Source organism: Breznakia pachnodae, assembly GCF_030814225.1.
GTDB classification, from domain to species: Bacteria; Bacillota_I; Bacilli_A; order Erysipelotrichales; family Erysipelotrichaceae; genus Breznakia; species Breznakia pachnodae.
Genome location: NZ_JAUSUR010000002.1, coordinates 461372 through 559542 on the forward strand (window position 1 = coordinate 461372; position 98171 = coordinate 559542).

General features: G+C 31.8%; 83 protein-coding genes, 1 tRNA gene and 1 riboswitch (1 of these 85 cut by a window edge). Of the genes, 64 read left to right on the forward strand and 20 right to left on the reverse strand.

Annotation, left to right across the window (positions count from 1 at the left end):
• The 19 genes from J2S15_RS08055 to J2S15_RS08145 form a co-directional block, all read left to right on the forward strand.
• Window positions 1-76 carry the 3' end of a PTS sugar transporter subunit IIA gene (locus J2S15_RS08055; RefSeq protein WP_307407127.1) on the forward strand. 395 nt of this gene lie to the left of the window's left edge, so the window shows 76 of its 471 coding nt (coding positions 396-471); its start codon lies beyond the left edge, outside the window; the stop codon is at window positions 74-76.
• A 1-nt stretch (window position 77) separates the two neighbouring features.
• Window positions 78-902 (forward strand): PRD domain-containing protein, encoded by an 825-nt coding sequence (locus J2S15_RS08060; protein WP_307407129.1) that lies wholly within the window; start codon window positions 78-80, stop codon window positions 900-902.
• Window positions 903-1027: 125 nt separating this feature from the next.
• Window positions 1028-2704 carry a PTS transporter subunit EIIC gene (locus tag J2S15_RS08065; protein ID WP_307407131.1) on the forward strand — a complete coding sequence of 559 codons (1677 nt, stop codon included), beginning with the start codon at window positions 1028-1030 and terminating at the stop codon, window positions 2702-2704.
• A 14-nt stretch (window positions 2705-2718) separates the two neighbouring features.
• Window positions 2719-4053 (forward strand): 6-phospho-alpha-glucosidase, encoded by a 1335-nt coding sequence (locus J2S15_RS08070; protein ID WP_307407134.1) that lies wholly within the window; start codon window positions 2719-2721, stop codon window positions 4051-4053.
• 2 nt (window positions 4054-4055) lie between these two features.
• Window positions 4056-4289 carry a hypothetical protein gene (locus J2S15_RS08075; RefSeq protein WP_307407138.1) on the forward strand — a complete coding sequence of 78 codons (234 nt, stop codon included), beginning with the start codon at window positions 4056-4058 and terminating at the stop codon, window positions 4287-4289.
• Window positions 4290-4344: 55 nt separating this feature from the next.
• Entirely contained in the window at window positions 4345-5235 is an 891-nt protein-coding gene (locus J2S15_RS08080) for a DMT family transporter (RefSeq protein ID WP_307407140.1), read from the forward strand.
• Window positions 5236-5343: 108 nt separating this feature from the next.
• Window positions 5344-5805, forward strand: a complete 462-nt coding sequence (locus tag J2S15_RS08085; RefSeq protein ID WP_307407143.1) for a DUF2975 domain-containing protein — start codon at window positions 5344-5346, stop codon at window positions 5803-5805.
• Between the two features lies 1 nt (window position 5806).
• Window positions 5807-6013, forward strand: a complete 207-nt coding sequence (locus tag J2S15_RS08090) for a helix-turn-helix domain-containing protein (RefSeq protein WP_307407292.1) — start codon at window positions 5807-5809, stop codon at window positions 6011-6013.
• A gap of 9 nt (window positions 6014-6022) precedes the next feature.
• Window positions 6023-7486, forward strand: a complete 1464-nt coding sequence (locus J2S15_RS08095) for a DUF4153 domain-containing protein (RefSeq protein ID WP_307407144.1) — start codon at window positions 6023-6025, stop codon at window positions 7484-7486.
• A 254-nt stretch (window positions 7487-7740) separates the two neighbouring features.
• Window positions 7741-7810: riboswitch (Fluoride riboswitch) on the forward strand.
• 47 nt (window positions 7811-7857) lie between these two features.
• Window positions 7858-9039, forward strand: a complete 1182-nt coding sequence (locus J2S15_RS08100; protein ID WP_307407146.1) for a cation:proton antiporter — start codon at window positions 7858-7860, stop codon at window positions 9037-9039.
• Between the two features lie 104 nt (window positions 9040-9143).
• Window positions 9144-9536 carry an ArsR/SmtB family transcription factor gene (locus tag J2S15_RS08105; RefSeq protein WP_307407147.1) on the forward strand — a complete coding sequence of 131 codons (393 nt, stop codon included), beginning with the start codon at window positions 9144-9146 and terminating at the stop codon, window positions 9534-9536.
• A 12-nt stretch (window positions 9537-9548) separates the two neighbouring features.
• Window positions 9549-10220, forward strand: coding sequence for a nitroreductase family protein (locus J2S15_RS08110; RefSeq protein ID WP_307407149.1), 672 nt, complete (start codon window positions 9549-9551; stop codon window positions 10218-10220).
• 97 nt (window positions 10221-10317) lie between these two features.
• Window positions 10318-11676 carry an MATE family efflux transporter gene (locus tag J2S15_RS08115; RefSeq protein WP_307407150.1) on the forward strand — a complete coding sequence of 453 codons (1359 nt, stop codon included), beginning with the start codon at window positions 10318-10320 and terminating at the stop codon, window positions 11674-11676.
• Window positions 11677-11806: 130 nt separating this feature from the next.
• Window positions 11807-12250: an ASCH domain-containing protein gene (locus tag J2S15_RS08120; RefSeq protein ID WP_307407152.1), complete on the forward strand. Its 444-nt coding sequence runs from the start codon at window positions 11807-11809 to the stop codon at window positions 12248-12250.
• Between the two features lie 17 nt (window positions 12251-12267).
• Complete coding sequence (ispF, locus tag J2S15_RS08125; protein WP_307407154.1) at window positions 12268-12756, forward strand: 2-C-methyl-D-erythritol 2,4-cyclodiphosphate synthase; 489 nt, start codon at window positions 12268-12270, stop codon at window positions 12754-12756.
• Window positions 12749-14185, forward strand: coding sequence for a glutamate--tRNA ligase (gltX, locus tag J2S15_RS08130; protein WP_307407156.1), 1437 nt, complete (start codon window positions 12749-12751; stop codon window positions 14183-14185). The genes ispF and gltX overlap by 8 nt, the downstream gene beginning before the upstream one ends.
• Before the next feature lie 31 nt (window positions 14186-14216).
• The gene (locus tag J2S15_RS08135; protein WP_307407157.1) at window positions 14217-15242 is read left to right on the forward strand and encodes an ATP-dependent Clp protease proteolytic subunit; all 1026 of its coding nucleotides are present in this window, start codon (window positions 14217-14219) and stop codon (window positions 15240-15242) included.
• Between the two features lie 84 nt (window positions 15243-15326).
• A complete protein-coding gene (locus J2S15_RS08140) occupies window positions 15327-15872 on the forward strand; it encodes a GNAT family N-acetyltransferase (protein ID WP_307407159.1) in 546 nt (181 codons plus the stop codon).
• The gene (locus tag J2S15_RS08145) at window positions 15873-17255 is read left to right on the forward strand and encodes a hypothetical protein (protein ID WP_307407161.1); all 1383 of its coding nucleotides are present in this window, start codon (window positions 15873-15875) and stop codon (window positions 17253-17255) included. It abuts the gene before it with no gap.
• 130 nt (window positions 17256-17385) lie between these two features.
• Here the strand turns inward: J2S15_RS08145 and J2S15_RS08150 are convergent, their stop codons facing one another.
• Entirely contained in the window at window positions 17386-18411 is a 1026-nt protein-coding gene (locus J2S15_RS08150; protein ID WP_307407163.1) for a hypothetical protein, read from the reverse strand.
• 202 nt (window positions 18412-18613) lie between these two features.
• On the opposite strand from J2S15_RS08150, the gene J2S15_RS08155 reads away from it, so the two are divergent.
• Entirely contained in the window at window positions 18614-19267 is a 654-nt protein-coding gene (locus J2S15_RS08155) for a class II aldolase/adducin family protein (protein ID WP_307407165.1), read from the forward strand.
• 8 nt (window positions 19268-19275) lie between these two features.
• Here the strand turns inward: J2S15_RS08155 and J2S15_RS08160 are convergent, their stop codons facing one another.
• Entirely contained in the window at window positions 19276-20298 is a 1023-nt protein-coding gene (locus J2S15_RS08160; protein ID WP_307407167.1) for a Gfo/Idh/MocA family protein, read from the reverse strand.
• A gap of 73 nt (window positions 20299-20371) precedes the next feature.
• Here J2S15_RS08160 and J2S15_RS08165 point away from each other — a divergent pair, with 73 nt between their 5' ends.
• The 5 genes from J2S15_RS08165 (at window position 20372) to J2S15_RS08185 (ending at window position 23431) form a co-directional block, all read left to right on the forward strand.
• A complete protein-coding gene (locus tag J2S15_RS08165; RefSeq protein WP_307407169.1) occupies window positions 20372-21586 on the forward strand; it encodes an HD domain-containing protein in 1215 nt (404 codons plus the stop codon).
• Between the two features lie 12 nt (window positions 21587-21598).
• Entirely contained in the window at window positions 21599-21733 is a 135-nt protein-coding gene (locus tag J2S15_RS08170; protein ID WP_307407171.1) for a hypothetical protein, read from the forward strand.
• Window positions 21734-21772: 39 nt separating this feature from the next.
• A complete protein-coding gene (locus J2S15_RS08175; protein ID WP_307407173.1) occupies window positions 21773-22714 on the forward strand; it encodes a Gfo/Idh/MocA family protein in 942 nt (313 codons plus the stop codon).
• Between the two features lie 115 nt (window positions 22715-22829).
• Window positions 22830-23033: a helix-turn-helix transcriptional regulator gene (locus J2S15_RS08180; protein WP_307407174.1), complete on the forward strand. Its 204-nt coding sequence runs from the start codon at window positions 22830-22832 to the stop codon at window positions 23031-23033.
• The gene (locus J2S15_RS08185) at window positions 23030-23431 is read left to right on the forward strand and encodes a DUF2178 domain-containing protein (RefSeq protein ID WP_307407176.1); all 402 of its coding nucleotides are present in this window, start codon (window positions 23030-23032) and stop codon (window positions 23429-23431) included. Before J2S15_RS08180 ends, J2S15_RS08185 begins: the two co-directional genes overlap by 4 nt.
• Before the next feature lie 17 nt (window positions 23432-23448).
• Here J2S15_RS08185 and J2S15_RS08190 read toward each other — a convergent pair whose 3' ends face one another.
• The 3 genes from J2S15_RS08190 to J2S15_RS08200 form a co-directional block, all read right to left on the reverse strand.
• Window positions 23449-24009, reverse strand: coding sequence for a sugar O-acetyltransferase (locus tag J2S15_RS08190; RefSeq protein WP_307407178.1), 561 nt, complete (start codon window positions 24007-24009; stop codon window positions 23449-23451).
• A gap of 65 nt (window positions 24010-24074) precedes the next feature.
• Window positions 24075-25136: a BtrH N-terminal domain-containing protein gene (locus J2S15_RS08195; protein WP_307407180.1), complete on the reverse strand. Its 1062-nt coding sequence runs from the start codon at window positions 25134-25136 to the stop codon at window positions 24075-24077.
• Between the two features lie 149 nt (window positions 25137-25285).
• Window positions 25286-26317, reverse strand: coding sequence for a hypothetical protein (locus tag J2S15_RS08200; RefSeq protein ID WP_307407182.1), 1032 nt, complete (start codon window positions 26315-26317; stop codon window positions 25286-25288).
• A gap of 159 nt (window positions 26318-26476) precedes the next feature.
• On the opposite strand from J2S15_RS08200, the gene J2S15_RS08205 reads away from it, so the two are divergent.
• The 4 genes from J2S15_RS08205 to J2S15_RS08220 are packed head-to-tail and all read left to right on the forward strand — an operon-like array spanning window position 26477 to window position 29501.
• Window positions 26477-27376, forward strand: coding sequence for a helix-turn-helix transcriptional regulator (locus J2S15_RS08205; protein WP_307407184.1), 900 nt, complete (start codon window positions 26477-26479; stop codon window positions 27374-27376).
• A complete protein-coding gene (locus J2S15_RS08210) occupies window positions 27373-27987 on the forward strand; it encodes a uracil-DNA glycosylase family protein (protein WP_307407186.1) in 615 nt (204 codons plus the stop codon). The genes J2S15_RS08205 and J2S15_RS08210 overlap by 4 nt, the downstream gene beginning before the upstream one ends.
• A 12-nt stretch (window positions 27988-27999) precedes the next feature.
• Window positions 28000-28242: an RDAC family protein gene (locus J2S15_RS08215; protein ID WP_307407188.1), complete on the forward strand. Its 243-nt coding sequence runs from the start codon at window positions 28000-28002 to the stop codon at window positions 28240-28242.
• Window positions 28243-28292: 50 nt separating this feature from the next.
• On the forward strand, window positions 28293-29501 hold the full coding sequence (locus J2S15_RS08220; protein WP_307407190.1) for a serpin family protein: 1209 nt from the start codon (window positions 28293-28295) through the stop codon (window positions 29499-29501).
• A gap of 49 nt (window positions 29502-29550) precedes the next feature.
• Here J2S15_RS08220 and J2S15_RS08225 read toward each other — a convergent pair whose 3' ends face one another.
• A complete protein-coding gene (locus J2S15_RS08225; RefSeq protein WP_307407192.1) occupies window positions 29551-29850 on the reverse strand; it encodes a hypothetical protein in 300 nt (99 codons plus the stop codon).
• Between the two features lie 213 nt (window positions 29851-30063).
• On the opposite strand from J2S15_RS08225, the gene J2S15_RS08230 reads away from it, so the two are divergent.
• From J2S15_RS08230 to J2S15_RS08320, 19 genes are all read left to right on the forward strand, one after another.
• Window positions 30064-31401, forward strand: a complete 1338-nt coding sequence (locus tag J2S15_RS08230) for an RNA polymerase sigma factor (RefSeq protein ID WP_307407194.1) — start codon at window positions 30064-30066, stop codon at window positions 31399-31401.
• Between the two features lie 13 nt (window positions 31402-31414).
• Window positions 31415-33682: a toxin Cry1Ac domain D-VI-related protein gene (locus J2S15_RS08235; RefSeq protein ID WP_307407196.1), complete on the forward strand. Its 2268-nt coding sequence runs from the start codon at window positions 31415-31417 to the stop codon at window positions 33680-33682.
• A 213-nt stretch (window positions 33683-33895) separates the two neighbouring features.
• Window positions 33896-35239 carry an RNA polymerase sigma factor gene (locus tag J2S15_RS08240; RefSeq protein ID WP_307407198.1) on the forward strand — a complete coding sequence of 448 codons (1344 nt, stop codon included), beginning with the start codon at window positions 33896-33898 and terminating at the stop codon, window positions 35237-35239.
• A gap of 24 nt (window positions 35240-35263) precedes the next feature.
• On the forward strand, window positions 35264-37951 hold the full coding sequence (locus tag J2S15_RS08245) for a toxin Cry1Ac domain D-VI-related protein (protein ID WP_307407200.1): 2688 nt from the start codon (window positions 35264-35266) through the stop codon (window positions 37949-37951).
• A gap of 209 nt (window positions 37952-38160) precedes the next feature.
• Window positions 38161-39498: an RNA polymerase sigma factor gene (locus tag J2S15_RS08250; RefSeq protein WP_307407202.1), complete on the forward strand. Its 1338-nt coding sequence runs from the start codon at window positions 38161-38163 to the stop codon at window positions 39496-39498.
• 15 nt (window positions 39499-39513) lie between these two features.
• Window positions 39514-42426: a toxin Cry1Ac domain D-VI-related protein gene (locus J2S15_RS08255; protein WP_307407204.1), complete on the forward strand. Its 2913-nt coding sequence runs from the start codon at window positions 39514-39516 to the stop codon at window positions 42424-42426.
• A gap of 214 nt (window positions 42427-42640) precedes the next feature.
• On the forward strand, window positions 42641-43996 hold the full coding sequence (locus tag J2S15_RS08260) for an RNA polymerase sigma factor (RefSeq protein ID WP_307407206.1): 1356 nt from the start codon (window positions 42641-42643) through the stop codon (window positions 43994-43996).
• Between the two features lie 20 nt (window positions 43997-44016).
• Window positions 44017-46884 carry a toxin Cry1Ac domain D-VI-related protein gene (locus J2S15_RS08265; RefSeq protein ID WP_307407208.1) on the forward strand — a complete coding sequence of 956 codons (2868 nt, stop codon included), beginning with the start codon at window positions 44017-44019 and terminating at the stop codon, window positions 46882-46884.
• Between the two features lie 141 nt (window positions 46885-47025).
• Window positions 47026-47949 (forward strand): LicD family protein, encoded by a 924-nt coding sequence (locus J2S15_RS08270; RefSeq protein WP_307407210.1) that lies wholly within the window; start codon window positions 47026-47028, stop codon window positions 47947-47949.
• Between the two features lie 211 nt (window positions 47950-48160).
• Window positions 48161-49498 (forward strand): RNA polymerase sigma factor, encoded by a 1338-nt coding sequence (locus J2S15_RS08275; RefSeq protein WP_307407212.1) that lies wholly within the window; start codon window positions 48161-48163, stop codon window positions 49496-49498.
• Window positions 49499-49541: 43 nt separating this feature from the next.
• The gene (locus tag J2S15_RS08280) at window positions 49542-52019 is read left to right on the forward strand and encodes a toxin Cry1Ac domain D-VI-related protein (RefSeq protein ID WP_307407214.1); all 2478 of its coding nucleotides are present in this window, start codon (window positions 49542-49544) and stop codon (window positions 52017-52019) included.
• A 223-nt stretch (window positions 52020-52242) separates the two neighbouring features.
• Complete coding sequence (locus tag J2S15_RS08285) at window positions 52243-53592, forward strand: RNA polymerase sigma factor (protein WP_307407216.1); 1350 nt, start codon at window positions 52243-52245, stop codon at window positions 53590-53592.
• Between the two features lie 41 nt (window positions 53593-53633).
• Window positions 53634-56192: a toxin Cry1Ac domain D-VI-related protein gene (locus J2S15_RS08290; protein ID WP_307407218.1), complete on the forward strand. Its 2559-nt coding sequence runs from the start codon at window positions 53634-53636 to the stop codon at window positions 56190-56192.
• Window positions 56193-56509: 317 nt separating this feature from the next.
• Window positions 56510-56998 carry a PTS sugar transporter subunit IIA gene (locus J2S15_RS08295; RefSeq protein WP_307407220.1) on the forward strand — a complete coding sequence of 163 codons (489 nt, stop codon included), beginning with the start codon at window positions 56510-56512 and terminating at the stop codon, window positions 56996-56998.
• Window positions 56995-57837, forward strand: coding sequence for a PRD domain-containing protein (locus tag J2S15_RS08300; protein WP_307407222.1), 843 nt, complete (start codon window positions 56995-56997; stop codon window positions 57835-57837). Before J2S15_RS08295 ends, J2S15_RS08300 begins: the two co-directional genes overlap by 4 nt.
• Window positions 57838-57841: 4 nt before the next feature.
• Entirely contained in the window at window positions 57842-58507 is a 666-nt protein-coding gene (locus J2S15_RS08305) for an N-acetylmannosamine-6-phosphate 2-epimerase (protein WP_307407224.1), read from the forward strand.
• A 9-nt stretch (window positions 58508-58516) separates the two neighbouring features.
• Entirely contained in the window at window positions 58517-60019 is a 1503-nt protein-coding gene (locus J2S15_RS08310) for a PTS transporter subunit EIIC (RefSeq protein WP_307407225.1), read from the forward strand.
• Between the two features lie 212 nt (window positions 60020-60231).
• A complete protein-coding gene (locus tag J2S15_RS08315; protein ID WP_307407227.1) occupies window positions 60232-61575 on the forward strand; it encodes an RNA polymerase sigma factor in 1344 nt (447 codons plus the stop codon).
• Window positions 61576-61877: 302 nt separating this feature from the next.
• A complete protein-coding gene (locus J2S15_RS08320; RefSeq protein WP_370872500.1) occupies window positions 61878-63557 on the forward strand; it encodes a toxin Cry1Ac domain D-VI-related protein in 1680 nt (559 codons plus the stop codon).
• A gap of 46 nt (window positions 63558-63603) precedes the next feature.
• Here J2S15_RS08320 and J2S15_RS08325 read toward each other — a convergent pair whose 3' ends face one another.
• The 4 genes from J2S15_RS08325 to J2S15_RS08340 form a co-directional block, all read right to left on the reverse strand.
• Entirely contained in the window at window positions 63604-65964 is a 2361-nt protein-coding gene (locus J2S15_RS08325; RefSeq protein WP_307407231.1) for an ABC transporter permease, read from the reverse strand.
• A 2-nt stretch (window positions 65965-65966) separates the two neighbouring features.
• Window positions 65967-66713: an ABC transporter ATP-binding protein gene (locus J2S15_RS08330; protein WP_307407233.1), complete on the reverse strand. Its 747-nt coding sequence runs from the start codon at window positions 66711-66713 to the stop codon at window positions 65967-65969.
• A gap of 71 nt (window positions 66714-66784) precedes the next feature.
• Window positions 66785-67912, reverse strand: a complete 1128-nt coding sequence (locus tag J2S15_RS08335; protein ID WP_307407234.1) for a HAMP domain-containing sensor histidine kinase — start codon at window positions 67910-67912, stop codon at window positions 66785-66787.
• Window positions 67902-68594 (reverse strand): response regulator transcription factor, encoded by a 693-nt coding sequence (locus J2S15_RS08340; protein ID WP_307407236.1) that lies wholly within the window; start codon window positions 68592-68594, stop codon window positions 67902-67904. Before J2S15_RS08340 ends, J2S15_RS08335 begins: the two co-directional genes overlap by 11 nt.
• Window positions 68595-68768: 174 nt before the next feature.
• Between J2S15_RS08340 and J2S15_RS08345 the strand changes: the two genes are divergently transcribed.
• Complete coding sequence (locus tag J2S15_RS08345) at window positions 68769-73076, forward strand: SdrD B-like domain-containing protein (protein ID WP_307407238.1); 4308 nt, start codon at window positions 68769-68771, stop codon at window positions 73074-73076.
• A 38-nt stretch (window positions 73077-73114) separates the two neighbouring features.
• Here J2S15_RS08345 and J2S15_RS08350 read toward each other — a convergent pair whose 3' ends face one another.
• From J2S15_RS08350 to J2S15_RS08360, 3 genes are read right to left on the reverse strand one after another with little or no spacing between them, the layout of a single operon-like run.
• Window positions 73115-75004: an ABC transporter ATP-binding protein gene (locus J2S15_RS08350; protein ID WP_307407241.1), complete on the reverse strand. Its 1890-nt coding sequence runs from the start codon at window positions 75002-75004 to the stop codon at window positions 73115-73117.
• Window positions 74997-76748, reverse strand: coding sequence for an ABC transporter ATP-binding protein (locus J2S15_RS08355; RefSeq protein ID WP_307407243.1), 1752 nt, complete (start codon window positions 76746-76748; stop codon window positions 74997-74999). The genes J2S15_RS08350 and J2S15_RS08355 overlap by 8 nt, the downstream gene beginning before the upstream one ends.
• A gap of 53 nt (window positions 76749-76801) precedes the next feature.
• On the reverse strand, window positions 76802-77236 hold the full coding sequence (locus J2S15_RS08360) for a MarR family winged helix-turn-helix transcriptional regulator (RefSeq protein WP_307407245.1): 435 nt from the start codon (window positions 77234-77236) through the stop codon (window positions 76802-76804).
• A gap of 222 nt (window positions 77237-77458) precedes the next feature.
• Between J2S15_RS08360 and J2S15_RS08365 the strand changes: the two genes are divergently transcribed.
• The 11 genes from J2S15_RS08365 (at window position 77459) to J2S15_RS08415 (ending at window position 91059) form a co-directional block, all read left to right on the forward strand.
• Window positions 77459-78817 (forward strand): RNA polymerase sigma factor, encoded by a 1359-nt coding sequence (locus J2S15_RS08365; protein WP_307407247.1) that lies wholly within the window; start codon window positions 77459-77461, stop codon window positions 78815-78817.
• Window positions 78818-78842: 25 nt separating this feature from the next.
• Window positions 78843-81659, forward strand: coding sequence for a toxin Cry1Ac domain D-VI-related protein (locus J2S15_RS08370; RefSeq protein WP_307407248.1), 2817 nt, complete (start codon window positions 78843-78845; stop codon window positions 81657-81659).
• 113 nt (window positions 81660-81772) lie between these two features.
• Complete coding sequence (locus J2S15_RS08375; RefSeq protein ID WP_307407250.1) at window positions 81773-82360, forward strand: type IV toxin-antitoxin system AbiEi family antitoxin domain-containing protein; 588 nt, start codon at window positions 81773-81775, stop codon at window positions 82358-82360.
• Window positions 82318-83268, forward strand: a complete 951-nt coding sequence (locus J2S15_RS08380; protein ID WP_307407252.1) for a nucleotidyl transferase AbiEii/AbiGii toxin family protein — start codon at window positions 82318-82320, stop codon at window positions 83266-83268. Before J2S15_RS08375 ends, J2S15_RS08380 begins: the two co-directional genes overlap by 43 nt.
• 89 nt (window positions 83269-83357) lie before the next feature.
• The gene (locus tag J2S15_RS08385) at window positions 83358-84047 is read left to right on the forward strand and encodes a LytR/AlgR family response regulator transcription factor (protein ID WP_307407253.1); all 690 of its coding nucleotides are present in this window, start codon (window positions 83358-83360) and stop codon (window positions 84045-84047) included.
• Entirely contained in the window at window positions 84044-85129 is a 1086-nt protein-coding gene (locus tag J2S15_RS08390) for a sensor histidine kinase (RefSeq protein ID WP_307407255.1), read from the forward strand. The genes J2S15_RS08385 and J2S15_RS08390 overlap by 4 nt, the downstream gene beginning before the upstream one ends.
• 70 nt (window positions 85130-85199) lie before the next feature.
• Entirely contained in the window at window positions 85200-87017 is a 1818-nt protein-coding gene (locus J2S15_RS08395) for an ABC transporter ATP-binding protein (RefSeq protein ID WP_307407257.1), read from the forward strand.
• Window positions 86977-88803, forward strand: coding sequence for an ABC transporter ATP-binding protein (locus J2S15_RS08400; RefSeq protein ID WP_307407258.1), 1827 nt, complete (start codon window positions 86977-86979; stop codon window positions 88801-88803). Before J2S15_RS08395 ends, J2S15_RS08400 begins: the two co-directional genes overlap by 41 nt.
• Window positions 88804-88954: 151 nt before the next feature.
• Window positions 88955-89572, forward strand: coding sequence for a MarR family winged helix-turn-helix transcriptional regulator (locus J2S15_RS08405; protein WP_307407260.1), 618 nt, complete (start codon window positions 88955-88957; stop codon window positions 89570-89572).
• Window positions 89573-89704: 132 nt separating this feature from the next.
• Window positions 89705-90112, forward strand: coding sequence for an HTH domain-containing protein (locus tag J2S15_RS08410; protein WP_307407262.1), 408 nt, complete (start codon window positions 89705-89707; stop codon window positions 90110-90112).
• Window positions 90113-90150: 38 nt separating this feature from the next.
• Window positions 90151-91059, forward strand: a complete 909-nt coding sequence (locus J2S15_RS08415; RefSeq protein ID WP_307407264.1) for an IS3 family transposase — start codon at window positions 90151-90153, stop codon at window positions 91057-91059.
• 84 nt (window positions 91060-91143) lie between these two features.
• Here the strand turns inward: J2S15_RS08415 and J2S15_RS08420 are convergent, their stop codons facing one another.
• From J2S15_RS08420 to J2S15_RS08435, 4 genes are all read right to left on the reverse strand, one after another.
• Window positions 91144-91584, reverse strand: coding sequence for a hypothetical protein (locus J2S15_RS08420; RefSeq protein WP_307407266.1), 441 nt, complete (start codon window positions 91582-91584; stop codon window positions 91144-91146).
• A gap of 312 nt (window positions 91585-91896) precedes the next feature.
• Window positions 91897-92352, reverse strand: coding sequence for a DIP1984 family protein (locus tag J2S15_RS08425; RefSeq protein WP_307407268.1), 456 nt, complete (start codon window positions 92350-92352; stop codon window positions 91897-91899).
• A gap of 119 nt (window positions 92353-92471) precedes the next feature.
• Window positions 92472-92545: transfer RNA gene (locus J2S15_RS08430), tRNA-Gly, on the reverse strand.
• Window positions 92546-92615: 70 nt separating this feature from the next.
• Window positions 92616-93170, reverse strand: coding sequence for a CYTH domain-containing protein (locus J2S15_RS08435; protein ID WP_307407270.1), 555 nt, complete (start codon window positions 93168-93170; stop codon window positions 92616-92618).
• A gap of 41 nt (window positions 93171-93211) precedes the next feature.
• On the opposite strand from J2S15_RS08435, the gene J2S15_RS08440 reads away from it, so the two are divergent.
• The gene (locus J2S15_RS08440; protein WP_307407272.1) at window positions 93212-93985 is read left to right on the forward strand and encodes an NAD kinase; all 774 of its coding nucleotides are present in this window, start codon (window positions 93212-93214) and stop codon (window positions 93983-93985) included.
• 12 nt (window positions 93986-93997) lie between these two features.
• On the opposite strand, the gene J2S15_RS08445 is transcribed toward J2S15_RS08440, so the two are convergent.
• Window positions 93998-94798 carry an alpha/beta fold hydrolase gene (locus tag J2S15_RS08445; protein ID WP_307407274.1) on the reverse strand — a complete coding sequence of 267 codons (801 nt, stop codon included), beginning with the start codon at window positions 94796-94798 and terminating at the stop codon, window positions 93998-94000.
• A complete protein-coding gene (locus J2S15_RS08450; RefSeq protein ID WP_307407276.1) occupies window positions 94795-95319 on the reverse strand; it encodes a PadR family transcriptional regulator in 525 nt (174 codons plus the stop codon). Before J2S15_RS08450 ends, J2S15_RS08445 begins: the two co-directional genes overlap by 4 nt.
• A 143-nt stretch (window positions 95320-95462) precedes the next feature.
• Between J2S15_RS08450 and J2S15_RS08455 the strand changes: the two genes are divergently transcribed.
• Together J2S15_RS08455 and J2S15_RS08460 are read left to right on the forward strand one after the other, a co-directional pair.
• Window positions 95463-95882, forward strand: coding sequence for a hypothetical protein (locus J2S15_RS08455; RefSeq protein WP_307407278.1), 420 nt, complete (start codon window positions 95463-95465; stop codon window positions 95880-95882).
• A gap of 19 nt (window positions 95883-95901) precedes the next feature.
• Entirely contained in the window at window positions 95902-96528 is a 627-nt protein-coding gene (locus tag J2S15_RS08460) for a TetR/AcrR family transcriptional regulator (protein WP_307407280.1), read from the forward strand.
• Window positions 96529-96538: 10 nt separating this feature from the next.
• On the opposite strand, the gene J2S15_RS08465 is transcribed toward J2S15_RS08460, so the two are convergent.
• Entirely contained in the window at window positions 96539-97306 is a 768-nt protein-coding gene (locus J2S15_RS08465) for a GNAT family N-acetyltransferase (RefSeq protein WP_307407282.1), read from the reverse strand.
• A gap of 277 nt (window positions 97307-97583) precedes the next feature.
• Here J2S15_RS08465 and J2S15_RS08470 point away from each other — a divergent pair.
• Window positions 97584-98171, forward strand: a 588-nt coding sequence (locus J2S15_RS08470) for a hypothetical protein (protein WP_307407284.1), incomplete at its 3' end; no start/stop codon positions are given.

The window sequence follows — 98171 nt, forward strand, 5'->3', positions numbered from 1 at the left end:
TAGTAAACAGATTGTAATTATGGAGAATCTTGATCTTGCCAAGGCAGGTCAAACAAAAATTATCGAGTTCATATGATATGAAAATTAAAAAGATAATTAATAATAATGCTGTTTACTTAGTGGATGATAACAATAAAGAAATTATAGCTTTTGGATCTGGGATAGGATGGAATAAGAATAACAACGATATAGTAATAGAAAGTAAAATTGAAAAAGTATTTGTGTTAAAAGATCAATCATATAATCATGTAAGCAAATTATTAGAAAGAGTTACTCCTGAGTCGTTAGAGTTTGCAACCAGGATTTGGGAAAAGAGTCAGGAAATACTAAAGAAAGAGATAGATGATCAAATTGTATTTACTCTAGCAGATCATATTACCTTCTCTATTCAGTCTTATTATGCTGGAAGTGAGGCAATAAATTTAATTCTGCATGAAGTTAAACTTTTATATCCTACAGAATATAAAATTGGAGAGTTTGGTGTTAAGTTAATTAATGAAACATTAAATATTTCTTTACCAGATGATGAAATTGGATATATAGCATTACATATGGTAAATGCAGGAGTAGCAGATTCCTCATTTGATGTAAATATTGTAATTACATTGACTCAGGATATTAGAAAAATCATTATTGAGAATTATGGTAATGTCATTGATGAAAATAGTTTTGAATATATTCGATTCTTGACTCATATTAAATATCTGGCAAGAAGAATATGTGGAAGTGAAACAACAAAAGTAATTAAAGTAGATGAGTTACTTCCAGTTCTTACCAGTGATGTGAAGATTAAGAAAACATTAGATAGTATTAAAAAAATTGTATATGAAAAATACGACTATGATATGCAGAAAGAAGATGAATTATATCTGATTATGCATATTCTGAGAGTTGTCAATTAGGAGTGTTACTTTAAGTAGGCAGACCAATGACACATAAGATTATATTCTTATGTGTGGTTGGTCTTTTTGTTTTTGGTAGTAAATCCCTAAAGGGTTAAATAAAAAATAGAAAGGAGAATATGTTTATGGATGGAAAAGAAAAAAGAAAGGATAAAAGGAAAGAAAAAAAGGGTAGTGGTAAAGCCGTAAAAATTATGCAAAAGATGGCTCGTGCCTTCCTTGTACCATTATCACTATTATCAGCAGCATCATTGATGCTTGCATTTGGTTCACTGTTTGAGCAGGAAGCCATTGTTAATTTATGGCCCGCATTCTTCAATAATGAAATTGTTAGCTACATATTTACAGTTGTATTGGAGTGGGCAGGATTATTGGTTCTACAGAATCTTGGATTGATTTATGCAGTAGCACTTGCGTTCTCGCTTGCAAAAACGGATAAGGAATATGCAGCATTTGGAGCGTTGGTCGGTTATCTTGCATTCTTGTTGTCAATGGGACTACTTGTAACAAGTTGGCCTAACGTAGCAGCGATGTTCCCTGAGAATACGATTACCACAATGTTAGGTTTTGAGACAGTAAACTGTGGTATTTTAGGAGGTATGTTTACAGGAATTATTTGTTATCTTTTACATGAAAAGTTTAAAGATGTTAAATTGCCAATGGCATTCTCATTTTTCCAAGGAATTCGTTTTGTGCCAATTATTTGTTTAATTGTAATGACCGTGATTGGACAAATATTCCCATTCCTATGGGTTTATGTTGCAAAAGGGATTGAATTATTAGGGGAAAGTTTAAATATGTTAGGATCATTTAGTGTATTCCTATATGGATTTGTAGAACGTCTATTAATTCCTACTGGACTGCACCAAATCTGGAATGCAATTGTTCGTACAACATCAATTTCAGGTCAATACGTTTTCTCATCAGGTGCACAAGCAATTGGTGTTACGGAAGCTTATGCATTATACCTGAAAGAGGGATTGCCAATTATACCAGAGGGAATCACAACAGTTGAATTAATTAAATATCAGTTTGGACCACAGATTCCAATGATGTTAGGTGGATTACCAGCAATAGCTTTAGCAATCTATCAATGTGCAGATAAAGATAAACGTGCAGTGGTAAAACCTCTAGTGATATCCGGTATTATGTGTGCAGTCTTTGCTGCTGTGTCTGAACCAATAGAGTTCATATTCTTGTTTATCGCACCGATGTTATATCTTGCATATGCAGTATTATCAGGATTGAGTTGGTGGTTATGTTATATTCTTGGATCAGGAGTTGGTGGAGGAGAATCATCAATATTTGGATTCTTCATTCATGGAGTATTGCGTGAGAACTCTAATTGGTGGATTATAGTAGCCGTTACAGTCTTTCAGTTTATAGCATGTTATGTCCTGTTTAGATGGTATATTATCAAGTTTGATGTTAAGACACCAGGACGTGGTGGAGACTATGATGATTCTATAGCATTTGCACAAGAAATAGCTGGATTGAATCAGCAGACATCTGGCGATGGAGTAGTAGACGAAGCAATTGATACAACAAATCCAGAAATTATGAAAGCTCAAATCATTATTAAAGGTTTGGGAGGTAAAGAGAATATATTAAATGTAGATTCTTGTATGACCCGTTTAAGAGTAGACTTAGAAGATTTATCAAAAGTTAACAAAGATATTCTTAATAAGACTGGTTGCAGTGGAATGGTGGAACCAGGTGGAGATGAGATTCAGATTATTTATGGTCCATCGGTTACGATGATTAAAAAGACAGTATTAAAATTGTTAGATAAGAATAATTAAAGGAGGAAATAAATATGGAAAAAAGAAAAAGTTCAGTAGTAATTGCAGGAGGTGGAAGTACATATACACCAGAAATTGTAGCAACATTAGTAAACAATCTTGATCGCTTGCCACTTAGAAAAGTTGTGTTGTATGACAATGATGAAGAGCGACAAAATAAACTGGCAAAAGCATGCGAAATTATTGTTAAGGAAAAAGACCCTGCAATAGAATTTCTAGCTACAGTAGATCCAAAAGAAGCGTATACAGATATTGATTTTTGTTTGGCACATATTCGTGTAGGGCAACTGCCAATGCGCGAATTGGATGAAAAAATAGCCTTAAGAAGAGGTGTGGTTGGACAGGAAACATGTGGACCTGGAGGTATGGCATATGGGATGCGATCAATTGACGGAGTATTAGAAAATATTGATTATATGGAAAAATATTCCCCAAATGCCTGGATGTTAAACTACTCTAATCCAGCAGCTATCGTAGCAGAAGCAACCAGGAGATTTCGTCCGAATTCTAAGGTTATTAATATCTGTGATATGCCAATTGGAATTGAACAAGCAATTGCAGACATTGCTGGACTAAACGATCGTAAAGATATGGATATTCGTTATTATGGTCTTAATCACTTTGGTTGGTGGACAAAAATTGAAGATAAAGATGGAACTGATTTACTTCCTAAAGTTGTTGAGTGGGTAAAGAAGAATGGATATATTACAAAAGATGAAATTGAGGATCCACAATCAGAAGCAAGTTGGTCTGATACTTATATGAAGGCAAAAGATGTAGTAGCTTTAGATCCTACAACATTACCTAATACATATTTAAAATATTACTTATATTCAGATTATGTTGTTGAACATGATAATCCTGAATATACACGGGCAAATGAAGTTATGGATACCCGTGAGAAGGATGTATTCTCAGCTTGTAAGCAGATTGCTGAAAGGGGAACAACAAAAGGAAGCTATTTAGAAATTACAAACCATGCAACATTTATTGTGGATTTGACAGTAGCATTGGCATTCAACACGAAAGAACGAATGCTATTGATTGTTGAAAACAATGGAGCAATTGAAAACTTTAGTGCTGACGCAATGGTAGAAATTCCTTGTATTGTGGGTAAAGATGGTTATGAACCATTAGCTATGGGGAAAATTCCTACTTTCCAAAAAGGACTTATGGAACAACAAGTAGCTTGTGAAAAACTAGTTGTTGATGCATGGGAAGAAAACTCATATTTAAAAATGTGGCAGGCTTTGACTATGAATAAATGTGTTCCAAGTGCCAAAGTAGCGAAAGACTTATTAGACGATTATATTGAGGCTAATAAAGAGTATTGGCCAGAATTGAAATAATTATGAAAGTTATCACAAGTCAAGTTCGTTCGATATTTGATGAGATATCTCATGCGAATTTTAAAACAATTCTATTTTGTTTAGCATCTGGATTTGTGGCAGTGTTATGGCCGTTAGGAGGAGTATTGTTATTTATTGTAAGTCGATTCAGTGATGAAACTCTCTTTGGAAGATTTGCATTGCTTTGCTCTATTCTTGTAATGTGTGCAACTGCTTTTGGTTTGCTATTTAAATAGAGTATTTGATTAAAAGTCCATTATTTAATGGACTTTTATAGAAAGGAGGTGTCTATTGAAAAACTATCTATATTTAATCACCATTAATATTTACTGGGGATTTACAACGGTATATATGAAGCATGCATTGTTTTTCATGAATTCCTCTACATATGTAGGTTTACGGATGTTATCGGGTGCTATATTTTGCTTTGTTTTTTTCAGAAAAGAGTGGAAATCAATCAATAAAAAATCTATTATTCAGGGAATTATACTAGGATTATTATTAATGACGAACCTTGAGTTAACGGTTTGGGGGTTAGAGTATACTTCTTCTACAAATTGTGTATTTATTTTGCAATTATCCATAATTGTAGTTCCTTTAATAGAATGTATACGCACTAAGACAAAGCCTAAGAAAGAATTAGTTTTTGTAATTATTGGTGTAATGATTGGAATGATCATAATGTGTAGTGAAAAGGGACTTAACATAAATGTAGGAGACCTTCTAATATTTATAAGTATGCTGGCAAATAGTTTGTTTATAATTGTTACATCAGAATTTGTTAAAACAAGCAGTGAGGGAGCATTGTCAATTATTCAATTAATTACAGCAACAGTATTTGGATTAATTCTAACTTTCTTTACTGGTTTCACCATAGAAGTAAATACTGATTCATTAATGATTCTCATTATTACTGGAGTTGTTGGAAGTGGAATCGCATACTCTATGCAACTTATTGCTCAAAAAGAAGTATCTACAACAATCGTATCCCTAACAACTACCTTACAACCAGTTTTTGGAATGATTGGTGCAACACTAATAAAGGATCTCTATGGCAATGTTGAAGTTATAAGTAGAATGCAGCTCATTGGTTGTATAATAATCCTTACATCATTAGTTATTTATTTAGTGCATCAATCAAGAATAATAAATATAAAAAATAAAACTGAACTTCTAAAATAGATGTTCAGTTTTATTATTAAAAAACAATTATTTATCGTTTATCGATAAATAATTGTTGACAAACATATAAACATTAAGTATTCTTTATGTATAAGGAAGGTGTTTGTTATGAAGTGGACAGATAAAAATTCGATTATGCTTACAAGAATCAGTATATATTTATTTCTGATTGTTGGTGTTATTGGAATTGTATTTGCAGATACAATTGCACATGACATTATATTTCCAGGAGGGTTTGTTGCTGACATGGGATTTGGGGATATTACGACCTTTGTCATTTGTATGCAGCTAGGAATTGTAGTTGCAATTGTGATTCTTGCATTATTGCATAAACTAGTTATGAACTTATCAAAAGATGAAGTATTTACAGAAGAGAATATTCATCTTCTGAGAATGTTGAGTTGGTTATGTATGTTGGAATGTGTATTAGATGTAGGGTTTGCATTCAACTATGCCTCGTGGATTTTAGTTGCAGCAGCGATGGGGTTTATTGCCTTAATTATTCGAGTTATTAAAAATGTGTTCTGCCAAGCATATTTATTAAAAGAAGAAAATGACTTCACAATCTAATATGGCTATTATCGTTAATTTAGATGTCATGATGGCAAAAAGAAAGATGAGTGCAGGTGAATTGGCAGAACGTATTGATATCACACCAGCAAATCTTTCTATCTTGAAAAATAATAAAGCAAAAGCAATTCGCTTTAGCACATTAGAGGCAATCTGCAGAGAATTGGATTGTCAACCTGCTGATATTTTAGAATATAAAGGAGAGTAGGAGGGTTTTATGGAACAGGTTAAGGAAGATAACAAACAAGTAGTTTGGAGTAAACAGGATGCATTTTTATTAGGAGGGGTAACGATTCTTGGATATACTTTGATGAGGTTAATTACAACAACCAAAGGATACTTTCTAGTTACTTTATTTACAGTTGCATTATGTTTATCAGTATATTTTTATGCAAAAAGTAAAAAGAAGATATTGAAGAAAAGTCATAAGATTTATATGGTATACACATTACTATTAAGTCTGTCATTCTCTATATTTGAGAATAGTGTATTTTATGGAACGATACACATTGTATTGGCTCTTAGTTTTGCATATTGGGTATTAGTTATTATGGATGCTCGAAAAAGTGATGAATTAGATGAACATATTATTGGTGATTTTCTAAGTGGAATAAGAAGAGCAATGCAAGTAAGCGAATTAAAAATTCAAGTTGATGGAAAACTGGATCCCAAGTCAGGAAAACTAAAGCAAATCTTTATGGCACTGATTATTGGAATTCCATTATTATTGATTGTATTTGCATTATTACTGGCTTCAGATGATGGATTTCGAATGGTAGTTGAAGATTTAGTAAATGCTATTCAATTGGATTTAGCAACACGAATATTTACCTTTATTATAAGCATACCAGTCAGTATTGTATTATTTACTTACATACGTAATAACTATCAGCATACAGGAAAGCAATATGACTTAAGTAAAAAGAAAAAAGTATCATCATTAGTTTTTACGATTATCTTAGGAATGCTGATTCTTGTATATTTATTATTCTTTATGGGTGCATTTATCGGTTATATGCGCTTTAATGCTGGAAGTCATAGTGCATATGAATTATCTCAATTTGCACGCAATGGATTTTTCCCACTATTGGTAGTTGTACTTATTAATTTAACTGTATTCATTTCAGTTAAATGGTTAAGTGAAAATACTATTAGAGAAAAACTTATGCTTACAGTATTGGGAAGTGAAACATTAGTACTTGTTGTATTGGCATTCGCAAAGCTATATCTATATATTAATTCTTATGGTTATACGTTATTAAGATTTAATGTAGCCTGGTTTCTTGTGGTATTATTCCTTTGTATTTCAATATTTATGGTTGGTGTTTGGATGAAAGTTAATTATGTTCGAATCTCAATTGCTACATTCGCATGTATTTTCTTATCGTTGCAGTTTATCAATGTTGGAAAATATATGATCAATTATAATATTGGATTATATCAAGATGGAACAAGAAGTTATTTGGATATGAGTGTGGTCTATGCAGTAGGTGCTGATGGTGTTGACAGTATTGTAGAGTTGTATGAGAAAGAAGAAAATATCTATACAAGATCAGAATTAGTCTACTTCTTATCGGATTTAAGCCAGAGTACATCTCATGATAATTGGAGTTTGAATATGCAAAGAATACATGCATCTTCAACAATTGATTCAGTACTTGATGAAATTTCTTTTTATTAGGAAACTATTTGAGAAAGTATGTATGGCGTATGAACATAAGTTGGCTGATAATTAGTTTAATAGTCTTGTTTGACTATAGCAGAAACTTGTTTCTAAGTGCATTTGGAAACTCTCAAGTTCCAAGTGAATATACTGAATCAGGTCTTATGCAACTTGTATTTGGATTAATTCTTGTAATGATAATTATAAATTTAGTTATCATACTATGGTATAAAAAAACGCATTAGATTTGATTTTCATTTAAGATGTGTTATACTACCCCTGGGAATGAAATCTCCCATGATATTTATCAAAACCGCAAAAGCTGATGATTTCTATACTTTTTTGAGTATGGATGTTATCAGCTTTTTTGTTGGCTAGGAGGTAGAAGTATGTTAACAAGTTTTGCATTGATTTTTGTATGTGGTGTAATCATGAAAGTAATTATGGAAAAATTAAATCTTCCAGGATTAATTGGTTATATGTTAGTAGGGTTAGTATTAGGACCACAGTTATTAAATGTGATAGATTCTAGTGTACTGGATATGTCGGCGGATTTACGACAGGTAGCATTAGTTATTATTCTGACTAGAGCAGGATTATCACTGGATATTAATACACTAAAAAAGGTAGGAAGACAATCTATATGTCTAAGTTTTGTACCTGCCAGTTTTGAAATATTAGGAGTAATTATTATATCTACACTTCTATTCTCCATGAATATTGCTGAAGCTGGTGTATTAGGAGCAGTATTGGCTGCTGTATCCCCTGCTGTTGTTGTGCCTAGAATGTTGAAACTTATGAAAGAAGGATATGGAAGTGACAAAGGGATTCCTCAAATGGTAATGGCTGGTTCCTCTGTAGATGATATCTTTGTAATTGTAATGTTTACCGCATTTACAGGCATTGTTCAAAATGGTGAATTCTCATTACTTAGTTTTTTAGGGGTTCCTGTTTCTATTGTATTAGGAATTCTTGTTGGTTTACTAGTTGGAAAAGTATTTGCACATGTGAATAAAGTGATGAATTTAAGTGGAGTATATTCTGTCTTATTCTTAATTAGTATTTCATTTTTATTACTTCAACTTCAAACACAAATTGAAGCTTGGATTCCCTTCTCTGGTCTGATTGCAATTATGGCGACTGGGCTTGGATTACGTCAAAATAACATTGAAGTATCTACGTCCTGCGAACATATTTATACGAAATTATGGAATGCTGCAGAAATCTTATTATTTGTATTTGTTGGTTGTGCCGTTCAGTTCCAATCAATTGAAAGCGTAGGAATTCTTGCGTTGTTAGTAATTGCCTTTGGGTTGGTATTTCGTATGGTTGGAGTATTTATCAGTGTCTTTGGTAATGCACTTGATACCAAAGAGAAATTATTTGTAGGAATTGCGTATATGCCAAAGGCAACTGTACAGGCAGCGATTGGTGCAGTTCCATTAAGTATGGGATTACCATTTGGTGCGGAGATTCTTGCAGTTGCAGCAATCGCTATTTTAGTTACAGCACCAGTAGGTGCAGTATTGATTGATAATACATATAGGAAACTACTTCATAAAAATGCCTGATTGGTCTTGAATTTCTTTACCAATGAACTATTTTAATAAACATATTGTATAATGGTTCTAGGGTTTAAATTATTCGACGAATAAATTCTAAAGAGGTGATAATTGTGGAAAAAGTATTAGATCAGCTTACTGGTGAGATGGGTAGTTTGTCAAAAGAACTAGATGATTGCCGTGAAATATTTGTAGCACTCGGTGATGAAAATCGTCAGTCTATTATAATGATGTTACTTAAGAAATATGGTGGTATGCGTGTAGGTGAATTATCCAGTCATATTGGATTATCCAGGCCAGCCACTTCGCATCATTTACGTATTTTAAAAGATGCTAGACTGATTGGGATGTATAAAAGAGGTACTATGAACTTTTATTATATGGGTAGTGAATCTGATCGATGGGCTTCGGTTATTGGGTTATTCTCACATGTTGATAAAATTATAACTGCATTTAATTATCATTCTGAAAACGGATTAGTATGCCCTGCAAAAGAGGAAGACTAGAGGTAATAAACAATGGAATTATTAGAAGCAATACAAAATCGTCATTCAGTACGAAAGTATTTAGATAAGAAAATAGATGAAACAACACGTAAAGAGTTAACTAGTTTCATGGATGAATGTAATCGTGAAAGTGGAATGAATATTCAAATTAACTATGATGAACCAACTGCATTTCAAAGTATGTTGGCAAAGTATGGAAAATTTGAAAATGTAAATAACTATATTGCTCTTGTTGGTAAAGATAATAATGAGTTAGAACAACTGGCAGGATATTATGGAGAAAAGATTGTAATAAAAGCACAACAATTAGGTTTAAACACATGTTGGGTAGCAATAAGTTTTAATAAAAGAAAAACCAAAAAAGTCATTAATATTAATAGTGGAGAAAAGTTACTGATGGTAATTTCATTAGGATATGGAGAAAACCAAGGTTATGCTCATAAAGAAAGAGAAGTAACTAATTTTTATACTGCATCTTCAGATGTACCACAATGGTTTCTTGATGGTGTGAAAGCTGCAAGTTTAGCTCCGACAGCCAGAAATCAACAGAAGTTTAAGTTTCATTATGATAATGGAATGGTAGAATTGACAAGTGGCTCAGGTATCTATTCGAAAACCGATATGGGAATTGTGAAATATCATTTTGAAGTAGGTGCAAAAGATGCCCAATATACTTGGAAATAGCACGTTTACTCACATTTTAGCAATTGCATAAAAAAACCTGTGACTATACGTACAAAGTTTGATATAATGGCGTAACGTAAAGTAATGAGGAGAGTGTATGCAAGAAAATAAAATGGGGACGATGCCAATCAATAAATTGTTGATTACAATGTCATTACCAATGATGTTATCAATGTTAATTCAGGCATTATACAATATTGTAGACAGTATGTTTGTTTCGCAGATAAGTGAAGCAGCGCTGACTGCAGTATCATTAGCATTTCCAATTCAGAATTTAATGATTGGAATTGCAACAGGAACAGGGGTTGGAGTTAATGCATTGTTATCTCGATACCTTGGAAGAAAAGAATTTGATAAATCGAATACAGTAGCCACTAGTGGAGTACTTGTATTGTTTATCAGTGCAATTGTATTTCTGATATTTGGGTTCTTTGGAACTCGTTTCTATTTTGAAATGCAGGATGCAGGTGCAGAGATTACTGAATTAGGAGTTAGTTATTTAAGTATCTGTTCGATTTTCTCAGTAGGAATCTTCTTAGAAATTGCATTTGAAAGATTACTGCAGGCAACAGGAAGAACGATGTTTACTATGACAACACAAGGATTAGGTGCAATCATCAATATCATTTTTGATCCAATTTTTATCTTTGGATTTGGACCAATTCCAGCATTTGGAATTGAAGGTGCTGCAATCGCAACCGTACTAGGCCAGATTATTGCCGCAATCCTTGCATTTATATTTAATATGAAATATAACCATGATGTAGATTTTAACTTTAAGAAATACAAACCAAATCTACACGTTATTCGTAAGATTTATGCAATTGGTGTTCCATCGATTATTATGGTATCAATTGGATCGATTATGTCATATGGAATGAATCAGATATTAATGGGATTCACAAAGAGCGCTGCTGCTTTCTTTGGTGGTGTATATATTAAATTGCAAAGTTTTGTATTTATGCCTATCTTTGGAATGAACAATGGAATTATTCCGATTGTTTCCTATAACTATGGAGCACGAAAACCAGACCGTATTATTCAGACAATTCGTTTAGGATGTATCTATGCAATTGGTATTATGATTTTTGGAACGCTACTGTTTCAATTATTCCCAGAATGGTTATTGAGTTTCTTTAACCCTTCAAAGGAAATGTTAGAAATTGGTGTGATTGGGTTAAGGATTATCAGTATTCACTTTGTGATTGCTGCAGTAGGAATTTTACTATCTACAGTGTTTCAGGCATTGGGTCATGGAATGTTGAGTCTAATTAGTTCGGCAGTACGACAACTGATTGTTTTACTTCCAGTTGCTTACTTATTGGCAAGAAGTGAAAATATTGACATTGTATGGTTTGCCTATCCGATAGCTGAAGTTGTATCATTATCATTATGTGTTTATTTCTTTATTAAGATTTATCGAAATGAAATATCAATGATTGTTCAAGAGGTGTAAAATTACATCTCTTTTTTTGATTTCGATATTTTTAAATGCGAAGTGATGAAAATAGCCATAGAATGCCTGCTTTCGCTCTTTTAGGGGTTACTTAAACATGATATAATAAGGAAGATTAAGGGGAAATTTTATGAGTATCGAAAAATATTGGAATCAATTCCTAAAAAAGAACAATTTAGATGAAAATACTACCTATATAGATGTGTTTCATTTTGATTTAACAGAGCGAGTTGCAAATGAGTTATTGCACTTGGTGTTAATCGGACAGAAGAAAGCAACATGTAGTAGTCTTTTGGCGTTTAAGGATGAAACAGTACCAAAGCCTGGGGATTACAGTATTATTACGGATTGGGATGGAAATCCTCGTTGTGTTATTCAAACTACAAAAATACATAACCTGAAATTTAAAGATATGACATTTGAGCTCTGCAGTAAAGAAGGTGAAGATGACAGTCTTGAGTCATGGAAGAAAAGTCATACCCATTTCTTTACAGAAGAAGGAAAGCAACTCGGTTATAGCTTCGATGAAGATATGGATGTTGTATTTGAAGAATTTGAAGTTGTATATAAATAGAAATTGAGGAGAATCGTATGTATCGAATAGGACAGTCTACAGATATTCATCGCTTCTGTGAAGGAAGGTTTATAACCCTTGGTGGTGTTAGAATTGATGCCGAGTTTGGCTTGGAAGCCCACTCGGATGGTGATGCATTATGTCATGCAATTGCCGAGTCGATTCTTGGGGCTCTTGCACTGAAAGATCTAGGAACACACTTCCCTGATACAAGTGATGAAAACAAAGGGCGCTCTTCACTTGAGATTCTTGGTGAAGTTGTAAAGATGATGAAGGATAAAGGATATGAAATCCAAAATATTGACTCTCTCATTCTGATTGAACAGCCAAAGATGGCACCGCATATTGATCAGATGAGTGAAAACATTCAAAGGGTATTGGATACAGATATTCAAAATATAAGTATAAAAGCAACACGTGGAGAGAAAATTGGCTTTGTCGGCAGAGGCGAAGGCGTGGTCGCTCAATGTGTTACATTATTAAGAAGGAGAAATGAAAATGAATAAAGTAAGAGTTAGATATGCACCAAGTCCAACAGGACATTTGCATATTGGTGGAGCGAGAACAGCGCTATTTAATTATCTGTTTGCAAAGCACTATGATGGAGATTTTATTTTCCGTTTAGAGGATACAGATATTGAAAGAAATATTGAAGGTGGAGAAGCGTCACAGCTAGAAAACTTGGCGTGGTTAGGTATTGTTCCTGATGAATCACCATTCCATCCAAATCCTGAATGTGGACCTTATCGTCAGATGGAAGCTTTGGATATATATAAAGGCTATGTAGATGAATTAATTGAAAAAGGATTGGCATACAAGTGCTTCTGTACAGCTGAAGAATTAGCTGAGGAAAAAGAACGTCAGGAAAAACTTGGAGTCGCTCCAATGTATAATCGTAAATGTTCTCATTTAACTGCAGAAGAAGTGGCAGAAAAAGAAGCAGCTGGTTTACCATACACAGTTCGTGTAAAGGTTCCAGAAGGAAAAACTTATACATTTAAAGATATGATTCGTGGTGAAGTATCATTTGAATCAAAAGATATTGGTGATTGGGTAATTGTGAAGTCAAATGGAATTCCAACGTATAACTTTGCAGTTACTATTGATGACCACCGTATGGGAATTACTCATGTATTTAGAGGTGAAGAACATTTATCAAATACACCAAAGCAATTGATGATATTTGAAATGCTTGGATTAACACCTCCAACATATGGACATATGACATTGATTGTAAATGAAAATCATAAGAAGCTAAGTAAGCGTGATGAAAGTATTATGCAATTTGTATCACAATACAAAGATGAAGGATATATTCCAGAAGCAATGTTTAACTTCTTATCACTATTAGGATGGTCACCAGAAGGTGAAGAAGAAATTTTCTCAAAAGAAGAGTTAATTAAAATATTTGATGAAAAGCGTTTATCAAAATCACCAAGTATGTTTGATAAAAATAAACTTATTTGGATTAATAATCGCTACATGAAAGCATTGCCATTAGAGGAAGTAATTCCATTAGCAAAACCATTCTTGGAGGAAGCATATGATTTAAGTAACTATAGTGATGAATGGGTTAATAAATTAATTGCGTTATATCATGATCAAATGTCATATGGAAAAGAAATCGTAGAAATATCTTCATTGTTCTTCAAAGATGATTACACATTGGATGAAGATGGTAAAGAAGTTATGAGTTGGGAAACGACACCAATTGTAAAGGCAGAGTTTGCAAACCAACTAAAAGAAGTAGAAGAATGGACTGCAGAAAATATTAAAGCTGCGTTAAAGGCTACACAAAAGGCTACAGGAATTAAGGGAAAACCACTTTTCATGGGATTACGAGTGAGTGTAACTGCTCAGGAACATGGACCGGATTTAACTCAAACAATTGAATTATTAGGAAAAGATTACGTATTGGATCGTTTGAGTAAATAGATTTTCATTATAAATTATGGAGGAGCAAATTATGGATGAAAACAATAATGAAGTAAAGAAGGAAATTAAGATTAAACAGCCTCCAGTATTATTTAAGGAAACACAAGAAATCTTAGATAAACTGGAAGCGAAATTAGGAATGCCACTGGTAGTATATTGGAACTCTTATAATGGTGGAGTTTGTGGAAACGATGTACTGGCATTTTATGAATTATTTAATAAAATTGGAAGAAATGAAAAAGTAGCATTGTTTATTAAATCAAAAGGTGGAGATGTTGAGTCAGCATTACGTATTGTAAACATTATTCGTAACTACAACAAAAATGTATTGGCACTGATTCCTCTTGAATCAGCTTCATCAGCAACATTGATGGCACTGGGAGCAGATGAAATTCATATGGGTCCATTAGCTTATTTAACACCAATTGATTCATCAACCGTGCACCGTCTATCACCACTTGATACGGTGAATAATCAAAAAGTTAGAATTGCACATGATGAAATTAAGCGAATTACAAAATTATGGAAAGATGATGAAAATGGTGGGCAGGTTAACCATTACCAGGAGTTGTATAAATATGTACATCCACTAGTAATTGGATCACTGGATCGTTCAAGTTCATTATCAGTTAAGATTTGTAGAGAAATTTTATCTTATCACTTAAATGATAAAGAGAGATGTAAAATCATTAGTGAACGTTTAAACAATGATTATCCATCACATTCGTATCCAATTGTATTAAAAGAAGTAAAAGAACTTGGTTTAGAAGCAAGTGAAATGGAACAGGAAACACATGACTTATTGCTTGATTTGAATAATTTATATTCGCAAATGGGAAGTAAAGCATTTACGGATTTTGATGAATTTAACTATCATGATAATCAAATCTTAAATATTTTAGAAGCAAGAAATATTCAATTGTATTTCCAAAATGATAAAGACTGGTCATACTTGAAAGAGGAACGTCGTTGGCAAGTATTAAACGATGAAAGTTACTGGCACAAGAATGAAGTTAGTGATGGAAAATTAGACCACAGTATCGTTTATATGGCATAAATCATTAGATTTATGAATGAGAGAGAATTGTGTAGTGTGAAACCTTTTCTATAAATCGGCAGTATTAATAATAGAGAGGTAGATATGGAAACAAAAAGATTAGTATTACGACCATTTCAAATAGAAGATGCGAAGCAGTTATACGAACTGGCAAAAGATATAAATGTGGGAACAAATGCAGGGTGGCCACCACATAAATCAGTTGAAGAATCAAGAAAGATTATAGAAACAGTCTTTTGTCAGGATGATCAGTATGCAATCTTCTTAAAAGAAACAAATGAATTGATTGGTGCAGTTGGACTGAGTCCGGATACCAAGCGACTGAATCCATGTATTAAGTCACTTGGGTATTGGATTGGACAAAAGTTTTGGGGAAATGGTTACGCTACTGAAGCTAGCAAACGAGTATTGATATATGCATTTGAAGAAAAGAAATTAAATGGAGTAAGTGTTGTTCATTTCTCTATTAATGAGAAGAGTAAAAATGTAATTTCTAAACTTGGATTTGTATATGAAGGAACACTTCGTTATGCATCCCGTCGTTATGATGGAGTTGAGCTGGATGATGTAGAATACTTAATGGATAAGGAACGATATGAAAAAGTAAAAGATGACTTGTGGAGGGAATAAATGAAAAAGCGAGTGAGATTATTTTCAGGGTTTTTAGCTCTGATTCTAAGTGTGAGTGTATTGGCAGGATGTGGAAGTGGGAAGGATGCAGAAGAAATTATTGATAGAGCTATTTCAGAATTAAAAGATGTAGAATCAATGACAACTGATATGGAAATGATTATGGATATGTCAGTGTCTTCTGGCGAAACAAGTATTAGCGCAAATATGGGGATGTCGCTAAAAGTTGATCAACTTATTGATGAACAGATTTCTCATGGTACTGGAAGTACAACAGTTTCAACATTCGGTATGAGTGAAGAAGCGGATATTGAGTTGTATCTTGTAAAAGAAGAAGGTGAATTAGTAGAATACAGTAAGACAGATGATGGTGATTGGATAATTGGTGATACTGGATATGTAAATTTTACGATGATTAATTCAAAAACTTTTTGGCAAGGATTCAAATCAGCAAAAAACCTTAAGCATACAGGAACAGGGGAAGTAAATAAGTCTAAAACAGAAATTATTGAAGGTAAAATTGATGGTGATACATTGGATGAAGCAATGTCACTTTTCTCAGCTACAGATAATGCATCCGCATCTTTATTTACAGGACTAAACTTTAAAGATACAGATATTGTGCTGGAAGCTCAGTTTTATCAAGATTCGGGATTGCCAGCAAGTATTTCGGTGGACTTAACATCGGTAATGGATGAAGTACTGAAGAGTGAAGAATTTAGTTCGCAAATGATGGGCATGGATATGGCTATTGATGAGTTCACAATGAATTTCACATTTGAAAACTATAATGAAGTAGACGATATTGAGATTCCTGATGAATTAGCAGATGCAACAATTGGTTATAATGACGATGATGATTATGACTATGATGATGATTATTCATACATAGAAGGAGTGGAAAATCCTACTGGACCTTGGCAAAGTTTTGAATTTACATTAAACCAAAAAACATATAAATTACCTGTAGCTTACAGTGAATTTACTTCAGCAGGTTGGGAAATTGACAGTTCTTCTGATTCACGCATTAAAGTAGCTGCAGAGTCTACAGAATATTATATAGATATTGTGAATGAAAAAGGTGATGTTATTTCATTATCATTCTACAATGACAGTAAAGAAGAAAAAGCAATCACAGACTGTATTGTGATTGGAGTTGAAGTGAATAATGAATATATAACAGATTTAGATTTTTCATTACCAGGTGGAGTTAAGATTGGTATGAGTGAAGATGAACTGAATAGTATTTATAAAGAATACACAGATCTTTATGATTCAACGTATTTTAAATCTTATTCTTATTATGGTGATAACTACTATGATATGGTATACATTACACTGTATGATGGAAAAATTGATTCACTTTCAATTGATCATAAGTAAAGGCAAAGCGCTCATTTGAGCGCTTTTTAAATTGAAAGTAGTTGCACTTCCTCCAATAAGAACATATGAATCTTTAAACTCCTTAAAATACGTTTTGAAAATATTTAATCCTCTAATCATTTTTATAAGCTCACTCCTTAAGTTTAGTTTTATTTACAATCTGCTTGAGTGATTCTTTAAAATCTAATTCTATGCGTACATCATGCTGATCTTCATTTGATAAACTTAAATATGCACTGATTGGGTCAATAGCTTTATCAAATAACTTGTCTTTAATTATATAGTTTAGAATTTGAATCACATTTGTAGTATCACTAATTATATCTAGATTATTTTGTGATAAATTCCTAAAAATATTATTATTTTTTTGGTTGTTGTAATCAATCTTACTAATTGCATAAATGTTATATATTTCAGGATTGATTTCACCATAGTATGAGAGTGCGTTTAATCCAGAAATCTTTATATCTTGAAGTTTTCCAATCATGTCTTTTTCGATATAAAAAGTTTTATATATAGGAGAAGTAAAATAAGAAAAGCTATTCTCAAAAAGCGTGTATCCGTGAGTATTAAATACTAGGTTTAGAGTTCTATTCTTTTTTGATAAAGTAGCTAATTGTGTAGAGGCTATTTCATTGAAAGCTCTTGTTACACTCATTCGAGATACTTTTAAATATTCTTCTATATAAATACTAGACTTTTCATGCCAGTTAAAATATATGGCAGATAAAACAATTTGCTGAGCAATTGGAGAAAAAGTGGTAATCTCTTTTGATTTCTCTTTTTCTTTTGTCAATAACAATCCAAGAAAAGGAAGAAACATATTTTCTTCTCCCATGACGAAAGGAATACGAAGTTTCAAAAGCTGCTTCTTATATCTTCCTATATACCCATCAAATAAAAGAAAACAATTATTGTCTACTAGTTCCTGATAAATGCTATATCTTTTTGTTAGTGTTCTAAAATCACAATTATCGATACTAGGTTGTAAACACATATAATTAGTTTCACCTATTTCTACAACATATATTTTAAATGTATTTTTAAGTACTAGATTTAAATTTGATAAATCCTGCTTTGAAGGCTCAAATACTTTTATGTTATCAAACTGCATTAAGTTTTTTAATCTAAGTTCAACTTCATTTTTATGTAACATTAAATCACCACCATAACTTTATCATAACATAAATATATCCATCTTAACACTATGATAGTTATGATTGAAGAAGTAATGTTAAGATGTTTAAATGATATTGAATGTCTTAACTATTTGATTCGTATGATAACTGGTGTATGATAAGAGTAGAAAGATAGATGCATATTATAAGATTTTCATTTTATTAATGGAGGCAAAGACAATGTTAGAAAATCAAAAAAAGAATGTCTGTTTAGTTGCTAAAAAAGCACAAAAAGAAAACTTATGTATTCATATGTCAGGTAATTTCTCTATATTGGATAAAGAAACAAACTATATAGTAGTTACTCCTAGTGGAGTTGATCGAGAAACATTATCTTATGACGATATGATTGTTATGGATACAAATGGAACTATAATAGAGAATAAATCAAATTTAAAACCAAGTAGTGAAACCCTTGTTCATATGGAAATATATAAACAAAGAAAAGATATCAATGCAATTGCGCATACGCATTCTTCTTATGCTACGACGATGGCAATTTTAAATAAGAAAATACCAGCAATTGTATATGAATGCGGTGTACTAAAACTAACAAAAGGATATGTTCCTATTGCGCCTTATGGAAGACCTGGGACAATTGAATTAGCGCAAAGTGTGATTGATGTATGTAAGGAAGCAGATGTATTTCTTTTAGAAAAGCATGGTGCGGTAACCGTTGGTAAAGATATGGATGATGCATATTTAAAAGCAGTATATCTGGAAGAAATTGCAAAGCTATATCATTTATCCTTAACAATAAGTGATGGTTCAGATATTAATCCATTTACTCAAGAAGAGTTAGATGCATGGAAATACCCAAGCAAATTCAAATAAAAAGCGTATTAAACGCTTTTTTTGTCTGCTGAGAAGTGAACTCCAGCTTTGATTCTTGATGTTGAGATGATTTCCATAACATCTCTTGTGTGTTGAAGTAATGCATTGTACTTATCCATATCGTTGTTATTAACAATATCTCTAAATGCTTCTACTTCATATGTCATATGCATTGCCTGTTCAATTCCAATATTATTTGATGAATCAACAGGGTTAGTAACACCAATCTGGTCTCCTTTTAGTGGAATGATTTCAACATTCTTACAAACACCTGTAGAACCTCCACTCATCTTAATACTTGCCTGATCTCCTTGAACAAAACATAAGTATTCACTAGATGAATCTTTCGCACCAATCAGGGTAGCAATGAAATTATCATATTTCATAATCATAACCCCACTTGTATCTACTCCATTGTATCCAATGTTTGGATGATATTCATAACTGTTAGGTTTACCAAACAAACCAACTGTAAAGTGGATATTGTATACATTAATATCCATAATCGCTCCTCCAGAGAATGCAGGATCAAACGCATTGCTTTGTTCATGGTTTTTATATTTTCCATAACGAGAAGAGAATTGAGAAAAATTACATGTTACTAAACGAATATCTCCAATATTTTTTAGGTTTTCTTTAATAATTCGGTAATTAGGAAGGTGAAGGGTAGTAATTGCTTCAAACAAGAACACATTGTTTTCTTTCGCTGTACGAATTAACATATCACACTCTTCCAATGTTGATGTGAATGGTTTTTCGTTAATTACATGTTTCCCTGCCTGCAATGCTTTTAAGGTTTGTGGATAATGTAGAGAGTTTGGAGAAGCAACATAAATCGTATCGATTTCTTGATCTGCTAACATCTCATCCATATCTACATAATATTTCTTAGCATTATGCTTTTGAGCAAATTCTTTCGCTTTTTCTTCACCACGAGAATAAACAGCTACTAACTCTACCCCTTCTGTCATCTCAATCGCTTGAATGAAGCGATCCACAATCATTCCACTGCCAATAGTACCAATTTTCATAAGACACCTCTTTCTTTTCTATACTATACTATAATATCCGTGATATACTGAAATTACAATAGGAAGTGATAATATGCTGAAAAGAACCAATGAAACAAAAGTAATGCGTGATGTTATACATGGTTATATCCATGTAAGTTTACAGATTATCTGGGATTTGATTGATACAAAAGAATTTCAGAGACTACGAAGAATTCATCAGTTAGGTGGAGACTTCCAGGTTTATCATACTGCAGAACATTCACGATTCTCACACTCACTTGGAGTGTATGAAATCGTTAGAAGAATGGTTCATGAAATACGCGATATTAGAGAGTATTTAAGTGAAGATGAAAAAGTATATGTAATGATTGCTGGATTACTGCATGATGTTGGACACTATCCTTTCTCACATGCGTTTGAGAGTATCTGTCCAATTCCTCATGAAGAGTTTTCTTCAAGAATTATTCTTGGAGATAGTGAGATTCATGAAGTACTGGTAAAGGCAGATCCAAACCTACCGGAAATTATTTCAAGTATTATTAGCTATAACCATCCAAATGATTTATTAAATCAAATCATATCTGGCCAGTTGGATGCAGATCGAATGGATTATCTGTTACGTGATGCCTATTTTACTGGTACCAGTTATGGGGCATTTGATTTGGAAAGAATCTTACGTACAATACGAGTAAAAGATGGGAAACTATTGGTAAAAGAATCAGGTATTCATAGTGTGGAAGATTACATTATGGCAAGATATCATATGTACTGGCAGGTATATTATCATCCAGTATGTAGAAGTTATGAGATGATACTGACAAAGATATTTGAACGATTACGTTATCTTTATCAACAAGGACCACAAAGACTGCAGAAAATTGAGATGTTTCTTCCCTTCTTAAGTGGAGAACCTAGTATAGAAGATCATTTCTATTTAGATGAAAGTGCAGCTCTTTATGGAATTGGCTTACTTACAAAAGATGAAGATGAGATTGTAAGTGATCTTGCGAAGCGTTTATTAAACCGTAGATTATTTGAATATGAAACGATTTATGATGAATCACAAATTCAAGAAGTTATAAAAAAATTAGAAAATCATGGGTATGATCTTGATTATTATTGTATAATAGATACGACGTCTCAAAGCCCATATAAACCATATGGTGAAAAACGAGGTCATGTGATTTGGGTATTAGGTGAGGACAATAACATTGCAGAGTTATCTTGCAAGAGTGTAATTGTTCAATCCCTTGTGAAAGGCGATATTAAGAAAGATAGAAAAATATTCTTTCCAAAGATGGATTAAGGAGGATACTTCATGTTTGATTTATTAATTGCAGGTGATACTACTAATGCTAATATGTTAGCAATTATCACAATTATCGCAGCAGCAGTAATTGTTGTTCTATTAATTTTATTTTTAGTTCGCAGAAGAAAAAAAGATAAAGAATAATCGTCCTGTTTTAGCAGGACTTTTTTAAAGGAGAAAATGATGAATATAGTTGTACTGGGATTAGGAAGCATTTCAAAAAGAATTATTCTAGGTATAAAAGAAGCAGAGGGTGCAGTTCTTTATGGTGTTGCATCTCGTGATAGAGAAAAATCATTACAGTATCAGAAAGAATATGGTGCACAAAAATTCTTTGATTGCTACGATGATGTATGGAGTGATAATCAGGTAGATTTAGTTTACATTGCAACTATCAATGCTCTACATTACCAGCAAATCAAAGAAGCATTAGAGAATAAGAAAAGTGTTCTATGTGAAAAGCCAATGGTTGCTAGTGAAAAAGAAGTAGAAGAATTATTTGCGATTGCCAAAGCAAATAATGTATTTCTAATGGAAGCCCACAAAGGTTTGTTTACACCATTGAATCAAAAGATAAAAGCATTTATAGATAGTGGTGAACTTGGTGATCTAGTTGCAATTGATGCTACTTACAGCAGTAGTATGTATATTGATAACAGCGATCATTCACATTGGGTGTTCAACTCTGAATTTGGTGGATGTACGTTTGATATCGGTGTTTATCCAATCAGTTATATTAATTATTTCGCAGGTAGTGATATTGAAGATATACATGTAGAACGAATAAAAGATAAACTAGATATTGAAATCTATTCCAAAGGTTTAATTCGCTATAAGAATGGTGTTGTTGGTATATTCAACAGTAGCTGGATTAGCCATAACGAAAACAATGGATTCATTTATGGAACTAAGGGTTACATTAAAACTAAGAACTTCTGGAAAAATAATGTTGCGGAGTTTGTAGATAACCATGGTAACGTTAAAGAAATTAGTGTGAAGTTAGTAAGTGATTTCAAAGGTGAAATTGAACATGCAATCTGGTGCATGAAACAAGGATATCTGGAAAGCCCTATTATGGGTGAAAAACAATCCAAAGAAATCTTACAAATCGTGAATCATAAATAAATTAGCAAGCAATTGCTAGTTTTTTTAAATTTAAATGGAAAGTTAACTTTACATTATTAAAGTAATATGATATCTTATAAATGTAAAGTAAGCTTTCCATTTAAGAGGTGATGTTTTGAAAAATCATTTAGAAAAAATTAGAAAAGCAAATAAAATTAGTCAGGAAGAACTAGCAGAAATATTGGAAGTCTCAAGACAGACAATCGGTTCTTTAGAGAATGGACGCTATAATCCATCTATTACCTTGGCATTTAAAATTGCACACTATTTTAATATGACAATTGAAGAAATATTTATTTATGAGGAGGAATCAAAATGAGAAAATATATAGTTATTGGAATCACAGGAATTATTATAATGATTAGCAGCCGTTATCTTGCGCGATTATTTCCTGATAATTGGTATGAAAATACACAGATGTTAATTCTTGCACTAGGCTCAATGATTACTGGTGCTTCATTTATGTCTTATGATCATGAGCGCAAAATGATGAAAAATGTAAAATATCGTTATGAAGTTAATGATGAGAGAAATATAATGATCAGAGAGAAAAGTGCATATATGGTAAACTGTATTAATATGCTTTTAATTGCAGGGATCGGTATTGTGTTCTTAATGTTAGATTTTCAGATTGCTGCTCTTGTGATTATTGGATTATTGATTATTCAACCAATACTGATGATAGTATCATCCAGTCGCATTAGTAAAAAAGTTTAAAAATAACCCACAGATATCTACTCTGTGGGTTTGCTGTTTTCTGATTCATAAACTGATTTAATAACTTTGCAGGGATTTCCTACTGCAACTACATTATCTGGTATTGATTTAGTTACAACACTACCAGCACCAATGACACTGTTCTCGCCAATAGTTACTCCTGGAAGAATAACTGAGTTACCACCAATCCATGCATTCTTTTTGATCGTGACCGGTTTACCAAACTCAATTCCATCTTTCCTTTGCTTTGGATCAATTGGATGACATGCTGTATAAATCTGAGTACTTGGTCCAATTAACACATAGTCTTCAATTATAATAGGACAAACATCCAACAATGTACAACCATAGTTCAACATTACTTCTTTACCTATTGTAATATTGTATCCATAGTCACAATGAAATGGCGGTTTAATCCAAAAGTTTCCACTTGTATTTAGTAACTTCTTCATTAATTTGTGCTGCATATTAATTTCATGAAACGTACTTGAATTATATTTCTGCAAAACACTTGCCGTGTGGTCACGTTCCAATACCAATTTAGGATTGCGGGCATTGTATAGTTCCCCATCAATCATTTTTTGTTTTTCGCTTTTCTTTATCATTGTTCAATTATAGCATGACTCCACTACGCATACAAAATCTAGTGGGTTCCCTCTAGTACAAGAGTAAAAGCTTCTTTCTCTTTATCTGCAATCTGTAGAAGTAGCTGTTGAACTTTTTCTCGTTCATCACTAATCTCAAGTAGATAGTCTACCAGCAGTTCATGCATTTCCTCAAATAGTTTTCCACTATTCAAGAATTGGTCACCAGCTTTTATCCATGCTGTGTTCTTCTCTGCTTCACCAAGTTCTTTCATAAAGCGGTTCATCTTATCACGTCCACCCATAAAGATACTCATCTCAGGTTCATCAATACCTAACAGACGATTCGAATATCCAGGAACAGTTCCCATAAAGTAGACCATATTCTTAATAATTTTCTTTGTCTCATCTACTCCGATTTCTTCATCCCATTTCAAAAATTCCTTTGCTAGCTTTTGAATTCCCTTGTAACCAAGAAACCCGGTTGGAGGACTGATAAATGTGGTTGCCTTATCTTTAAGAGCGGTATTGGCAATTGTCATAATATCTGCGGGTTTATCCATGCGAATTGTACATATAGTGTTTGGCTTGCTCATCCCAGGACATTCAACATCTAATGCAGCTTTTAGGTTCTTATAGGAAAGTTGCTGAAGATCTTCCTTTCCACAATCATAGAGATAGATACATTCTTTTTCATCATCATATCCAACCATCAATACATAGTGATAAGGAATATGATCTCCTTCATATAGTTTTGGATAGTATTCAAGATAGTACATATCAAGAGCACCAAGAACGACAGGATTCCCATTATCAATTTCTTTTTTTGCTTTCTTCATAGCCAGTTCAAAAGTCTTAGATTGAATATGGCGAAACTCAAAACCAACAATTGGTGCAAGGTATTGATACATTTGTTTGGTTCTACCATCTCCAAAAGATACCATTCGTTTAATATCTGCTGCGTTTGTTTTGATATAAGCAAATCCACCAAACCCACTCATCAGAAAAAAGAATTGATCAGGAATTGTAGTACCTGTGTGATTCATGTAAATATCTTCAATGCCATTCCACATACATTCGTAGTCATCTTTGTGATGCTTGAAATTTTCAATTATTTTCATGTATACCTCCGCTTCTGTTCTTCTAGAATATCCTAAAAATATTTATAACGTCAACACAAAAATAAAAAACTTCTATGACAAAAGGTGTCAGTGAAGTTTTGGTACAGTAGAATCGGGAGGAAAAGAAAAAGTCATTTCAAAGAAATGACCTAGATTTCATAAATAAACTGATTTTGTTTTCTGAATATTTCTTCTAAATGGATACACAGATCCTCGTAGTTTTCATAGTAAGGAAGTGTTGGGTTTACATATCCAAAGAAATATACATATGTTCTACCTTGATGATGAAAACGTATCGATCGTTTCTGATTATTCATATTGTTTCCATATTTTGGTGGTGTTACTTTTATGTTTTCTATTTGATTTACCTGAAAATGTTCATCATCAATTGTAATAGTTGTATCATTTACCATCAAGCGTGAAGGAATGTCCTTTGAGATAGCATTTAACTGCTTTCTAAAGGTAAAAAATGGAATTCCGATACACATTAATAGAATAAGTCCAACCATCATCAGGAATGGTGTAAACATCTCTGATGAGAATAAATCAAGTCCAGAACTAGATAAAAATATATACAGTCCAATTACAATAACTGCAGTAATTACAGTGAAGACAATCCATAGTTTTGTTTGTCTGCGATATTCTTTTACCAGCAACTCGTCTTTAGGAATATCATATACTACCTTTATTAGTTCTTCTGTATCAGTAGGTTGTGTTACAGGTTCACTTACTACCTGTTCCCCATTTCTTAATATATAAATTTGACCAATCAAATTTTGAAACTGTTTCTTAGAAAAACCACTACAGCGATAATCTTTCTGTTTATTATTAGAATGAAAGACACGTACATACAATGACTTACCAGCAGGTATTCCATTTACATAGTGATTTACAATGTATGATGAAATAGATGGCTCACGCATTGAAATCGTACGATATACACGATTGAAACGAGTAAACTTTATTTCCTCTTCATCAACACTAATTGTAATGTAATGAAACAATGCGTTAAGAATACCAACTACCATAGAAATAACCAAAAACATAGGAAGCAGTTCTTCATCATTTAGACCATCATTTGTGACAATGGCAAATAGTATAGTTAAAACTAAAATACTGACAAAAGCAGCAATTAAAAAATACGACAATAACTTATGTATTGAACTCTTATAAACACTCATCTTAATTCCCTCCAAAGAATACTATTATAGTATATTTTAAAATACTTGTTTATACAATAAGTACTATACTAATAAGACTAATAAATTAAGAAAATGGTTCTATTTGAATAGACAACAATATGCAAATAGTATGCTATAGTAAAGGAAGAGGTAAACAAAATGGAGAAAAGTAGGTTATTTCATATCTTATATTATTTATTAAATCATGGTAGAACGACAGCACAACAATTAGCGGAAGAATTTGAAGTATCTACTCGAACAATCTATCGTGATGTTGATCGCTTAAGTATGTCAGGTATACCGATCTATGCAAACTCAGGACATGATGGTGGAATTGAGATTGATTCCAGTTATATATTAGATAAAACACTTATTACAAAGGAAGAATTAGAAGGATTAATACAAATCATTGATGCTCTAGAAGATACAAACTATTATGATTTGAATCTAATTAATCAGAAACTAAAAAGTTTAACAAGTAATAATGAAACTACTTGGATGAAAATGAATTTAAATAAATGGGGTGATTATGAAGATGTTGAACAAGTATTGTTTAAACAGATAAAAGACGCAATCCTACACAAACAAACCATTTATATTGAATACTATAATTCAGCAGGATTAAGTAAACGTAAGATTGATCCTTACTATCTAGAATTCAAAGGTAGTGCATGGTATGTTGAAGGATATTGTCATAAACGACAAGCAACTCGTTACTTTCGATTATCAAGAATTACTCAATTAGAAGTATTAAAAGAAACATACGAATCAAAAGAACTTGAGAAACAAAAAAGCAAAATAAATGAAACGAATGAATACTATGAATTCATTTTTAGTGAAAAGAGTGCTTATCGTGCTTATGATACATTTGCGAAGTCAGCAATTAGTAATTGTGATGAAGGAGTATGTGTAAAAGTAAACATGCCAGTCAATGATTGGATCTATTCCTTTCTACTATCATTAGGAAATGAAGTGAAAATAATTGAACCAAAGTATATAAAGAAAGAATTACTACAACTACATAAAAATATAATAAGAAAGATGGAGGAAGAACAATGAATATCAAAAAAGAATTGAAACCATTTATCATGGAGCAGTATAATAATTATGAGGAAATCTTAAAAAATATTCCCGATGTAGAAATACAACCAGACAAAGTAAAAGCAATTATGATTAATGAAATAGTTGCCAATGATCCAAAAGACGACTTTTACAGCAGTGCACCAAATCCAATGTATCTGGAAACTACATTTCCACTGTTTGCACAAGCAGGAGTAGAAGTAGAAGATATACAGGATATCCTGGATTTAGGTATCTATATTACAAACGCTGTAAAGTTACCAAAGTTTGAGTATACAATTGAAACTAGTAAAATTAAGGAGCATATGCCAATTCTTGAACAAGAATTAAAACTATTTAAAAACTTAGAAGTTATTATGCTGATGGGAGATGTAGCAAAGAAATCATTTAATATGATTACTAAAAAAGATACAAAGAAAAATGCAGTCCCTTCTACTTCAACGTATAAGTTGAGAAACACCGAATTGTTTTATGAAGGAAAACGAATCTTCCCTTCTTATATAATGACTGGTAAGAATATCTTAATCGAGAAATCTAAATTTCAGATGGCATCAGAAGATATCTTTCATATGTTAGATATTATTCGATAAAAAGGAGCAAGCATGAGTAAAATATTAGACTTTAATACAATTTATAAACTAAACGAATATCTAAAAGAAAATGGTATTGATTACACTGTACACAGTGCTGGAGCATGTGGTGGAGAGAGTGCAGAGTTACGTCAGGTAGGAGATAAAGAAGTATCTTCCGACGAAATCTGCAAGGTAATCAATGAATATCTAAAAGATAAGTTTATGCAAGTAGCACCCATCTATGATGGTGCTTATGATATAAAAGTTATTTAATTTGAAACTTTTTAGTAACTTCATTCGTTTTACAGGTAGGAGGTATCTTTATGAAACACAAAAGATACATAATCACTACAGCGTTAGCTTCCCTTTTATTAATAAGTGGATGTAGTGATAATAATCAAAGTGCATATAATGATTCGTTGTTGAAGGCAAAAAGCATAACCATTGATACCAAAGAAATTGATGAACAATTTCAAAACAGTTATTATGATATGAGCCTTTCATTATTAAAACAACAAGATCTTAGTGATTCCAATTTAATATCACCGTTATCTATTTATACAGCCTTAGGAATGACAATGAATGGAGCTGATGGTGATACATTAGAAGAGATGGAACAAGTATTTGGTTTATCAAGTACTGATATGAATCAATATCTGTCTAACTACAGTAAAAACTTAGGTCAATATTCAAGTGCGAATTCGATTTGGCTTGAAGAATCATTTGCCGAGGGTGTAAAACAAGACTTCCTAAATGAAAACTTTAGTTTTTATAGTAGTGAAGTTTATAAAACTGCAATGGATGATAAATCAACAAAAGAAATCAATAATTGGGTTAGTGATAATACCAATGAAAAGATTAAGAAAATAGTAGGAAAACTTGATGGTTCAGAAAGAATGATTCTAATCAATGCAATTGCATTTGATGCAAAGTGGGAAACACCTTATGAAACCATAGAAGATGGAATCTTCACCAATTATAATGGAGATTCACAAGATACCTCTTATTTATCATCTGATGAAAGTAAATCCTATATAAATGAAAAAATGAGTAGTTTCACAAAAACTTATGAAGATGGAAAGTACGCATTTATTGCAGTACTACCAAGTGAAGAATACACAATCGATGAGTATGTTAATCAGCTTGATAGTGAGCAATTATCGCAAATTATTAAGAATCAAGAAAATCGAGAAGTATATACACAAATGCCAAAATTTGAACAGGAACAAGACTATCAATTAATTAATTCGTTAAAAAATCTTGGTATTGTCTCAGCATTTAGTGATAGTGCAAATTTCTCTAGAATGAGTGATAATGGCAATCTGCAAATCAGTGAAATTCGTCATAAGACATATATCAATGTAGATGAAGAAGGAACACAAGCTTCTGCAGCTACTTCTGTTACAATTAAAGAAACTGCTGCAATGGTCGAAGAAAATGAAGATATTATATTGAATCGCCCATTCCTATATATGATTGTGGATGTGGAAAATGATATACCAATTTTTATTGGAACAGTAAATGAATTATAAAACTAAAAATCCGTTTGTACATATCATCACAGTACAAATGGATTTTTTCTTATGATTTATTAGTGAATATAAAAATAACACAACTAATAACTAATGCCATAGGAACAATCAATATAAAATATTTCAATAAGGACGGTACTAACATCGTAATTCCAAAACATAATAATGGAATTGAATATACTAAACTTAGAAAATTTTTACTCCTTTTAGGATATTGTTTAAACGCCTCACGTGATTTACTGCCACGTGTTGGCATCATTGGGTTCCCTCTAAGTGTTGAAATAATTATTACTAGTGAAAACAAAATTATTATCACACCAAATCCTTTTACCATTAAATCTGTAGCCATATATTTCCCCTCTCAATATTAACTAAAGTATAACATTAATAATAGCTAATATAAAAATCATTATTTTCTTATATAAAGAATGAACGAAACGCTATCAGATTGCGACTAATTTTATGGATAATAAAAAAGTCATCAAAAAATGAACCTTTTAAAATAAATTGTACCTAAGTATTATGGGGTAAGTGAAATTTGATGATTAAGGAGGGCGAAATTATGAATAAGGTAGAACTTACCCAAATTGTCAAAGAAGTCCAAAAGGATATTGGACAATTTGAGTTATTATACTCACAGATAATCAAGAAGGTATATTTTTGGTGTTTCACTATAGTAAAGAACAAAGATGATGCAGAAGATGTAGCACAAGAATCAATGCTTAAAATTTATAAAGAAATCAATTCATTGAAAAGTCCAGAAGCATTTAATTCTTGGATGTATCGTTTAGTAACGAATACTTGTTATCGTTATGTAAGTAAAAGTAAAAACAAAGAAGTTGAATTTCTACAAGATGATAATTATTCAAGAAAGTATGAAGATAATATCAAAGAGGAACGTCGTGACAATTTACCTCATGAAGCATATGAGTTAAAAGAAACAAAACGTTTGATTACAATGTTTATTCAAAATCTTCCTGCTAAGCAACAAGAAGTGATTACATTATTTTATCTTGAAGAGTTCAAGATAAATGAGATTGCAGAGATTTTGGAAGACAGTGTTGGAACAATTAAATCGCGGTTATACTCTGGTAGAAAAGATTTAGAAATGCAGATTAAGGAGTACGAAGAAGAAAATAAGGTTAGACTATATGGATTTGTATGGTTTCCACTGGTTGGAGTTGCTCTTCATGAATATCTTGAAGAAGTGTGCAAGGATAGAGATTTATCTTATGATAGAAGTTTTTATGAACTAACAAAGGGATATTTTCTCAGTACACTTACTGGAAAGTTAATTATTTCAATTACTGGAATCGTAATCATTGGGATTTTGCTAATATTTCTACAACCACCAGATAATAAAGTATTAGAAAATCATGCACAAACAAGTTCTTTACTAGAAAATGTAGAAATGCAGAAGAAACTAAATGGTCATCCATACATTGAAGATGTAGCATACAGTGTATTCCCTACTAGAACATCAGTGGAGATAACAATTACTTTAAAGAAAGATATATCAGATCAGGATTTTAAAATTCTATTTAATAATGAAAGTATCAATTTTGAAAGAGATAACATGGAAATAAAACTATATGCTGAAGAAAATGGAGAATATACAGTTATCACAAAAACAAAAGAACTATCATTTGAAATCAATAGTATTGATGAGTATGCACCAGAACTAATAGGTGCAAATAATAATGATGGATATTTATTGTTAGAGATTAATGATGAGAAGTCACAACTTGATTATCAAAAATCATTCATTGAACATGAAGGACAAACTTATGAATTATCAGAAAACTTGAAATTTGAAGGCGAGTTCTCTGGTTTAGTAAAAGTCACTTTAGTTAATAATGAAGGGTATTTTATACGCTATAATTTAAATTTTGAAAAATAAATTCGGAGGAAATATGAAGAAGAAAATTATTAAGACCCTATTAGTTTCACTGATAGCAATAGGGATATTTACAGGAATAAGCAGTAATGTTACAAAAGAGGTAAAAGCAGCAACTGATCCAAGTGCTGCACCTGGAGATTGGGCGTTTACTGCAGAATCAGTATCACTGCATGATGCCATTTTAAGTGCATATCCTACTATAGATCAAGCACCTAATGGTAATGGTGACGGGTTTATTAGTAAAGAAGAAGCGGAGAACTGGAGTGGAACAAGCATTACTATCACTTCTCAAGTTACAGGGAAAATAGATGGAATCGAAAATTTTAAAAATATTAAAATTTTATCTATAGTAAATAACCAATTGACAGGTTCATTACCTGAAAATATCGGAAATATGGAAAGTCTGCAAGTACTACAGCTGTATAATAATGAACTGTCAGGATCAATTCCAACCAGCTTAGGAAGTTTATCTAATTTAACACATTTACATTTACATAGAAATCAATTGACAGGACCAATTCCAAATTCAATTGGATATTTAGCAAATTTAGTTGATTTACAGTTGTACAATAATCAGTTAACAGGATCAATTCCAAGTAGCATAGGAAATTTGAATAATTTAACACAAATTTTCTTATATAATAATCAATTAACAGGGGTTATACCTGATAGTATAGGGAATTTATCAAACCTGAAAATTTTACAATTACAAGGTAATAATTTATCTGGAGAGATACCAGCAAGCCTAGGAAATTTATCAAATTTGATTAATCTAGCACTGTATGAAAATAATCAGTTGACAGGAAATCCAGTAGAGATATTCAAAAATCATACAAAACTTGAGTATTTAAATATTTCTGAAACTAATTTAATTCAAGCGTCACCAGATATTCCTTCACTTGTAACATTTATTTATGATGACCTTTCAGAATTATTATTAAGTGTTGATAAAACAGGCCCAGCAGAAGGATTAACACAAGAAGATATTAATAAAGCACAAGAAAGTGCTGATTGGATTAGTGATCCTGCAGAAAAACAGCAATGGCAAGATAATATTGATTTAGCTCAAAATATGTTAGATGCACAAAACAGTGTGTTAGACTTACTAAATGATACAAAAACTGATATTCAAGAAACAACAACACAAACATCTATTGATGATGCACAAGCACTTGTTACTGCTTTACCAGATGGACAATACAAAACAGACTTACAAGCTGAAATAGATTTAGCACAAGAATATTTAGACAATCGTCTTGCAGCTCAAGCAAAAGTAGAAGATTTATTTACAGATAGTAACCATGTAGATATCAAAGATACAACAAACCAAGCAGCAATTGATGATGCACAAGTTGCAGTAACTGCACTTCCAGACAGTGTATTTAAAGATGCACTACAAGTAGAAATCGATAAAGCACAAGCTATGTTGGATGCCAAAGGCGTTGTGGAAGATTTATTCACTGATAGTAAGCATATAGATATTAATGATACTACAGATCAAGCAGCTATCGATAATACTAGAAATGTTGTTAGTCAGTTACCTGATGGTGAGTTGAAAACAGAATTAAATAAAGAAATTGATAAAGCCCAAGATATGTTAAATGCGAAAAATAAGGTACATGGATTATTTACGGATGGAACACATACTAATATTATTGATGGTTTAACACAGGGGAATGTTGATGATGCTCAAACAGCTGTTGATAAACTACCAAGTGGTGATTTAAAAGATGAACTACAAAAAGAAATCGACAAGGCACAAGATATGTTAGATGCTAAGAATAAAGTCGATAACTTATTTACAGATGATACGCATACGAATATTACTGATGGTTTAACACAAAAGGATATTGATAAAGCCCAAGATGCAGTAGATAAACTGCCTAATGGAGATCTAAAAGATGCTCTTCAAAAGGAAATCGATAAAGCTCAAGACATGTTGAATGCGAGAGATGCAGTAAATGACTTGTTAGACAAAGATGGTAATCTTAATTCAGGTGTAACACAAAAAGAAATTGATAAGGCCCAAGACTTAGTTAACAAATTACCAGATGGTGATTTAAAAACTGAACTTCAAGCAATTATTGATGAAGCACAGAAACAATTAGATGCTCAAAATAAGAATAATCCATCAATTGCTCCAACCGTAGATGCTAGTTCATCTGTTGGGGGAAAAAGTGTAAATACTTCAGATGCAACAAACCTTTCATTATATGGAGGATTACTAATTCTTTCATTAGGTGGTTTAGTCGTATTTATGAAGAAAAGAGAAATGGAATAGAATTAAAATTTATTGATTTACAGAGACTATTAGAAACAAAAAATCTAGTAGTCTTTTTTTATTTCTATACTGTTTTTACTAAAAATGAACTAAGTACACTAATTTAGCGACTAAATATTGTAAAAAAAGAAATATAAAAGCGAACCCTTTTTTTGAAATATGTATATAAGCATTAGGGCAAGTAGATTTTTAATATGAAGGAGGGCGAAAATCATGGATAAGGTAGAACTTACCCAAATTGTCAAAGAGGTCCAAAAGGATATTGGACAATTTGAGTTATTATACTCATTGATTGTTAATAAAGTATATTATTGGTGTTATATGGTAATTGGTAATGAGGCAGATGCAGTAGATGCATCACAGGAAGCAATGATTCGTATTTATAATAAATTGCATACATTAACGAATCCAGAAACCTTTAGTTCATGGATGTATATCTTGGTAAGAAACAGTTGTTATCGATATCTTCATAATCACAAAAAGAAAGATATGGAGTTTTTAGAAAACGCTGATTTCTCAAGAAAATTTGAAGATACCATCATTGAAAAGCGAAGTGATGCAATACCTTCAAAAGCTTATGAAGAAAAAGAAATTCGAGAACTTATTATTGGATTTATTAATAATCTTCCAAGAAAACAAAGAGAAGTAATTATGCTTCACTATCTTGAAGAACTTAAGATAGATGAGATTGCAGAACTTCTAGATTACAAAAAAGGATCTGTAAAGTCTCGCTTGCATGCAGGACGTAGAAATCTAGAGAAACAGATTGCTGAGTACCAGGAAGAAAATGATGTAAAACTATATGGTTTCGCATGGTTGCCTTTATTGGGGTTATTTCTTAAAGAACATATGGATGAATTATCGAGAAAGTATAGTTTTCAATATGATGAGAGTTTATATGTTAATAATGAAGAAAAATCAATTAAGGGAAGAAGACTGCTTAATGGTAAATTGATTTTAGTTGTTAGTGTTTTGGTTATAATTGCAATTATTCTAAACATGAATTTATTTTCATCAAAGGATACAATTCCAACTGAACGAGCAAGTATATCAACCAAAGATAATCAGGATATGTATGAAAAACTAAAAGGTCATCCTTATATTGAAACGATGATTTATAGTACATTCCCTACACGTACCACGGTTGATATTACAATTGAATTAAAGCAGGATATCGAAGAAAACGATATAAAGATAATGCTTAATAAGAATGAACTATCTTTTGAAAAGAAGGAAAACATAATTACATTAACAGCAGAAGAAAATGGAGAATATTCAATAATAATTAAAGATAAGAAGACATCATTTGAAATCGATAGAATTGATGAGTATGCACCAGAATTAATTGGTGTTGTTAACTATGGTAATTATCTACAACTAATTTTAAACGATGAATTATCACAAATTGATTATAAAGAATCATATGTAGAATATTTAGGTAAATCGTATGAAGTTACAGAAGATTTGAAAATATATGGTGAATTTGAAGGCTATGGAGAAATCATCATTTTTAACAAAGAAGGTTATTTTGCAAAGTATGATTCCAAACTAGATTAAAGTATATGAAAACATGGAGGAAATATGAAAAAGAGAATAAGAAGTAAAAAACTAATTAGTAGTTTAGCAATATCCACTTTAGTATTAGGATTGTTTGTAACTACAGTTATTAATGCAGATGAGAGTGAAGTAACAACTGAACCAGAAATTCAAGAAGTTGAAGAAATAACAGAAGAAGAGATTATAGAAGAAGAACAAGAAGTAGTTGAAGAAGAAACCGTTGATGAAGAAGAAGTAATAGAATCTTATATAACATCTACTTCTGAAGCGGAACAAGTAGATCGTTCAAGTCTAGCAAGAGTAGATTTGACTGCTAATGCATTTTCAGAGTCATCAAGACCGTTAGAACAAGCTATTCTTAATGCTTATACAGTTGATGGAATTGATGGAAGCACCCCTGATGGATATATTAGTATAGGTGAGGCGAATGCTTACAGTGGAGAAATCGTTTTATCTTATGCTACTACAAATAATATTATCGGTGGTGGATTAGATGGAATAGAAAACTTTACTCAAATAACATTGCTTAATTTGAGAGGCAACCAATTAAGTGGCTCAATTCCAGCTTCCATTAACATGATGAGTAGTCTAACAAATTTAGATTTAGGGGAGAATTTAATAGAAGGAGAGATTCCATCATCAATAGGTTTATTGACATCACTAACAGATTTACGACTAGATACTAATAATTTAACAGGGCAAATACCTTCATCAATTAAGAATTTAATAAATTTGACACATTTGAGATTGAATAGTAATAACTTAGAGGGAAATGATGAAGCTATATTTGCTAATATGACATCATTAACATATTTTACATATCATTATAATCCAAAAATTAAAAATTTAAACTTATCAGGATTAACAAATTTAGATACAGTATCCATTTCAAGTGCCATAAATTTAAATTTGGATTCAACTCGTTATTTTTATATATCAGGTACTCATAATTATGAAAAATCACTTGTTTCTTTGTATGCTCCTGCTGGAGGTGTAAATTATAGTTATGATGAAAGCACAGGATATTATGTTATCAATAAAAGGGAAGGTATTTCGTATCGGGTGGTAGTAACTTATAAAGATGATGATGGAAATATTGTTAGAGTTGTTTCTACATCAGTAGAATTAAGTGATGGTGGATTGATGGATATCGAAGGAAATCTTATCATAGGTGCAACAGTAGATGATGTTATCGACGGAAAAGTGCATTTACCAAACGGTGGAAAGGTGGTTACTGGAGAGGCAACCTATACCTTTGATGGAAATACTACAATTAGTGAAGAAGAAATTAGTACTGAAGGTAATGTTAAAACAGAAAAACATATACCTGATGGTACTACTGTAGATTTCGTAGGAATCACTACGGAAACGAACAACTCCAATGGAACTGTAATTATAATTGACTTAATGGATTCAAAAGGTACAACCACACTAAAACCAGGATCAATTGTAACTAACAATGATGGAGATAAAGTATATATATCTGATGAAGCAATAATGGATAATGAAGGTAATATAACTTCATCAGGTACATATGTAACAGTAGCAAGCGATAAAACAGCAACAACAAACAGTGATGGTACTATCACATTACCAGAAACCAGCACAGTAACTGTAAATGGTGAAGATACAGTATATCCAGGAACAATAATCTTTAGTCCAGAAGATGGAAGTCTAAAGTATATTCCAGTAAGTGAATTATTAAATGAAGATGGAACAGACTTAGCAACAGGAATTACACAAAAGGAAATTGACGATGCAAGAACTCTTGTAGATGGATTAACAAATGGGAACTTGAAAGACCAATTAACTGAAATCGTTGATACTGCTCAAAACATATTAAATGCAAAAGAAGCAGTAGAAGACTTATTCACAGATGACAGTCATACGGATATCCCTGATGATTTAACTCAAACGGATATTGATAAAGCCCAAGAGTTAGTTGATAAAGTCCCTAATGGAAAACTAAAAGACGAACTACAAAAAGAAATTGATAAAGCGCAAGACATGTTAAATGCTAGAGATAAAGTTAATAACTTATTTACAGACGATACACATACAGATATCCCAGATGATCTGACACAAACGGATATTGATGATGCTCAAAAAACAGTTGATAAACTTCCAAGTGGAGATTTGAAAGATGAGTTACAAAAAGAAATTGATAAAGCACAAAATATGCTAGATGCAAAAGATAAAGTAGATAACTTATTTACAGATAATACGCATACAGACATTACAGGTGGGTTAACACAGAAAGATATTGATAAAGCACAAGATGCAGTTGATAAACTTCCTGATGGAGCTTTAAAAGATGAACTGCAAAAGGAAATCGACAAAGCGCAAGATATGTTGAATGCACAAGATGCAGTAGGTGACTTATTAGATAAAGATGGTAACCTAAATTCAGGTGTAACCCAAGATGATATTAATAAGGCCCAATACTTAGTTAATAAATTACCAGACGGTGACTTGAAGGATGAACTACAGGCAATTATTGATGAAGCACAAAGACAGTTGGATGCAAAAAATGTTAAGAATCCATCAACTGCTCCAACAACAAATAAACCAAGTTTAGCAGCTACTTCAACAACCGGAGGAGATAATGTTAATACTGCAGATACAACAAACTTATCTTTATATCTTGGTTTATTAGCAATTTCATTAGGTGGAATCGTATTAATGAAAAGAAAAAAAGCAAATGTTAAATAATAATTAAAATTTAATACTTAAGAGAGAGACTGTTCGAAAGAATAGTTTTTTTCTGTTAATAAGTATGTAAAATAATGAACGATATAGGAAAAGAATACGACTAAGTAAATGGAAACAAAATTATTTATTTTATAAACCCAACCTTTTTTCAACATCTCCGGTTTAATAAGTAGGGTAAGTAAATTTGTGGTAATAAGGAGGGCGAAAACATGAAAGATGTAGAACTTACCCAAATTGTCAAAGAAGTTCAAAAGGACATTGGACAGTTTGAGTTGTTATACTCACAGATAATCAATAAAGTATATTTTTGGTGTTATACCGTAATTGGAAACGATGCAGATGCAAAGGATGCTGCACAAGAAGCAATGATTCGTATTTATAAAAATGTAGCCAAACTTAAAGAACCAGAGAACTTTACTTCTTGGATGTATGTAATTGTAAGGAATGCTTGTTATAACTATCTAAGATATCACAAGAGTGAAAGTAAAACACTAATGAACTCAGGGGACTTTGTAGATGCTTTTGATGTAAATGTAAAAGACGAACGTAAATATGTATTACCTGAAGAAGCATACAACTTAAAAGAAATGAAAGAATTAGTTTCGAAATTTGTAAGTGAGTTGCCTAGAAAGCAAAGAGAGGCAATTACGTTATTTTATCTTGATGAATTTAAAATAGAAGAAATTGCTAATTTATTACAGTGTCCTGTTGGTAGTGTGAAATCTCGTCTTCATGATGGGAGAAAAAAACTTCAAGAAAAAGTGAATGATTATCAAGAAGAGAATGATATGAAACTGTATGGAATAGTTTTTATTCCTTTCTTAGGTTTGATTCTAAAAGAATATAGAGAAACTATATGCGCAAGACAAACATTAGATTATGATGAAACAATATATAAAGGTAAATCAGCAAAAAAGAGTTATAAAAAAATAGCATCATCTAAAATGATAATAAGTTCCTTGGTGTTAATTGTAATTTTTATTTTGATCACTCCTCTATTTGTAAATAACAAATCAGAAACTGATGATTATCTTAGTAATGGTTCTTTATTCAATCTTGAAATGTACAACAAGTTGAAAGAGAATCCTTATATTGAAGACATTGTATATCTAACGTTTCCAACAAGAACAACCGTAGATGTATCAATTATATTAAAACAAGACTTTTCCAAAGAAGAAATCAAAATAACACATGGAAAGAAAGAATTATCATTTGAAAAAAAGAATAATGAACTATTTATTCAAGTAGAAGAGAATGGTGAATATACTATCAGTATTAAGAATGAAAATACAACATTCACGATAGATAGAATTGATAAATATGCACCTGAATTTCTTGGAATCATTAATTATGATAATTATATTCAACTAATGATTAACGATGGACAATCACAAGTAAATTATGAAACTTCTTTTGTTGAGTATGAAGGGGAACACTATTCATTTGGTAATGATTTACGTGTTGATGGAAGATTCAATGGAACAGTCAAAATTACTTTATTTCATAAAGATGGATACTTTATGAAATATTCAATAGATCTTAAATAAATAATGGAGGACAAAATGAAAAAGAGAATAAAAAGCAAAAAACTAATCAGTAGTTTAGCGATTTCTACTTTAGTATTAGGGTTATTTGTAACTACAGTAATTAATGCAGATGAAACTGAAGTAAAAATGGAACCTGAAATTTTAGAAGTAGAAGAACAGAATGATGATGTTGTTAAAGAAGAAAAAATAGTAGAGGAAGAAAAAGCCGACAATAATGAAGTGGATGTTAATTTAGAAGAAATAGATGCATCTGCATCAGAACAAGTAGATCGTTCTAGTCTAGCTAGAGTTGACTTAACAGCAGATGCTTTTCCAGAATCATCAAAATCATTAAATGATGCACTAGTTGCAGAATATGGAGTATTAATAGATACGGATAATAATGGAACTATTAGTATAGGTGAAGCAAATGATTATACAGGGAATATTTCGTTATATCAAAAACTAATAACGGGAACTTTAACGGGAATTGAGAACTTTACAAATGTATCAAAAGTCTTATTGGATGGAAATCTATTAACTGGAGAGCTTCCTGCAAATATTGATAAAATGACAGCATTAACTTCTATAAGTTTAAATGATAATTTATTAAGTGGAACCCTTCCGGAAAGTCTGGCAGACCTTCCAAATCTAGAAACGGTATATTTGGATCTTAATAAATTTGAAGGTGAGATACCAGCAGTCTATGCAACTATGCCAGCCATTAAATTTTTTAGTATATCAAATAATAACTTAGAAGGGGAAGTGCCTGCAGGTATGTTAGATATACCTTCTTTATATCATTTTAATATTGGATGTAATCCTTTAATGACTGGAGGAATTAGTTCTAGTACATCAAATACTCATATTACATCATTGAATTTTGCATTTACAGGTATTACAAGTGCGGATTTATCAAATTTTGATTCATTGATTACACTATGTGTAACAAAAGCGACGAATGCAAATTTAACAGGTGTTACAACTTTTTATGTAAATGGAAGCAAGGATATTTATTCGCCACAAGTTAGATTAACTGGTACAGCGGGAGCTATTACTTGGGATGAAGCAACAGGTTATTATGTAATTGCACCAAGCAGTAGTGTAATTTATAAAATTCGTGTACCATTCATACGTGAAAATGGTACCTATGGTTCAGTTGATGCTTCATCAATTTCATTAGACTTATCAGCTGGTGGATTGATGGATAATGAAGGTAACTTAATCATTGGTGCAACACTTAGAGACGTAAAGGATGGAATTGTAGTTCTAGAGAATGGTGGTACTGTAGTTACAGGTGGTGCCACATATACATTTGATGAGTATACAGAAGTTGGAGAAAAAGAAATTACTACTACAGGAACAGTGGAAGTTCTTAATCACATCACAGAAAATAATTCAGGATCTACAACAGTTGGATTTGGTAATACAACAAATGTATCATCACCAAGTGGATCGGATACTACAATTAGATTAGATGGGTTAGGTGGAGAAACAATTCTTCCTCCAGGAAGTATTGTAACTGATAATAAAGGAGATAAAGTATATATATCAGATGAATCAGTAATGGATGATGAAGGAAACATCACATCATCAGGAACTTATGTAACAGTATCGAAAGACGAAACAGAAACTATAAACAGTGATGGTACAATCACATTACCAGAAAACAGCACAGTAACTGTAAATGGCGAAGATACAACTTATCCAGGAACAATTATCTTTAGTCCTGAAGATGGTAGTCTAAAGTACATTCCAGTAAGTGAATTATTAAATGAAGATGGAACAGACTTAGGAAAAGGGATTACACAAAAAGATATTGATGATGCAAGAACTCTTGTAGATGGATTAACAGAAGGCGCATTGCAAGGTCAATTAACAGAAATCATTGATACTGCTCAAAATATATTGAATGCTAAAGATGCAGTTGAAGATTTATTTACAGATGGAACACATACCAACATTCAAGATAGTTTAACACTAACTGACATTAACGATGCTCAAGATTTAGTTAATAAGATTCCAGATGGAACTTTAAAAGATGATTTGCAAAAGGAAATCGATAAAGCAAAGGATATGCTGAATGCCAAAGATAAAGTAGATGGTTTATTCACAGATGAAGCGCACACAGATATTATTGATGGATTAACACAAGGGAATATTGATGATGCACAAAAAGAAGTTAATAAATTACCAAGTGGAGATTTAAAAGACGAGTTACAAAAAGAAATTGATAAAGCGCAAAATATGCTAGATGCAAAAGATAAAGTAGATAACTTGTTTACAGATGATACGCATACAGACATTCCAGATGGACTAACACAGAAAGATATTGATAAAGCACAAGACACAGTTGATAAGTTACCAAGTGGAACTTTAAAGGATGAACTGCAAAAGGAAATCGATAAAGCACAAGACATGCTAGATGCAAAGGATAAAGTGGATAATTTATTTAATGATAAGAAAGATAATCTTGGAGATGGCGTAACACAGAAAGATATTGATAAGGCACAAGATGCAGTAGATAAATTACCAGATGGAACATTGAAAGATGAGCTACAAAAAGAAATCGACAAAGCGCAAGATATGCTGAATGCAAAAGATGCAGTAGGTGATTTATTAGATAAAGATGGTAACCTTAATTCTGGTATCACACAAGAAGACATTGATAAAGCCCAAGATTTAGTTAATAAATTGCCAGATGGTGAACTGAAAAATGAACTACAAACAATTATTGACAACGCACAAAAGCAATTGGATGAGAAAAATAAGAACAATCCATCAACTGCTCCTACAGTTCAAAAACCAAGTGTTGATAGTGGTTCAACAAGCAGTACAAGTAATGTGAAAACTGGTGATACAACAAATGTATCTCTATACCTAGGGTTATTAGCAATTTCATTAGGTGGGGTTGTGTTGGTTAAAAGAAGAAAAATAGAATTAAAATAATACAAGTATTTAAAACAAAATATCTACAATGAGAACTATTCGAAAGAGTAGTTCTTTTTGCGTTATAAATATAGATAAAATAATGAACGAAATACTAATATAAAACGACTAACTAAATGGACAAAACTATTTTTATAAAAAACCGAACCTTTCTTATTATTTTCCTGTGTAAATACCAGGGTAAGTAGAGTTTGGTAATTAAGGAGGGCAAAATATGGATAAGAAAGAACTTACCCAAATTGTCAAAGCAGTACAAAGAGACAAAGGACAATTTGAGTTATTATACTCACAAATTATTAATAAAGTATATTTCTGGTGCTATACCCTAAGTAGTAATGAAGCAGAAGCAAAAGATATGGCACAAGAAGCAATGATCCGTATTTACAATAAAATTGATAATGTTGAAAAACCAGAATACTTTACATCATGGATGTATAAAGTAGTACGTAATAGTGGAATCAATTATATGGAACAAAATAGAAAAAAAGAATTACCATTCTTAGATGATGAAGAATTTTCAGGACAATTCGAAGCAGTTGTTCGTGAAGAGAGAAAAGATCATATGCCAAAAGAAGCATACGATTTAAAAGAAACCAAGAAATTAATTAGTAAGTTTATTGATAATCTACCAAAAATGCAAAGAGAAGTTATTACGTTATTTTACTTAGAAGAAATGAAAATCAATGAGATTGCAGAAACTCTTGATTATAATATTGGTTCAGTAAAATCACGATTATATTCAGGAAGAAAGAATTTAGAACTTCAGATTAGCGACTATCAGGAAAAGAACAATGTAAAGCTATATAGTATTGCCTTATTACCATTACTTGGATTAATTATACAGGAGTATAGCGCAGAACTATGTGACAAACAAGATTTAGCATATGATGAAAGCATTTATACAACCACTGGTTCAACATCGCTAATTAATCTTTCAATGATACTATCAGCCAAAGTACTAGTGACACTTCTTTCAGTTTTTATCATAGTTATATTATTAATTTCTTTTAGTGGAGTTATTCAAAATAAAGAAAATAACAACTATGGAAAAACAAGCACAGTAATCAATGAATATGAAGAGGAAATGGAAGAAAACTTAAAAGGTCATCCGTATATCAAAGGAATTACTTACAGTACATTCCCTACCCGAACCTCAGTTGATGTTTCTATTACTTTAAAACAAGAGTTAGCAAAGAAAGATATATCAATATTGTTTGATGATGAAGAAATCTATTTTGAAAAAAGTAATAAGATAGTTAGATTAGATGCTAAAGAAAACGGAGAATATACAATCATTATTAATAGTAAAAAAATGATGTTTACAATTGATCGAATAGATAGTTATGCACCTGAAGTAACAGGTATATCAAACTATGGAGATTATATACAACTATATGTAAATGATGAATTATCACAAATTGATTATTCAAAATCTTATCTAGTATATCAGGGAAAAGATTATGCAATACCTAATAACTTAACAATTGATGGAAAGTTTCAAGGGATGGTAGAAATAATACTATTTAATAAAGAAGGATATTATATTGAGTATAATTTGAATCTTAAATAATTAATATAAAAGGAGGACATATGAAATCGAATAAACAAAAAATATTAATGAGTTTGCTTGCTGTTGGAATGTTATTTAGTTTAACAACAGCAAATGCAATTACAGCAAATGAATTAGAAGAAGAAAATAATGAAATACATGAAGAACAAGAAACAGTTGAAGAAGAGATAATTGATGAAACAGAGATTCAAGAAGAAATCGTTATTGATGTGAATAATGAAGTAACAGAAGAAGAAACAGCGCCTGAAGAGGTTGTTACAACATCACAAACTCTAGATGTAAATCCTACATCTGGAATTGTTGCAACAAGTGCGTCTTTAGAAGCTGATGTAACAACGCTGGCACAAGCATTTCCAGATGCTAACTTTAGAACATTTGTAGGTAAAACGGTTTTAGGAAATGCTAGTTATGATGATAGTACAGATAGTGGAAATAAGTTAACAACTGCAGATATTACTAAAATTACAGCAAGAACAGGGGTGTCTATATCAAATTTAAACATTGAATCATTAGATGGAATTAAATACTTCACCAGTCTTACTAGTTTATCATGTGGTGGGAACTTATTAACAGAATTAGATGTATCAATGCTTACTAACTTGAAGACTATAAATTGTTCTAGCAATCAACTAGTAAGTTTGAATGTATCGAATCTAACAAATCTAACAAGTTTAAATTGTATAAAAAACCAATTAGTAGAATTGGATGTATCGACATTAATAAACTTAAAAACTTTGACGTGTACAACTAATCAATTAACAAGCTTAGATGTATCAAATTTGATTAATTTGGAAACATTGACATGTACTGGAAATCAAATAAGTGCATTAGATATAACTGCATTAAACGATTTAACAACATTAACATGTAATTCTAATAAAATCAAAGAGCTAGATTTATCAAATTCTATAAACTTAACTACATTAATATGCAGTAGTAATTTGATAGAAGAATTAGATGTATCTGCGCTAGCAAACTTAACATATTTAAATTGTAATATTAATCAACTTAGTACATTAGATGTATCGAATCTAATCAATTTAGAGACATTGCATTGTGGAACAAATAACTTAACAAGTTTAGATTTAACAAATTTGGGGAATTTGAAAGTTTTAGGGTGTGGAAAAAATAATTTAACAGAATTAGATGTAACAAATTTAACAGATTTAACGCAAATTAATTTTCAATCTAATAAAATAACATCAATTGATTTATCAAATAACCATAAATTAACGAGCATTCAATGTTATATCAATCCAATTAGTAAGATAGTAATTTCAGAAGCTGCGAAACCAAATATTACAACTTTTAATTACCGCTCAACTAACATTGAATCGATTGATTTAACTAACTTTACTTCATTGACAGGAACTCTTGCAATGACTAAATCAACAAATGCAAACTTAAGTCAGTTGGGAGCTTTATATGTAACAGGTAGTAGACCATATACAGATACATCAATGGTGCGTGTACTTGCAGATGTGGGATCAATTAGTTGGGATGCAGGTACAGGATATTATGTAATTCCAGCAAACTGTAACGCAACATATGGCTTTAGTGTAACTTCTCCCTCTTCTAATGGGTTTTCGAGTCAGGAAAATGTAGATTCATTACCAAATGGAGGATTAATGGATGATGAAGGAAACCTTATTCCAGGTGCTACTCTAGCAGATGTATTATCAGATGGCACAATTAAAGTTCCTGCAGGTGGAACTATTGCAACACCAAACGGTACCTATACTTTTGATGGAGAAGCAACAATTAAAGATGGTGTGATTACAACAAAAGACTCATACATGTTTGAAAAGAATATCTCAGTATATGATGAAGCAACAGATAGTTATGTAGCAGATATTAGTGCAATTAAAACAGTAGTAGATGTGAAAGATGGAACATCATCATCAATTGATTCAATTACTGGTGAAATGGATGTTACTGCTGGATCTGTTGTTACTAACAACAATGGAGATAAAACATATCTTACAGACAAAGGAACTGTAGATACAGATGGTAATGTAATCAGTGATGGAACAATGATTAGTGTTCCTGCTGATAAAACAGGAGAAGTTACGACTGATGGTAATGGAAATACAGTATTACCAGGAGGAAGTATTGTAAGTGACAACGGAGAAGAAGTTGCATATCCAGGTACAATAGTGATTGATAAAGATGATAATTCAATTACGTATCTTCCAGTTGATAGTTTACTAAATGAAGATGGAACAAATCTTGCATCTGGAATTGATCAAAAAGCAATTGATGATGCACAAGCAATTGTTGATCAAATGACAGATAGTAATCTAAAAACAGAATTACAAGATAAGATTAATACTGCTCAAGATATGTTAGATGCTAAAAATGCAGTAGATGATTTATTCAATGATAAGAAAGATAATCTTGCTGAGGACGTTACTCAGAAAGATATTGATGATGCAAAAGACTTAGTGAATAAGCTTCCAGATGGAGAGTTAAAAGAAGAACTACAAAAAGAACTAGATAAAGCACAAGATATGCTGAATGCTAAAAATGCTGTGGAAGACTTATTGGACAAAGATGGTAATTTAAACACTGGTGTAACGCAAGAGGATATTGATAATGCACAGGATTTAGTAAATAAACTACCGGATGGAGAATTGAAAGATCAACTTCAAACAATTATTGATGATGCACAAAAACAATTAGATGAGAAAAATAATCCAATTGTGAATCCATCAACAAAACCTACAACATCAGTACCAGTTCAAAAACCTAGTGTTGCAGGTAGTTCAACAACTGGAAATAATGTTGATACTTCAGATACTACAAACCTATCTCTGTATTTAGGAATGTTAGTAGTATCATTATCTGGATTAGTAATAGTGTTAAAACGAAACAAAGCAAAAAACTAAAGTATAGCAAAGGAATTGTCGATTAAGGCAATTCTTTTTGCATATTCACGCATAATTCACATACAGTTTAAAGTGAGTTCAAAAAAGGTATATATAATCATTGTAAATACTACAAGAAATCCAAGATAGAAAGAGGTACATATGAAGGAGTATATACTGAAAGAGAATGAAGATGGCAGTAAGATTACCGTACGTGATGTTCAATTGATTCTTCTGGATATGCTGAAGGACATTGATGTGATTTGTAGGAAGCATAATATTCCATATTATATGACTGGTGGCTCTTGTTTAGGAGCAGTACGTCATGAAGGATTTATTCCATGGGATGACGATGCTGATATTGGAATGCTATATGATGACTATCTGCGGTTTATTGATATCCTTAAGAAGGAATTAGATAGTGATCAGTATTATTTTCAATGCTTTGATACTCATAAAGAATATAATGTATGTATTCCCGCAATGAAAATAAGAAAACGTGGTACTTATGTTAAAGAAGCAAATACACTATTAAGGAACCGTTGTGAGGATGGTGATGGCTTATTTATTGATGTATTTGTAATTGACTATATTAATGAAAAAAAGAGTATAGATTTCCTTCATCGCATGAAATCTTACTTATATATGAGCGCGATTACTCTATTAGAAAACATTGGTTTCCATCCCTATAAGATAAAACGGCGATTTGTAGATTTCGCAAGAAACTATTCTTATAAAAATCGTAATAGTAATCTTATTGGCTTAGATCTTACTTGGACATTTAACTCTCCGTTTCACCCAGTTGTCTATCGAAAAGATGAAATATTTCCTATTCAATATCATAAATTCGAAGACACAGAATTACCAATACCAAAGCAACCAGAAAAACTACTCAATGTTCAGGTTGCAGTAAACCATATGTCGTTTCCTCCCCTACATATGCAAAAACCAAAACATATTGTAGATGTAAATTTAAATGGTGAAGAAAGTACCATTGAAGATACAAAACGAAATAACTATACAGTTCGTATCCTTGTCGCTACAATTTTGTTTATTTTAATCATTCTTCCAAAATTTGATTGTTAATAATTTAAATCATTAAAAAATTCTAGATTCTACTAATAATAGAGTCTAGAATTTTTTTGTATTAAAAACTGAACGTTAAGTGCTTTAATTACGACTAATTATTGCGTAACATAACAAAATAAAAAAGATAAATAAAAAGCGAACCCTTTAAAAAAAATAAGCGTGTTAGTAGTAGGGTAAGCTGTTAATAGTTATTAAGGAGGGCGAAATAATGGATAAGGTAGAACTTACCCAGATTGTTAAAGAAGTTCAAAAAGACATAGGGCAATTTGAGTTATTATACTCACAGATTATAAATAAAGTATATTTTTGGTGCTATACAGTTGTTCCAAACGAAACAATAGCAAAAGATATGACACAAGAGGCAATTATTCGAATCTATACTAAGATTAGAGAAGTAAAAAAACCTCAATACTTCACTTCATGGATGTATCGTGTTGTAAGAAATACCTGTATTTCTTATCTTAGAAACAATAAAAAATATGAATCAGAATTTCTATATAATGATGGATATAATGAAGATTTTGAAATCAATATAGTTGAAGAAAGAAAAGATAATTTACCTGAAGATGCATATGATTTAAAAGAGACAAAGAATCTAGTTATAAATTTTATAAATAACCTTCCTAAAAAACAGAAAGAAGTAATTACCCTTTACTATCTAGAAGAATTTAAAGTAGAAGAAATTGCATCAATTTTAGATTATAATGCAGGATCAGTTAAATCAAGATTACATGCAGGCAGAAAGAATCTGGAACAACAAATTAATGAGTATCAGAAAAAAAACAATGTAAAACTATACAATGTAGCGATATTCTCACTACTTGGATTAATCCTTTCTGAATATCGAGACGAGGTTTGCAGTAACCAGAATTTAGCCTATGACCAAACAATGTATCCTACAAATAATATATCCTTTCTAGGGAGGATTTTAAATTTACTATCAGGAAAAGTAATTATCGCATCAATATCAGTGATTGTGGTAGGGGTAGCAACAATTACTTATTTAAATTATCATGATGAAATAATCGATTTGAATAATGTTAATCCATCAAAGCATAATGTAAAACTTGATGAAGAAATAAGAAAAAATCCATATATAGATAGTATTTCTTATGTTTCGTTTCCATCAAGAACATCTCGTAATGTTTTAATCGTATTGGAAAATGAAACTAAGCAAGAAATTGAAATTTTGTTTAATGAGCAAGAAATTACTTATAGAAAAGATGGAAAAAATATTGTACTTCAGGTTATGGAGAACGGAACCTATTCAATTATTGTGGACGATACAGAAATAGCATTTGATATAGATTTAATTCAGAAAAATGCCCCTGAATTAATAAGTGTTGATAATTATGGAGATTACATAAAGTTAAATATAAATGATGAATTATCACAAATAGACTACAAAAAATCATATGTAAGTTATCGAGGAAAATCTTATATGATTGGTAAAGACTTAATAATTAATGAAGTTTTTCAAGGTGAAGCAGAAGTTGTTTTATTTAATAGAGAAGGATTGCATATAGGATATGATATTGAACTTTAGTAAATATGAGATATGAATAAAAGATAAAATGGAGGAATTATAAATGAAATCAAAGATTAGAAAAATATCAATGTTCGCCTTGATTGCTGGTTTACTAGTAACGCTGGCAGGACGTAATATAATCAAAGCAGAAGAAGATCCTACAGATGAAGTAGTGGTTGAAGAACAGACTGCAGAAGAGGTAGTAGAAAAAGAAGAAACTGAAGAAATAGAAAACGTTGCTGATAATGAAGCACCAGTGCAAACATTATCTATCGTTGCACCAATGACAACAGGTGTTAGCACACTAGTTCCTGAGACAACTACTTTAGGTCAAGCTTTTCCAGATGCTAATTTTAGAAAATGGGTAGCTGAAACTGGATTAAGTCTATCATCATATGATGAAAACACAGTGCTTACCACAGCGAATGTTAATAGAATAAAAACAATAGCATTAGTTAGAGTTAGTAATAGTGAAATTGAGTCTTTAGAGGGGATTAAGCATTTTACAGGAATGACACAACTGACTGCTTCTGGTAATAAGTTAACAGAACTTGACTTAACAGGGCTTTCAAATTTAACTACACTAACAATTTCATCTAATGAAATTAGTACCCTTAATATTACTGGTGTAACAGGACTAACAAGTTTACTGGCACACAATAATAAGCTAACAAGTTTAGATGTATCAGCTTTATCAAGTTTACAAACATTACAAGTATCAAACAATCAGTTATCAAGCTTGGATGTATCAATGCTTAATAGCTTAGTAACGTTAAATGTACATGAAAACCCAATTAGTGAATTGAATATTTCAAATGCTTCTAAAGCGACATTAGCAACACTTCACTATCGTAATACAAATATTCCAAGTTTAGATTTAACAGGATTCACTGCCCTTACTACAGTGTCAGTAACAAAATCTACTGGAGGGAATTTAAGTTTACTTAGTGGACTACAAGTTTCAGGTAGTCGTGAATGGGAAGACAGATATATGATTCGTCTTTACTATACAACAGGTGCATTAACTAGAGATGCAGCAACAAATTATTATATTATTGCACCATCTATGGGAGTTGAATATAAATTCCATATTCCTTTAGGTGATAGAGTACAAGGTTCTATCGATACACCACAAGTTGCTTTGCCTGAAGGTGGAATCTTGGATGATGAAGGTAACTTAATTGTAGGAGCAAATGCTTCAAACATTGCAGGAGATGGAACAATCACGCTTCCTACTGGTGGAACAATCATTACTCCTGAGGGAACATTTACATTTAGTGGAAGTGTTTCTATAAAAGATGGAATTATTACTACAAATGACAGTTATACATATGGTAAAAATACCGCAACATACGATGAAGGAACAGGAATAAGTACAGGAAATGTTGGTGATGTAACAACAATAGTGGAACCAGGAGAAGGTTCAGTATCAATTTCAACAATCGGAAGTGGATCTACAATTCCTGAAGGGACTATAATCACAAATGATGCAGGAAATAAAGTGTATGCATTAGATGGTGGAAATGTTGATTCTGAAGGTAATGTTACATCAAATGGAACCGTTATTAGTGTTCCATCAGATAAAGTGGGAAATATCTCAACCGATGGAGATGGAAAAATATCATTACTAGCAGGAAGTATTGTAAGCAATAATGGTGAAGATGTATCTTATCCAGGAACAATAGTTTATAATCCAGAAGATAATAGTGTTAAGTATTTACCAGTTGATGGATTATTCAATGAAGATGGAACATTAAAAGATGGTGTTACGCAAGAAGATATTACAAATTCTAAGGATTTTGTAAATGGATTAGATGATAGTGCTTTAAAAACAGAATTACAAAATAAAGTAGAAGAAGCACAAAAAGAGTTAGATGAAAGAAATGCTGAAAAAGCAGTAGAAGATTTATTTGATGAAGATGGAAACATCAAAGATACTGTAACGCAAGACGATATTGATAATGCACAAGATCTAGTTAATAAAGTAAAAGATGAAGATAAGAAGAAAGAACTTCAAGACAAACTAGATGAAGCACAAAAACAATATGATGAAAACCACTTTATAGTATTAGAAGCATTCAAAACATTTACTGGTATGGGAACAGTAAGTACAAAGATTGATGCACCAGTAGAAAAATTCTCCAAAGTATATGTAGATGGAAAAGAACTAGATGCAAGTAATTATGAAGTAACAAGTGGAAGTACAGTAATTACATTAAAGGAATCATACTTAAAAACATTAGCGAATGGTACGTATGATGTGGAAGTAGAATTTGTAAGTGGAGCAAGAGTAAATTCTCCATTAACAGTAGATGTGAAATCAAACCCATCAAAACCTCCAGTGACAACAGATCCAACGCCAACTATCCCTGGAAATCCTACTACTTCTAATCCAAGTATTGATCCAAGTAATTCTTCAACAAGTGGAAGTGGTGTAAACTCAGGAGATACAACAAACAACACATTGTATTTTATGATGTTAGTATCTTCATTAGCAATATTAGGATTGTATGCTAAAAAAAGAAAAGCAGTTAAGTAATAACTATACATAAATTTAGAAAATAAATAATTATTAATCAAAGAAGATCATTGAGAAATTAATGGTCTTTTTTACATTAAATAATGAACGATATAGGCAATATTTGCGACTAATATGTGTAAATAAAAATCAATTTAATTGTTAAAAAATGAACCGATTGATAAATCTATGTATTTAAGTAATAGGGTAAGTGTTTTTTGATGATGCAAAGGAGGGCGAAACTATGGATAAGCGAGAGGAACTTACCCAGATTGTCGAGACAGTTCAAAAAGACAGAGGACAATTTGAGTTACTATACTCACAGATAGTAAAAAAGGTTTACTTTTGGTGCTATAGCGTTATTGGAAATGAGAGTGATGCATTAGATGCTTCACAAGAAGCAATACTTCGTATTTACAATAAACTGCATACACTAAAAAATCCTGAAGGGTTTACATCATGGATGTATATTCTTGTGCGAAATATTTGCTATCGATATTTAGATAACAAAAAAAGAAAAGAATATGAGTTTTTCGATGACCATGAATTCTCAGGAAAACTTGAAGAAAACATAATTGAATATAGAAGAGAAGCATTACCAAATGAAATCTATAATTTAAACGAAACAAAAAGAATTGTTGGCGAGTTTATTGAAAAGCTTCCAAAGAAACAAAAAGAAGTAATTATTCTTTATTATCTTGAAGAATTAAGTATTGGTGAAGTAGCTAAAATATTAGATCAGAGAGTAGGGACCATTAAATCAAGATTACATACAGGAAGAAAGCAGATTGAAGATCAAGTAAATGAGTATGAGGAAAAGAATAATACAAAGTTGTATTCTCTTGCACTACTTCCATTGCTAGGATTATTCTTGCGCGAATATAGAGATGAGGTATGTGCCAGACAGGATTTAAGGTATGATAAAAATTTTCATGATCAAATCAAGGGTTCCCGATTCAGTAGAATAATAAATATTATTACAAATAATCTATACGTAATAATAGTCATAATTGTTATTGTTGGTCTCTTAAGTATGTTCGTATCCAATCAATCTGAGGATGCAGTAATTAAAAGTTTGAATATTGATTACTTACTTTCAGATGATTTAGAAATGTTCAACAAAGCAAATAGCAACCCTTATATTGAAAGTATTAGTTACTTAACTTTCCCAACAAGAAATTCGCTTGAAGTAACGATAAAACTGAAAAAAGAAGTAGATCAAAAAGATATTCAAATTCTATCAGATAATCATCGTTTATTTTTTGAAAAGGATGGAAATACAATTGTTATGAATATAACTGCGAATGGTAGATATTCAATTGTTATAAATGGAAAAATGGTAGGTTTTGAAATTACTTCAATTGATGAATATGCACCAGAGCTAATTGATGTAATTTATAATGAAGATTCGTTACAGTTAGTAATAAATGATGAAATGGGACAAATTGATTATGAAAAATCTTATATAGAAAATAATGGAAAGATATACAAAATTGATGAAAGTTTAAGGATATATGGGTCATTTAAGGGATACACAAGAATTATCATTTTCAATCATGAAGAACTTCATATCGATTATGTAATAGATTTTTAATAAATGTGAGTATAAACGATAAAAATTATTAGGAGGAAATAATGAAATCAAAATATAATAAAAGAATTCTACTTGGATTACTTGCTGTAGTTATGTTATTTAGTTTAGGACGTAATGTAATAAGTGCAGATGATGCATTAGAAGGTATGCAAGATACTGAAGAAGTGGAAACAATAGAAGAAATAGAGGAAACAGAACAACAAGAAGAAATAGTAGAAGTAGAAGATACACTTTCTACTGAAGAAGAAACTACAAGGGATGATAAAGTTGAACTGCAACGTGCATCTATTGTAGCTACATCCTCAACAGAATTAGTTGCTGGTGTTACTACTTTAGGCGAGGCATTTCCAGATGCCAACTTTAGAACCTATGTAGCAGAAAATATTCTATTAATGACTAGCGGAAGTTATGATGAAACGACACTATTAACAACAGCTAATATCACAACAATTAATACTACAACAAATGTTTCTCCGATTGAAAGAGAAATCGAATCTTTAGAAGGAATCAAATATTTCACAAATGTAGCAACAATAAATTGTCGTAATAATAAACTAACTGAATTGGATGTGTCAGGCTTACAAAAATTACAAACATTAACAGCATCAACTAATAATTTGACTAGTTTAAATATTGCAAACACACCAATGTTAAGAGGAATGAATGTAGCGATTAATGAACTAACAGAAGTTGATATTCCTAGTACTACATCAGCAAATTTTACTACAATTAATGTGGGTGTAAATAAATTACAGTCATTAGATGTGTCAGCGCAATTGAGTCTTCAAAGCATTGATGTAAGCTTCAACTATATAACAGAATTAGATGTAAGTAACACAGATGCTTTAACAACAGTAATACTTACATCTAACCCAATAACCAGTATTGATATATCTTCAACATCGCAGGCAAGTATTACTAGATTTCAATATGAACTAACTAGTATTCCAACAATGGACTTATCAGGTTTCTCAAGTTTAGTAAATTTAGGTGTAACTAAATCAACTAATGCTGACCTTTCAGATGTTATTAACTTCCGTGTCAGTGGTTCAAAAGCTTACAATCAAAGAGAATATACACAAATCAATGTAACTGCAGGTTCACTTTCAATAGAGCCTACATATGGATATTATGTTGCAGCAGCAGATACTACAGGAACTTATAAATTCGTTGTTAATATTGATGAGTTAGATAGAAGAGCAATAGCAGAAGAATATGAACTAACAGAAGGTGCACTTGTTGATTTAGAAGGAAATATTATTAGAGGAGCAGATACTTCAAATATTAAATCGGATGGGTCAATCGTTCTTGAAACAGGAGGTACGATTCTATCTGGTGGTGGAATCTATACATTCAGTGGAAAAGTAACAGTAAAAGATGGAATCATTTCAACTGAAGATGATTATACATTTGCTAAAAATACTGGTACTTATGATCCGGTTACTGGTACATCAACAGCAACAGTTGGTGATATAGAAACAGTAGTTTCTGTGAATGGTGGAGCAGCATCAATTGATACTAATATTGATGAGGCGACATTGCCTGCTGGTACGATTGTTACGGATGATAATGGTAACGTAACTTATATGCCAGAAGGTGGAAGTGTTGATGCAAAAGGTAATGTTACATCAGATGAAAGAGTGCTTACTGTACCTTCAGATAAGGTAATTGATATTACTACAGATAGTGATGGAAAAGCGATTTTACCTGAAGGAACCATTGTTAGTGAAAGTGGTACAGATGTAACTTATCCAGGAAAAATTGAATATAATCCTGATGACAATAGTGTTAAATATTTGCCTGTAGATGATTTATTTAAAGATGATGGAACTATAACAGACGAATTAACACAGAAAGATATTGATGAAGCACAATTAGTTGTAGATTCAATGACAGAAAGTACACTAAAAGATGAGCTGCAGGAAAAAATCGATGAAGCACAACGTCAACTTGATGAGAGAGAAGCAGAAAAAGCAGTAGAAGATCTATTTAAGCCAGATAGTAATGGAGAAATCAAAGATGATTTAACACAAAATGATATCGATAATGCACAAGATTTAGTAAATAAATTACCAAATGGTGATAAGAAAGATGAATTACAAGATAAAATCAATGAAGCACAAAAACAATTAGATGAAAAATTATATGTGATAATTGAGCACTTTGCAGTATTCAAAGGTACAGGTACAGTCTATACAAAGATTGATGCACCAGTTGAGAAATTTTCAAAGGTTTATGTAGATGGAAAAGAACTAGATGTAAATAATTATGAAGTGACGAGCGGAAGTACAGTAATTACCTTAAAAGAAGCATATCTAAAAACGTTAGCAAATGGTGATTATAAAGTAGAAGTGGAGTTTGTAAGTGGCGCAAAAGTAAATACTACATTAACAGTAGATGTTAAATCAAATGCTTCTAAAACGCCAACACCAGGAACATCAACGACATCTAAACCAAGCGTTGATACCACTACTTCATCTTCAACAAACTCAAGTAATGTGAATACAGGTGATGATACAGATACATTATTATTAATTGGAATGTTAGTAGTTTCTCTTGCTAGATTTGCAGTAGTGTATAAAAGAAAAGAAACAGAATAATTAAATATGCATATAAGAATCGCCCTTCATTATATGTAAAACGAAGAGTTATCGATGAAAATCGGTAGCTTTTTAATGTTTGAAAAAATCATAAACTATTATGATACAGGTGACTCTTTTGATATAATTAAGGCATAAATATAATACTTGGGAGAAGTGGAAATAATTAAATTGAGGTTGAATCGAAAACGCTTGACAATTGTTTGTGCTGCCCATATAATGTGAATGTAGCGTGTTACTGAAAATATCAGGCAAGAGCTCATTAGATTCAAACAACGAATTTAGTGAGCTTTTTTTTGTTTTACAGGAGGTATAAAATGGCAAACTTTTTTAGAAGATCAAAGAAAATGGAAGTGTATAGTTTTGCAGATGGTAAGGTAAAAGACTTAGTTCTTGTACCTGATCAAGTGTTTTCACAGGGACATGTAGGAAGAGGAATCGCAGTGGTACCAACAGATTCTCTAATTACATCACCAGTGGATGCAAAAGTCGCAATGATATTTCCAACTCGTCATGCCTTAGGTCTAGTGTGTTCAAGTGGAGTAGAAATTATGCTTCATATTGGAATTGATACAGTAGAACTAAAAGGTGAAGGGTTTGAAGTGCTTGTGAAAGAAGGTCAGCAAGTGAAAGTTGGACAACCACTACTGAATGTAGATTTTGACTACATAGCTAGTAAAGGCTTACCTACTGATTGTTTGTGTATTATGACAAGCCCATTAAGTGATGGTGTAGTGGAATATACACAAAGCAATGATGATGAAGTCATTAAAGGCGAAACAGTGTTGTTTCGATTTAAACAATGATGCAGTATCATGTAAAACGAGTACTTAATAACAACATTGTACAATGTCATGAAAAAGGGAAAGACAATGAATGTATTTTATTAGGTAAGGGGATAGGGTTTCAGAAAAAACAGGGAGATATTATTGATAATGAGAAGATTGAAAAAATCTATCATATTCAAGATCAAAAGAGTTTGTCGAAATATGAGCAGTTAGTAAAACAAAGTGAAGAAGAAGTAGTTGCTGTAGTAGAAGATGTAATTGAGAAAGTTGGCCAACGATTTGGGAATCAATATAGCGAGTATTTACACGTGACGCTATTAGATCACCTGAATTTCTCAATTTACCGTTATAAAAATGAAGTTGAAGTACATAATATTTTCTTGGATGAATTAAGTATTATGTATGAACAAGAATATGCATTTTCAAAAGAAATGCTTGCATATATTAATGAAACACTATCCATCTCTTTGCCAGAGAGTGAAGTAGGGTTTATTACAATGCATGTTCATTCAGCATTAAAGAATACAAAAACTTCTAAAACAGCATTTTATAGTCAAATTATCGGGGCAAGCATGAAGTTCATTGAAGAACAGTTAGATATCAATCTGGATCCAAAAAGTTTAGAGAGAGCTCGCTTAGTTACCCATTTAAAATTTGCACTTGAACGCGCTAAAAACAATGTTTCATTAAGCAATCCAATTACGGAATCATTGAAAGATACTTATCCAGAAACATGTGAATTGGCAAGAAAATTATCAATTATGGTAAAAGAAGAATATGGGGTAGAATTACCAGAAGGTGAAATCGGATACTTAGCACTTCATATTCAAAACATTATTTTAAGTTCGAAAGGATAAAACAATGTTAGATAAAATAAAAGGAAACCTTGTCGTTTCAGCACAGGCTTTAGAAGCAGAACCACTACACAGCAGTTTTATTATGGGTAGAATGGCAGTTGCAGCAAAGCAAGGTGGAGCTGCTGGAATCCGTGCACAAGGAGTAGAGGATATTATAGAAATAAAACGGGTTTGTGATCTTCCAGTAATTGGAATCATTAAACGTAATTATAAAGATAGTGATATTTATATCACACCAACAAAAAAAGAAGTAGAAGAATTGCTTACAACAAACTGTGAAATGATTGCATTAGATGCAACTGATCGTATTCGCCCAAATGGTGAAAGGATTGAAGATTTGATTTCACTTATTCATGAAAACAATGTGTTGGCAATGGCAGATTGTTCAACATTAGAAGAATGTATCAAAGCAGAACAACTTGGTTTTGATTGTGTATCGACAACCCTATGTGGTTATACACCATACAGTGAACAAGTAGATGGACCAAACTATGCAATCATTGAACAGGCGATAAAGTTAATTAAAGTACCAATCATCGCTGAAGGAAAGATTCATTATCCAGAGCAACTGGAACGAGTATTCAAAGTTGGTGCTTTTAGTGCCGTTGTTGGAGGAGCAATTACCAGACCACAAGAAATTACAGAACGATTTGTGTCGTTTATTAAATAAGGAGAGAGTATGTTTAAACAATTACAAAAAATTGGAAAGGCGTTCATGCTGCCAATCGCAATATTGCCAGCAGCAGGATTGCTGTTAGGAATTGGAGGAGCATTTTCCAATCCTAACACAATATCAACGTATCCAATCTTAGATAATGATTTTCTGCAGGCAATTTTCCAAATTATGTCTGCAGCAGGAAGTGTTATATTTGGAAACTTAGCATTGTTATTATGTATTGGATTATGTATAGGATTAGCGAAAAAAGACAAAGGTACAGCTGCTCTTGCAGGTGTTGTAGGTTACTTAGTAATGACTGCAACTATCTCTGCTATGATTACTGTATTTAAACCTAGTGGAATTGAATCAATTGACACAGGAGTTATAGGTGCAATCTTTGTAGGTTGTGTTGCCGTATTCCTGCATAACCGTTATCAGAATATTCAACTTCCACAAGTACTTGGATTCTTCGGAGGTTCAAGATTTGTACCGATTGCAACTTCATTTGCAGCGATTTTTATTGGAGCCATCTTCTTTCTAGTATGGCCACCATTTCAAAGATTATTAATTGACAGTGGAGAATTAATAGCGGAAGCTGGACCAGTAGGTACCTTCTTCTATGGATTCCTAATGCGTCTATGTGGAGCAGTTGGATTGCATCATATGATTTATCCAATGTTCTGGTATACAGAGCTAGGTGGAGTTGAAGTAGTTGCAGGAGAAACAATTGCAGGTGCACAGAATATTTTCTTTGCACAATTAGCAGATCCAAACCACACAGGATTATTTACAGAAGGAACACGTTTCTTCGCTGGACGTTTCTCAACTATGATGTTTGGTTTACCAGCAGCATGTCTTGCAATGTATCACTGTGTTCCAAAAGACAAACGTAAAATGTATGGAGGGCTATTTCTAGGAGTAGCACTAACATCATTTATTACAGGTATTACCGAACCTATTGAGTTTATGTTCTTGTTTGTATCACCACTATTATACGTATTCCATGCTTTACTGGATGGTATCTCATTCTTTATTGCTGATATCCTAAATATATCCATTGGGAATACATTTTCAGGAGGAGCAATTGACTTTACCTTATTCGGAGTATTACAAGGAAATGCAAGTACAAACTGGTTGTTACAAATTCCGGTTGGAATTTTCTGGGCAGTATTATATTACTTCTCATTCCGGTTCTTTATTACCAAGTTCAACATTATGACACCAGGACGTGGTGAAGATGAAGAGGATCCAGCAACATCAATTACGACCAAATCATCTTTACGAGACGATGCATTAGTTATAATTGATGCGTTAGGTGGTGGAGATAACATAGAAGATGTAGATGCATGTATCACCAGACTTCGAATATCAGTGATTGATATGAGTAAAGTAGATAAGCAAGTATTAAAACGTTTAGGAGCCACTGATGTATTAGAAGTTGGTGGTGGAATCCAAGCAATCTATGGAGCGAAAGCAGTTCTATATAAAAACAATATTGCCGACATTTTAGATTTAGATGAATAAATAAAACATGAAGAAGAAATTATAATTCTTATAAAAATTATAATTTCTTCTTTTTTGTTTTGAAATAATGAACGATAACTGCATTTATTGCGACAAATAGTTAGGTAGATAAAATGAGTGTTGTAAATTTAAAATAAAAGCGAACATAACTTACTTTTGATGTGTTTAATACTTAAGGGTAAGTAAATTTGATAATTAAGGAGGGCGAAACTATGGATAAGAAAGAGCAACTTACCCAAATTGTCAAAGAGGTCCAAAAAGATAAGGGACAATTTGAGTTGTTATACTCACAGATTATTTCTAGAGTTTATTATTGGAGTTTTACAATCGTAGGTAATGAAGCAGAAGCGAAAGATGTAACACAAGAAGTAATGATTCGTATTTACAACAAACTAGATACGTTGAAGAATCCCGAAAACTTTACTGCATGGATGTATCGGTTAGTAAGAAATTGTAGTTTGAATCATTTAAGAAAAAGTAAAAGATTGGAAAAGGAATTTTTGTTTGATGAAGAAACTGGAGAAAATACGGAATATTTAATCAAAGAAAACAGAAATGAGTATATACCACATGAGTTATATAGTTTAAATGAAACCAAGCATCTTATTAAAGCATTTATTGGAAAACTTCCAAGAAGACAAAGAGAGGTTATTACATTATACTATCTTGAAGAATACAAAATTGATGAAATAGCTGAAATTCTTAACTATAATTCTGGATCGATAAGATCTAGATTGCATGCTGGAAGGAAGAACTTAGAAACTCTAATCATGAAGTATGAAGAGAAGAATAACACTAAAATATATACTCTAGCATTATTACCGTTATTGAAAATAGTTTTAGATGAACAAAGAAAAGAATTATTTTTGAAGCAAGATTTATGTTTTGATGAAGAGAATTACTTAACAAATAATAGAATGAACTTAAAGAAAGTAGCAAATACAACAGTAATTAAAGTAATAAGTTTAGTTGTCTCTTCTTTTGTATTGTTCGCATATATAAATGCAAATTTTTCAAGTAATACAAATTTATATGATGTTAAAGAAGATACATTTGTTAATGATATAAATATGCTCAAAAAAATTCAAGGAAACCCTGATGTTGAAAGTATTATTTATAGTTCTTTTCCAACAAAGACATCTGTAGAAGTTTCTATTACATTAAAGGAAAGTAAAAAAAACAGAGATATAAAAATTATGTTTAATGAAAAAGAAATTGCATATGAAAAACAAAATTCTGAAATCATTCTACAGGCGAAAAGCAATGGTCTATATACTATCGTAATTGATGGAAATAAAACAGTTTTTGAGATAAGTACAATCAATGAATATGCATTGGAATTAGTAGAGGTCTACAATTACAAAGAATACATTAAGTTAAACATAGATGATGAACTATCACAAATGGACTTTAAAAAATCATATATTGAATATCAAGACGAAGTTTACAAAATAGATAAAAACCTAATAATTCATGGAGAATTTAGGGGTGAATTAGTTATTATGATATTCAATATCGACGGACAATTTATAGAGTATTTTGTAACTATAAACTAATATTGGAGGAATTATGAAAATAAAGAAAAAAAATCATTATATCATTAAGTTGCTTTACATTAATAGCAACATTAATAACTGTATTATTAAATAATAATATTGCAGCACTTACGGATCCTAATCTAGCTCCAGCAGACTGGGCATTTACATCAAATTCGATACCACTTCATGATGCTATTTTAGCAAATTATCCTGGGATAGATAGTAATTCAGATGGATATATAAGCAAAGGTGAGGCAGCAGCTTTTTCTCAAACAGTATTAAATGTAGAAAATAGTGGATTAACAGGATCAATTGATGGAATTGAATATTTCACAAATCCGTCACTTAGGGAGATGTATATATCTGGAAATCAGTTCACAGGACAAATTCCAGCGAATATAGGGAATTTGCAGAATGTTTATTATTTCTATGTGAATAACAATCAATTGTCTGGGGAATTACCTAGCTCTATGGGTAATATGTCTATGCTTCGAGGATTGAAATTGGATAATAACAATTTAAGTGGCTCTATACCAGTGGAATTGTCAAATTTGTCATTCTTAAGCTTGTTAGATATAAGTGGGAATAATCTGTCTGGGGAACTTCCGGCATCATTGGGATCATATCTGGCATTAAAGAGAATTTATTTACAAAACAATAATTTTTCAGGAGTAATTCCAGAAAGTTTATCAAATTTGACAGGATTAACAGAATTATATTTAAGTGATAATAACTTATCTGGAGATTTTCCACAATCTATTTACAGCAATTGTACTTCGTTAACTATTTTAAGTCTAAGGAATAACTCAATATCTGGAAATCCATCAGTTGGATTTTCATCAAATACGACATTGCGCTATTTGGATATCAGAGGAACTAACTTAATACAAGCAAGACCAAATGTTACGACTTTATTAGAAATGAATGGAGGAGTATTTTTATATGATAATTTGTCAGAAAACTTATTGGTTGAAGATAAAACTAATATTGTTGAAGGATTAACACAAATAGATATTGATAATGCACAAATTAGTGCAGATTTTATAATTGATGTATCAGAAAAGAAACAATGGCAAGATAATATTGATTTAGCTCAATCGATGCTGAATGCATTAACTACTGTTGAAGAAATGTTTGCTAGTGATGGAATAATTAATGACTTTGTAAATCAATCAACTATTGATAATGCACAGGGAAAAGTAGATATATTACCGGATGGGTTATTAAAGCAAGAACTGCAGGAAAAGATTAATGATGCACAGAAGCAGTTGGATGAGAAAACTGCAAAAGAGAAAGTAGAATATTTATTTACTGATGACAAACACACTAATATCAAAGACACTACAGATCAGAAAGCAATTAATGATGCTCAAGATGCAGTAAACAAACTTACTGATAATGACTTGAAAAATTATTTGCAAAAAGAAATTGATAAAGCACAAGATATGTTGAATGCCAAAGATAAAGTAGATGGTCTATTTGCAGATGAAGCGCACACTGATATTATTGATGGATTAACACAAGGGAATATTGATGATGCACAAAAAGTAGTTGATAAATTACCAAATGGTGATTTAAAAGAGGAATTACAAAAAGAAATTGATAAAGCCCAATCAATGTTGGATGCAAAGAACGCAGTAGAAGATTTATTGGATAAGGATGGTAATCTAAACACTGGTGTAACTCAAAAAGAAATTGATAAAGCTCAGGATTTAGTAAATAAACTACCAAATGGTGAATTGAAGGATCAACTACAATCAATTATTGATGAAGCACAAAAACAATTGGATGCACAAAATACAAGCAATCCGATTTTAAAACCTGCAACACCTTCTACGACACCAACTGTTTCTAAACCAAGCGTTGGTACTACATCAACAACAGGAGGGAGTACGGTGAACACTAGTGATACTAGTAATATTCAACTTTATATTGGATTATTAACAGCAACTATGTCACTTCTTGGTCTTATAGCATACAAAAGAAAACTGACAAAATAACATTAAAAACGATGACTTAATGAATATTATTAGTCATCGCTTTTTTCTATTCTTTAATTAACTTCACAACATTCACTTTCTTAATTTTTCTTGTCACTACATAACTAAATACAAAGATAAATCCGGTAATCAGTAAGATTGGAAGAAAGGTGTTTTCAAACCCAATTTCTGAACTGAAGTGAGATACTCCTGCAATCGATAAGGCTTGAGATAATAACCAGTCACTTACTAATAAACTAATGAATAATGATACAACTCCACTAACCAATACGACAGTTGTGAATCGTAAGGTAAACATCATTCGTAGTTGTCTTACTGTGAATCCCTGTGCTCGCATCACTCCAAGATCCATCTTCTCTCGTTCCATACAGATGGAACTGATGAGCAATACTACAATTGCTACTAAACCAATTGCAAAGATGTTTACCCCGTTGGCAACACTTTGTACTGCCCCAACAACAACCTCACTTTGAAAGCCCATATTCTCCTGGAGATTCACAACATCAATATTATCATCATTGAATGTATCTTTTAGTTTGTCTACCAGTTCATTGGTTTTGCTTTCATCTTTTAAATCAATGCTTACAGAGTTTTCTTCATAACTTTCATCAAGTTGTTGAATTCCTTCCTCACTAAGGAATATATATTTACCTAATTCATTCATTGTCTGATGATAACCACAAATAACATATTCTTTTTCTTCGCCATCTTTATAACGCATCATAACCGTATCACCTAATTCTTTATCAATGGAATCAGCGACTACTTTTGTGATACTGACCTCATTCTTGTATTTTGGCCATCTACCTTCCACTGGTTGAATTGTACTTGTATCATAGTTGTTCATACTTGCGCTGAATACTCTTAGGTTTTCGATTGTAAGATACGTGTTCCCTTCCATAAATTCATTTTCAATTCCATCTTCCTTTTCGATAAATGACAATATTTCATCATTCATCTTATCATCATATTCTTTATAACGAATCCAGATATCTGCGTCCTGAACGCCAACTAATTTTAATACATTTTTTTCAGTAAATTCCTGTTTTACATTCATCATCGTAATCATACTGAATATTAGAAAGACAGACATTAAGATGATTGCTACATATTGACGTAGATTAGTAATGATTTGCTTTAGTGATAAACGTAGTGTAAATGGTAAGAATGATAGTTTATCAATACTCACATTTAAATGATTTGAGAAATATACTGGTGCCTTCCCTTTTCCAATTGCCTGAACTGGAGATATTTTCTTTACTTTTCTTGCTGCAAGAATCGAAAGCAGCACAATGAAAATTACAATTCCAACAGCTCCAAAAATTAATACTGCAAGATTTATATGAGTCTGATAAATAAACCCAGTACCACTCATTAGTATATTCCCTACAAAGGTTACTAATCCAAAACTGCAGACAACTCCACATAAAATTCCAACACAAGAAATTAAGACATAGTGAGTTACTACTATTTTTAATACTTGGTTACCAGTAAATCCTAATGCTTTTAATACACCAAAGGTACTGTAATCTCGTTCGATACTTGATTTAATCGCATAGTTAATAACTAATAAAACAATTCCAAATAGAATAGCAATAAAGATTAATAGAATTACGGAAATGATTTGCAGTAAAATCAAAGATCCTTGTTTAAAGAATTCTAGCGAGTAAGCAAAGTCGCCATAGTTTTCTATATCGCTCTCTTTATTTAAACTACGTAGTATAGTCGTTGTATCTTCACTTGTATCATCTTTTAGATAGGTATATAAAGAAGTATTCAAAATGACTACATCGTCATCGAGTTCTTTCATATCTTCAAAGTCATCTTCATTCACAAGAATTTCTTTAAATCCAAGCATACTAGAACTTGAGAAAGGATGTTCATAAAACTCTTCTACTTCGTATTTGAGTTCTACATCACGATATTCAATTGTGATGTAATCCCCTACTTCACAATCATATAGTTCTTTATAAATGTAAGGGAGAAACACCTTTCCTTGGCTTGGTGTATAACTAGAATCTTTTGTCTCTAATACATAACTATGTTTATTTGGCTCGTATAATCGAAAAGGAATTGAATGACCAGTTTTCTCACCATTAATAAAAATAGAAACTGTAACTTTATCTGAATAAAAACTAATGGATTGTGTCTTTTCTACGGAATCAACATATTCATTTGATTCAATTGTGTTAATTTTATCTTCATCATAATCCTGTGGGGTAACCCAGTTAATGAAATCAGGACTATTACTATTTTCATTAATAGTATCAAAGTGTTGACTACCATCAATTAATACACTGCATATAGAAATGAATGATGCAGAGATGATAAGCGTTAAGATAAAAATACTAATGGCATATACTTTTTGTTTCTTAAGAAACGCCTTGATTAACTTTATGGTAGCCATTGTTACCACCCCATACTTGTCAACCAAGAGATAACTTGAGTTTCTCTACTCTTAGAATCTTGGTCATGGTAAGAAGGTAGTTTTAAATCTCCTAAGATAGTTCCATCCTGCAAGTATAGGATTCGATTTGCTCGTAGTGCTGCTTTCACATCGTGAGTAACCATGACAATGCTTTGGCCTTTGTCATTGATTGATGTAAGTGCATCTAATACATTGATACTCATTTTTGAGTTTAACGCCCCTGTAGGCTCATCTGCAAAGATTACAGATGGTTTGTTAATAAGGGCTCTGGCGATTCCACCTCGTTGCTGTTCCCCACCAGAACATTGTGAAGGAAGATGTTTTGCAACTTTCTCAATTTCAAATTGTTTCAGAAGTTCGTTTGCATGATTATGAACGTTCTTTGTATTCTTTTCAACTAAATATCCTGGTATTGCGATATTTTCAAAAATGGTAAGATTTTCAATCAACTGCATTTGTTGGAATACAAATCCAATATCGTTTCGACGATAATTGGCAACTTCCTTCTCACTCATTTTATGAACTGCTTTATCGTTGTAATACACTTCACCAGAAGTAATTTCTTCCATTCCACTTAAACAATATAATAATGTAGATTTACCAGAACCCGAACTTCCCATGATTACAGTAAAATCTCCATCGTGTATTTCAGTACTTAAATTTGATAACACATGGTTTTGAACACCATTGTTTGCATAACTCTTTGTTATATTTACTATTTTTAACATATGCTCCTCCAATAACGTAAACTCATTTTACAATTTCATTTATTAAGAAATCCTTAAATCTTATAAAATGTTTAATTTTCACGTTGCAGAGATAAGATAACTTCTAAACCAGAAGGTGAATTATTTAACTCTATTTTTCCATTCATCTTATTCATAATATCTTGTACAATAAATAATCCCAAACCTGCTCCCGGTTTATTCTCAGTGTTTTTCCCACGATAAAACTTATCCATAATAAACGGCATATCTACATCTTGAATACCTGAACCATTATCCTTAATCGAAACAGAAAAATAGTCCTCAGACTCATGAAAAGAAACAGTAACGTTTCCTTCAGTATACTTCATTGCATTACTAATAATATTTTCCATTGCTTGTGTAAATCTTCGTTTATCTACTGATACTTGTATCATAGGTAGATTGTTTGATAATTCAATACGATCTCCATATTGCAGAATCCAATCATTCTTTAGCTCATTTATTAATTGTTTGCTATCTTCATTCGTCATTGTGAATGCCAGTTCCTCTAAATCAGATAGGGAATGAAGAAATAAATCGTTCGTTAATTGTGTTACTTCACTACATTTATGAAGAATAACCTGAATATAGCGTTCACGCTTTTCCGTTGTATTATCAAGATTTGCCTGTAGTGCTTCGCTATAAGCGCTGATAGATGCTATCGGTGTTTTAATATCATGAGAGATAGTAGCAATCATTGTCTTAGAATTTAGAATCGCAATCTGTTCATTTTCTCTTGCCCGTTTTAATTCATAACGCATATGATCAAATGCCCAGTTAAAAGAACCAAACAGTTGTCCTCGGCTTTCCAGAAGTGGAAAATCTAAGTTTCCATTAGCAATTTCTTGCGCAAACACTTCCATTTTTTTGAACGGTCGAATTAATCTTGAATATAAATAGAAATAAAGAATTCCGATTAGGAGAAGCAAAGCAATATAACTGATACCTAAATATTTAATTGCCTCCTGATTTGCAGATTGCTTAATTAATGTATTTTCCAACTGATCAATCTGTTCATTTATATCTAGTGATTCTTCACTACGCTGTTCAATTTCATTTAATAATATTTTCTGATCTGCATAGTCTATATTATCACTATTCAGTGACTGATAACTTAAAAAATAGAATAAAGAAATACTTAAGATGCTCACAATAAACATCAAGTTAAATTTATTTTTCATTCATCTTCTCCATACGATATCCAACTCGCCAGATAGTAGTTATATAAACTGGATTTGTTGGATCATTTTCAATCTTTTCACGAATCCAGCGAATATGAACAGCAAGTGTAGATATCTCTGTATCACTGTTACTTCCCCATACGGCATTAAATAATGCTTCTTTATGAATCGTCTGGTTGATGTGACGCATAAAGTATTCCAGTATATCAAACTCTCTTAAAGATAGTGTTATATTCTTATCATTAACAGTTACGGTACGTGCATTTACATCCAATTGTAGATCACCATTCTTTAAAACTTCGCTCTTTTTAAAATCGTAGTTTCTACGCATCTGTGCATTTACTCTAGCAAGTAACTCCTGCAACTGATAAGGTTTGGAAAGATAATCATCTCCACCTATTTCTAATGCTTTTACTTTATCATCACTTGAAGTTCTCGCACTAATAAATAGAATTGGTATATTACTTTCTTTACGTATATGTTCACAAAACTCAAAGCCATTACCTTCTGGTAAGTTAATGTCCAGAATGAGTAATCGGTAAGTGTATTGTTCCATTTTATTTAACGCATCATAAAAACGATGTGCAATATCAGTTGTGTAGCCATAATCATCCAATACATCTTTGGTTATATTACTTAAATCGATATCATCATCGACAATCAATATGTCTTTTTCATTCATAAGTTAGTCCTCTAAAATATAATACCATACCTATAGTTAAGATGTAATTTCTCTGTTAGTTTTGTTGGATATAAACATTGCATATCGTTCGATATTATCGAATGAAGCAACTGATTGGGAAATTTTATGAACGAAAAGGGAAAACTGTTAGTCTAAATTATGAGGTGCGGAACAATGAATAAAAATAGAAAGATTTTTGCATTCTTTTTGAGTGCATTCGTAATCATTTCGGCGATGATTACACCTGCGTTTTCGCAGGAGGGCGTAACAAGAAGTGTAGCTATAGCAAATATAGATACACAAGTGAAGTTTGACAAGAGTGTAGTGCAACCGGGCGAAACATTTGTATTACAGTTACAAGTGAATAGTGTTGCAATTGGCGAAGAGGATGAGAATGAAAGTGGAATTAAAAGTTTAAATATATCATTCGATATTCCTTCTAGTGTAGAAGTTAAAAAAATGCCAGTAAACAGTGCATTTACAATTACACAGACTGGTCAGACAATCACAATTACTGGTAACACAGATATTCGTGTTGCTAAATTATTTCTGATGGATTTTGAATTTGCATACAAAGAAGGTAAGTATCCAACTGATGCTTCCCTGAGAGTTTTTGAGCCTGAAGTGAAGGTCAGTGCAACAAATGCGAATATCAATCAACCAATTTCTGGAAAAGTGGAATTAGAAATACGTGATCAGCAAACTCCGATTTTATCAGTTGAGAAAGAAGATAAATCAGCGCATGTAATTCATACTGCTACGATTACTTTAACTCCTGAACCACACATTGGAGGACTTGATCATAACAATGCTAGTGTAAGATTAGATTTACCGGATGACATTATACTTTATAGTGCGATGTACAATGGAACAAACTACCCTGTACAAACAGATAGTAATGGAAAATACATAGAAGTATCTGTTGGTAGTTTATTAACAAGTGGTGTTAAGCAAGTGATTGTCTTGAACTATAAATATGATTTTGTTGATGCTCCAGATGAGCGATTAATCGATGTTACTTATAGTGGAACTCGTGATGGTATTGGTACACAAATAATTGAAACTGGTGTTGTTAAGGATTTAGTCTACCCAATTGGTTCAGGTGAATCAACAGATGCAAAAGAATTCTTTACCAAAGAAGGTTCTTCAACAGTGATTCGTGAGTCAGGACAAAAAGTGATTTATGAAGTAGAATTGCGTCCACAATCAGATTTGAAAGATGTTTATTTGATTGATGATCCTTTGGCAAATGAAAGTGAATATTTTGATGCACTACAATTTTCTAAAATTAGCTGGAGTGCTAAAACAAGTGTAAATCCTTCGCTTACAGAATTAGTAAAGACAAAGGTTTCTTATCAGACAAATAAAGATTCTAGTTGGAAAACTGCTACATCTCAATTTACATCAAGTGGGCAAGTATTAGTTGCTGATTTAGGTCTGGATAGTGATGAGTACATTACAAAGTTAAAATATGATTTTAATTATAATGGGACGTCAACGATTCCTTTAGAAGCAGGAAAAGTTGTAATTACAATGGAAGCAGATACGCTTGCAGGAATTACAAACAGAACAACTGGATTGGATGATGGATTAACTAACACATTGAGCATTTATGGTGAACAAAAAGATGTTGGTGCATCTACTTATACAAAAATTAGTGAAGAAGATGATAATAATGTTCATACCTTCACAACAACTTATATTGATCGAGGAGCTGGTATAGGATTATCAAATCCCGGATTAGCTGATGACTGGGGATCGATGTTTTCTCCAAGAAGCCCTGCGATTGGTGAAACATTTACCTACCAGGTAAATATGAATAATGTAGATGGAACAGGAGATTTGTTATCAGCAGTAGGATATATTGTAGTTCCTGCAAATGTGGATTTTAAGAAAGTGGAATTGGTAAATCCAAACAATGCTCCAAATGCAACGTTTGAGACAAGAACAATATCAAATGGCAGTACATTAGTTGTTGTACATTACAACAAGGATATTTCACAAAGCTGGTATGGTAATCAATATGCAGTGAAAATAACTGCAGTTGGTACAGGTGGAACAAGCGCCACTTTCTCATCATATTTTGCTTCAGAAAATCCTAATCAAAAATATGTGCATGCTACACATGATAACTTTATTGAGACAGTAGGAACTTATACGCAAGACAACTCAGGAGTGAGTCGACAAGCAGTTACCTTCCTTGAACATGTTGATCTTGATGTAAGCAAAGAAGTATCAATCAATGGTACTGACTATACTAAGAATATTATGTTGACACAGTCAGATTGGGATAGTTTAACGGATCAAGAAGTATATTACAAAATTAGTATTACCAATAACAGTAGTTCAAAATTCACACAGTTAAGAGTGATTGATATGTTGCCTGAATTATCAGATAGCTTGGTAATGACGGATAATCCTAAAAACTCAACATTAGTTACTGACTTTGTGTCAATTGATTATACAACAAGTAGTACTGCTATTGTAGATTATGCATTTAGTGAAGATGCAACCTATGATAACAATATAAAAGATTTATCTGATTTTACGTCAGATAATAATACATGGACTGCTTTTAATGGGTTAGCGTCAGATACATCTTATACAGATGCAAATGCCATTCGTATTGATATTAATAATCTTGAACAAAATGAATCAATTGAGTTCATCGTAAAAGTAAAAGTACCGCAACCAGAAAGCAAGGTAAAAGTTGCTTGGAACAGTATAGGGTATGGTGGAAAACTAGATACAGGAACTTATATTATTCCAGGAGAACCTTATAAATCAGGAATTTATTCTTCTACCTATAGTGCAGATGCAGAGATATCTGGAGTTGCATGGGAAGATTTAAATGGAAATGATATGAAAGATGCTGATGAACCATTGTTTACAAATAAAGAAGTAAAATTATTAGACAAGAATGGTGATATTGTTGCGGAAACTGTAACCGACAGTAATGGATTATATCAATTTACTGGATTGTTCCCTGGGAAATATACAGTTGTAATGAATTATATGGGACCACAGTATTATCTATCTACTCCAAATATTGGGGGCGATGATGTGAATAGTGATTTCGTTGATTGGGATAATGCAGGAGTACAGGTAGAAGCAGATGTAGTATTGGCAGAAGGTGAAGTCCGCCAGAATGTTGATGCGGGATTCTATCGCACATTAAATGTTGGTGATTTGGTATGGAATGATGAAAATATGAATGGCCAATATGATAGTGGTGAAAAAGGAATCAGTAATTATGAATTAACATTGGTACGATTGGATGACAGTGGAAATGCTACTTCACAAACGTATACAACAAGAACAAATGATCAAGGTATCTATACGTTCTATAAAGTGAAACCAGGAAAATACAAGATTACAACACAACCAAAAGAAGGATTTGTTGTATCTCAACTTGGAACATCACCTGATGGAAATATCTTCACATTAAATAACACAGACGGTGTAGTTGAAAGTGGAGTATTACAATTTACAAGTGGTGTCTCAGATATGGATTGTGATTTAGGAATGTATCAGGCAAACCAAACGATTTCAGGATCAATTTTCTATGATATGAACTATGATAGTATGTACAATGGAGAATCTGTAGATCAGGCATTTACTAATAATGTAGATGAAAATGATGTACAAATTCTGAAAGTGGAATTACTTGATGACAACAATGATGTGATAGATGAAACAGGAGTTGCAAGTGACGGAAGTTTTATCTTTACAGATGTAGATCCAGGTGACTATTATGTTCAGATTAGTATTGCTGATGAATATAGTGAATATTTGAAATGTGCACCAAAATTTGCAGCAACTACTAGAGGAATTGTAATGAATGATGTATCCGTATTTAATGATGATACAATCATTACTGATAAAATTACAGTTGTAGCGAACAGTAACGTTTCAGATCAAAACCTTGGATTACAACCATATTATGATTTAACTATAATTAAGGAAGATAGTGAAGATCAAACAAGATTAGATGGGGCTGAATTTGAATTGTCGTTAGATAAGATTGCAGTAGTTGAAAATCAAAAGAGCAACGATGATGGAGAAATCATTTATGAAAAAATCAAAGCTGGTGATTATGAATTACAAGAAATAACAGCACCAGAAGGGTATGAACTTAATGATACGATTTATCGTATTTCATTAAATGATACAAAGACCTTTGCTTGGGAGTACACAGTAACAAATGAGAAAACATCAGAAGGTACGGATCCTACTACACCAGTGGATCCAGAAGAACCTGATACCCCAGACACACCGGATAATCCGGATGATAAGGAAACACCGAAACCACCAGTTGATGCAACAGATGATTTAAAACCAAATGCAAACCCTTCGAAAGCAAATTCAACAAATGTTGCTACAGGAGATACAACCAACAATACTTTATGGATATTGTTGGCAGCAGGTTCACTTGGAGTGATTCTAGATCGAAAAAAAGAACTAATCTTTAGAAGGAAATAGATGAAAAAAACCAAACACAAAATCGTGTTTGGTTTTTTCTATTCTAATTCAAATGCACCTGTATAAAGTTGGTAATAAGTACCTTTCTTTTTAATTAAGTCATCATGACTGCCACGTTCAATAATTCGTCCCTGATCCATTACCATAATCACATCAGAATTCATGATGGTTGATAGACGATGGGCAATTACAAATACAGTTCTACCTTCCATCATACGATCCATTCCTTCTTGTACGAGTGCTTCAGTACGAGTATCAATAGAAGAAGTAGCTTCATCCAATATCATTACTGGAGGGTTAGAAACAACTGCTCTGGCAATAGAAATCAATTGGCGTTGTCCTTGTGACAAGTCACTTCCATCACCATTCAAAACTGTTTCATATCCATTTGGCAACATCATAATGAAGTTATGAGCGTTCGCAAGTTTCGCGGCTTCAATACATTCTTCATCAGTTGCATTTGGATTTCCATAATGCAGGTTTTCCATTACTGTTCCTGTAAATAAGTTTACATCCTGTAATACAATTCCTAATGAACGTCTTAAATCGGGTTTCTTTATCTTTTCGATATTAATACCATCGTAACGAATCTTACCATTATCAATATCATAGAATCGATTGATCAGATTAGTGATGGTTGTTTTACCCGCACCGGTTGCGCCAACCAACGCAATCTTTTGCCCAGGTTTTGCATATAATGATATATCGTATAAAATTTGTTTTTCTGGAGAATAACTAAAATCTACGTTTTCAAATACTACCTCACCAGATAACTTTGTTAGAGTAGTCGTTCCATCATGATGAGGATGTTTCCATGCCCAAGTTCCAGTGTAGCTTGTTGTTTCATTCATATCTCCATTTTCATCTTCAATTGTATTTACAAGAGTTACATAACCATCATCTTCTTCTGGTTTCTCATCCATTAAGTTAAAGATTCGAGTAGCACCTGCAAGTGCCGTTATAATAGAATTAAACTGATTGGCAACTTGTGATATTGGGCTAGTAAAGTTACGAGATAATGTAAGGAAAGAAGCGATAGTTCCTAAAGTAATAATATTGGTACCGAAAATGGTTAAGTTGCTTACTTGATTAATTGCCATCCATGCACCAATGATTGCTACAACTACATATTGAACATAACCGATTGAGTTAGAAACTGGCATTAATGCATTTGCATAACCGTTTGCATTGGCAGATGCATCTTCCCATTCATGATTGTGTTCGCGGAATTCCTTTTTACTTTGTTCTTCATGACAAAATACTTTGATAATTTTCTGACCATTGATCATTTCTTCTACAAAACCATCAAGAACTCCAAGGGTATTCTGTTGTTTCACAAAATAGAATCCACTTTTACCTGTAAATATTTTTGTGATAAATAACTGAATTACTACTGCAATAATAACAACAATTGTCAGATAAACACTTTGATAAAGCATGGCACAGAACACTGCAACAATCGTACATACTGAAGAGAATAACTGTGCCAATGATTGAGCGATTACCTGACGTAAGGTATCGGTGTCATTGGTATAACGGCTCATAATATCACCATGAGCATGGGTATCAAAATAGCGAATTGGTAACCACTGCATTTTATTAAACATTTCATCACGAATTTGTTTCAAAGTTCCTTGTGCAATCGTAACCATTACAATATTGTAGATTAGTGTTGCAGCTGTTCCAATCAGATATACAATACCTATCATAAACAATGCTTTAATTAATTCAGTGAATACTGGATTTGCATCACTTAGTAATGGCATGATGTAATCATCAATTAGGGATTGTAGAAACAATGAAGAAGCAACACTTGCAAGTGAACTTAAAATAATACAAATCAATACGATAATTAATCCTCCTTTATGTTCTTTAAGATAAGATAGTAATCGTTTGATTGTATTCATGTTTAGTTGTTCCTTATTCATCTAGTACACCACCTTTCTGTTGCGATTCAAATACTTGTTTATAAATTTTACTTGTTTTCATAAGTTCTTCTGGTGTTCCAAAAGATTCAATTTTACCATCATCTAATACAATGATTTTATCTGCTTCCTGTACCGAAGCAATCCGTTGGGCGATAATAATTTTTGTTGTTTCAGGGATGTATTTCTTAAATGCATCCTGAATCTTTTTATCCGTTTTTGTATCAACTGCACTTGTAGAGTCATCTAAGATAAGAATTTTAGGTTTCTTTAATAAGGCACGAGCAATACACAAACGTTGTTTTTGACCACCAGATACATTACTTCCACCTTGCTCAATGTATGTGTCATAAGTATCTGGCATAGTTTCAATAAACTCATCAGCACATGCCAATCGACAAGCTTCCATAATTTCTTCATCGCTTGCATCTTCATTTCCCCAACGCAGGTTTTCTTTGATTGTTCCTGAGAATAATGTATTCTTCTGAAGAACCATTGCTACCTCATTACGAAGCGTATCTAAGTCATATTCTCTAACATCAATACCACCAACATTTACACTTCCACTACTGACGTCATATAAGCGTGGAATCAGTTGAACAAGTGATGTTTTTGAAGAACCGGTAGCACCAATAACACCAATGAATTCTCCGGATTTAATTGTAAATGTAGCATCTGTAATTACTTTCTTTTCTGCTTTCGCTGCATAGACAAAATCAACATGATCATAACTAATGTCTCCATTCTTCACTTCCATTACAGGATTTTCAGGATTTTTAATATCCGTTTTTTCATTTAATATTTCTACTATTCTAGCAGCTGACGATGAAGCAATTGTAATCATTGCAAATATCATTGATAAAGCCATTAGGCTGTATAAAATTTGAGTGGCATAAGTAAATAATGCAGTTAGTTCTCCAGTTGTTAATCCAAGTGATGCGACATTTCCACTGGCAACAATTGCTTTTGCACCAAACCATGAAATCAGAATCATACATGCGTACATGCAAAACTGCATAAGTGGAGAGTTGAATGCGATGATTCGTTCAGCTTTGGCGAAATCAATGAAGATTGACTTTGATGATTTCTCAAACTTTTTAATTTCATTGTTTTGTTGGTTGAACGACTTTACTACACGAACTCCATGTAAGTTTTCTTGTACCGTATTATTTAATTTATCATATGTCCAGAATACTCGATCAATAATTGGTTTTGCCAAACGAAGGACGATTAATAAACCAACTAGCATAATTGGAATAACAGCAAGAAATACCAAAGATATTTCAAAATTTATACGAAATGCAACAATCATAGAAAATATAATCATTACTGGTGCTCGAACTGCGATTCGAATAATCATTTGAAATGCATTCTGAAGATTTGTAATATCGGTTGTTAATCTGGTAATAATCGAAGAAGTTGAAAACTTATCGATGTTTGAAAATGAGAACGTCTGCACATTATCATAAATGTCTTCACGTAGGTTTGCTGAGAACCCTGCAGATGCATTTGCTGCAATCTTTGCCGCAAACATACCAGTCAATAATTGAAGTATCGCAAATATAACCAATGCAACTCCATACTTAAGTACCACATCCATTTTTCCATCATAAACTCCAAAATCGATTAAATCTGACATATAGAGTGGAATAATGATTTCAAATGCTGCCTCAAATACGGATAATATAACAGTTAGTATCGTTGCCTTTTTATGTTCTCTTAAACTTTTTAATAATGTTTTAATCATAGTTACCTCCAATCCGTAACGTGTTACATATTTGTGTGTAAGTTAAGCCGAATTTATTCGGCTTCGTATTTATCAAGATGTTCATAAACAGAAATAAGCATTCTTCTTAATTCTTCAGTTTCCTTATCACTCAGAGAATATACAAGTGATTGTTCTCTGGAAACAATATCGTTTTGCATCTCTACAGAAATGGCTTTAGCTTTCTCACTCATTCCGATAATCTTATTACGTTTATCATTGGGATCATGGTATGTATATATGAATCCGTTCTTTTCCAAGCGACTCACAATACCAGCAACTGCAGGATGAGAAACTCCTAAGAAATTTTCAATTTCTTTTTGACCGACTTCTTCACCACGATCATATAAATAATTTAATACATTTGATTGAGAAAAAGTTAATCCTTTTTCTTTTAGTTCTGCATCCGCAGAAGCTCTCATCTTATCTGTAATCAATTTTAATAATGCGCCAATATCATTTTGATTCATATAATGTCACCACCTTTTTATATAATATGTAACACGTTACACATTATATAGTGAATTACTGATGTTGTCAATAGCTATGAAAAATAAAATGAACGATATTCTATATTTTTGCGACAAATAGTTGAATAGAAAAATTTTTAGTTAAAATTGAACCAAATTGAAAAAACATGTGTGTAATACATAAGGGTAAGTAAATATTGGTAATAAAGGAGGGCAAAAATTATGGATAAGAAAGAAAAACTTACCCAGATTGTCAAAGCAGTCCAAAAAGATAAAGGACAATTTGAGTTATTATATTCTGAAATAATTGATCGAATATATTTTTGGTGTTATACGATTGTTGGTAATGAAGCGGAAGCGAAGGATGCAACACAAGAAGTAATGATTCGTATTTATAATAAAATTGATATCGTAAAGCAACCGGAGCACTTTACTTCTTGGATGTACAGACTCGCAAGGAACAGTAGTTTAAATTATTTGAGGAAACGAAAAGGTGCAGAATTTGAGTTGTTGTATGATGAAGAATCAGGGAAGAATACAGAAAGTTTAATTAAAGAAGAACGAAAAGACTATATACCTAAAGAAGCCTTTGACTTAAATGAAACGAAAAAACTAGTTACTGAGTTTGTTGATAATTTACCAAGCAAACAAAGAGAAACGATTACACTCTACTATCTTGATGAAATGAAAGTAGAGGAAATTGCAAAAATCTTAGAATGTAGTGTTGGAACTGTAAAATCAAGATTGCATGAAGGTCGAAAAAAACTAGAATTTCAAATAAACGAATATCAGGATAAACACCAAGTGAAATTATACAACATGGCATTAGTTCCATTGTTAATAATGATTTTAAATGAATATAAAGATGAAATATGTAATAAACAAGACTTACATTATGAAAAAAATCTTTATAAACAAAGCAAAATCAATTGGTTGAAAAATGCTCTATCAAACAATTTAGCAATAGTTACAGTTGCTACGGTCGTTGGTGTAATAGCTCTTGTTGTGGTAGCTTATCTTATTGCTTCTCCAATAAAAGAGGATACTATTCATAATTTGAATGTAGATGAGTTGGTAATTAATGATGTAGAAATGTTTAATAAAAGCAATAAAAATCCATATGTTAAAAGTATTAACTATTATACTTTTCCAGTAAGAGATTCCTTAGAACTTGTAATAGAACTAAAGAAGGATGTTGATAAGACTGATATTGATATTCTGCATGAGGATGAGGCATTAACGTTTGAAAAGAATGATAATCAATTAAGTTTGAAGATTAGTAAAAATGGTAAGTATACTATTACTATCAAAGAAAAAAGTTTAGTATTTGAAATAAATAATATTGATTTGTATGCTCCTGAACTTGTAGAAGTAGAAGATTTTAAAGAGTATTTAAAACTACATATAAATGATGAAAAGTCACAAATTGATTATCAGTTATCATATGTTGAAAGTGATGGAAAGAAATACAAAATTGATAATAATTTAGAAGTTAAAGGATATTTTAAAGGTGAAGTAATGATTGTTCTTTATATAAATGATCATTGCTATAAAGAATATTTTATCAATATAGATAAATAAAAAAGAGTAAAATGGAGGAAATAAAATGAAGAATAAATTATTTAAAAGCTTATTAGTTTTAATAATGATGATTGGTGTCTTTGCTACAGTGAATAATTTTTCAGTAGAAGATATAAAGGCTGCAACAAATGCAGCAGATGCACCAGATGATTGGGCGTTTACTGAGGATAGTATTCCCTTGCATGATGCGATATTGGATAATTATGGATCTATCGATACTGGAGATGGACAAGGTGGTTCTCCAGATGGATATATCAGTAAAGATGAAGCAGCTGCGTATACAGGAACAATTGATTTGTCTGGAAAAGGATTAACAGGAACAATCGATGGTGTTGAATATTTTGAAAAATTGACAAACCTATACTTAGCTAACAATAGTTTAACAGGAGCTATCCCTTCGAATATAAAGAATATGGCATTTTTATCTCGATTAAGTCTAGAGAATAATCAACTTTCGGGGACGATTCCATCAATGAGTGGGATGTCTAATTTACTTGTGATATATCTACATAATAATCAGTTAGAAGGTGAGATACCTAGTGATATTACTAGTATTACATCACTGCAATATTTAAATCTTGCAAACAATAATTTAGAAGGATCAATCCCAAGTGATATTAATAAACTTACTAATATGATAAATCTTGTTTTAAATGATAATAATCTAACAGGAAGTATCCCTGAATTAAATGGAATGTCTGCACTATTTACATTTAGAGTTTCAAATAATAATTTAACAGGTACTTTGCCTGTAAACTATAATGGATTAAGTACACTAGCATATTTTGAAGTGTCTAATAATCAATTATCAGGAACATTTCCTACAGGATTAGGACAATGTGCTAATTTACTAACATTGAGATTAGATGGAAATAAATTGTCAGGATCAATTCCGAGTGAAATTGGAGGTTTGAAAAAACTACAAAACTTATTTTTATATGGTAATCTATTCACAGGTGAACTACCAAGCGAAATAAAAGAACTGACAGACTTAGCCGTTATATATTATCACAATACCTACATAACAACAGGAGATTTTACAGGCTTAAACAAACTACAATATGTATCGGTTACAAAAGCAACAAATATCAATTTGGATAAAGCAGTATTATTCTATACTATAGGAAGTAAGGAACCTTACAGTGCACTAGTTAGAGTAGGAGGAACAGCAGGGTTTGCCTCATGGGATGCGACAACAACTTATTACCAAATAAACCAAGGAGCAAGTTATTCAATAGGTTATCCGTATACAGATAATAATGGAAACTTGAAACTTATAATTTCATCATCTATTTTATTATCAGAAGATGGAATTATGGATAATGAGGGAAATCTTATCATAGGAGCATCATTAAGTGATGTAGATACAACTACAGGTAATGTAAATCTTCCAAATGGAGGTACGGTGGTTACTGGAGAAGCCACTTATACATTTGATAAAGCTACTACAGTAGGAGAAACTGAAATCACTACAGAAGGAACAATCACAATTGCAAATAATACTACTACTGATGGTTCTACAGTTACTGTAGGAGATATAACTACGATTGTAAAAGTACCTGAAGGTAGTGAAGCAACAATCTCATTAGATAGTACTGGAGGAACTGTAAATGCTCCTGAAGGAAGTGTAGTTACAAACAATGATGGAAGTGAAACATATTTAACTGGTGATGGAACAGTAAAAGAAGACGGTACTATTACTTCTTCAGAAAAAACAATTACTGTGCCAACAGATAAATTAATAGATGTAGCAGTTGATGGAAGTGAAGTGACATTCCCAGCAGGTGTAATTGTTGATGATGGAAGTACAAGTATTACATATCCAGGAACAATCATTTATGATACAGAAGATAACACAGTTCAATATCTTCCAATAGATGGATTATTTAATGAAGATGGAACATTGAAAGATAGTGTTACACAGGATGATATCAGGAGCTCACAAGACTTTGTTACAGGATTGGATGACAGTGCTTTGAAAACTGAACTACAAAGTAAAGTAGAAGATGCACAAAATCAATTGAATGAAAGAAACGCAGAGAAAGCAGTGGATGATCTATTTGAAACAGATGGAAAAATCAAAGACACTGTAACCCAAGAAGATATTGATAATGCGAAAGATTTAGTTGATAACTTGAATGATGGAGGTAAGAAAACAGAACTTCAAGATAAACTAGAAGATGCACAAAACCAATTGAATGAAAGAAACGCAGAAAAAGCAGTGGATGATTTATTTGATAAAGATGGGAATATCAAGGATATAGTAACCCAAGAAGATATTAAAAATGCAGAAGATCTAGTAAATAAATTACCAGATGGACAATTGAAAGATGAGTTGAATGATAAATTAAAAGAAGCACAAAAACAATTGGATGAAAGAAACTTTGTGATTGTTGAAGCATTTAAAGTATTTACAGGAGAAGGAACAGTGTATACAAAGATAGATGCACCAGTAGAAAAATTCTCTAGTATTTCTGTAGATGGAAAAGAATTGGATGCAAGTAATTATGAAGTAACAAGTGGAAGTACAGTAATTACATTAAGTGAAGCATATTTGAAAACATTAGATAATGGAACATATGATGTAGATGTTGAGTTTACAAGTGGAGCGGTTGTGAAAACAACGCTTACAGTGAAGGTAGAAGGAAATCCTTCTAAAGCACCTTCAACTACAAATCCAAATACTTATAAACCAAGTACTGCAGCAGGTTCATCAACAAGTAGTAGTACTGTTGATACAGGTGATACTACAAACTTAACAATGTTATATGCTTTATTAGCATCATCACTATTAGGGTTTGTCGTAATTACTAAAAAAGAAAGAAACAAAACTAGTAAATAAACAAAAATACAATTTTAACAAAATACTGCAATTATTTATAATTGCAGTATTTTGTTTAAAAAAATATTGATAATAAATGAGTATTTGATTATAGTAATGGTAGGAGAAGGCTAATGAAAAAAGTAAATAAAATTCCAAATAACCAAAAAGTAATTTCGATAAATGAACTTAAAAATTTAGGATATAGTTACTATATGGTAAATAAACTAGTAGAAGATAATCAACTTATACGATTAAATAGGAAATATTATGAAAATGTTTCATTTGAAGGAGAGGATTCTGATTTTTACTTTGTCTCTGCCTATTTCTCTTCAGGGACTATATGTTTAATGAGTGCAGCAGTATACTATGGTTTATCAACTTATATACCATATGAAATAGATGTTGCAGTAAAGAGAGATAAAAAGATAGTTACTAAATTTGATTGGCCTAAATTTAAGATATATTATTTTGGTGAAAACAGATTTAATATTGGTATAGATATAATTAGTGATGGGAAAAATCAGTTTCAAATATACGATTTGGAGAAAACAGTGATTGATATTATTTATTATCGAAACAAAGTTGGAATAGAGGAGATGAAAGAGATTTTGATTAATTATCTTAAAAGAAATGATAGAGATTTAACTAAACTGTATCAATATGCTAAGCAACTTAAATGTTTGGAAGTGTTGAAGTTGTATATGGATGTGTTGGTATAGATAAAGCAGAATCAATTAAGGCAAAACTTAAGAGTCAAGTGAAAGAAAAAGGTGGCAATATGCAACAAATGCTAACCTTGTATGGACTGGAAAGAACGATTTATAGAATATCGATTTCCGACTATAGAAATAACTTCACGTTAAAGGGTGGTGTATTTCTATATGCGATATTTGATGGAGATTTTATTAGAGCGACTTCAGATATAGATTTATTAGGCAATAATATGAATCGTAATTTAAAAAAAGTACAAAGTGTTTTTGAACATATATTCTCAATGAAAGTAGATGATGCCTTAAAGTATGATTTAAAAACAATAAAAATTACGAAAATAACTGAATTCAAGGATTATCATGGTGTAAACATATCGATTTTTACATATTTAAATAGAACAAAGATACGAGTATCTATAGATATAGGTTTTGGCGATATTATTTATCCAAAACGAAAATTAATGGACTATCCTGTTCTGATTGATATGGAAGTTCCTAAGTTATATGTATATTCAATAGAATCAGTGATTGCTGAAAAATTTGATGCAATAGTGTCATTGGGTCACTTAAATAGTAGATTAAAAGATTTCTATGATATTTATATTTTAGCAAGAGCATATGACTTTATTGGAAATGATTTAAAAATTGCAATTGTAGAAACGTTTAATCATAGAGGGACAAAACTTGATAACATAGTGGCGTTTGAAAATGAATTTATTGAAGATTCAACAAGAAACAAGAGATGGAATTCATTTGTTAGAAAAAAGAAAGCAATGGTTATAGTAGATTTTTCTATGGCTATGGATTTAATAAAACGTTTTTTAGAACCAGTAGTTATAGCAATAGTTAACGATGAAGAGATGACAACAACATGGAATCAAAATAGGAAAAAATGGATAGAAACCAGATTGAAATAGTATTTTATAAACAAAATAGATCTTATCATAATATATGACCTATTGTTTTTCCAAAAACTAAAAGCTATAATTTGCTAAAGAGGTATAAGATGAAAATTGCAATTGTAGATGATGAACCTTTATTCATATCACAGATAGAAGAGTGTATTGAGATGTATCAGCAGAGTCATGGTGTTACATTCCCTTTTTCATCGTTTACAAGTGCTGAACAAGTGTTATTCCATCTGCATGATTTTGATGTCTTCTTTCTGGATATTCAAATGGGTGGAATGAGTGGGATTGAACTTGCAAGAACAATTCGAAAAGAAGTAGGAGATGCACACATTATATTTGTGACAAATGAACCTAATTTTATCTTCGATGGATATCAGTTACAGGCACTAAACTATCTGCTGAAGCCAATTCAGAGAAAACAAGTCTTCTATTGCTTAGACAAGCTGTATGAAGGTGATACAAAGAGTTTGGTTGTACAGGTAGATAAGGCAACGAAGCATATCAAATTAAAAGATATTTTGTTTATTGAAAGTGATGGACATTATGTGGAAATTCATGCAGATCGGATATATCGAGTGAAACAGACACTTGATGCAGTTAAAGAAGAATTGGATGATAATTTTATCCAAACACATCGTGGTTATATTGTACAAATTGGAAAGATTCAAGAATTGAATAAAGATAATATACAAGTAAATAATGAGATTATTCCAATTGCCAGAGGTAAATATAAAGAAGTGTATAGTGCGTTTATAAATTTCTTTAAAAGGAGAAATCCATCATGATAATGCGAGTGTTGTGGGTTCTTTCTTGGATATTATATTTGTATTTATTATTTCCATGGAAAGAAGGAAAACTTTATAAAGCAATTGGTTTGATACCGTTGGCTGCTTCAATATTACTACCTAAGTTATATGGGGGTTTGTTAGTTGTAGTAGTATGTGGATTTTATCTGTTATGGTATGTTGATAATTTATGGATATTAAAAGGTATATATTTGTTATCTATAGCACTAACGTTAGTTGTTCCTGAACCATACAGTTACTATCTTTGGATGTTTGGTTTCTTTGTTTATTATGTTTTTCATCAACTTAAGAATCCTTATATATGGATTGGGTATGGAGTTTTATGTATTGCTTTATACTTTACATCCTATGGTGAGTATATTCTTTGGTTAATGAGTTGTTTTGTATTTTATATTCTAGAAAAATATGAAACAACTTATCGAAAAAGAACAGAAAAATTTGAAGAAAATATATGGTACCAGCACTATGATGAGATGAAAGATATCTACAAAGATATGCGAGGGTTTCGCCATGATTTCCATAATCATGTGCAAGTACTAAAAGGATATTTATATTATCAAAAAATAGATGAAGCAACTGCTTATCTTCAGACACTGGACAAGGATTATATAGAATTTAATAAACATGTACAGTCAGGAAATCTACTAGTAGATGCAATTTTGAATTCAAAACTTCAGATTATGAAGCAGGAACATATCCAGGTAGAGGTAAAATGTGAATTACCAGAAGTGTTGTCCATTCGCGATACTGATATTTGTGTACTTGTTGGAAATGCACTTGATAATGCAATCGAGTCCTGCCGAAAGTTAGACGAAAAAAAACGAAGTATACGAATCTACTTTTCTATCTTTCAAAATCAACTATACTTATCGGTTATGAATGCTAGTGAGGAAACGTTCGAAGAAAAGAATAAATTTATATCCAGTAAACGTGGAGATCATGGATATGGATTAAAACGAATGGAATCATGTACGAATAAATACAATGGATACTTTAATATCAATCAGGAAAGTGGTGTGTTTTCTTTAGAAATTATGCTGCCAATTACAACTCATGCGTGAAACGATACAATTCACGCATTTTTTATAATAAAACAAATTTAGCGATATATACTGGAATCGAGGTGAGACTATGACAAGATGGAGTGTTTTTAAAAGATTACATCAAGAGATGTGGAAAAGAAAAAAATCATACTTTGTGAGAAGTTTCTTTTATTTGATTACAGAGGTGTTGTATCCAACAATGCTAATGTTATTGCCCACATTCTTAGTAAGTGTTTATAATAAATCGATCTCTATTGAGGAGAAAATGATATATGTATCTGTTTATGTCGTTGTAATGGGACTTGTGATAGGGATTCAAAGATATTTGCGTAATGTAACATTTGTAAACTTGATTATGTTTCGTGCAAGATTAGCAGATGAGTTATGTTATCGATTAATGTTTATGGACTATGAGCGCTTTGAAAGTGATGAGAATAAAAAAGAACATCAAGAAGTGATTGATCGTTCTGTTGATCGAAATGAAAATGGTGTAGAAGGATATATGCGAGAATTCTATAATCTTTGTGTAGGATTGGTTGGTTTCTTTGTATACTGCTATTTGTTACGAGATATAGGTATTGTTCCTATTATTGTTGTTATTATGATTGGAATTGTTCAAGGGATATTTTATATAAAAATACAGAAACGAATAATAAGAATTCAAAAAGAAAAAAGTCAGTCGAATCGTGAAAAACGATATTTAGATCGTGAATGTATTGATTTAAAAAATGGGAAAGATATTCGTATGTATAACATTTCTGACTGGTTTGAAGTTCTTTATGATGAAGTGAATAAGAAGTTATATAAGTTTGCATGCAAAGTGAAACAAGTGCAACTGACAACCGGGAGTATTAAGTTTTTATTGCAGTCATTACAATTTATTCTAATATACACAATTCTATTTTCATTATTGAATGATGGATTGAGTGCGGAATCATTTCTAATGATTGTTGGTGCAACAAGTGGAATCGGTGTCTGGATTATTAAAATTATGGAAAGTCTTGCTCATCTTCCAATCGATGAGGATGGAAGCAGACAATTCTTTGAATATATGGAAACAATAGAATTACCAAATCAAACAGTATCTAGCGATATTCCAATATATGGAGATATTCGTCTGGAACATGTGGATTTTAAATATAAAGGTAGTGATGAATACATATTCAAAGATTTGAATTTGCATTTACATGCAAATGAACAGGTAGCATTAGTAGGACCAAATGGTGCAGGAAAGACAACGCTGGTAAAACTCTTGTGTGGATTGTATAAACCAACTGCAGGAGATATTTATATTGATGGCAGAAACTACAAAGATATCAGCAAACAGGAATTGTTTGAAATCTTTGGTGTTGTATTTCAGGATGCAGCATTAAGTGAATATCGTGTCTGTGATAATGTTGCATGTACTCAAGATGAGAATATTGATCGCAAACGGGTTGTAGATTGTTTGAAGAAAGCAAATGTTTATGACAAAATTTTATCTTTACCAAAAGGCATTGATACGTATATGGGAAAGATGTTTTATGAAGATGGACAATTGTTTTCTGGAGGACAGACACAAAAAATTACTCTTGCCAGAGCACTTTATAAGGATGCACCTGTTTTGCTTCTTGATGAACCGACAGCAGCATTAGATCCAATTGCTGAACGTGAGCTGTATGAATCTTATGCAGATCTGACAAGTGGAAAATCATCTCTGTTTATTTCCCATCGTTTATCAAGTACGCAGTTTTGTGATCGTATCTTATATTTTGAAAATGGACAGGTGCAAGAAGATGGAACTCATGAAACATTAATGCAATATGAGAATGGATATTCACAAATGTTTAAAGTGCAATCTAAATATTACCAAGAGGAGGTGAGTAATGATGAAGAATATTTTACGTATTCAAAAGTGGATGCATAAAATGGATATGCATATATTACCACTAAGTGTTTTACGTTCATTTGTGAAATCATTGCTGCCTTTTCTGGAAGCATATTTTAGTTCACTGATTATTTCAATGATTGTAGATAATCGCTTGGATAGTGGTACGTTGTATTTCTATTTATTATGTATGGTTGGAAGTTATATTGTAAAAGAGTTACTAGTTGTGATTACTACTTATTTTATCGATATTCGTAGTGAAAAGATTATGCTGAAGATGGATAAGGAAGTTCACTTAAAAGCACTACATTTAGATTATGAAACATTAGAAAATCCTGAATCACTGCAAATGATTCAACGTGCAAAAGAAGCACAGAATGCAATGGGTGGAGTGGATGTGTGGTTCAACTATACGAGTAGTTATCTTGAAAATATCTTTATGGTAATTTTCTCGCTGGCAGTTGTAACAGATTTATTATTAAAGGTTCAAACATTTACTGATATGTCTTTCATCTCAATTCTTACATCATGGATAGGTAGTATTCTTATTATTGTTAGTATTGTAGTGAATCTGGCTGTTCAAGCAAAAATGAATGCAATGAGCAATTCAGCACAAATGGAACTAACAAACATAAATATTATATTCAATCGCCAATATAATTATCTGGACAAAATAATTTCTAGAGATTATGACTTTGGAAAAGTCATTCGTTTGTATAATATGCAAGATATGCTAAAAGAGAAATTGGAAGAGAAATTTCAAAATTCTTCAAAAGGATATACACGAATATTTAAAAAAACAGGAAAGATTTTAGGAACATCACTATTCTTGGCGGCAATCCTTAACTTAGTATTGTATTTAGTAGTATTAGCGAGAGCGTTTGCTAAGTTGTTTCCTGTTGGGCAAATTGTGTTGTATGTTCAATCGCTGCTGAAGTTATCAGATGGATTGGGAGGAGTTGGTATTTATCATTCTGCACTTATTACGCAATGTGAATGTTTTCAGACATATCTGGAATTCTTAGAGTTGGACAGTATGCAACAGCTAGGTTCTATCCATATTGAAAAACGTTCAGACCATGAATATCAGATTGAGTTTGAAAATGTGTCCTTTCATTATCCAGGAAGTGAGGAGTATGCACTAAAGAATGTAAACTACACATTTGATTTACATAAGAAGTTAGCCGTTGTTGGTCCAAATGGAGCTGGGAAAACAACCTTTATAAAATTACTATGTCGTTTATATGAACCAAGTGAAGGAATAATTAAATTAAATGGTATACCAATCAATAAGTATTCATTTACAGAATATATTAAAATTTTATCTGTTGTATTTCAGGACTTTCAATTGTTTGCTTTTCCTTTGGCACATAATGTTGCTTCCAGTAAGTTGTATGAAGAAGATAGAGTAATATCAACTTTAACCAAGGTTGATATTATAGAAAGAATATCGCAAATGAAAGATGGACTAGACACCTATTTGTACAAACACAATCATGAAGGAGTAGAGGTATCAGGAGGAGAGGCACAAAAGATTGCAATTGCCAGAGCACTTTATAAAGATGGTTCTTATGTTGTGTTGGATGAACCAACAGCAGCATTAGATCCGATTAGTGAATATGAAATCTATAAGAATTTTGATGATATGGTGAAAGACAAAACAAGTATTTATATTTCTCATCGAATGAGCAGTTGTCGTTTCTGTGATCATATTCTGGTATTTGATCAAGGCAGCATCATTGAAGAAGGAACTCATGATTCCCTACTTGATGAAAAAGGAAAGTACTATGAAATGTGGGAAGCACAAGCAATGTATTATCGATAGTTAATTAGATAAGAGAGTCAGTTTAGTTAAGTAAACGTGATTCTCTTTTTTATTGAAAATAAATATAGTTAGGTACCTTGACATATTTTGAAACAAGTGTATAATATAGATTGTTAAGGTACCTAAATAAATCAGAAAGGAGGTGCTGAACATGGAAACTTGTCAAGAATGTGGAAAGCACTGTCCACAAGATGATTTACAGTGTAGAAGAGGAAGAAGATATTTCGAAGGAGGAAATGAAATGAAAGAACATAATAAACATAGACATCATAAAGATTTTAATGAACTAACAATAGATGAAAAACTGGCAGTACTGTTAAGAAGAACAGGGAGACATGTTGGTCATCGAGGAAGAGGAAAAGCAAGTCAGGATCAAATTCTAATGCTATTAGCTCGTAATGAAACAATGAATCAAAAAGAATTGCAAGAGATTCTAGATATCCAACCAGGTTCTTTAAGTGAAGTCTTGAAGAAACTAGAAGTTGGAGAATTGATTGTGAAAACTGCTGATGAAGAAGACAAAAGAAGTATGAATGTTGCTTTGGCAGAAAAAGGTAAAGAAGCTGTTGCGGAATTACGTGCAAATAAAGAAGAGAAAATCAGTAAAATGTTTGCAGCGTTAGATGAAGAAGAAAAAGAAACGTTAGTTACACTGTTGGTTAAATTAATGGAATCTTATAAAGATGATGAAGGAAAATGTGGTTATGGTCATGGTCGCAAAGGTCATAGACATGACGATCATTCTCACAAGCACAATCATCAAAGTTAGTAATCTAAGTTACAATTAAATAGTGTATACTAAAAAACGCCATATTAAACTATACCCTGTAGAAAGGTCACGATAAAAAAAGTCGTGTAATTCTACAGGGTTTTTCTTATACTAAAAGAAAGAGGAAAATATATGAGAAATAAGTTTACAGATAAGCAGCGTGAATATTTAACAACATTATCCTGTGTTGAAAAAGTTACAGAATATAATATTACATTTACAACAGAGTTTAAAAAAGATTTCCTGAGAAGAAAACGACAAGGCGATAGTTTTGAAATAATCCTTCATGATTATGGAATTAAGTACCATATGCTTGGAGTGTTGAGAATAAAAACTATGTATAGTCGTTGGCAAAAAGAAGAAAGTAGACCTGAAGGATTCGAAAGAAAAGCAAACTCAAGTAAAGAAAAAAAAAGGAAAAAAGAATTCAAATCCATTGAGGAAGAAATGCAGTATTTAAAAGATGAAAAAGATTACTATAAGAGGTTGTCAGAATGGTTAAAAAAGCCAGGGGGACGAAAGGAGCCTACACGCAAGTAGACCCTTCCGTCCAAGACATCTTTGAGATCATATATCAAATGCAAAACCATACAAAAAGAAAATATCCATTAATCATTAAAAAGATATGTGCCGAAGCAAGGGTATCTACTAGTGGTTATTACGCCTATCTTAAAAGACGATACCAGTTATCTGATAAAGAAATTCGTGATAGAGCAGATTTTGAATTAATTAAAGAAGCTTATGAATATAAGAGTTGGAAGAAGGGTGCAAAACAAATAAAGATGCGATTAAAACGAGATAAAGGGATTGTCATGAATTTAAAGAAGATTCGTAGATTGATGAAGAAGTATGATTTAATCTGTCCAATACGGCGTGCAAATCCGGTGAAAGCAATATTGAAGAAACAACAAGTAAAGAATCGATATGATAATGTATTAAACCGTGGTTTTAACACTGGAGCAGCAAAAAAGGCAGTACTAACAGATATTACATATTTAACTTATGGTAATGGTAAAAAAGCTTACCTCTCAGTTATGAAAGACGCTACAACAAAAATGATTTTATCGTGGCAGATATCGCAAAGTTTAGCATTAGACTTCGTAGAACAAACCATAGTTGATTTCATTCTTGAGCATGGAAAAAAGTTTCATGAAAATATATTAGTTCATTCAGATCAAGGGTGTCATTACACAAGTCATATGTTTCAAAATTTATTAAAAGAACATGGGATTATTCAATCTATGTCGAACAAGGGAGTGTGTTGGGATAACGCTCCACAAGAATCATTCTTTGCAATATTAAAAACAGAAATGGATTTAAGAAATTACAATACATACGAAAAAGTAAGCATAGCAATAGCAGAATACATTGGTTATTACAATTATGATAGGCCACAAGAAGGACTGCATAAAATGACTCCATACGAATATGATGAATATTTAACTTATCCATTTTATCATGATTTACAATTACCAATGATAATATAAAAAGAACAACTCATTTGAGTTGCTCCTAAGATTTTTTTCTTCGTGTCCTTGACACAGGGTATAGTTTATATTGGCGTTTTTTTGTTACACAGTTTTTATTGGAACAAAGTAATCCATTTGTGAATATTTCATAGCTTCTTGGGCAGATGGCGGAGTGATTATATTCCCTAACTCCTTGCGTGATGAATCAATAACAAAACAATTATGATTTTGAAGAAATTGCTTAATTGCATTCATAGCTTCTTCGTTGCTTTCTCCGTCGACACCAGTAGCAACAGCATAAAGTCCCCCAGGAAAATCAACAATACTGAAAGAATTTGGTATAGCAAGTCCATCATGGTAAATGTAATACCATACAAATCCACCCTGCTCTTCATCAAACCATAAAAAATCTTGAGGGTACATTGTTCTTGGTATAGTTTCTAACCATTTATCAAAATCTTCTAAAGCTTCATCACCAAACATCCCACATTGTGATGCTACCATTTTACATTTTGGTATTTCATATATACGTACACTTTCCATTATTTTCTCTCCTTCATAGTAACTTTATTATATACTATTATATTGGATAAATAAAAGGAGTCATATTATTATATGACTCCACCCCATACCCTACCAACAATCTAACATCAGTACTTGGTAGTAACAATAAATTGAACTGTAATGGTCTTAAAGACCAATCGACTGTCATAACTGTACTCTTGTAACATTTACTGAAGCATAAAGCCACATAGACATAAATGTAAGTTTTGTGCCTGTCCAACAGCACCCGAGGTGTCTAATTAACGGTAGACATCCGCTTGTACTCGCCTGTTAGCTGCTAACCAAAGATAGTTACAATAATTCTGTAAGCCAATTCAACTCTTGAATTTTTGTATCTATTTCTCTAATCTGTTTTGATAAATCATCTAATTCTTTTTGTAAGTCAGATACTTTAAAAGTATTCACCATTCTAATTTCAGAGCGCTGAAGTCTTCTAGTGACTAATGATGATTCAGCAATCAGATCCTTAATCATTTTTTGTTTTTGAATAAGTGTATCTCTTACTACTAATTTATCAGACAATGTCTCTTGACCATCAACGATAGTTTCATTATTCGTTTTATTGATTCTTTGAATAATTGTTATCAATTGATTACTTATTTCATCAAGTTCTTTAAATAATTCTTTTGGATCTTCTGGTGGGGTATCATCTTCTTGTACTTTTGATGATCTTACTAATCTTCCTCGCAGTTGAGAAAGTCGTGTTTGAAGATCAGATCTGTTAATGAGTGCTTCTGCTAATTTCATGTGATTATGTTCCTCCTTTCGTTAGTTATTTCTATAAATAATAAATATATTTTTTGTGATTATAAATAAAAAACTCGAAGTAATAGGTTATATACCAAAACTTCGAGTTCTATTTTTACTGGAGCGGGTGATGAGAATCGAACTCACGTAGTCAGCTTGGAAGGCTGAAGTTCTACCATTAAACTACACCCGCATCAATTGTTTGCATTAATAAAATACCATTTTTTAGGAAAAATTTCAACCCCTCTGCACAAAAAAAGGAACTATAAAATTCCTTTTGCATGTAAGGCACGCTGTATTTTAGACATCGCATTCTTTTCGTACGTAATACCAATCAAATCCATAATCGATTGAAAATTAGTTTCTCCATCATGGTCTTTTGTATATTCATATTCAATTTCATAATCATTTTGGTTTTCATAATTACTATGATCAAAACATAACTCATACCCATTGCCATAATATACACCACGATTTGTAGTTAATGTTGTTAGGTGATGGAATGGTCCTTGAATATTGTAAGAATCTAGAACTTCTTTGATTTCCTTGTTATTGAAAACTTCTGGTGAAATATCATCTACTTCACATTCAAACTCTAATAAGTCACCATCGATAAATTTTTTTAGAGTAAAGATATTTGTATCTTCTTTTTCTCTAATTCGCATTGCAGCATGTTGATGAATAATATCATAATTATCATTATCATAATAATGATTTTTTTGTATATGAAATTTCACATTAGGGTAATGTGATAATAAAGTTTCAAATTGGTTTTTCGTAACTAAAACCTTGTATTCCTTTTCGATATGTTTTTCCATACTAGATATGATACAATGATTTTAGCAGAAAGGCAAAAAATATGAAGAGATTTTCGATAATTGCAAAGCACGATGATAAATCGTTAAAGATGAGAGAAAAAGTAAAAAAAGCACTATGGGAACATAGTTTTATTTATGATGAAGAAGAACCAGAATTAGTTATTTGTATTGGCGGAGATGGAACCTTGCTATATGCAGTTCATCGTTATATCCAGCAACTTGATAAACTTTATTTTGTGGCAGTCCATGCAGGGACTCTGGGATTTTTTACCGATTATACGGAAGAGAATTTGGATCAATGTATCCAGGATATCATTCAAGGTGAGATATATGAAGTGTTTACATCTAAGTTATTAGAAGCACAAGTAAATGATTATACGGTATATGCATTAAATGAAATTAGAATTGAAAACATTATGCGTACACAAATGTTTGATATTTATATTGATGATGAGTTTTTTGAAAGGTTCAAAGGAAATGGAATTTGTTTAAGTACACAAGCAGGATCAACAGCATATAATAGGTCACTTCGAGGCGCAGTCGTAGATAGTGGGCTATCCTTAATGCAGTTAACAGAAATTGCTGGCATTCATGATAGTAAGCATCAGTCACTTGGTGTACCATATATATTAAAAGACGATCGTAGTTTGTGTTTCTCTAGTGATAACTTTGAAAATGCTTATATCTGTTATGACCATAAAAGTTTGGCCTTGGATAATGTGAAAGATATTCATTGTAGAATGAGTAATAAAATGGTACGGTTTGTCCGCTATCGTAAATATAGTTATTTGGAAAGAGTAAGAACATTGTACTAAAAACATTCGGAATTAAATTTCCGAATGTTTTTTTAACCAATCACCTAAAATGATATTAAATTTATCATTTTGATCTAAGTTGATACAATGTCCAGCGCCTTCAACATAAACAACCTCTGCATTTGGTTCTTTTGCTTCAAATGTTTTTCCAGCCTCTAATGCAATTTCATTTTCGTGTTCACCATACATTACTAGTGTTGGATAACGAACGGGTGTTTGTACATCTACAAAGAAACTGTTCGCTCCGTCCATTGTCATGAATGTGGAAAACTTAAAGTCACTCATGCTTTGAAGGAATTTATCAATTCCCTCTTGAGTATACGCTGCCTGTGTTACAACATTCTTTTTGAATTTATTGTTGAAGGAGAAAAGCATTGCTGGCATCCAACGACGTTGTTCTTTCTTTTGTTCTTTTAATACTTTCTGATAATCTTTATGAATAGAATATCCTCCAATAACTACAACTGATGAAACCTTATCAGGATACTTATATGCAAATGATTGTGCAACCAATGATCCCAAAGAAACACCTATGATATGAACAGAAGAAACATTTTCTTGTTTTAGTATCTGATGAATAATATCTTCAATTGATTTGAAGTTTATTCGCTTTTTGTTTGGTCCAGTTTCACCATGACCAGGCATATCAATAAGGATGATATTGTAATTATCCTTAAAATACTCAAATTGTTCTTCAAATGCTTTAGATGAAGAGAATGCAGCATGAAGAAATAAAAGTGTTTCTTTATCTTTGTTTTGATTTGTGTAGTAAGTAATAGGTACTTCTTTATAATTTAAGATATATGATTTCATATTGATTGATTCTCCAATTCTTTTTTTAGATTAGTAAAAAACTTTAGTGTCTGTTTGTAATTTTCGCAAGCTAAGTCCAGTGTCTTAAATTGAAACTTAGCAATAGGATGTGCCAGAAGTTCATCTGATACAGCAACGCTTCGAAGATCTTCGTTGATCTCATTTAATTGATCGATTATATTATTTACAAATACCTGTTGATTTTCTAATGGAAGTAGTCCTAAGAAAAATAATTTTGACATTAACAAATGGTCAAAGTTGTACTCATCAATCTCCATAAGCATCCATTCATGAAATGAATTTTTCCCATTATCAGTAATTTGATATATATTTTTCTTTCTTCCATTTTCAATGGTTGCCTGCATTGTGATATGACCTTTTTCCAGTAGCTTCTTTAGTGCTGCTTGAATACTCCCTAGGCTTGCACTAATAAATGGAGAAGGTTTCTTTTCTAAAGCTTTTTTAATTTCGTATTGTGATAAGTTCTTCATTAATAAGAATCCTAAGATTATGTTTTCCATGATTGTACCTCGTAAATTCACAATAACATACCTAATAGGTATATGCAACACATTTTGTATAAATTATTTCAAAATATATTGACAGGCTAACGATTGTTAGCTAAAATAAAGATAACAATCGTTAGCCTAGAAGGAGGTTTGTTATGAAATTATATTTTGGAAGTATGGTTACTTCAGTAACTACACTATTACTAATAGGAATGTTTGGATATATTGGATATAGCTTTAACCATCGCAATGAAATTACATTATGGGGAAGAAGGATTGCAGTATTACTTGCTGTTGGTTTGATAATCTGTATTTTTGCAGCAAGTAGAGATAATTACCATATGTCAGTACAAAATGCAATTGATGGTTCTACAGAGGTGGGAGTATTTAGTATCCACAGTATTCAGTCAACAGTGAACTGTATCATTGCCCTTGGTATTGTAATTTGTGGAATACTAAGTATTTTTATGAAGTCGCAAGATGCACGTCAGATACTGTTTTTCATTTTAAGTTTATGTATTTGCATGAAAATTGGTATAATAGAGTTCTCAAGGATATGGTTATATCTACAATAACCACTAGAAAGGATTTCTTATGGCAAGAGGTAATACAAAAGAACGCATCCTAGAAGTCGCTTTGGATATGTTCTCAGTAAATGGATATGATGGAGTCGGTGTCCGTATGATTGCAGGTGCAGTTGGAATAAAAGAAAGTTCACTTTATAAGCATTATAAAAGTAAACAAGATATCTTTGATTCTCTTCTGATATCAATGCAGGATCGTTATTTGGAAACATCAAAACAATTTGAAATACCTCAAGGTGCTTTTGATAGTATGGCAGATGATTATCAGACAGTTGGAATGGCTAGATTAAAAGAAATGAGTCATCAGTTATTTCTCTATTTCTTGAAAGATCCTTATGCTTCAAAATTCAGACATATGCTAGAAATCGAACAATACCGAAACAAACAAGCTAGTGAGATGTATGCAAAGTTTTTTATTGAAGCACCTATTGAATTTCAAGCAGAATTATTTAAGATTATGATGGAAAAAGGTTATTTTAGAGTGTTAGATCCAAAGGTTGCAGCTTATCATTTTTACTCAACAACTTTTGTGATGTTTCATTACTATGATAACGGAGAGGTCTCAGAAGGTGAAGTGCTTAGGTTGCTTGATGCACATATCGAACAATTTTCAACATTATACGCAAACAAGGATTAATCTCCTTGTTTTATTTTTTGAAATTATAATAGGGAGTAATTGCAGATAATCGAAAACCAACTTTCTGAGCTAGTGCAAATGAACCAGTATTCTGAAGTCGACATGACCACATTGGTGTAAGATTATTTTCCAGGCAATACTCTATTAGTTTGGATGAAACCAGCTTCGCATATCCTTTCTTTTGGTATGGCTGAAAGGTTTCAATTCCTATTTCTAAATGATGTTCATCTGTATATGCTCCAAAAGCAATGGCAACAATCTCTTGATCTACAATCAGTTTGAATCCTTTGCTATATTTTTGGAATAGTGAGTAGTCATTCCAAAAATGATTAGGAGTAACCAGCCCGTCCAGCGAATTGAAATCATTCTCATTTAATTCTTGAAATTCATCATCAGTATCAATCGATATGAAGCTATCATCGTCAAAGTAAAAATTAACTCGATTATCAATGCATACATCTAATTCCTTGGCAAACTTAGTAAGTAAATCCCACCAGTCTTTATTAGGTGCCTGAATCCATTGTTTCTTTGCTTCATCATTGTGTTTTAGGTAAGTAAGAAGTTGGCCGTTAAAGTTTTGATTATCTGCTTTCCCACATAACCAAGACATTCCATATTCACTCACAATATAAAAAGTTTGTGGACATTCATTTGAATCTGTATAGATAATTCCCTTACATTTATGTGTAGATACTGCTAATGCAAATAATACATTATCTTGGTATTCTTTTAGGTGTTGTGTTGCTTTATCATAGTTTATAGATTTTAATCGTTCCATTTTAATTTCTCCATATCTTTGTGTTTATACTAGCATGAAGGAAAAGCGAAGAAACTATTAAAATTGTATGCCCTATAATTTTTTATAAATTAAGAATTTTGTTTCGTCAAAAAAGATAGCATAAAAACATACAAAATAATCAGTGTGAAATTAATCCAAATATTACTTAAAATAGTATTGAATCAATAGGGTTATAATGGTATTATTTGGTTAATAAGAAACAACCAAAACTGAATCGTTGACATAATATTATAAACCAATAAAAGGAGTAATACTTATGCCAAAAACCATCTCACAAAGTCAACGATTCTATCTCAAAGATTTGAGTGAATCTCAAGTGAACTGTATCCATCATGATGTGAAAGTATATAATCGAATGTATCGTTATACCTATCGCAGATGTTATAATGATACTTTTTATAATGTGAAGATGGGAAAAGGATTCCAAAAGAAACTGAAGGCAAGATATGGTACCAGTGATTATATGCCTTTGAGTGTGATAAGTGATGCCAAAGCAAAAATAAAGACAAGTATTCAAACTCAGAAGTTTCATGAAAAGCGAGTAACTAGAGAACATAAGAATATTCAAAAGAAGTATAAGAAAGTTGAAAAGCAATATCTGCAATTCAAGAAAGTACACGATAGTCTAATTGCATTCTCACAAGGAAATAACGTAAACATACATATCTTTAAAGGATGTGGGTTTTCTTATACCAAGAATAATAGTTGTATAGTAGATGGAATAGAAATGAACCTGTATTTATTTGAAAAGCTGTATATCAAAGTAATGATGAAACACTTGAATCATCGATTGAAGGTGTTGCTGTGGAAGATGAAAAGAAAGAAACAAGAAATAGCTAACTAC

Coding starts and splice junctions, on each gene's coding strand:
- J2S15_RS08450 (WP_307407276.1), bottom strand. CDS start 95,319: ATGGAAAACATAATCTTAGGATTCTTATTAATGAAGAACTTATCACAA.
- J2S15_RS08330 (WP_307407233.1), bottom strand. CDS start 66,713: ATGTTAAAAATAGTAAATATAACAAAGAGTTATGCAAACAATGGTGTT.
- J2S15_RS08160 (WP_307407167.1), bottom strand. CDS start 20,298: ATGAAAATTGGTACTATTGGCAGTGGAATGATTGTGGATCGCTTCATT.
- J2S15_RS08375 (WP_307407250.1), top strand. CDS start 81,773: ATGAAAAAAGTAAATAAAATTCCAAATAACCAAAAAGTAATTTCGATA.
- J2S15_RS08185 (WP_307407176.1), top strand. CDS start 23,030: ATGAGAAAATATATAGTTATTGGAATCACAGGAATTATTATAATGATT.
- J2S15_RS08065 (WP_307407131.1), top strand. CDS start 1,028: ATGGATGGAAAAGAAAAAAGAAAGGATAAAAGGAAAGAAAAAAAGGGT.
- J2S15_RS08175 (WP_307407173.1), top strand. CDS start 21,773: ATGAATATAGTTGTACTGGGATTAGGAAGCATTTCAAAAAGAATTATT.
- J2S15_RS08260 (WP_307407206.1), top strand. CDS start 42,641: ATGGATAAGAAAGAACTTACCCAAATTGTCAAAGCAGTACAAAGAGAC.
- J2S15_RS08190 (WP_307407178.1), bottom strand. CDS start 24,009: ATGATTGATGGGGAACTATACAATGCCCGCAATCCTAAATTGGTATTG.
- J2S15_RS08425 (WP_307407268.1), bottom strand. CDS start 92,352: ATGAAATTAGCAGAAGCACTCATTAACAGATCTGATCTTCAAACACGA.
- J2S15_RS08085 (WP_307407143.1), top strand. CDS start 5,344: ATGAAGTGGACAGATAAAAATTCGATTATGCTTACAAGAATCAGTATA.
- J2S15_RS08315 (WP_307407227.1), top strand. CDS start 60,232: ATGGATAAGAAAGAGCAACTTACCCAAATTGTCAAAGAGGTCCAAAAA.
- J2S15_RS08280 (WP_307407214.1), top strand. CDS start 49,542: ATGAAATCAAAGATTAGAAAAATATCAATGTTCGCCTTGATTGCTGGT.
- J2S15_RS08345 (WP_307407238.1), top strand. CDS start 68,769: ATGAATAAAAATAGAAAGATTTTTGCATTCTTTTTGAGTGCATTCGTA.
- ispF (WP_307407154.1), top strand. CDS start 12,268: ATGTATCGAATAGGACAGTCTACAGATATTCATCGCTTCTGTGAAGGA.
- J2S15_RS08290 (WP_307407218.1), top strand. CDS start 53,634: ATGAAATCAAAATATAATAAAAGAATTCTACTTGGATTACTTGCTGTA.
- J2S15_RS08135 (WP_307407157.1), top strand. CDS start 14,217: ATGGATGAAAACAATAATGAAGTAAAGAAGGAAATTAAGATTAAACAG.
- J2S15_RS08110 (WP_307407149.1), top strand. CDS start 9,549: ATGGAATTATTAGAAGCAATACAAAATCGTCATTCAGTACGAAAGTAT.
- J2S15_RS08310 (WP_307407225.1), top strand. CDS start 58,517: ATGTTTAAACAATTACAAAAAATTGGAAAGGCGTTCATGCTGCCAATC.
- J2S15_RS08155 (WP_307407165.1), top strand. CDS start 18,614: ATGTTAGAAAATCAAAAAAAGAATGTCTGTTTAGTTGCTAAAAAAGCA.
- J2S15_RS08365 (WP_307407247.1), top strand. CDS start 77,459: ATGGATAAGAAAGAAAAACTTACCCAGATTGTCAAAGCAGTCCAAAAA.
- J2S15_RS08305 (WP_307407224.1), top strand. CDS start 57,842: ATGTTAGATAAAATAAAAGGAAACCTTGTCGTTTCAGCACAGGCTTTA.
- J2S15_RS08145 (WP_307407161.1), top strand. CDS start 15,873: ATGAAAAAGCGAGTGAGATTATTTTCAGGGTTTTTAGCTCTGATTCTA.
- J2S15_RS08370 (WP_307407248.1), top strand. CDS start 78,843: ATGAAGAATAAATTATTTAAAAGCTTATTAGTTTTAATAATGATGATT.
- J2S15_RS08210 (WP_307407186.1), top strand. CDS start 27,373: ATGAATATCAAAAAAGAATTGAAACCATTTATCATGGAGCAGTATAAT.
- J2S15_RS08385 (WP_307407253.1), top strand. CDS start 83,358: ATGAAAATTGCAATTGTAGATGATGAACCTTTATTCATATCACAGATA.
- J2S15_RS08255 (WP_307407204.1), top strand. CDS start 39,514: ATGAAAAAGAGAATAAAAAGCAAAAAACTAATCAGTAGTTTAGCGATT.
- J2S15_RS08205 (WP_307407184.1), top strand. CDS start 26,477: ATGGAGAAAAGTAGGTTATTTCATATCTTATATTATTTATTAAATCAT.
- J2S15_RS08440 (WP_307407272.1), top strand. CDS start 93,212: ATGAAGAGATTTTCGATAATTGCAAAGCACGATGATAAATCGTTAAAG.
- J2S15_RS08360 (WP_307407245.1), bottom strand. CDS start 77,236: ATGAATCAAAATGATATTGGCGCATTATTAAAATTGATTACAGATAAG.
- J2S15_RS08150 (WP_307407163.1), bottom strand. CDS start 18,411: ATGTTACATAAAAATGAAGTTGAACTTAGATTAAAAAACTTAATGCAG.
- J2S15_RS08120 (WP_307407152.1), top strand. CDS start 11,807: ATGAGTATCGAAAAATATTGGAATCAATTCCTAAAAAAGAACAATTTA.
- J2S15_RS08245 (WP_307407200.1), top strand. CDS start 35,264: ATGAAAAAGAGAATAAGAAGTAAAAAACTAATTAGTAGTTTAGCAATA.
- J2S15_RS08250 (WP_307407202.1), top strand. CDS start 38,161: ATGAAAGATGTAGAACTTACCCAAATTGTCAAAGAAGTTCAAAAGGAC.
- J2S15_RS08275 (WP_307407212.1), top strand. CDS start 48,161: ATGGATAAGGTAGAACTTACCCAGATTGTTAAAGAAGTTCAAAAAGAC.
- J2S15_RS08215 (WP_307407188.1), top strand. CDS start 28,000: ATGAGTAAAATATTAGACTTTAATACAATTTATAAACTAAACGAATAT.
- J2S15_RS08070 (WP_307407134.1), top strand. CDS start 2,719: ATGGAAAAAAGAAAAAGTTCAGTAGTAATTGCAGGAGGTGGAAGTACA.
- J2S15_RS08170 (WP_307407171.1), top strand. CDS start 21,599: ATGTTTGATTTATTAATTGCAGGTGATACTACTAATGCTAATATGTTA.
- J2S15_RS08100 (WP_307407146.1), top strand. CDS start 7,858: ATGTTAACAAGTTTTGCATTGATTTTTGTATGTGGTGTAATCATGAAA.
- J2S15_RS08195 (WP_307407180.1), bottom strand. CDS start 25,136: ATGAAAATAATTGAAAATTTCAAGCATCACAAAGATGACTACGAATGT.
- J2S15_RS08220 (WP_307407190.1), top strand. CDS start 28,293: ATGAAACACAAAAGATACATAATCACTACAGCGTTAGCTTCCCTTTTA.
- J2S15_RS08090 (WP_307407292.1), top strand. CDS start 5,807: ATGGCTATTATCGTTAATTTAGATGTCATGATGGCAAAAAGAAAGATG.
- J2S15_RS08390 (WP_307407255.1), top strand. CDS start 84,044: ATGATAATGCGAGTGTTGTGGGTTCTTTCTTGGATATTATATTTGTAT.
- J2S15_RS08140 (WP_307407159.1), top strand. CDS start 15,327: ATGGAAACAAAAAGATTAGTATTACGACCATTTCAAATAGAAGATGCG.
- J2S15_RS08455 (WP_307407278.1), top strand. CDS start 95,463: ATGAAATTATATTTTGGAAGTATGGTTACTTCAGTAACTACACTATTA.
- J2S15_RS08415 (WP_307407264.1), top strand. CDS start 90,151: ATGCAAAACCATACAAAAAGAAAATATCCATTAATCATTAAAAAGATA.
- J2S15_RS08235 (WP_307407196.1), top strand. CDS start 31,415: ATGAAGAAGAAAATTATTAAGACCCTATTAGTTTCACTGATAGCAATA.
- J2S15_RS08435 (WP_307407270.1), bottom strand. CDS start 93,170: ATGGAAAAACATATCGAAAAGGAATACAAGGTTTTAGTTACGAAAAAC.
- J2S15_RS08200 (WP_307407182.1), bottom strand. CDS start 26,317: ATGAGTGTTTATAAGAGTTCAATACATAAGTTATTGTCGTATTTTTTA.
- J2S15_RS08465 (WP_307407282.1), bottom strand. CDS start 97,306: ATGGAACGATTAAAATCTATAAACTATGATAAAGCAACACAACACCTA.
- J2S15_RS08380 (WP_307407252.1), top strand. CDS start 82,318: ATGTTTGGAAGTGTTGAAGTTGTATATGGATGTGTTGGTATAGATAAA.
- J2S15_RS08325 (WP_307407231.1), bottom strand. CDS start 65,964: ATGGCTACCATAAAGTTAATCAAGGCGTTTCTTAAGAAACAAAAAGTA.
- J2S15_RS08300 (WP_307407222.1), top strand. CDS start 56,995: ATGATGCAGTATCATGTAAAACGAGTACTTAATAACAACATTGTACAA.
- J2S15_RS08400 (WP_307407258.1), top strand. CDS start 86,977: ATGATGAAGAATATTTTACGTATTCAAAAGTGGATGCATAAAATGGAT.
- J2S15_RS08230 (WP_307407194.1), top strand. CDS start 30,064: ATGAATAAGGTAGAACTTACCCAAATTGTCAAAGAAGTCCAAAAGGAT.
- J2S15_RS08295 (WP_307407220.1), top strand. CDS start 56,510: ATGGCAAACTTTTTTAGAAGATCAAAGAAAATGGAAGTGTATAGTTTT.
- J2S15_RS08395 (WP_307407257.1), top strand. CDS start 85,200: ATGACAAGATGGAGTGTTTTTAAAAGATTACATCAAGAGATGTGGAAA.
- J2S15_RS08240 (WP_307407198.1), top strand. CDS start 33,896: ATGGATAAGGTAGAACTTACCCAAATTGTCAAAGAGGTCCAAAAGGAT.
- J2S15_RS08060 (WP_307407129.1), top strand. CDS start 78: ATGAAAATTAAAAAGATAATTAATAATAATGCTGTTTACTTAGTGGAT.
- J2S15_RS08405 (WP_307407260.1), top strand. CDS start 88,955: ATGGAAACTTGTCAAGAATGTGGAAAGCACTGTCCACAAGATGATTTA.
- J2S15_RS08265 (WP_307407208.1), top strand. CDS start 44,017: ATGAAATCGAATAAACAAAAAATATTAATGAGTTTGCTTGCTGTTGGA.
- J2S15_RS08115 (WP_307407150.1), top strand. CDS start 10,318: ATGCAAGAAAATAAAATGGGGACGATGCCAATCAATAAATTGTTGATT.
- J2S15_RS08075 (WP_307407138.1), top strand. CDS start 4,056: ATGAAAGTTATCACAAGTCAAGTTCGTTCGATATTTGATGAGATATCT.
- gltX (WP_307407156.1), top strand. CDS start 12,749: ATGAATAAAGTAAGAGTTAGATATGCACCAAGTCCAACAGGACATTTG.
- J2S15_RS08165 (WP_307407169.1), top strand. CDS start 20,372: ATGCTGAAAAGAACCAATGAAACAAAAGTAATGCGTGATGTTATACAT.
- J2S15_RS08350 (WP_307407241.1), bottom strand. CDS start 75,004: ATGAATAAGGAACAACTAAACATGAATACAATCAAACGATTACTATCT.
- J2S15_RS08410 (WP_307407262.1), top strand. CDS start 89,705: ATGAGAAATAAGTTTACAGATAAGCAGCGTGAATATTTAACAACATTA.
- J2S15_RS08355 (WP_307407243.1), bottom strand. CDS start 76,748: ATGATTAAAACATTATTAAAAAGTTTAAGAGAACATAAAAAGGCAACG.
- J2S15_RS08095 (WP_307407144.1), top strand. CDS start 6,023: ATGGAACAGGTTAAGGAAGATAACAAACAAGTAGTTTGGAGTAAACAG.
- J2S15_RS08225 (WP_307407192.1), bottom strand. CDS start 29,850: ATGGCTACAGATTTAATGGTAAAAGGATTTGGTGTGATAATAATTTTG.
- J2S15_RS08340 (WP_307407236.1), bottom strand. CDS start 68,594: ATGAATGAAAAAGACATATTGATTGTCGATGATGATATCGATTTAAGT.
- J2S15_RS08270 (WP_307407210.1), top strand. CDS start 47,026: ATGAAGGAGTATATACTGAAAGAGAATGAAGATGGCAGTAAGATTACC.
- J2S15_RS08460 (WP_307407280.1), top strand. CDS start 95,902: ATGGCAAGAGGTAATACAAAAGAACGCATCCTAGAAGTCGCTTTGGAT.
- J2S15_RS08420 (WP_307407266.1), bottom strand. CDS start 91,584: ATGGAAAGTGTACGTATATATGAAATACCAAAATGTAAAATGGTAGCA.
- J2S15_RS08335 (WP_307407234.1), bottom strand. CDS start 67,912: ATGAAAAATAAATTTAACTTGATGTTTATTGTGAGCATCTTAAGTATT.
- J2S15_RS08285 (WP_307407216.1), top strand. CDS start 52,243: ATGGATAAGCGAGAGGAACTTACCCAGATTGTCGAGACAGTTCAAAAA.
- J2S15_RS08445 (WP_307407274.1), bottom strand. CDS start 94,798: ATGAAATCATATATCTTAAATTATAAAGAAGTACCTATTACTTACTAC.